We start from the raw sequence: 111,609 nt of genomic DNA, 5'->3' as shown, positions 1-111,609 counted from the left end.
ACCTCACCTACACCAAGGTCCGCTTCGACACCGAGTCCTTCAAAACCGTCACCGAATGCCTCTCCGGCCTGCCCTCACCCCTGACCCGCGCCGTCGTCTGGAACGCCCTGCGTGACGCCGTCCGCGACGGCGAACTCGCCCCCACCGCCTACCTGGAAGCGGCCCGCGCCCACCTCCCGCACGAGACCGACCTCGCCCTCGTCCAAGGTGTCCTCGCCTTCGCCTCCACCTACGTCACCGACCGCTACGTCACCCCCGACCAACGCCCCGCCGCCCTCGCCACCCTCTCCTCCCTGTGCCGCGACCTCATCCGCCGCACCGAGGACGGCGACAACCCCGGCCTGCGCCTCATCGCCGTCCGCCACCACATCGACGTCGCCGCCCACCCCGACACCATCGCCGCCTGGCTCGCCGACGGCACGGTCCCCGGCGGCCCCGAACTCGACCCCGAGCTCCGCTGGCGCGTCCTCGCCCGCCTCGCCGTCCTCGGCGCCACCGACGACACCGCCATCACCGCCGAACTGGATCGCGACCCCTCAGCCGCAGGCCAGGAAGGCGCCGCCCGCTGCCGCGCCGCCCTCCCCACCGAGGATGCCAAGGAACGGGCCTGGCAGGCGATGTTCACCCACGACGACCTCTCCAACTACCTGTTCACCGCAACCGCCCAGGGCTTCTGGCAACCCGAACAGACCGAACTCGTCCAGCAGTACGTACCCCGCTACTACGACGACGCCGTCGCCCTCGCCACCCGCCGCGGCCCCGCCATCGCCGACGCCGCCGGCCGCTGGGCGTTCCCCGACCACGCCATCGACGCCGACAACCTCGCACTCGGCGAGGCATGCCTGCGCGACGCCGACCTCACCCCCGCCCTGCGCCGCAAACTCACCGACCAACTCGACGACCTCGCGAGGGCCCTGCGGGTGAGGCAGGCGTAGATCTGATTTTCCTCGTACGGGAGTACCCCCTTTCGGGTCAGGATCGTTGAACTCTCCGGGCGCGCCCACGCAACCGCGTCCAAGCTGGAAGCCCCCAGCGCCCCCGGAGGTCGACGATGCACACGCCGCCCCTCGCCTCGGGCCCCGAAGGCCGTGACGCCCTGCGCCCGTTGCTCGACACGGTCCTGGACGCGCTGGGAGAGGGCGCGCGCCTGAGGGGCGGGCCACTTCCGGCCGGAGGCCCTTCGGAGGTGGCGGAACGGGTGCGGGCCGAGGTGGGGGACGTACTCCCCGAGGAGGGCGATCGGCAGGCCCTACATCAGCTGGTACGCGCCTTGGCGGGAGGCTCCGCGGACCCGGCGAACCCCTTGTGCGCGGCCCACCTCCATTGCCCACCCCTTGCGGTCGCGGCAGCAGCAGACCTGGCTGTTTCAGTCCTGAATCCCTCTCTCGACTCCTGGGACCAAGCCCCGGCGGCATCGGAGCTGGAGTCACTGGTGACACGTCATCTTGCGAGAGAGGTGTACGGCGAGACACCCAGGGGCGCGGGGAACTGCGCGACCAGCCCCCACCGGCCCGACGCCTTGATGACGACCGGTGGCACGGAATCCAACCAACTCGCCCTACTCCTGGCCCGGGAGACATACGGCCCCGACGTCCGCCTCGTCTGCGGTGAGAACGCCCACCACTCCCTCCCCAGGGCCGCCTGGCTCCTCGGCATGCCCGACCCGATCATCGTCCCCACCCCCAACGGCACCCTCGACCCCGCAGCCCTCGAAACGCTCCCGCCCGGCCCGCTGCTCATCGCCGCAACAGCGGGCACCACCGACGCCGGCCTCATCGACCCACTCCCCGAGATCGCCCGCCTCTCCGCGGCGCGCAAGGCCCGCCTGCACATCGACGCGGCCTACGGCGGAGGGCTCCTCTTCAGCGCACGGCACCGAGACAAACTCACCGGCATCGACAGCGCCGACACCGTCACCCTCGACCTGCACAAACTCGGCTGGCAACCCGTAGCCGCAGGCCTCCTCGCCGTCCGCGACAGCAACGACCTCGCCGCCCTGAACCAACGCGCCGACTACCTCAACGCCGACGACGACACCGAAGCCGGACTGCCCGACCTCCTCGGCCGCTCCCTGCGCACCACCCGCCGCCCCGACGTCTTCAAGATCGCCGTCACGCTGAAAACCCTGGGCCGCACGGGACTCGCCGCCCTCGTCGACCAAGTCTGCGCACAGGCACAGGAGTTCGCCCAGCTCATCGACGAGCACCCCGGGTTCGAACTCCACGAACCCCCCACCATCAGCACAGTCCTGTTCCGCCCCACAGACGCCACCGACGACACCGTCGCCGCCGTACGCCGCAGGCTCCTCGACGAAGGCCGCGCAGTCCTCGGCCGGACCCGCGCAGACGGACGGCTCTGGCTCAAAGCCACCCTCCTCAACCCCACCACCCGGCCGGACGACCTCGCCGGACTCCTGAACATCGTGGAAGGAACCACACCCCGATGAACCCCCACCCCCCACACCACGAGCCCGACGCACCCCGCGACCTCGTCGGCATCGGCATCGGCCCCTTCAACCTCTCCCTCGCCGCCCTCGCCCAGCCCCTCACCGCACTCGACACCGTCTTCTACGAACAAAAACCCGCCTTCGACTGGCACCCCGGTCTGCTCATCGACGGCGCCACCATCCAAGTCCCCTTCCTCGCCGACCTGGTGACCCTCGCCGACCCCGCCAGCCACTGGACCTTCCTCAACTACCTCAAAACCCGCGAGCGCCTCTTCCCCTTCTACTTCGCCGAGCGCTTCCACATCCAGCGCGCCGAATACGACGCCTACTGCCGCTGGGTCGCCGAAAACCTCCCCGGACTGCACTTCAGCCACCAGGTCGACGCCGTCCGCTTCAACCCCGAACGCGACGTCTTCGAGGTCGACTTCACCCAACTCGACGACAACGGCGAAGCGGAGGCACTCGGCCGTACCTACACCAAGAACATCGTCCTCGGCATCGGCACCGAACCCTACGTACCCGAACCCCTCAAACCCCTCGTCGAAGCACCCGGCGTCCCCGTCATCCACGCCACCGACTACCTCGACCACCGCCACACCCTCCTCGCCGCCGACCACGTCACCGTCATCGGCTCGGGCCAGTCAGGCGCCGAAGTCTTCCTCGACCTCCTCAAAAACCGCCCCACCGGCCGCGAAAAACTCCACTGGCTCGGCCGCACCGAAGCCTTCGCACCCATGGAGTACTCCAAACTCGGCCTCGAACACTTCACCCCCGACTACACCCGCTACTTCCACGCCCTGTCCGAAAGCGCCCGCGACCGCCTCAGCACCACCCAATGGCAACTCCACCGAGGCATCGACGCCGACACCATCGCCGCCATCCACGACGAGCTCTACCGCCGCACCCTCCACGGCGGGTGGCCCGACACCGTCCTCACCCCCGGCGTCCGCGTCCGCACCGCAGGCCGCATCGCCACCACAAAAATCGAACTCCACCTCGAACACATCCAGCAGAACACCCGCTCCCGACTCACCACCGACGCCGTCGTCCTCGCCACCGGCCACCGCGAACGCCCCCTCGACCGCATCCTCGCCGGACTCGACCCCTACATCCGCCGCGACAGCCGCGAACGCCCCCGCATCGACGAACAGTTCCGCCTCGTCCTCGACCCCTCCGTCACCGGCGCCGACTGCCACGTCCACGTCCAGAACGCCGAACGCCACACCCACGGCGTCGGCACCCCCGACCTCGGCCTCGCCGCCTGGCGCAGCGCGACCATCCTCAACACCATCACCGGCAAAGAGCCCTACCCCCTCCCCACCCGCACCGCCTTCACCACCTTCGGCCTCGAACCCCGCCCCCTGATCCCACCCGCCCGCACAGCCCGCACACTCACCCCCCTCGTCGAAGGACGATAAGAAAACCCACGCCTGCGACGACAGCCCCACACGCCAACGGCGCCGGCGCGAAAACCCACGCCGACGCCATTGACACAAACCCACCAGCCCTACAAAAGGCCCCCCTAGAACACCGGCACACCGTCCCGCGTAAGCCGCCAGTCCACCGACGCGAAGTCCTTCGGATCCAGCACACCCTTCGCGGTCACCCACTCCGCGATCCGCGTACGGATCTCCGTCGACTCCGACCACACCTCGGTGGCCGACGCCACATGCGGAAACGCCCCGCCACCATTCGCACGATAGTTGTTCACCGCGAACACGAACTTCTCCGCATCCGCCAACGCGGCACCCTTGTACATCACATTCCTGACCCGCGAACCCACCGCCTGCGCAATGTCGATGTCGTACGACAACCCCGACACATAGTCGTAGTTGTAGTCCGGCCGGCCGCCCGCATTCGTCAACTTCTCCACGTCGACCACCGCACCCGCAGCCGTCTGCACGAAATACCCCGCCGAATACTCCAGATACGCCTTGATCTGCGCACCCGTCATCAGCTTCGCCACCAACGTGTTGTCATACACATACAGACTCGACAGATCCCGGATCGTCACCTTCCCGGCCGGGATCTCCGACGTACGCGAAAACGGCGACGCCTGCGCGATCACCGGCAGCGACGCATACTCCGTCGACGCCAACGCCGCCCTGACCACATCCTCCTGCACCCGCGTGATCAGATCGATGATCGGAGCGTCCTTGTACCGCGCCTCGACCGTCGTCAACGCATCCGTCGCCGTACCGACAACCTGGTTCACATACTTCACGACGACGTCATGGTCCGCCTTCAGCAGCTTGGTGATCCTCGGGTCGTCCGCGACCGAGTTCGAGTTCAACACCTTCGACGACACCGACTCGACCGACCAACGGCCCTTCTCCAGGACCAACTCCACGTCGAACAACGACAACCGCTCCGCATACGCCAACGGCTCCGACAACACGACCGTCTTCCCGGACTTCGCGTTGGTGACCTTCAGCTCCGGAATCTCCACATGCGCATGCCCGACCAGAATCGCATCGATCCCAGGCACCTGCTGAGCCACCAACGCCGCCGAATTCTCCACATACGGCAACTGATCACCGTACGAAGAAGTCCCCGACGAACCCGAATGCGCCGACACGATCACCACATCCGCACCCATCGACCGCAGCCTCGGCACCCACTTCGCCGCCTGCTCCTCAAGACCCGGGAACGTCAACTTCCCCTGCACATAAGCCTTGTCCCAGATCGCGATACCCGGATTCGTCAGCCCCAGCACCGCCACCTTCACCGGCGGCGCGCCCTTCACATGGAACTTCTTGATGAAGAACGGCGGGAAAGCGGGCTTCAGCGTCTTCGCGTCCAGCGCGTTCGCGCCAAGCAGCGGGAAGTCACACTGCTCCTCGAACTTCCGCAGCGTCTCGATGCCGTAGTTGAACTCGTGGTTGCCCAGCGCCACCGCGTCGTACCCGATCGCGTTCATCGCCGCCGCCATCGGGTGGACCGGACCACCCTTCGCGGTGATCGGATCGACCTTCGCGTAGTAGTACGTCAGCGGCGTCCCCTGGATCGTGTCGCCCGCGTCGAGCAGCAGCGTGTTGCAGCGGCCCTTCTCCGCACGCACCTGATTCACCAACGTCGAGATCCGCGACAGACCCTGCGCATTGCCCGCCGCGTCCTTGTACTCCGCGTCCTTGAAGTAGTCCCAGTTGAAGACATGACCATGCAGGTCAGTAGTGCCCATGACAGTCAGCGAGTACCGCTTCACCGGCTTCCTCCCACTCTCCGCCGCCTGCGCGGCAGGAGCCCCCACGGCACCCGCCAGCGCGACCCCCGCTCCGGTCACAGCGGACTTCTCCAGGAACTTTCGGCGGTTCAAGGCCATGTCTTGATCTCCTCGGGAAACAGTCAACAACGCGCGTAGATTCTGACCCGAGCATGCTGAACGGCAACAGACCCCACAGGTTTCGATCTGATGACTCAACCCACGAAAACTGACACAGTGAGTCGTTATGACCGTTCCCTACGGCACCCCCGACGCACCCCGCATCGCCGTCCGCGGCGAAGCCCACCTCGAAGTCGACCCCGAAATCGCCCGCATCACCATCACCGTCGCCGCCCGCGGCAAAGACCGCCGCACCGCCCTCGACGACCTCACCCACCGCAACACCACCGCCCTCAACCTGCTCAAAACCTACGGAGACGCCGTCGAACGCCTCGAAACCGGCTCCTTCTCCGTCACCCCCGAACTCAAAGAACACGGCCGCAGCGAACGCATCCACGCCTACCACGGCCGCGTCCACATCACCGCCGAACTCACCGACTTCACCGCCCTCGGCGAACTCACCACCAAACTCGCCGACCTCGACCTCACCCGCGTCGACGGCCCCTGGTGGGCCCTGCGCCCCACATCACCCGCCTACCGACAAGCCCGCCAACAAGCAGTACGAGAAGCAGTCCAACGAGCCAAGGAATACGCGGAAGCCCTCGGCACCTCACTCGCCGCCCTCCTCGAACTCGCCGACATCGGCACCGAAGACCCCGAACCCCGATTCGTCGGCAAAGCCAGCCGCTCCCGCTCCATGGCCTTCGAAGCCCAAACCGCCGGCGACACCGGAGCCGCCCCACTCGACCTCGAACCCCAACGCCAACACGTCCACGCCCACGTCAACGCACGCTTCACCATGGCACCACCAACACTCTGAAAGCCCCCCACCGCGCACCCCGGCCCCCGCCAACAACCCTTCACCCAAAGGCTGTTGAGCGGCCATACACACCCAATTCCCTACCCACCGGTAAGGCCTAGGCTCACACCATGCGCCGCGCAAAGATCGTCTGCACCCTGGGCCCCGCCACCCACTCGTACGACCAGATCAAAGCCCTGATCGACACCGGAATGGACGTAGCCCGCTTCAACCTCAGCCACGGCACCCACACCGAACACGAGGAGCGCTACCACCACGTCCGCAAAGCCTCCGACGAGACCGGCCACAGCGTCGGCCTCCTCGCCGACCTACAAGGCCCGAAGATCCGCCTCGGCCACTTCACCGAAGGACCCGTACTCCTCGAACGCGGCGACACCTTCACCATCACCGCGGAGGAAGGCGCGGAGGGCGACCAGCAGTCCTGCGGAACGACACACAAAGGCCTCGCCTCAGACGTTCACCCCGGCGAACACATCCTCGTCGACGACGGCAAGGTCTGCCTGGAAGTCACGTCGGTGGACGGACCCCGCGTCCACACCAAGGTCATCGAAGGCGGCATGATCTCCGACCACAAGGGCCTCAACCTCCCAGGAGTCGCCGTCTCCGTCCCCGCCCTCTCCACCAAGGACGAGGAAGACCTCCGCTGGGCCCTGCGCATGGGCTTCGACACCATCGCCCTCTCCTTCGTCCGCAGCGGCCGCGACATCGACGACGTCCACCGCATCATGGACGAGGCGGGACGCCGGGTCCCCGTCATCGCCAAAGTGGAGAAACCCCAGGCCGTCGAAGCCATCGACGACATCGTCGCCGCCTTCGACGGCATCATGATCGCGCGCGGCGACCTCGGCGTGGAGATGCCCCTGGAACAAGTCCCCATCGTCCAGAAACGCGCCATCAAACTCGCCAAACGGAACGCCAAACCGGTCATCGTCGCCACCCAGATGCTCGACTCGATGATCGAGAACTCCCGCCCGACGAGGGCAGAAGCATCCGACGTCGCCAACGCCGTCATCGACGGCACCGACGCCGTGATGCTCTCCGGCGAGACCAGCGTCGGGAAGTACGCGATCGAAACGGTCCGCACGATGGCCAAGATCGTAGAAGCCGCCGAAGAGGACATCCTCGCCAAGGGCCTCCCACCCCTCACCGAACGCAACAAGCCCCGCACCCAAGGCGGCGCGATCGCCCGAGCGGCAGCTGAAATGGGCGACTTCCTCAACGCCAAATTCCTCGTCGCCTTCACCCAGTCCGGCGACACCGCCCGACGACTCTCCCGCTACCGCTCCCCGATCCCCCTGCTGGCCTTCACCCCGGAACCGGCGACGCGCTCACAGCTGAACCTGACGTGGGGCGTGGAGACGTTCCTCGGCCCGCACGTCGACTCCACGGACGCGATGGTCGACCAGGTCGACGAGTTGCTGTTGCGGCACGGGCGGTGCGAGAAGGGCGACGTGGTGGTGATCACGGCCGGTTCGCCGCCCGGAGTGTCCGGGTCGACGAACCTGGTCCGGGTGCACCACATCGGCGAGGACGACAGCCCCAAGTAGTCAGTGTTTCGGCCCTACATGGGCGTCCATCAGGGCCACTGAGGCTTTGCGGGCGATGGAGATGTTGCGAGCATTTGCCAACTTCCAGTCGACACCCACCTGGTCAAGGGTGTCGGTGAAGAGCCGCATGACGTCGCCCGACAGGTTGGTGAAGAAGTACCGCGGGTATTCGTAGCGCTTCTCCTTGCCGGCTACGAGGCGGGTCGTCCAGTTGGTGATGCGGCAGCCGTCGGAGTGGATGAGGCCGCGGATGAACTCCCAGGGGTGCGCGTCGACGATCTCCTGCTGCCAGGGTTCGAGGGCGATGACGCGCTCATGCTTCTTGCCAGGGCCGTGCTGGGGGAAGAGATTTGGCCAGTGGCGTGAGTAGCTGGTCACCATCCTGTAGCCCTCACTTTGAACGGCGTAGACCCCAATACCCGGGCGAACTTGGGTGATGGCTTCACGGCACATCTGGATGAGACCGGGCCAGGCATCGGCGCACGCGATGCGGAGGTAGTAGCCGGCGCTACGCGGGTGTGCACTGATGCAGCCGTCGCCCAGGTAGAGGCCCAGCAGATAGGAGTAGGCCTGATTGTCGGAGGGTGGTCCAGGGTCCGGGGATGCGATACGCGGTAACGGCTCAAGGCGTTGTTGCCAGGATCGGATTGCGGCTCGTGAGATTCCCGTTTGTCGGCTGACGGAATTCAGGCTGCGACCCTGTGCTACCAGTGCGAGGGCTCGCTTGCGTGTGCTGACGTCGTACATGCGGCCACTCTGTGAGAGTGATCGCCGCGACACGCAGCAAAAAGCGGATGTTCACGAGAACGTGGACATCCGCTTTAAGGTGACTCCTTGGAATCCAAGGAAATGTGCCCCGAGTCGGATTCGAACCGACGCTGGATGGGTTTTGAATCCATGGCCTCTACCGCTGGGCTACCGGGGCCCACCTTCGATACGAAGGTCAGCGGTCACCCGCTGTGCCCCCACCATATCGCAGCTAGGTACGCTCTTGGGAGCAGTACCCCCGCCCCTGAACGAGGAGCCCCCGTGACCGCCCCCGAGTCGCCCCAGCCCGTAGACGCGCCCGACGACGACAAGTCGCACGTGCCTCCGCTGACGACCCGTGTCGTCATTGCCGAGGACGAGGCGCTGATTCGTCTCGATCTCAAGGAGATGCTGGAGGAGGAGGGCTACAGCGTCGTAGGTGAGGCCGGTGACGGTGAGCGGGCTGTGGAGCTTGCCCGTGAGCACAGGCCGGACCTTGTGATCCTCGATGTGAAGATGCCCAAGCTGGACGGCATCTCCGCTGCGGAGAAGATCGCCGAGGAGCGGATCGCTCCGGTGTTGATGCTCACGGCGTTCTCGCAGCGGGATCTGGTGGAGCGGGCGAGGGACGCCGGTGCGATGGCGTATCTGGTGAAGCCGTTCAGTAAGAGTGATGTGGTGCCGGCGATCGAGATGGCGGTTTCTCGGTTCACGGAGTTGCGGGAGTTGGAGAACGAGGTTGCTGATCTCACTCTGCGGCTGGAGACGCGCAAGTTGGTGGATCGGGCGAAGTCGATCCTGCAGACGTCGTACGGGCTGACTGAGCCGGCTGCGTTCCGGTGGATTCAGAAGACGTCGATGGATCGTCGTATGTCGATGCAGCAGGTTGCGGAGGCGGTCATTCTGGATGCCGACGAGAAGAAGGCCGGCAAGGGCTGAGGTCGGCTGGTCGCGAAACGAGGCCCGCGCCCCCGGAGAATCGGGGCGCGGGCCTCGTCGTATGCCTGGGCGGGTGTCAGTCTTCGCCGAGGTAGGCCTTGCGTACGGATTCGTCGTGCAGCAGGTCCTGTCCGGTGCCGGAGAGGGCGATGGTGCCGATTTCCATGACGTGGCCTTGGTCGGCGAGTGAGAGGGCCGCTTGGGCGTTTTGTTCGACGAGGAGGATCGTCGTGCCCTGGGACTTGAGTTCGATGATGGTGGCCATGATTTTCTGCATCATGATGGGCGACAGCCCCATGGAGGGTTCGTCGAGCATCAGGAGCTTGGGCTGGGACATGAGCGCGCGGCCCATGGCGAGCATCTGCTGTTCGCCGCCGGAGAGTGTGCCTGCTGCTTGGTTGCGGCGTTCTCCGAGGATGGGGAAGAGGTCGTAGGCGCGCTGGATGTCCTTTTCGATGCCTTCTTTGTCTTTTCTGAGGAAGGCTCCGAGTTGGAGGTTTTCGAAGATGGTGAGGCGCGGGAAGATGTGCCGGCCTTCGGGGGAGTGGGCGAGTCCGAAGGAGACGATCTTGTGGGCGGGGACGCCTTTGAGGGGTTTGCCGTCGAAGAGGATCTTTCCGGAGGTGGGCTTGAGGAGTCCGGAGAGGGTGCGGAGTGTCGTGGTCTTGCCGGCGCCGTTGGTGCCGATGAGGGTGACGACCTGGCCGGCTTCGACGCTGAAGGAGATGCCTTTGACGGCTTCGATCTTGCCGTAGGAGACGCGGAGGTCCTCGACTTCGAGGAGTGCGGTCACTGGCCTTCTCCCTTGGTGCTGGTGGTGCTTTGTGCTTCGGCTGCCTCGACTTCGGCGGCTTCGGCTGCGCCGGGGTCGCCTTCGAAGGGTTCTCCGAGGTAGGCGGCGATGACGCGTTCGTCGGCCTGGACGACTTCGGAGGTGCCTTCGACGAGTTTTTCGCCTTGGACGAGGACGGCGACGCGGTCGCTGAGGTTGAAGACGAAGCGCATGTCGTGCTCGATGAGGAGGACGGCGACGCCCTTGTCCCGGATGGCGAAGACGAGCTCTTCGGTGGCTCGTGTCTCCTGGGGGTTCATGCCGGCGGTGGGTTCGTCGAGGAGGAGCAGGCCGGGTTCGCTGGCGAGTGCGCGGGCGATTTCGAGCTTGCGTTGTTCGCCGTAGGGGAGGTTGCGTGCGAGGTGGTCGCGTTTACTTTCGAGGCCGATGAACTCGAGGAGTTCCATGGAGCGTTCTTCGCTGGCCTTCTCCGCCTTCTTGAAGCCGGGCCCGCGTAGGAGGGCTGACCAGAGGCCTTCTTTGGTGCGGGTGTGGCGGCCGACGAGGACGTTTTCGAGGACCGTCATGTTGGCGAAGAGGCGGATGTTCTGGAAGGTGCGGGCGATTCCGGCCTGGGTGACGAGGTGGGGCTTGGGGGGAAGGATCGTTCCTTTGTAGGAGACGGTTCCTTCGGTGGGGACGTAGAGGCCGGTGAGGCAGTTGAAGAAGGTTGTTTTGCCTGCGCCGTTGGGTCCGATGAGGCCGACGATTTCGCCTGCGTTGACGGTGAAGTCGACGGAGCGGACTGCGGTGAGTCCGCCGAAGCGCATGGTGACGTTGCGGGCTTCGAGTACGGGTGTGGTCGGTGTTGTCATCGTGCTCATGCCCCCGCCTTGGTCACGGTGGCTGGTTGGCCGGTCAGTGTGGTGGTGTCGGGTACGTCGAGTTGGCCGGTCTCGTGGAATTCGAGTTGGCGGCGGCGGTTGGCGATGATGCCTTCGGGCCGGAAGCGCATCAGCAGGATGAGGGCGATGCCGAAGGCGAGCAGTGACTTGTCCTGGAGGAAGACGAGCTTTTCCGGGAGCAGGTAGAGGAGTGCTGCGCCGAGGAGTGGGCCTGCGACTGTGCCCATGCCGCCGAGGACGACTGCGGCGAGGAGGAAGGCGGAGTTGGGGGGTGTCGAGCCTGCGAACTGGTACGGCGTCGGGACGACGCTGTAGGTGACGTGGGCGCTGACGGTGCCGGCGAGGCCGGCGAGGGAGGCGCCGAGGGCGAAGGCGATGAGTTTGACGCGGAAGCCGTTGATGCCCATGGCGGTGGCGGCGGTTTCGTCTTCGCGGATGGCGATCCAGGAGCGGCCGATGCGGGAGTCGGCGGCGCGGGTGTAGACGAGGACGACGATGGCCATGATGAGGACCATCAGCAGGTAGTAGTTGGCGAAGCGGCCGAGGGTGATGCCGCCGATGTCGTGGGCTTTGCCGAGGTCGAACCCGAGGAGGTTGAGGTCGGGGATGGCGGGGATGCCGTTGGGCCCGTTGGTGATGTTGGGGCCGGATTCGCCGTCCATGTTGTTGACGGCGATGCGGAAGATCTCTCCGAAGCCGAGGGTGACGATGGCGAGGTAGTCGCCGCGTAGCCGCAGGGTGGGGGCGCCGATGAGGACGCCGAAGAGGAGGGATGCGGCGGCGCCGGTGATGGCGGCGAGCCAGAAGGGGAAGTGGACGCCGGAGAAGCGGGAGAACTCGGAGCCGGAGACGAGGGCGGCGGTGTAGGCGCCGACGCCGAGGAAGGCGACGTATCCGAGGTCGAGGAGTCCGGCGAGGCCGACGACGATGTTGAGGCCGAGGGCGACGGTGCCGAAGATCAGGATGTTGACGCCGATGTTGGCGTAGTGGTCGTCGGTCTGGGTGAAGGGGAACGCGATCGCGGCGGCGAAGCCCATGGCGAGCGTGAAGCTGCGGTTGCGGGCGACGGTTGCGGAGAAGCGGTCCATGAGGCCTGCGGTGTGCAGGGCCCAGACGGCGAAGACGACGACGATGAGGTAGCCGATGAAGAGTTCGCCGTATTCGGTGTCGATGCCGTAGGTGAAGACGGCGAGGCCGATGATCGTGGCGACGGTGATGAGTGCGCGTTCCACCCAGGGGCTGAGGGGTGGGCCGGCGGGGATGTGGTCGGGTTTGGCGATGTATGCCTTGAGGAGCGCGTCGGTGTTGGCGGTGCCGTGCTCGGGGAGGGCGAGTGCGCCGATGACGGGGAGGAGGGAGGCGATGGCCGCGATCCAGGCGCCGGGTTCGAGGTTGGCGAGTCCGCCGAGTTCTGCGGCGATGGAGATGACGGTGTACCAGGTGACGCCGAAGGCGCCGAGTGCGGTGAGGACGAGTGGTGCGTTGTTGCGGGCGGGGATGAGTCCGCGGAGTCCTGGGGTGCCGTAGGCGGCGAGGGCGAAGAGTGTGGTGAGGAGGCCGGCGATGAGGGTCAGCCATTGGAGGCCGCCGGGGTAGCCGGAGATCGTGAGGTCGCCTGGGAACTCGCTGGTCCAGGTCCAGGCGAGGAAGGCGGAGACGGCGGTGGCGATGCCTCCGGCGAGGAGGAGTGCGCGGGCGGCCGTGGGGGGGAGCGGGATGAGGCGTCGGGTGGTGGTGTCGGTCATCGTGATCACGCCCTGTCCGCGACGCGTTCGCCGAGTAGGCCTTGTGGTCTGACGAGGAGAACGATGATGAGGAGCGCGAAGGCCCAGACGTTGGCCCAGCTCTGTCCGCCGAGTTTGTCCATGCCGGGGATGCCGTCGATGTAGGCGGAGGCGAGGGTTTCTGCGACGCCGAGGACGAGGCCGCCGAGCATGGCGCCGTAGATGTTGCCGATGCCGCCGAGGACTGCTGCGGTGAAGGCCTTGAGGCCCATCAGGAAGCCCATGCGGTAGTCGATGCTGCCGTATTTGAGGCCGTAGGCGACGGCGGCGACGGCGGCGAAGAAGCCGCCGATGGCGAAGGCGATGACGATGATGCGGTTGGTGTCGATGCCCATGAGCTGTGCGGTGTCCGGGTCCTGTGCGGTGGCCTGCATGGCGCGGCCGGTGCGGGACTTGCGGACGAAGAAGGCGAGGCCGGACATGCAGACGACGGCGGCGACGACGAGGAAGATGTCGGCGTCCTTGATGGTGATGGAGCCGATGTCGTGGGTGTTGTCGAGGCCGGGGAAGGCGACGGCGCGGTCGGCGCCGGGGTAGAAGTTGCGGACGACTTCCTGGAGCGCCAGGGAGAGGCCGATCGCGGTGATGAGTGGTGCGAGCCGTGGTGCTCCGCGCAGGGGCCGGTAGGCGAACCGTTCCGCTCCGACCGCCATGAGGACGGCGACGAGTCCGCCGCCGACGAGCATGAGGGGGACGGCGACGGCCATGGAGATGCCGTCGGGGAGGATGTAGAAGTAGACCGTGAAGGCGCCGAAGGCCCCGGTCATGAAGATCTCGCCGTGCGCGAAGTTGATGAGCTGGACGATGCCGTACACCATCGTGTAGCCGATGGCGATCAGCCCGTACATCGAGCCTAGAAGCAGCCCGTTGGCCAGCTGCTGCGGCAGGGTGTTCACCGCGTGGCCTCCATTGTCACTGGTGGTCGTGTGCACTGGTGGTGTGCAGGGGTGGGGTGTGGCAAGGGCCGCGCGGTCGGGGTCCCCTTCCGCGCGGCCCGTGGTGGTGCTGTTGGTGCTGTGGGGGCCTGGGTCAGCCGAGGTTGGCGGTGCCGGTCTTCACAGCCTTCCACGCGCCCTTGGTGACCTGGTAGACGGTGAGCTGCTTGTTGGTCGTGTCGCCGTACTGGTCGAAGGAGACCTTGCCGGAGATGCCTTCGAAGTCGGACTTCTGGACGCCGTCGACGACGGAGGAGCGCAGGGCGTTGATGTCGGTGGGGACCTTGCCGCCGTTGGCGTCGACTGCGGCCTTCACTGCCTTGATGATGGCGGTGGTGGCGTCGTAGGAGTACGCGCCGTAGGCGCCGTAGTCACCCTTGTAGCCCTTGGACTTGTAGGTCTCGATGAAGGTCTTCGCGGCGGGCAGGGTGTCCGCGGGGACGCCGACCGCGGTGGCGAGGTCGCCTTCGGTCTCGGTGCCGCCGGCCTCGATGTAGGTGGAGGCGAACATGCCGTCGCCGCCGAAGAGCGGGATCTTGACTCCGCCGTCCTTCATCTGCTTGGTGATCAGCGCGGATTCGTCGTACTGGCCGCCGTAGTAGAGGAGGTCGGCGCCGGAGGTCTTGATCTTGGTGACGAGGGAGCCGTAGTCCTTGTCGCCGGTGTTGACGTGGTCGGTGCCGACCACGGCGCCGCCGAGCTTCTTGAACTGCTCGTTGAAGATCTTGGCGAGGCCGGCGCCGTAGGTCTGCTTGTCGTCGACGACGAAGACCTTCTTCTTCTTGAGGCCGTTGTACGCGTAGTCGGCGGCGAAGCTGCCCTGCAGTTCGTCGGTGGTGGCGGTGCGGAAGTACGTCTTGTAGGGACGCTTCTTGTCCGTCTGCCAGTTCTTGCCCTGGGTCAGGGCGGGGTTGGTGTTCGAGGGGGAGATCTCGACCATGTTGGCCGAGGCGAACACCTGCTGCATCGTCTGGGCGACGCCGGAGTTCAGGGGGCCGACAGCGCCGACGGCGGTCTTGTCGCCGGTGATGGCGGTGGCGTTGGACTGGCCGGTGGCCGGCTGCGCCTTGTCGTCGAAGGCCTTCAGCTTGAAGGTGACGCCGGGGACGAGCTTGGCCTTGTTGGCGTCGTCGACGGCGATCTGAGCGCCGTACTGGATGCCGAGACCGGTGGTGGAGTTCTCGCCGGACAGCGGGGCGTCCACGCCGATGGTGAGGGTGGTGGTGCCCCCGTTGTCGCTGCTGCCGCCCTTGTCGTCTCGGGAGCCACAGGCGGTGAGCGTCAAAGCCCCCGTCGCCATGACGGAGGTGAGAATCACCAAAGAACGTCGCACAATCAGTCCTCTCCGCAGGCACGTCCGTCCTCGTGGGTACGGTTGGTGCCGCGCTGGTACCGAACTCCCGATGGAGCGGTGACTGGCCGTGACTCTAAGCCCGGTTTGCAGGCAGGGGCATCGCTGTGCGCGGGCTTGTGACTTTCTTGTTATGACGTGGTGGATGGTGGGCTTCCGCGAAGGGGGCTCTCAGCCGGTTTGGCGGAATTTACGAGCGGTCCGTATTTTGAGAACCTGCACTTCCGCTTGGCCGTGGGGCCTGTGGCGTCGTGATGGGGGTGCAGGCGCTGCGCAGGAGCCCGGAAAGGGCGTCGGAGTACGCGCTGCCGAAGATGAAACTATGGTGTTGTATTGCGCGCGCGTTACGCAGCGTTACGTCAAGGAATAGTAGGTCGGCGTTCAGGGGCAGGCCGGAGCAGTCGGAAACCGTTATCTCCACGGTGACCCGGCGTGTCGTGCCGGCGTGCACGGTGAAGGTGTCGGGCAGGGCGTGGGCGGTGAGTCCGGCGAGGGCGGCTCCGGTGACCCGGAGGGTGACGGGTGGTCCGCTGCGGACGTCGACGGCGAACCGGAACAGTCCGCTGGTGGGGTGAGTGCCGGGGGTTCTGGGGAGTCCGGCGGACCCGAGGTAGCGCCAGGCGGTGACGTTGGCGGGCCAGGGGGCGGGGGTGTCCGGTGGTGCGGGGTGGTCGTCGGACAGGGCGCGGGGGAGGAGGATTCCGGCTGTGAGCAGGGTGAGCGCGGTCGTCCCCAGGGCGGTTCTGCGGGCCCTGGGTGACAGGGTGTTCCACCACGTGTTCCAGCGGTCCGTCAGGCGTGGTTCGTCGACGCCGATGACGTCGTGACTGTCCCCCGTCTGCGGTGAGTTGACGGGCTCGACGGGGCCGATACCGGTCATGGGAGAACGGTAGGGGAGTCGGGGGACGGTGCCCAGTCGGTGGGTGGGGTGCGGCTAGCGGGCGGGGGCGTCGCGCAGCAGGCAGGTCAGGCGGGCGGTGCAGACCCGTCGTCCTTCCTCGTCGCTGATGACGACCTCGTAGGTCGCGGTGGAGCGTCCTTGGTGCACGGGTGTGGCGACTCCGGTCACCAGTCCTGAGCGGGCTCCGCGGTGGTGGGTGCAGTTCAGGTCGACGCCCACGGCGATCTTCGAGCTTCCGGCGTGCAGCATGGCGCCGACGGATCCGAGGGTCTCGGCGAGTACGGCGGAGGCGCCGCCGTGGAGCAGTCCGTAGGGCTGGGTGTTGCCCTCGACGGGCATGGTGCCGACGACCCGGTCGGCGGAGGCCTCGATGATCTGGACGCCCATGCGGGTGCCCAGGTGCCCGGCGGAGAACATGGCGACGAGGTCGACGCCGAGTGCGGCGTACTCATCGATGACTTCTTGGGGGAAGGTGACGTGCTGCTGCTCGCCCATGGGGCCGGGCTCCGTTCGTCCTGGTCGCTACGACCGCCTGTGCTGAGCAAACGCTCAGTCGGTTGTCGATTGTTCCAGACGCACGACGACGGACTTGCTGGCCGGGGTGTTGCTGGTGTCGGCGGTGGCGTCGAGCGGTACGAGGACGTTGGTCTCGGGGTAGTACGCGGCCGCGCAGCCCCGTGCGGTCGGGTAGTGCACGACCCGGAAGCCGGGCGCCCGTCGTTCCACGCCGTCCTTCCATTCGCTGACGAGGTCGACGTACGAGCCGTCGGCGAGGTGGAGCTGCTGCGCGTCCTCGGGGTTGACCAGGACCACGCGGCGGCCGTTCTTGATGCCCCGGTAGCGGTCGTCGAGGCCGTAGATCGTGGTGTTGTACTGGTCGTGGGAGCGCAGTGTCTGCAGCAGCAGGCGGCCTGCGGGCAGTGCGGGGTACTCGACGGGTGCGGCGGTGAAGTTGGCCTTGCCGGTGGCGGTGGGAAAGCGGCGTTCGTCGCGCGGGGCGTGCGGCAGGGTGAAGCCGCCGGGGTGGGCCACGCGCGCGTTGAAGTCCTCGAAGCCGGGTATGACGCGGGCTATCCGGTCTCGTATCGTCGCGTAGTCCTTCTCGAACTCCTCCCAGGGTGTGCGGCTGTTCTCGCCCAGGACCCGGCGGGCCAGCCGGCACACGATGGCGGGCTCGGACCGCAGTTGTCCGCTCGCGGGCTCCAGGCGGCCGCGGGAGGCGTGCACCATGCCCATGGAGTCCTCGACGGTCACGAACTGCTCGCCGCCGCTCTGGAGGTCGCGCTCGGTGCGGCCCAGAGTGGGCAGGATCAGGGCACGCGCGCCTGTGACGGCGTGCGAGCGGTTGAGCTTGGTCGAGACGTGCACGGTCAGCCTGGCGCGCCGCATGGCGGCCTCGGTGACGTCGGTGTCGGGGGAGGCGGAGACGAAGTTGCCGCCCATGGCGAAGAAGACCTTGGCCTCGCCGTCGCGCAGGGCGCGGATGGCGCGGACGACGTCGAAGCCGTGCTCGCGCGGCGGGGCGAAGCCGAACTCCTTCTCCAGGGCGTCCAGGAAGGCGGGTGCGGGGCGCTCGAAGATGCCCATGGTGCGGTCGCCCTGGACGTTGGAGTGGCCGCGGACCGGGCAGACGCCGGCGCCGGGGCGGCCGATGTTGCCGCGCAGGAGGAGGAAGTTGACGACCTCGCGGATGGTCGGCACGGAGTGCTTGTGCTGGGTGAGGCCCATGGCCCAGCAGACGATGGTCCGCTCGGAGGCGAGGACCATGGCGAGGGTTTCCTCGATCTCCGCGCGGGTGAGGCCGGTCGCGGTGAGCGTCTCGTCCCAGTCGGCGGCGCCTGCGGCCTCGGCGAACTCCTCGTAGCCGTGGGTGTGTTCGCGGACGAAGGTCTCGTCGACGGCGCCCTGCGTCTGGAGGATCAGCTTGTTGAGGAGGCGGAAGAGGGCCTGGTCGCCGCCGATGCGGATCTGGAGGAACTGATCGGTGAGGGAGGCGCCCTTGAGCATGCCCTGGGGGGTCTGCGGGTTCTTGAAGCGCTCCAGGCCGGCCTCGGGCAGCGGGTTGACGCTGATGATCTTCGCGCCGTTCGACTTGGCCTTCTCCAGCGCGGACAGCATGCGGGGGTGGTTGGTCCCCGGGTTCTGTCCGGCGACGATGATCAGGTCGGCCTTGTAGAGGTCGTCGAGCAGGACGCTGCCCTTGCCGATGCCGATGGTCTCGCTCAGCGCCGAACCGGACGACTCGTGGCACATGTTGGAGCAGTCCGGCAGGTTGTTCGTGCCGAGCTCGCGGGCGAAGAGCTGGTAGAGGAACGCGGCCTCGTTGCTGGTGCGTCCCGAGGTGTAGAAGACGGACTCGTCGGGGGAGTCGAGGGCGGCGATCTCCTCGGCGACGATGTCGAAGGCACGCTCCCAGCTGATGGGTTCGTAGTGAGTGCCGCCCTCGGGGACGTACATGGGGTGGGTGAGCCGCCCCTGCTGGCCCAGCCAGTAGCCGCTTCTGTTCGCCAGGTCGGCGACGGGGTGCGCGGCGAAGAACTCCGGGGTGACCCGGCGCAGGGTGGCTTCCTCGGCGACCGCCTTCGCGCCGTTCTCGCAGAACTCCGCCGCGTGGCGGTGTTCCGGCTCCGGCCAGGCGCAGCCCGGGCAGTCGAAGCCGTCCTTCTGGTTGACGCGCAGCAGGGTCAGGGCGGTGCGCTTCACACCCATCTGCTGCTGCGCGATGCGCAGTGTGTGCCCGATGGCGGGCAGTCCCGCCGCCGCGTGCTTCGGTTCGGTGACCTGAGGAGCGTCCTGAACCGGATCACCCTTGGGCGGCTTCGTGGCCATCGGACTCTCTCCTTCGCACACACGTGTGAGGTACGTCTCCGATCCTCGCACGCACCGGTGACAACGGTGTTTGCCGGGCGGTCGGGAAGCGGCGACGGGTGTGCCGTCGGCGGCGGGCGGGCCTGACTGTCAGTGGGGCGTGACAGGATCGGGGGCGTGGCAGAGACAGCATCGAAGAAGACCGACAACAGCCCCGGCGGCAGCCGTCCGCGCCTGATGCTCATGGACGGGCACTCGCTGGCCTATCGCGCGTTCTTCGCGCTGCCCGCGGAGAACTTCACCACCGCGACCGGCCAGCCGACGAACGCGATCTACGGCTTCGCGTCGATGCTGGCGAACACGCTGCGCGACGAGGCGCCCACGCACTTCGCGGTGGCCTTCGACGTGTCGCGCAAGACCTGGCGTTCCGAGGAGTTCACGGAGTACAAGGCCAACCGCTCCAAGACTCCGGACGAGTTCAAGGGCCAGGTCGAGCTGATCGGCGAAGTCCTCGACGCGATGCAGGTCTCGCGGTTCGCGGTCGACGGCTTCGAGGCCGACGACGTCATCGCGACGCTGGCCACCCAGGCCGAGGCCGCGGGCTTCGACGTGCTGATCGTCACCGGTGACCGTGACTCCTTCCAGCTGGTCAGCGAGCACACCACCGTGCTGTATCCGACGAAGGGCGTCTCGGAGCTGACCCGGTTCACCCCGGAGAAGGTCGTCGAGAAGTACGGGTTGACGCCCGCCCAGTACCCCGACTTCGCGGCGCTGCGCGGCGACCCGTCCGACAACCTGCCGGGCATTCCCGGCGTCGGCGAGAAGACCGCGGCCAAGTGGATCAACCAGTTCGGTTCGTTCGCGGAGCTGGTCGAGCGCGTCGAGGAGGTCAAGGGCAAGGCCGGGCAGAACCTCCGAGACCACCTGGAGGCCGTCAAGCTCAACCGCCGCCTCACCGAGATGGTGCGCACGGTCGAGCTCCCCAAGACGGTCACAGAACTGGAACGCGCCCCCTACGACCGCAAGTCGCTCGCGATGATCCTTGACACCCTGGAGATCAGGAACCCCTCCCTGCGGGAGCGGCTGCTGGCCGTCGACCCGGGTGCGGAGGAGGCCGAGGAGAGCCCGGTCGCCGCGGCGGGCGTGGAGGTCGACGGCAAGGTCCTCGGCACCGGCGAGCTCGCGCCGTGGCTCGCGGAGCACGGCACGCAGCAGCCGCTGGGCCTCGTCACGGTCGACACCTGGGGCCTGGGCACCGGCTCGGTCGCCGAGGTCGCGCTCGCCGCGTCCGGAGGGGCGGCCGCCTGGTTCGACCCGTCCCAGCTCGACGAGGCCGACGAGAGGGCGTGGGCGGCCTGGCTCGCCGACGCCGACCGGCCCAAGGTGCTGCACAACACCAAGGGCGCGATGCGGGTCTTCGCCGAGCACGGCTGGAGCATCGGCGGCGTCGGCATGGACACCGCGCTCGCCGCGTACCTGGTCAAGCCGGGCCGCCGGTCCTTCGACCTGGACGCGCTGTCGCTGGAGTACCTGGGCCGGGAGCTGGCCCCCGCCGCCGCGGCCGACGGGCAGCTCGCGTTCGGCACGGACGACGGGGCCGAGGCCGAAGCACTGATGATCCAGGCGCGGGCCGTCCTCGATCTGGGCACGGCCTTCGAGGGGCGCCTGGAAGAGGTCGGCGCCGCGGACCTGCTGCGTGACATGGAACTGCCCACCTCCACCCTGCTGGCTCGCATGGAGCGGCACGGCATCGCGGCGGACCGGGCCCACCTGGAGGCCATGGAGCAGATGTTCGCGGGCGCCGTCCAGCAGGCAGTGAAGGAGGCGCACGCGGCGGCCGGACACGAGTTCAACCTCGGCTCGCCCAAGCAGCTCCAGGAGGTCCTCTTCGGCGAGCTGGGCCTGCCGAGGACGAAGAAGACCAAGACCGGCTACACCACCGACGCCGACGCCCTCGCGTGGCTGGCGACCCAGACGGACAACGAACTGCCGGTGATCATGCTCCGGCACCGTGAGCAGGCCAAGCTGCGGGTCACCGTCGAGGGCCTCATCAAGACGGTGGCCGCGGACGGCCGTATCCACACGACGTTCAACCAGACCGTCGCGGCGACGGGCCGGCTGTCCTCGACCGACCCCAACCTCCAGAACATCCCCGTCCGCACGGACGAGGGACGGGCGATCCGGCGGGGATTCGTGGTCGGCGAGGGCTTCGAGTCCCTCATGACGGCGGACTACAGCCAGATCGAGCTGCGCGTGATGGCCCACCTCTCCGAGGACGAAGGGCTCATCGAGGCGTTCACCTCGGGTGAGGACCTCCACACCACGGCGGCCTCCCAGGTCTTCGCCGTCGAGGCCGACGCCGTCGACGCGGAGATGCGGCGCAAGATCAAGGCGATGTCGTACGGGCTCGCGTACGGACTGTCGGCGTTCGGGCTCTCGCAGCAGCTGAACATCGACGCGGGTGAGGCGCGGGCCCTCATGGACGCCTACTTCGAGCGGTTCGGCGGAGTGCGGGACTATCTGCGCCGGGCGGTCGACGAGGCCCGGGCCACGGGATACACGGCGACACTGTTCGGGCGTCGGCGCTATCTCCCCGACCTCAACAGCGACAACCGCCAGCGGCGGGAGGCGGCCGAGCGGATGGCCCTCAACGCGCCGATCCAGGGCACCGCGGCGGACATCGTGAAGATCGCCATGCTCAAGGTGGACGACGCGCTGCGCGAGGCCGGCCTCACCTCCCGGATGCTGCTCCAGGTCCACGACGAAATCGTCCTGGAGATCGCACCGGGGGAGCGCCAGAGGGCGGAGGAGATCGTCCGCCGCGAAATGTCGGCCGCGGTCCATCTGAACGTGCCGCTCGGCGTCTCGGTGGGCGACGGCCCGGACTGGGAGTCGGCAGCGCACTAGCCTGCGGCGGCCTCGGCTTGTGCGGGTTCGGCTTGTGCGGGTTCGGCTTGTGCGGGTTCGGTGGGGGCGGGGGTTTTGCGCAGTTCCCCGCGCCCCTGGATGCCTGCGGCGGCCTGTTTCGGTTGGGTGGGGGCCGGTGTAGCGCGTGCGGGTGTGTTGTGGGTCGGGGACGGGGTGGGGGGTGTCCGTCCTCGGTCCGGCGGGTGCTGTTGCTTCAACAGTTCTGGATGACGGACGCCGCGGGCTCCCCAGGGGCGCGGGGAACTGCGCGACCAGCCCCCACCGGCCCGCACCCGCCCCACGGCCCGGCGAGGCAGCTCCTCGGACGCCCGGCCCATCACTCGCGTGGACGCCACAACAACGCCCCCCACCCCACCCCCGGCCAGGATGCGGTCATGGGTATACGCATACTCCACCGCCGGACGGCCCCCGCACGGACGCAGGCACAGGCGCACGCCGACAAGGCCCCCTCGCCCGCACGGCACCCGGTCCCGCTCCACGCGGCCACCGCAAGCACCGCCCGCATCCCCGTCGACCCGGTGATCCTCCTGCGCCGGGCACAAGCACGGGCCAGGGCCGCGGGCCCCCGCATCCCGGCCCGCCTCGCCACCACCCTGCGCCACGCCACCGCAGACCTACGGCACCGCCTCACCCGCCACGACGAGGACGCCGTAGAAGAAGCGGAGAGTGCGCAAGCCTCCGGCAGTCGACTGTGGGCCGAGCTGGCGCTCGGTTATCTGGCCCTCGCCCTCGCCCTGCTGCCCAGGTCCCGTCCGATGTCCACGATGACGGTGTTCGTCGCGGCGGCCGGCACCGTCAGCGGGAGACCGGAAGAGCCGTCTCTTCCCGGTCGCCGGGCACCGGCGCCGGAGCCGGGCGCCACAGCCTGACCCCCACGGCGTACACCAGCACTCCGAGGACCAACCCGGCCCCGACTCCGAAGCACAGCGTCGGGATCAGTTCCAGGAGCTTCGTGCCGGAGTCCCGGTCGGCCCACCACCGTGAGGTCCGCTGCACCGCGCCCGCCGTCACGCACCCGCCGATCACGGCCAGGGCCCACCACCGGTCCCGCACCGACAGTTCGGGGACCCCGGCCGGCTCGGCCGTCGCGGGTGCCCGCCGCAGCGCGTACCCGCAGCACAGGGCGATCACGAGTGCCGCCACCGTCGAACTGCCGTACTGGAGATACCAGTACAGAGGCGACCCGGCCACCTCCCGGCCCAGGACGGGCAGCAGCCGCATCCCCCACCGGTCGAAGTGGGTGAACGCGTCCCACACGACATGGGTGAGCGCCCCCAGCGCGGCGGAGACGTACCAGCGCACGACCAGCCTCGTACGCACACGCGCGCGTGGCGTTCCGCAGCCGAGCAGGGTCGCCACCGCGCCCTGCCGTCGCCGGGGGAGCAGCGCCACCAGCGGCTCACGCAGCAGCAGCCACAGACCCACCAGTGCCCAGGCGATGAGGACGTCGACCGTGAAGACACCCGGGAAGGAGTGCGTGACGGTGCCGAACTCCATCGCCCCGGGAACGGCACTTGCCGCGAAATAGGTCATGTCGGGCGAGAAGGAGCCGGCCACGAGTACGGCCGGAACCAGTCGGCCCCGACCGGTTCCGTCGGACCGCACCGCGGGCAGTACCGCCGCCGCGTGGCTCAGGGTGAACGGCAACGGGGCTCCTCGCGACGGGCGTTGGCCGGGCGGCGGCCCGGGTGATCGGTCCCGCCCAGTATGGGCGATGCGACCCCGCACCGATCGAACATGGCCAACCGGTGAATAACGGGCGCGAACCGGTGTCCGAGAAAAGGAAGTTGTCGTAGGGTCGCACGGGTCACCGCGCTGGAGAGCCCGATCGAACGCGCACCTCAGGAATTACCGCGCGTCACGGGGGCAACCTCAAGGGCGGCTCGACTGTCACTACTGGACGAGAGCGACAGACGGAGACGGGCGTTCGTGCGCCCACGGGAGGGGTTCACCTTATGGCGGCGCAATTCGGCAGGAGGCTCCGCAAGGGAGCGGTGACCACCGCCGTGGCCGCGGCCGCGGTCGCGGCACTGGCCGCTTCCCAGGCCCCGGGAGCGACGGTCGACGACAACGGCAGATCGACCGCCGCCGACGCCCAGCCCTCCCCCGACGCGACCGCCGGTGACGGCACCGCGACCGGCAACTCGCCGTACTACACGGACCTGCCGCCGCTGAACACCCCGAGCCCGGTGCCGACCGACGGCACCTCCGGCACCACCACCCCGACCGAGGCCGAGGCCGGGATACCCGCGACCGTCCTCGCCGCCTACAAGCAGGCCGCTGCCGAGCTCCAGGAGTCCAAGCCCGGCTGCAACCTGCCCTGGCAGCTCCTCGCCGCCATCGGTCAGGTCGAGTCGGGCCAGGCCCGCGGCGGCCGGGTCGACGCGGACGGCACCACGACCTCCAAGATCCTCGGCCCGCAGCTCGACGGCAACGGCTTCGCGCTCATCAAGGACACCGACAACGGTGCCTACGACGGCAACAGCGCCTACGACTCGGCCGTCGGCCCGATGCAGTTCATCCCCTCCACCTGGGCGTGGGCCGGCCGCGACGGCAACGGCGACGGGGTGAAGGACCCGAACAACATCTACGACGCCTCCCTCGCCGCCGGTCACTACCTGTGCCGCAACGGCTGGGACCTGTCGGCCGGCGGAGACTTGGCCAAGGCGATCCTCAGCTACAACCCCTCGCAGGACTACCTGAACACGGTCCTGTCCTGGCTGGAGTACTACCGCAAGGGCACCTACGAGGTTCCCGACGGCACCGGCACCGTCCCGGGCAGCCGCAGCGACGGCGGCGACGGCTCGTCCCCCACGACGCCGTCGACCACGACGCCGGGTACGTCCACGCCGAACACGCCCGGCACCGGCTCGCCGAGCCCGACGCCGCCCCCGACCACCCCGCCGCCCTCGGGGACCCCCACCCCGCCGGCCCCGACGACTCCCCTCACTCCGACCGAGTCGGTGGACCACCTGGAGGACTCGGGCACCGCCAAGCTCACCGCGACGGCCGGCGACGCGTTCACCGGGAAGATCAGCACCAAGGCCGAGAACGCCGCAGGCATGGGCGTCCCCAAGGTGCGGATCCGCTTCACGATCGTCGGCGACACCGACGCCACCTTCACCGGCGGCGAGAAGGTCGCGACCGGCCTCACGGGCGCCTCCGGTGTGGCCACCGCGCCCGCGCTCCAGGCGGGCGAGACCACCGGCGCCTTCACGGTCCGCGCGACCCTCATCGGCCGTACCGTCACCGGCCCGGACTACACGGCCACCGTGACCCAGCGCGTCGCCGACACTCTCGCCCGGACCACCACGACCGATCTGACCTGCACGCCGAGCGGTGAGTTCGCCGACGCGGTCCAGGTCAAGGCCACCTACAAGGGTGCCGTGGCCGACAAGGTCGCCGCCACCGCCACCCTCATCACGTCGGCCGACGACGCCACCGAGAACGACAAGGGCCCCTACTTCAAGGACGCCGACGGCAAGACCGTGCGCACCTTGACGGGCCTCACGACGGACGCCGACGGCCTGCTGAAGCTGCCGCAGCTCTACGCCGACACCGCCACCGGCACCTTCGTGCTCCGCATCACCACCGCGGGCGGAGCGACGCTCGACGTGAAGCTGACCGTGGCGGTGGCCACCACGGACACTGCCACGGACACCGCCGTGAGCCCGTCGCCCAGCCCCAGCGCGAGTTCGTAGGACACCGGACCCACCTCGAAGGGCGTCCTCGCCGCCACGGCGGACAGGGCGCCCTTCGTCTGTGCGCGACGTGTTCTCATCTCGCCCGCCCGTTGCTACCGTGCCGGATCTGACGATGTATCAGTTCCCGTTGGCAGGGAGGCACCCATGCGCGCCCTGATCGCCGCCGCGACCGGTCTCGCCCTCGCGTTCGCACTGATCCTCGCCATCACCGCGATGGGGCAGACGACGGGCAAGACGTCTCCGAAACCGTTGCTGACCACGGTGCCCGCACACCCGTAACCGCCCGTCCGGGAGGCCGAGATGCGCCGCAAGACCAGCCTGGTCCTGCTCGCCCTCGCCGTGTTCTTCGCGGCGCTGTCCCCATTGATGCGCTGGTACGCCTTCCCGCGCCTGGCCAAGGTCCCCGCCAACCAGTACCAGGACATGGTCCTGGAGGCGAAGAACGTGACCCTCCTCGACTACAACAACGGAATGAAGGAGAAGAAGGTCCCCAAGGTCACCATCGTGCAGACCCTCAAGGGCAACGTGGAGGCCTCGGAGAAGATCGAGAAGACGGCCGGGAAGGACGTCGTGGTCTGGGACGGCCTGTCCTATGTCGTCGGCCCCGACGGCAAGATGGTCTCCAAGATCCCCGAGCGTTACATCTTCGACGCCCACACCCAGGACCCCGTCCACGCCACCGGCGAGATGGTCGACGGCGACCCGGTCAAACGCGAGGGCATCGAGTTCAAGTTCCCGTTCCTGACGGAGAAGCGGGACTACGAGTACTTCGACGCCCAGGCCCGCACCTCGGCCCCCATCCACTACAAGGGCACCCAGAACTTCCGCGGCGTCGACGTCTACTACTTCGAGCAGACCATCCCCTGGACCCAGGTGCCCTTTCCCAAGACCATGCCGATCCAGGGCATCACCCCCGCGACCATCGCCAAGACCGGCACCACCCGCTGGTACACCACGGTCCGCAAGTTCTGGGTCGAACCCCTCACCGGCGCCCCCGTCAACGGCGAGGAAGTCCACAAGGAGGAGCTGCGCGGCGGCACCCTGCTCGGCGACGGCGGCAAGGTGACGGTGTTCGCCGGCGACGTGAAGATGCGCGAGGACTACATCAGGCACACGGTCGACCTGGTCAAGTCGAACCGCACCCTGATCCTCCTGATGACCTCCTACCTGCCCTGGGGCTTTCTGACCCTGGGTGTCCTGCTCCTTGCGCTGTCGCTGTGGCTGGAAGCCCGCGGCCGCCGTTTGGCCCCCGTGAGTGCGGACGTACCCGAGCCGGTCACGGCCTGAGCCGCGCGTTGGTGTGCCGCGTCGGCTCGGCGCCCGCCGGGTCCTCGGGCCACGGATGCTTCGGATACCGGCCGCGCAACTCCGCCCGCACCCCCTTGTAGCCGTCCTTCCAGAAGGAGGCGAGATCGGCGGTGACGGCGGCCGGCCGCCCGGCGGGGGAGAGGAGATGCACGAGGAGGGGAACGCCGGCGACCCGGGGCGACTCCTGGAGCCCGAACATCTCCTGCAACTTCACGGCGAGGACCGGCTGCTCCGGGTCGCCGTAGTCGATCCGGACTCTGGACCCACTCGGTACGGTGACCCGCTCGGGTGCCAGTTCGTCGAGCCGCGCGGCCTCGCCCGAAGCCCAGGGGAGCAGGCGCGTGAGTGCCCCTCCCGCGTCGATGCGTGCCAGGTCGGCGCGGCGCCGGGCGCGGCTCAGCTCCGGCTCCAGCCATTCGTCCACGCGCGCGTGGAGCGCGTCGTCGCAGACGTCGGGCCACGGGGCGCCGGCGTGGTGGTGCAGGAACGCGAGCCGCTGCCGCAGTACGTCGGCGTCGGGCGTCCACCGCAGTACCCGCAGCCCTTCCTGGCGGAGCCCTTCGAGAAGGGCCTCGCGTACGAGAGCGGGGTCGGCGTTCCTGAGCGGCCGCGCCGCGAGCTCGATGGCGCCGAGCCGCTCCACCCGCCGCGCCACGACATCCCCGTCGGCCCAGTGCACCTCCTGGCGCTCGGAGTGCAGCGACGCCGCCGCCGACCGGGCCGTGTCCTCGTCGATCACGGCGGCGAGCTGCACACGCGCGTGGCCCTTGCCGACGGGACGGTCCGCCACCGCCACGGCGATCCAGGGTGCGCCCCGCAGAGGGGATCCGTCGCGGAGCTCGGCGCGGGTGCCGGAGGCCATGAGATAGGACTCCCCGTCCTTCCGGGCCACGCGCTCCGGAAAGGCGAGCGCGGCGACGAGACCGTCCTTTCCCGCGTCCGTGTGCCGGAGGTCCGCCGAGGAGGCGCGGCCGTCCCGTCCGGCATCCGGCTCGCGGAAGTCCGCCGAGGCGGTCCGAAGGCGCCGCACCTCCGTCCGCCAGCGCCCCGCGTAGGAGTCGCCGCCACGCCGAGCAGCCCGCAGGGCGGCCGCCAGGTCGTCGCCGTATTCCCGGGGCGGCTCCTCCGACAGCAGCGCGATCACCTCGGCCCCCGCACCGGAGGTGTCCAGCAGCGCCCGCCCCAGCCGGGGATGCAGTCCCAGACGGGCCAGCCGTGCGCCCCGGGCCGTGGCCCGGCCGTCCGCGTCCACCGCTCCGACGGCCCTCAGCACCTCGCGCGCCGCCGCCATCGCGCCACCCGGCGGTGGGTCCAGCAGCGCGAGACCGGACGCGTCCGGATCGCCCCAGCAGGCCACCTGCAACGCGAACGCCGTCAGGTCGGCCACCTTGATCTCCGGCGCCGGGAAACGCGGCAACCGGGCGTCCTCCGCCTGTGCCCAGCACCGGTACACCGCGCCGGACGCCTCACGCCCCGCCCGTCCGGCCCGCTGCCGCCCGGCCGCCTGTGAGGCCCGTACCGTCGCCAGCGCGCTCAGCCCGCGCGCGTGGTCGACGCGCGGCTCGCGCGCCAGCCCCGAGTCGACGACCACCCGCACTCCGGGCACGGTCAGGGACGACTCGGCCACGGAGGTCGTCAGGACCACCCGGCGCCGCTCCCCGCCCGTCAGTACCGCGTCCTGCACGGCCGCCGGCGCCCGGCCGTGGACCTGGAGCACCTCCACGTCGCCGAGAGCGCCCAACTGCCCGGCCACGCGCGCGATCTCGCCCACGCCCGGCAGGAAACACAGCACGTCCCCGTCCCGCTCGGCCAGCGCCCGCCGTACGACCGACGCCACGTGTGCGAGCAGTACAGGGTCCACGCGCAGGCCGTGCGGCGGCCGTACGGGACGGGCCGGCGGCGCCCACACGACCTCCACCGGATGCAAGGCGCCCGCCGCCTCGACCACGGGCGCGTCGCCCAGCAGCCGCGCCCACCCCTGCGCGTCGGTCGTTGCGGACGCCGCCACCAGGCGCAGCTCCGGGCGCAGGGTCTGCCGTACGTCCCACAGGAAGGCCGCCGTGGTGTCCGCGTCCAGATGCCGCTCATGGCACTCGTCGAGCACCACCACGTCGACGCCGGCCAGTTCCTGGTCGCGCTGGAGCCGTTGAAGCAGCACCCCCGTCGTGACGACCTCCACACGCGTGTGCCGTCCGGCCACCCGCTCGCCACGCACGGTGTAGCCGACGCTCCCGCCGACCTGCTCGCCCAGCAGCCATGCCATCCGCCGCGCGGCCGCGCGGGCGGCGATCCGGCGGGGTTCGGCGACGACGACCCTGCGCGCGGGTGCCCCGGCGTCCAGCAGGCCCGCCAGCGCCAGTGGCACGAGGGTCGTCTTGCCGGTGCCGGGCGGCGCCACGAGGACGGCCGTGCCGTGTTCCTCCAGGGCGTCGCTCAGCGCGGACAGGGCACCGCGTACGGGAAGGACGTCCAGGGCGTCGTAACGGATCACGCCCCCAGTGTCGTACGGCCGCCCGAAGGTCGGCGTACGTCAGTCCCGTTCGCAGACGAAGATCGCCGAGCCGGGGATGAGGTTCCCGCGCAACGGGGACCAGCCGCCCCACTCCGAGGTGTTCCAGGCGGGCCACTGCGGCTCGACCAGGTCGACCAGGCGGAAGCCGCCGGCGACCACGTCGCGCACCCGGTCGCCGATCGTGCGGTGGTGCTCGACGTACACCGCGTGGCCGCTGTCGTCCTGCTCGACGTAGGGCGTGCGGTCGAAGTAGGAGGCGGAGACGGTCAGGCCCTCGGGGCCCGGCTCGTCCGGGAAGGCCCAGCGGATCGGGTGCGTGACCGAGAAGACGAAACGGCCGCCCGGGCGCAGGACGCGGCGCACGTCCTTCAGGACCAGCACCGGGTCGGCGACGAACGGCATCGCGCCGTACGCCGAGCACACCAGGTCGAAGGAGCCGTCCGCGAAGGGCAGCGCGCCCGCGTCGGCGCACACCAGCGGGAAGGACGTGCCGATGCGCAGGGCGTGCTGGAGCTGGCGGTGGGAGATGTCGAGGGCGACCGGGCGGGCGCCCTGCACGGCCAGCCAGCGCGCGCACTGGGCCGCGCCGGCGCCGATCTCGAGGACGTCCTTGCCCTTGAGGTCCTCGGAGGGGCCCAGCAGTTCCGCCTCCACCTCGTCGAGACCCTCGGGGCCCCAGACGAAACGGTCGTCGCCGAGGAACGTGCCGTGCTCGACCTGGTACTCGTCGGCGTTGCGGTCCCACCAGCCGCGGTTGGCCCGGGAGCTCTCGGTGACGTCCGCGTCACGCCGGGTGGCCTCCGACTCGTCGTCCGGGCCGGTCGGCTGCTGGTGTGCTGCGGGCTCTTGGATGATCGGCTCCCTCGTACTAATCTGCGGACTCTTCCGTCGCACCCGTCGCGACGACGTCACGAATGGGACGTCATCGGGTCCGCGTGGCCTCGTGAGACATGTTTTGCGCCGGGTATGCGGCGATCCGCCCCGGGTGTGCGCCTTCGCGCATTGACCCTGTCCGGCTGCCCCCGTATGCTACAAGTTGCGCTGCGGGCCTGCGCACCTCAGACGTAGCAGGTTGCGCTCGCATCTGTCGTATGTCCCCTCGGTTTTCGAGGCGCCACCGGATTTTTTCCAATGTGGTGCTTCCTTGGCTGTCCGGCTTCTTCAGAGCGACACGGGCTCCCGGCGTAGCAGTACCTACGACTCACCGTCCGTACCGGAGCCCTTTCCCACATGACGAGCAGCACCGAGACCACCGCCACCACCCCGCAGGTTGCGGTCAACGACATCGGTGACGAGGAAGCATTCCTCGCCGCTATCGACGAGACGATCAAGTACTTCAACGATGGTGACATCGTCGACGGCGTCATCGTCAAGGTTGACCGGGACGAGGTTCTCCTCGACATCGGTTACAAGACCGAAGGCGTCATCCCGAGCCGCGAGCTCTCGATCAAGCACGACGTCGACCCCAACGAGGTCGTCGCCGTCGGTGACGAGATCGAAGCCCTTGTTCTCCAGAAGGAGGACAAGGAAGGCCGCCTGATCCTCTCGAAGAAGCGCGCCCAGTACGAGCGCGCCTGGGGCACCATCGAGAAGATCAAGGAAGAGGACGGCATCGTCACCGGCACCGTCATCGAGGTCGTCAAGGGTGGACTCATCCTTGACATCGGCCTCCGTGGCTTCCTGCCGGCTTCCCTCGTCGAGATGCGCCGCGTCCGCGACCTCCAGCCCTACGTGGGCAAGGAGCTCGAGGCCAAGATCATCGAGCTGGACAAGAACCGCAACAACGTGGTCCTGTCCCGCCGTGCCTGGCTCGAGCAGACCCAGAGCGAGGTCCGCCAGACCTTCCTCACGACCCTGCAGAAGGGCCAGGTCCGCTCCGGCGTCGTCTCCTCGATCGTCAACTTCGGTGCGTTCGTGGACCTCGGTGGCGTCGACGGTCTCGTCCACGTCTCCGAGCTCTCCTGGAAGCACATCGACCACCCCTCCGAGGTTGTCGAGGTCGGCCAGGAAGTCACCGTCGAGGTCCTCGACGTCGACATGGACCGTGAGCGTGTCTCCCTGTCGCTGAAGGCGACGCAGGAAGACCCGTGGCAGCAGTTCGCCCGGACCCACCAGATCGGCCAGGTCGTGCCCGGCAAGGTCACGAAGCTGGTTCCGTTCGGTGCGTTCGTCCGCGTGGACGAGGGCATCGAGGGTCTGGTCCACATCTCCGAGCTGGCCGAGCGCCACGTGGAGATCCCGGAGCAGGTCGTCCAGGTCAACGACGAGATCTTCGTCAAGGTCATCGACATCGACCTCGAGCGCCGTCGCATCAGCCTCTCGCTGAAGCAGGCCAACGAGGCCTTCGGTGGGGACCCGGCTTCGGTCGAGTTCGACCCGACGCTCTACGGCATGGCCGCGTCCTACGACGACCAGGGCAACTACATCTACCCCGAGGGCTTCGACCCCGAGACCAACGACTGGCTCGAGGGCTTCGAATCCCAGCGTGAGGTGTGGGAGACCCAGTACGCCGAGGCGCAGACCCGCTTCGAGCAGCACCAGCAGCAGGTCATCAAGTCCCGCGAGGCCGACGCCGCTGCTGCGGCCGAGGGCGGCGACGCTGCGGGTGCGGTTCCGGCTGCGGGCGGTAGCGGCGGTGGCGGCGGCGGTAGCTCGTACTCCTCCGAGGGTGCGGACACCTCCGGTGCGCTGGCGTCGGACGAGGCGCTTGCCGCGCTTCGCGAGAAGCTGGCCGGCGGCCAGAGCTGAACGCTGGACCGCTGAGGTTTAGCAGGTGACTGAAGGGCCGTACCTTTCGAGGTGCGGTCCTTCAGCGTTGTACGGGTTCGTTGTTCGCTGCGGGCCGGTGGGGGCTGGTCGCGCCGTTCCCCGCGCCCCTTGGAGGGGCGCGCTGTTCGTCTGCCGGGTCATGAAAAGGGCGTAAGAGATGGCCTGATCAGGGCCCTGGGTGGGAATGCCGCTGTTCCAGGGCGTGTTGAAGCGTATGAACACGAGGAGGAGCGGTCACTGTGCTTGATCCGCAGGGTTTGTACGCATGGGAGCCCAAGGGCCTCGCCGTCGTCGACATGGCGCTCGCCCAGGAGTCGGCCGGCCTGGTCATGCTCTACCACTTCGACGGATACATCGACGCGGGCGAGACCGGCGACCAGGTCGTCGAGCGGCTGCTCGACACGCTGCCCCACCAGGTCGTGGCCCGTTTCGACCACGACCGGCTCGTGGACTACCGAGCCCGCCGTCCGCTGCTCACCTTCAAGCGGGACCGCTGGACGGAGTACGAGGAGCCCACCCTGGACGTGCGGCTCGTCCAGGACGCCACCGGAGCGCCCTTCCTGCTGCTGTCCGGCCCGGAGCCGGACGTGGAGTGGGAGCGCTTCGCCGCGGCCGTCCAGCAGATCGTGGAGCGGCTCGGCGTGCGGCTGTCCGTGAACTTCCACGGCATCCCCATGGGCGTCCCGCACACCCGGCCCGTCGGCCTCACCCCGCACGGCAATCGCCACGATCTCGTCCCCGGCCACCGCAGCCCCTTCGACGAGGCGCAGGTACCCGGCAGTGCCGAGGCCCTGGTCGAGTACCGGCTCATGGAGGCCGGTCACGACGTCCTGGGCGTAGCGGCCCACGTGCCGCACTACATCGCGCGCTCGCCGTACCCGGACGCGGCTCTGACCGTCCTGGAGGCCATCACGGCCGCCACCGGCATGGTCCTGCCGGGCATCGCCCACGCTCTGCGCACCGACGCCCACCGCACGCAGACCGAGATCGACCGCCAGATCCAGGAGGGCGACGAGGACCTCGTGGCCCTCGTCCAGGGTCTTGAGCACCAGTACGACGCGGCGGCGGGATCGGAGACGCGGGGGAACATGCTGGCCGAGCCGGTGGACATTCCGTCGGCGGACGAGATCGGGAAAGAGTTCGAGCGCTTCCTCGCGGAACGGGAAGGCGACAACTGATCCGCGGGAAGCGTCTAGGCTGCCGGGCATGTTGAAGGTGGGCCTGACCGGCGGTATCGGTGCCGGCAAGAGTGAGGTGTCGAGGCTCCTCGTGGAGCATGGTGCCGTCCTGATCGACGCGGACCGGATCGCACGCGAGGTCGTCGCGCCGGGCACGCCCGGCCTCGCCGCGGTCGTGGAGGCCTTCGGTGAGGACGTGCTCGCCGAGGACGGCAGCCTGGACCGGCCCGGACTGGGCTCGATCGTCTTCGCCGACCCGGACAAGCTCGCCGTACTGAACTCGATCGTGCACCCGTTGGTGGGCGCCCGCTCCCGTGAGCTGGAGTCGGCCGCCGCCCAGGACGCGGTCGTCGTGCACGATGTCCCCCTCCTCGCGGAGAACGCCCTCGCACCGCTCTACGACCTCGTGATCGTCGTCGACACGAGCCCCGAGACCCAGCTCGACCGGCTTCTCACACTGCGCGGCATGACCGAGCAGGACGCACGCGCGCGCATGGCCGCCCAGGCGACGCGCGAGAAGCGCCTGGAGATCGCGGACGTCGTGATCGACAACGACGTCCCCCTGGAGGAGCTGCGGCACCGCGTGCGGGACGTATGGGCGGATCTCGTACGGCGAGTGCGTGCGGACCGGGGCGCGGACGAGGCCGTTTCTCCTGAGGCGCCCCGGGAGCCCCAGGAATAGCGTCTCGCTGTCCGGGCGTTGAACCCTTCCAGTGAGGGAAGGACTCTGCCGTGCCCGAGACCAGCGGTTCGACCGGACGTACTCCGGAGACGCATGTCATCGACTTCCGTGCCGCCGAGCAGTTGCTCGCCGCACGGGATCCGCGGGGCGCGGTGAAACTGCTCGACCAGGTCATCGCCGCCCACCCGGAGAACACCGCGGCCCGGCTGCTGCGCGCGCGTGCCTTCTTCGCGGCCGCGCAGCTGCGGCCCGCCGAGCTGGAGTTCACCATCGTGCTGGAGCGCGAGCCGGACAACGCCTTCGCCCACTTCGCGCTCGCCCGCACCTACGAGCGGCAGGGCCGGCCCGACCAGGCCAGGCGCCACTTCAGGCTGGCGGCGGCGCTGGACCCGAAGCCGGAGTTCCTGAAGGCCGCGCGGTTCGACTCCTGACGGCCGCCTCGATGTGCCGCGGCTACCGGGGGCGGTTCTCCGGCGGCCGGTACGGCGGGATGCCGGGGCCCGGCTGGTAGTGCGGGCCCTGGCGGATGTGCCGGAGGATCAGCGCCATGTCGACGGTGATCACCAGCCACAACACGCCACAGGCGACAGCCCACCCGGGCCGTCCCGCCAGCGCGAACGCGGCCGTGCCGAAGACCGTCCAGACCAGCCCCCACACGCTCAGCCAGAACCGCGCCCGCAGTGCACTGCGCGCTGTCGTCGGCTCACTGCCCGTACGCATCGGGATCATCGCTCCTCCTTGCAACGTACTCTTCGGAACGGACGCTGACCAAAGGGTCGAAAAGGAGGTCACCGCGTGCTTCCGGACGCCGACGAACTGGCCGAGGTGCTGGTGGAACTCGCCGTGCCGCACGAGGACGTCAACGAACTCGTACGGATGGGCCGACGGGTCATGGACGACCCCGAGCTTCGGAGGTTCCTGGAGCACTCCGTCGACGAACTCGTCCGGGGCCTGGGCGAGGCCGAGGACCCGGTCGTCCTGCCCGACCTCGACTGGCCGGCCGGCGCCCTCCAACGCTGCTTCCCTGCCTACGTGTTCGTGGCGGCGCTGCCCCACGCGCGCGAATACCACCGCGCCCGCGGTATTCCGGACGACGTCTCCCGGCGCACCCTCGCCGACCTCGGGCGGAACATGGCCGTGCACCGCAGGCGGTACGGCAGGGCGGGCGTGCAGTCACCGCGCTGGCTGACCCGGCACTTCCGCGGCGAGCTGTACCAGCTGGGGCGGCTCCAGTTCGAGCGGATGCGGTACGGGCCCTGGAACAGACGGGCGCTGGCCGCTGCCGGACCGGACATCGCCACCGGCGCGCCCTGCCTCAGTGTCCACGTCCCCGACTTCCTCGGCCCGCTGTCCCCCCAGTCCTGCGATCGCTCACTCGCCCTGGCCGGCGAGTTCTTCCCCCGGCACTTCCCGGAGGAGCCCTACCAGGTGGCGCTGTGCCATTCCTGGCTGCTCGACCCGCAGCTGAAGGAGTACCTGCCCGCGGACTCCAACATCGTCCGGTTCCAGGAGCGTTTCCGGCTGGCCCCCGAGGACGAGAGGCCGGAGGACAGCGAGCCGCTGCAGTTCGTGTTCGGGGACGCGGAGCTGCCGCTGGACAGCCTGCCGCGGCGGACGGTGCTGGAGCGGGCCGTCGGCGATCACCTGCGGGCCGGCCGGCACTGGTACATCGGGCGCGGGTGGTTTCCCCTGACGGAATTCGGTCCCGGCGCGGCGATGAGTTCCTGAACGGGCGCGGGTCTATCCCGGTGACAGCACACGGACCGCTTCCCCAGGAGACCCCGATGTCCGACACCACCGTCCCCGTCCCCCGCACCGCCGCTTCCGCCGTCGCCGACGCGCCCGTCATCGCCGAGTCCCCGACCTCCCGTGGCCGCCGGGCCCGGATCGCCCTGCGCACCCTTCAGGTCGTACTCGCCCTCTTCTACGTCATCGCGAGCGCGCTTCCCAAGCTGATCGCGCACCCCTCCGCCGTCGAGGGCTTCGACAAGATGGGCTGGGGCAGCACGGGGATGTACATCATCGGCGTTCTCGAACTGGCCGGTGGGATCGCCCTGTTGATTCCCGTCCTGCAGTCGGTGGCGGCCGTGGCGTTGAGCGGGCTGATGGTCGGCGCGTTCGTCGTCCAGCTCACCTACTTCGACGGGGAGAACGCGGCGACCCCGCTCATCCTGATCGTCCCGCTCGCCCTGATCGCCTGGGCCCGGCGCCGGCACAACGCGGATCTGCTGCGGCTGGTACGACGACGGGCGTGACGGCGAGCCGTCCGTCGGCCACCGCGGTGAGGCCGGTCCCTGCCCTTCGGTAGGGGGCGGCCTCATGGCGGTGGCCGGACGCATGCCGGGCTGTCGGCTGCCGGGCTGCCTGGCTGTCGGGGCGCGGGCGGCGTCGGTGGCCTGAGCGGGAGTCTCGTCTGCGTGCCGCGCATGATCGTGCGCGGGTGCGGAGCTGGGGCCGGAGCCTGGAACTTCGGCTCAGTTCGAGCGTTTCGTTCTGCCAGAGCTTCCGCCCCTGCCAGGGTTGCCGGCCTTGCCCGAGGTGCCGCTACGGTCCGAGCGGCGTGCTCTGTCGAGGTGCCCTGCCTTGTCCGCGCGGCGGGGTGCGTCCGCGCGGGCGGGGGTTGCCGAGCCGTCGGGGTCGGCCGGGGTCTCGGACCCGCCCGGGCCGCCAGGGTCGCCCGGTCCGGCGAAGCGGTTGCGGCGGCTGCCTTCCGTGAGGCCGCGCAGGCGTTCCAGATCGCGGCGGTCGCGCTTGGTCGGGCGGCCGGCACCGCGGTCGCGGACACCTGCGGGAGCGAAGGCCTCGCGAGGCGGCGGCGGGGGAGATTTGTCGACGTAGCACTGGGCGGCCACGGGAGCGCCGACCCGCTTGCGGATCAGGTGCTTCACGACGACGATCCGTTCCAGGCCGTCCTGGCGGACACGCACCTCGTCGCCGACGCGCAGGGAGTGGGCGGGCTTCACCCGGTCACCGTTCACATGAACATGCCCGCCGCGGCAGGCGGTGGCCCCCGCGGAACGGGTCTTGACCAGCCGCACGGACCAGATCCAGCTGTCGGTGCGCACGCTCTCGCCGTTCTGCGGAGCGGCGGCCTTCGCGGCGGCGACGGCGGCGGCGATCTTCGGGTCCGGTGCGTCGGGGGCGACGGTCACCGGGGGCGTGGGGTCCGGGGCGGTGACATCGGTGCCGGGACCGTCGAGTCCGTCGGGGCTGTCGGTGGGCGCGGGGCTGTCGGTGGGCGGCTCGGCCCTGCCTGTCCCACCGGTCCCGTTGTCGTCCGTACGTTCCACAGCCATGCCCTCGACCTTAGTACCCGGGGTCGTGCACCCCGGGTGGGTTTTCCGGCGGGCGCCCCGTTGCTGTCCGGTCGCGGCCGTACCGTGGACCCGTGGATGCCCTAGCCGCTCTTGACCGCCGGATCGCGGGCTGCCGTGCCTGTCCGCGTCTGGTCGACTGGCGTGAGGAGGTGGCACGTACCAAGCGGGCCGCCTTCGCCGACTGGACGTACTGGGGGCGCCCGGTGCCCGGATTCGGGCCGCCGGACGCGCGGCTGTTGATCGTCGGGCTCGCGCCGGCCGCGCACGGCGGGAACCGGACGGGGCGGATGTTCACCGGTGACCGTTCCGGTGACGTGCTCTACCAGGCGCTGTACGACGTCGGGCTCGCCTCCCGACCCACGGCCGTGACCGCGGAAGACGGCCTGGAACTGTACGGCGTGCGGATCACCTCGCCCGTGCACTGCGCGCCGCCCGACAACAAGCCGACCCCCGGCGAACGCGACACCTGCCGCCCCTGGCTGGTCCAGGAGCTGAACCTGCTGCGGCCGACCTTGCGTGCCGTGGTCGTGCTCGGCGCTTTCGGCTGGCAGGCCGTACTGCCCGCGTTCAGGGAGGCGGGCTGGAACGTGCCCCGGCCGCGGCCCGTCTTCGGACACGGCGCGCGCGTGCCGCTCGACGGCCTCGAACTCTTCGGCTGCTTCCACGTCAGTCAGCGCAACACCTTCACCGGCAAGCTCACGCCGACGATGCTCCGGGACGTGCTCGGCACAGCGGCGGAGGCAGCCGGGCTGCCGGGAAATGGCGCGACGAGGTCGGCGCAGGGCGGCTAGGGTCGCCGGATGCCTCTTTACCCGGAGATCGAACCGTACGACCACGGCATGCTCGACGTCGGTGACGGCAACCGCGTGTACTGGGAGACCTGCGGGAACCCGGACGGCAAGCCGGCGGTCGTGCTGCACGGCGGGCCGGGGTCCGGCTGTACGCCGTGGGCGCGCCGGCTGTTCGACCCGGCCGCGTACCGGATCGTGCTGCTGGACCAGCGCGGCGCCGGGAGATCCACGCCGCACGCGAGCGCGTACGACACCGACATGAGCGTCAACACGACCCCGCATCTCATCGCCGACCTGGAGCTGCTGCGGCGGCATCTGGGGATCGAGGGGTGGCTGGTGTGGGGCATTTCCTTCGGGTCGATGCTCGGGCTGCGGTACGCGCAGACACACCCGGAGGCCGTGACGGAGCTGGTGCTGACCGGGATCGCGACCGCCGCGAGTCCCGAAGTCACCCTGATGACCAGGGGACTTGGGAAGATCTTCCCGGCGGCGTTCGAACGGTTCATCGGGGAGTTGCCCGTCGAGGAGCGGTCCGGGAACATCCCCGCCGCATACAACCGGTTGCTGGAGTCGCCCGATCCGCAGGTCCGCGAGCGGGCGGCGCGGGCGTGGACCGACTGGGAGACCGCGATCGAGTCCGCGCCGCCGCGGTCGGTGCCGCGTTACGAGGACCCGGTGTTCCGCCAGGGATTCGCCCGTACCGTCACCCACTACTGGGGCAATGACCACTTCCTGGGCGAGGGCAACGACGAGGGTGTCGTCCTGCGCGACGCGCCTGTGCTGAAGGACATTCCCGGCACCCTCGTCCAGGGCAGTTTCGACTTCGGCAACCTTCTCGGCACCGTCTGGCGTCTCCATCACGCCTGGCCCGGCAGCGAGTTGTCGGTGATCGACGACGGCGCACACTTCGCGGGGGAGCGGGGCGTGGACGTGATGGTGGCGGCGACGGACAAGTACGCGCGCGGCTGGACCCGTCAGATCATCTCGGCCGTGTCCCCGAACAGCTGACGTACCGTCGACTCGTAGTTGGTCCGCACATGCGCGAGGGCGTGCGCGCGGGCCCGGTCCGGGTCGCCGGACGCGATCGCCTCGTACAAGTCCCGGTGCTCGACGAGGAGTTGGGGCCACTCCTCGTTCCGCCGGGTCATCCAGCGCAGTCGTCCGGCAACCGGTTCCAGGGCCTCGACCAGCAGACTGTTGCGGGCCATGGCCACGATGCTGTCATGCAGCCGGCTGTTGACGTCCGTGATCGTCTCCGCGTCGTCCGCCTCGGTCGCGGCCGCCGCCAGGTCGAGGAGCCGCTCGACCTCGGCGAGGTCCTGCGGGGTCGCACGGGCCGCGGCGAGACCCGCCGCGTACACCTCCAGCGCCTCGCGCAACTCGAAGAGTTCCTTGACGTCGTTCGGGGTCAGCCGCCGGACGACCGTGCGGCGCGGGGTCTCGAAGTGGACGAAACCCTCGGCGACCAGGGCGCGGATCGCCTCGCGGACCGGCACCCGGGAGACCCCGAAGCGGTCGGCGAGCTCCCGCTCGACCAGCCGGTCGCCCGGGCGCAGCCCGCCCGCGATGATCTCCTGCCGCAGGGTGGCCAGGACGCGTTCGCGGACGGCGCCGAGGGGCTCGATGTTCGTCGTGGAGCTCATGGAGCCATCTTCGCCGACTCCGGAGCTGTTTTACGGAGCGTTAACGGAGGCGACATCGGTCAGAACTCTTGACGGGAGGACTATGGCGGCAGTTTGGTATACCAAAACCGGATGCCAGGCGGCCGCCATCCTCCTGTCCCCCTTGTCCCTGGAGGCCCCGTGTCCCTCGCCGACCGTGCCGAAGCCACCGGCATCTCAGCGTTCGTCCCCGATCCCCGGCTCACCAACGAAGACCTGGCACCCGCAGGCAAGCGGAACTGGAAGGTCTTCGACCTCTTCGCCATGTGGATGTCCGACGTCCACAACCTGGGCAACTACACTTTCGCGGCCGGTCTGTTGGTCCTCGGCATGAACGTGTGGCAGGTCTTCACATCCCTGCTCGTCGGCTTCGTGATCATCTACGTCGGCATGAACTGGATGGGCAAAATCGGCCAGCGCCACGGCGTGCCGTTCCCCGTCATCAGCCGCATCAGCTTCGGTGTGTGGGGCGCCAACATCCCGGCCCTGATCCGGGCCGTGATCGCCATCATGTGGTACGGCATCCAGACCTACCTCGCCTCCGTCGCGGTCAACGTGATGCTGCTGGCCGCCTGGCCGGGCCTGGAGTCCTGGACGCACAGCTCCTTCCTCGGCCTCGACGCCCTCGGCTGGGTCTCCTTCCTCTCGCTGTGGCTGATCCAGGCGCTGATCATCAGCCAGGGCATGGAGTCGGTGCGCAAGTTCCAGGACTTCTGCGGACCGGCGATCTGGCTGGTCATGATCGCGCTGGCGATCTGGGTACTGGCCAAGGCCGGCTGGAGCATCTCGCTCACCAGCACCCCGCACCCCGTCTCCGTCGGGGAGCAGTGGCGGCAGTGGTTCGGCGCGATCGGCCTGATCCTCGCCACCTACGGCACGCTGATGCTCAACTTCTGCGACTTCTCCCGCTTCGCGCCGGACTACAAGACCGTCCGCCGCGGCAACTTCTGGGGCCTGCCGATCAACTCCACGGCCTTCGTGGTCGTCTCCGTCATCGTCACCGCGGGCTCGCTGGAGGTCTGGGGCCAGGCCATCACCGACCCGGCCGAACTCGTCGCCAAGGTCGGCAACACCTGGGTCATGGTGCTGGGCGCGCTCACCTTCGCCGTCGCCACCATGGGCGTCAACATCGTCGCCAACTTCGTCTCACCGGCGTACGACCTCGCCAACGTCTGGCCGCAGAAGATCACCTTCAAGATCGGCGGCATGATCAGCACGGTCGCCGCACTGGTCGTGACCCCGTGGAACCTCTTCTCCAACCCCACGGTCGTCAACTACTTCCTCGGCGGCCTCGGCGCCTTCCTCGGCCCGCTGTTCGGCGTGATCATGCTCGACTACTACTGGGTCAAGAAGGGCCGCGTGAACGTCGACGAGCTGTTCAACGCCGAGCCCGGCTCCCCCTACTACTACCGCAAGGGCGTCAACCCCAAGGCCCTGTGGGCGTTCCTGCCGGCGGCGGCCGTCGCGGGCGTCCTCGCCCTGGTGAAGACGTTCAGCGACGTGGCCCCGTACTCCTGGTTCATCGGTACGGCGCTCGCGGCCGGGCTGTACGCCCTGCTGTGCCGGGGCGAGCAGGCCACTCGCGAGATCCCCGAGGCCGTGGAGGTCTGAGAAACGTGCGGATCGCCGTCACCAACTGCAACACCACGCAGGAGATGACCGAGGAGATCGTACGAGGTGCCCGGGCCGCCGCAGGCCCGGGCACCACCGTGCTCGGGCTCACCCCGCAGTGGGGACCCGAGTCCGCGGAGGGCTGGCTCGACAGCTACCTCTCCGCGGCGGCGGTCATCGACCTGCTGCGCACGTACGAGGGTCCCCCCTACGACGCCGTCGTCATGGCCGGCTTCGGCGAGCACGGACGGGAGGGCGTCCGGGAGCTGGTGGACGTACCGGTCGTCGACATCACCGAGGCCGCCGCCCATCTGGCCTGTCTGCTCGGCCGGCGCTACGGCGTCGTCACCACCCTGGAACGGTCCTGCGGGCAGATCGAGGACAGCCTGGAGCTGGCGGGGGTGGGGCGCAACTGCGCCGCCGTCGTCGGAACGGGGCTCGGGGTCCTCGACCTGGGCGACGCCGACCGCACGGAGGCCGCTTTCCTGGTGGCCGCCGAGCGGGCGCGGGACGCGGGCGCCGAGGTGCTGGTGCTGGGATGCGCCGGGATGACCGGGCTGCAGCGGACCGTGGGGGAGAAGCTCGGGCTTCCGGTGGTCGACGGGGTGGGGGCGGCGGTCAAGCTGGCGGAGTCACTGGTGGGACTGGGACTGAGCACCAGCCGGGCGCGGAGCTACGCGAAGCCGGTGCAGAAGAGACGGGCGTGGGGATCGCGGTCGGGCTGACCGGGGGAGGCCGGCGTGGTCGGGTTGACCGGAGGAGGCCGCCGTCGTCGGGCCGGTTGTTCTCAAGGGCGCCAGACGTATCGCACATCCGGCTCCCGCTCCTCGTTGCCGCTGCCGTCGGTGCGTTCGGCCTCGACGAAGCCGTGACGCTCGTAGAAGCGGTGGGCCGGCTTGTTGACCTGGAAGGTCCACAGGGCCAGCCCCCGTGGGCTGCGCTCCTTGGCGAGCGCGACGAATTCGTCGCCGATGCCGCGTCCCCGCCAGCCGGGGTCGAGATACAGCTGGGACAGCAGATCGTCGGCGAGGACCATGAGCCCCACGACCTGTCCCTCCGCCGCAGCCACCCACGTCTCGCGAAGCGGCACGACAACGTCCCGGATATAGGCGCGCACCTCGTCGTCGGAATGGGGCCGCACCACCGTCGGCAGCGCGGCATCGAAGGAGCGCAGATAGACGTCGGCCGTGGCGGAGGCGTCGGCGGCAGTGGCCCGACGGATGACGATCGCGCTCACCGTGCTGCTTCTTCCGGCACGACGGCCGTCGCCGTGATCTCCACCAGCTGGCCCGAGTAGCCGAGGCACGCGACCCCGATCAGCGTCGACGAATGCGGCCCGGAGCTCAGTCCGGACGCCTCGACGACCTCCCACACCGTGGACAGCACCGCGGGCTCGCTGCTCACGACGTACACATCGGTCGACAGCACATGCTCCAAGTCGCTGCCCACCGCCTGTAGTTGTTCCCGCAGGTTCGCGATCACCCGCTCGGCCTGCCGCGCGGGATCCCCCTCACCGACGAGGTTCCCCTTCGCGTCCAGCGGAACGGACCCGGCGAGAAACGCCAGCTTCGTGCCGGCCTCGACGACGGAGGCGTGGGCGTAGGTCGGCGGCGGGAAGAGCGCCGGGGCGGTGACGCGCTGGATCACGTGGACTCCTGGGGCGAACGGCGGACAACTTTCCGATCATCGACGGTGCCGGGCGGGACCGCACCTGAATTTCCGCGGCGCCTGCGTGCGTGTCACAGGGCCGGGAGCCCGCCGCCGTACGGACTCCGCACCCGCCACCCCCTGCTTCGCGCCACCCCCTCGAAGTCGGCGATCCGGTGGGCGAGTGCTTCCGGCTCGCCGATGTCGCACCAAGGATGTGACCTGGCCCGTTCCTCCTCCCCTCGCACCAACGGCCGTCCGCGCACGGCCAGATGCAGTGCCAGGGTCGAGCGCGCGTACAGCCGTACGGCATCGAGCCGGTCCGGCGTCCCGCGGTACTCCTCGCTCTCCCGCAGCCACAGTCGGCCGCCCACGCTCCCGGCGACGAGGACCGGGACCGGCCGCCCCTCCTCGCCGGTCACCAGGAACGTCAACTCCCCCTCTCCGCTCTCCTCGACCTCGTACCGAGGCAGCTGCGACAGCCGGGCGAAACCCAGCGCGTGCTTCCAGGACGTGACCCACAGCCCGCGTCGGAGGTAGTAGCGGACGGCCGGCTGCCAGGTCCAGTACGTGTCCAGCCGGTATCCCCGCAGACCTTCGGCGCGGCAGGCGTCGTAGACCAGGTCGAGCACGGCCGAGGCGAGCCCCCGCCGCCGGGCGACCGGATGGACGTAGAGCGAGGTGATGCGCACCGCGCCCACTCCGACCGGGCAGGTGTCGACGGCGACGGTCCCGATCGGCCTGCCACCGCGACTTCCCGGAGAGCGGATCCAGTACCTGACCCGGACGTCGTCGGTGCGCCCGTGCTCACGCCCGGCCGCACCCAACCGCAGCCGCCACCGCTTCTCGCCCGTCACGCTGAGCGAGTCCGGGTCGACGCACTCGCCGAAGGCGCCCTCGGCGAGCGAGGCGAGTTCCCAGAGCCCGAACCGGTGGCCCTCGCCGAACGCCATGGGACGCAACTCGGGGCGGGCGGCGAGGCGTTCGTGAACACGGGCCACCTGATCGTCTTTCATGCGCCCGGAGCGTAGGGAGACACACCGCCCGCCGGCACCCTCCGCACCCACTCCGCCCGGCTGTGTCATCCCGGCGACGGACCACGCTCCTGCGCACACGACCGGCGTTCGCACTCGTGTGCAAGCTCCGGGTAGGTCCGGGCGATGGCCGTGTGGATCCGGCGCCGCAGCAGTTGCTCCGCGGCCACGCGCCCGGTGCGGCCGGACAGCTCGTCGAGGATGCCGTCGTAGCGGGCCAGGCGATGGCAGAGGTAGTCGACCTTCCAGCTGTCCGGCGTGCCGGACCCGGGCTCCCGGCCCCTGTCCCGATGATCGCGGTGCTCGACGGCGAGCGCCGCCAGTCTGTCCGGGGCGAGCACCGGCACGTCGATCGGCTCCGCCGCGATCCGGGCGAGCACCTCCCGCCGCCTCCGCAACGCCGCGTCCTTCACCGCGGCGGAGCGCCGGGCCGCGGCCGCCGAGACAGCCTTGAACTCCTCGCTCCGCTCGGCGGCCTCGACCCGCTCGATGCTGTAGAGACGGGACTGCGGAGCTGTACGGAAATACGGGTTGGTGCGCCGCAGATCGGGCTCCCCGAGCAGTCGGCGGATCATGCCGGCAGTCCAGCCGCGGATCCGCAGGCCGGCCGCGGAGACATGGGTGCGGGGAGGCGGTGCCGCCTCCTGGCCGCCCTGACCCGCTTGATCCTTCTCGTGTGTCGTCATCAGCGCTTCCCTCGTCGTCATAACTCTGAGTGACGACTTCATTGATAACGCGCGGCACTGACAATCGCCTCGGAGGCCGGGATCGTCGGGCTGCCGGCGCGACGGGGCGAGAACCCACGGGAATGAGGACCCACGGGATGAGGACCCACGGGATGAGGACCCGACAGAATTGCGTGGAGGCGGCGGGCGCCACTCCGTACGCTGCGCCCATGTCCGCCACCCCTCGCTCCGACGCCGCCTTCCTCGACACCGTCGTCGACCGCCTCGCCGCCCTCCCCGCCGTCCGGGCCGTGGCCCTCGGCGGCTCGCGCGCCCAGGGCACCGAACGGCCGGACAGCGACTGGGACCTGGCCCTCTACTACCGAGGTGACTTCGATCCCGGCGAGCTCCGCGCGGTCGGCTGGGAGGGCGAGGTCTCCGAGGTCGGCGAGTGGGGCGGCGGTGTCTTCAACGGGGGCGCCTGGCTGACGATCGACGGGCGGCGGGTCGACGTCCATTACCGGGATCTCGACGTGGTGGAACGGGAGTTGGCGCAGGCGCAGGAGGGGCGGTTCCGGGTGGAACCCCTGCTGTTCCATCTCGCGGGGATTCCCACCTACCTGATCGTGGCCGAACTCGCGATCAACCAGGTGCTGAGAGGGGCATTGCCGCGACCGTCGGCATACCCCGACAAACTCCGCACCTCCGCGGCCGACCGCTGGCAGGGCACCGCCCACGCCACCCTCGCCTACGCCAAGGCCAACCACGCCCCGGCCGGCCGGCTCACCGAGACGGCAGGAGCACTCGCGACGGCCGCCGTACAGATGGGGCACTCGGTGCTGGCCGCGCGAGGGGAGTGGGTGACGAACGAGAAGCGGCTGCTGGAACGGGCCGGACTTCGAGCGATGGACAGGATCATCGAGGCTGTGCGGCCGGACCCGGAACGCCTGCTCCGGGCCATCGCCGACGGCGAGGAACTCTTCTCCGCCGCCCGGTCATCGGCCCCGGGCCCGACCTGACACAAGGGCCCGACGCCGTGGTCCGCGGGACGCGGAGTATTGCGTTCATAAAGAACGTGGCTCCTGCAGACATCGTCACACGTGAGTAACACAAGTGTCCCGGACCCTCCAAGAACACGACCTACCGTGGAGACCACAGCCCACCACTGCCCGGCCACCGTCGCCCGAAGGCACACCCCGCCTCCCCCGACGACAGGAGCCCTGTGTCACCCGCCCTACCGCTCTGGCTCGCCCACGCCCTCCGTGCTCAGCGGGGGCCGATTCCCTGGAACGCCGTGGTGCGGGGTGTGCTGTCCGCCGGGCCCCTCCTCCTCGTCGCCGTGCTCGCCGACCGGACCTCCCTCGGTGTCGTCGCCGCCATCGCCGCCATGCTCGCCGGGATCAACGACCGGCCCGGCAGCCGACGCGTCTCCGTCAAGAGGATCGGGGTGCCCGCGCTCGCGGGGGCGGTCGGGATGATCGTCGGGACGTACGCGGGGGAGTACGTGGGGGCCGTGACCCTCACGGTGCTGCTCACCCTCGTCGGACTGGTCGCCGGTGGCATCAGTGCCGTCGGGCCCGTCGCGTCCGGAGCCGGTACGCAGTTGCTCGTCGCCTCCGCGATCGGGGCCGGGATGCCGTTGCCGGAGGACGGCCGACTGCGTGCGGTCGTCTACCTCGGCGGGGCCTGCTGGCTGCTCGGGCTGCGGCTCGCGCTGCCGACGCCCGGCGCGATCGCCGGGGACTTCCGGTTCGACGGGGAGCGTGCGGCCGTAGCGGCGGTGTACGAGGCCGTCGCCGAGCTCCTCGACGCCGCCGGGAGCGACCAGGCCACCGCCCGCCGCGTCGCGCTCACCGCCGCCCTCGACCACGCGCAGGACGCGCTCGCCGGACCCCGGCTGCGGCGGCACGCCAGTTCCTCCGCCGAGCGGCGGCTGCACGCGCAGTACGCCGCGGCGCTGCCCCTGGCCGAGGCCGCCACCGCGCTCGCCTGGGCCGGTGAGGCGGTGCCCGGACGGGCCTCCGCGGCGCCCCGGCGGCTCGCCGTCGCCGTACGGGAGAACGGGCACACCGGGCCGTTGCCCGCGCCCACCCGGTCGGCGCCCGCGCTGCGCGCGCTCGACGACGCGCTGCTGCGGGCCGCCGAGGCCTTCGACCGGGGCCGGGGCGGCGATCTGCACACGCGCCGGCTCACCTTCCGTGCCCTGCTGCGGCACGTCTTCGGGGCCGGCGGGCGGGAGTACGGGCTGCGGGTCGCCCTCTGCTTCGGGGCCAGCGTCGCCGTCGCGCAGGCGCTGCACCACTCCCACTGGTACGGGGAGCACCAGCACTGGTACTGGCTGCCCGCCACCGCCGTCTTCCTCGTCAAGCCCGACCTCGGGCCGCTCGTCTCCAGGGTGCTGTGCCGGGCGGCGGGGACCGTGCTGGGGGCGCTGGTCTTCGCCGGGTTCGCGCTCGTGCTGCCGCGGCCCGAGGGACTCATCGCGCTCGTCGCCGTCTGCGGGGCGCTCATTCCCGTGGCCACCCGGCACTTCGCCGCGCAGACCGCCGTCGTCACGGTCCTCGTCCTGGCGCTCGTGATGGTCGGCGGCGAGCCGCAGGCCTCCGCCGGCCGGATCATGGAGACCCTGCTGGCCTGCGCGATCGTGCTGATCGTGGGGCATCTGCCGATGCCGGGACAGCGGGGCGGGACAGTACGGTCCCGGCTGGCAGCGGCGGGCGGTGCCGCGCAGGCGTACCTCGCGCACGTCCTGCGGGAGACCGACGCCGAAGATTCCGGAGTCTTGCGGGAGGCCGGTGCTGAGGGCTCGGGAGCTTTGAGGGAGGCCGGTGCTGAAGGCTCGGGAGTCTTGCGGGAGGCCGGTGCTGAAGGCTCCGGAGCCGTACAGGACACCGGTGCCGAAGACCTGGGAGCCCTACGGCACACCGGCGTTCAGGACTCCCGTGCGCTGCGTTGGACCCTGCGCCGTGAGGCCTACCGTGCGCTTGCCGAGGCGCGTGCCGCCATCGCCCTCGCCGCTGCCGAACTCCCCGCGCTCGCCCGGCATTCGGAGGGCGCCGACGAGATCGTCGCCGTGCTCGAACGGCTCGTCGACACGACCACCGCCTGCGCGGTCCACCTGGACGACTCCGGGCGCCTCACCCCTCGGCACGTCCGGCGGCTCGCCGAGCTCCTCGACGAACTCGGCGAACTCGACCGGCCCGCCGAAGGGGCCGCGCGAGTGGCGGTCCGGCTGCCCGAACTGCCCCTGGCCGGTTAGGGCGTCCCGCGAAAGTCCCGCCTGCGCGGCGGCGCCCGGCACGCACTCCCTCAGAGGGGGGATCCGCGGCCGTGCAGTCGAGCGCGCACCCGATACAGCCGGCATCGGGTGCGCGCCTCCGCCTTGCGATCGCACGCACCCGCCGGCGCCGCGTCCCCGACCTCACGGGTGCCGGTACACCCAGGAGTCACACGCGCACCCACACCGGCGCGTGGTCCGAGCCCGCCGCGTCCCGCCGGGCCGACGGATCCGCCCCCACCGACGGCAGTCGCATCGCGTCCCCGCCCGGCAGCCCCGTGCCCGCCTCCCGCACCCGGTGCACCAGACGGTGGCTGCACAGGATGTGGTCGATCAGCTCGCGGCGCCCGGAGTTGACGCGGGAGAAGCGCTGCTCGGCGGGGATCAGCGGGGCCGTGTCCCACAGCCGGAACGCATCGCCCCTGTCGGGCATCCGGTAGCCGGCGGTACCGATCTCGGAGCCGGGCGGGCCGAGCAGGATCTGGGTGGTCGCGGCCTGTACCTCGTCGTTCAGGTCGCCGAGCACCATCACATCCCGCTCGCGTCCGTCGCCGTCGAGCAGGTCGTCGGCCAGCGCCCGCAGCGCCGTCGCCTCGGCCGCCCGGCGATACAGCGCGTACGCCCCGTAGCGCGCCCGTTCGCCCTCGTCACGCGGCTGGAAACGGCCTCCCGGATAGGACAGCAGCTTCGACTTCAGGTGGGCCACCGCCACCCGCAGCGGCCCGCGGTCGGTCTGCGTCTCCACGGCCAGGAACCCGCGGCCCGACTCCGCCACCGTCGCAGCCCCGTCGTCCCCCTGCACCGGGTGCAGCTTCGGCGGGAAGGCAGTGGTGTCGGCCAGCACCTCGAACGGCGTACGGGAGATCACGCCCACCCGTATGCCCCTGCCGTCCGGGTGCCGCGAGGTCTCGACGGTCCAGCCGCCGCCCAGCAGGCCGACCAGGTCGCCGAGCGCCTCGGGCTCGCCGACCTCCTGCACGGCCAGCAGCGTCGGGTCCAGATCGGTGACCGCGGCGGCGAGAGCGGCGAGCTTCGCCTCGTAGGCGGCCTTGTCCTCCGGGCCGTACGGGCCGCCGGGACGGTACAGGTTCTCCAGGTTCCAGGTGCCGAGGAGCATGCCGGGCTCCCTTCAGAAGCCGGTACGTCGGTCTCGGAAGCCGTTCCCCCCGAGGCCGTGATGCCCAGGGTGCCGGGCCGGGCGGGGCCGCGACAGAGGCCCGACCGGATGCGTGGTTCGGCTCACGCGCAGCGCCTATGACGTCGTACGTTGGCGTGATGACCGCCTCTCCCACCGTCTCCGCCACCGACGCTCCCGCCGAACTCATCATCTCCGGATGCACGGTCCTCGTGCACGACGATCAAGAGCGGATCGGGTTCGAGGAGGACGCGGCCGTCGTCGTACGGGACGGTGTCGTGGAGTCGGTGACGAGCGCCGACGCCGTGCGCGACCTGCCCGCCGTCGAGCGGATCGACGCCCGGGGCCAGGTCGCGATGCCGGGGCTCGTCAACTGCCACACCCACGCGCCCATGGTCACGCTCCGCGGGATCGCCGAGGACCTGCCGACCGAGGAGTGGTTCAACGACGTCGTCTGGCCCGTCGAGTCCAACCTCACCGCAAGGGACGTGGAGTTGGGGGCGCGGCTGGCCTGCGCCGAGATGATCCGGGGCGGTGTCACCTGCTTCGCCGACCACTACTTCTCGATGGACGCCGTCGCCGCCGTCGTCGACGAGTGCGGGATCAGGGCCCACCTGGGCGAGGCCTACTTCTCCTCGCAGGGACCCCAAGGGCGGGAGAAATCCCTGGAGTTCGCGCTACGGCACCGCGGCGGCGCCGGTGGCCGCATCACCACCGCCCTCGCCCCGCACGCGCCCTACACCGTCGACGACGCCGACCTCGCCGTGACCGCCGACCTCGCCCACGAACACGGTCTGCCCGTCCACCTCCACGCCTCCGAGAACCGCGACCAGGCCGAGACGAGCCTCGCCCGGCACGGCGTCACACCCATCGAGGTGCTTCGGCGCACCGGGATCCTCGACACGGACGTCCTGATCGCACACGGCAGCGGCATCCTCGACCGCGACCTCCCGGTCCTCGCACATGCCGCGGGACGTACGGCCGTCGCGACCGCTCCCCGCGGCTACCTCAAGTTCGCCTGGCCCACCACCACCCCCGTCCGCGCCCTGTACGACATCGGCATCCCCGTCGGACTCGCCACGGACGGCGCGGCCTCCAACAACTCCCTCGACGTGTGGGAGTCGATGGCGCTCACCGCGCTCCTCCAGAAGTCGACCACCGGCGACCCACGCTGGCTGACGGCACGTCAGGCCCTGCACCATGCGGGCCCCCAGAGTGCCCGTGCGGTCGGACTCGGCGACGTCGTCGGCACCATCGCGGCGGGCCGGCGCGCCGACATCATCCTGGTCGACCTCACCGGCCCGCACACCCAGCCCGTCCACGACCTCGCCGCCACCCTCGTCCACAGCGCCCGCTCCTGCGACGTCCGCACGACGATCGTCGACGGCCGTGTCCTGATGCGGGACCGTGAGCTGCTGACCATCGATGTGGCCGCTGTCGTAAGGGAGTTGGGGGAGCGGATGCCCGCGCTGCTCGACCTGAGTCATGGCAGGCGGATCCAGAACTACAAGACCTGAAATCCGGTCGCGGAGAAGTACTTTGACGCCAACCATCGGTGACCGGGCGGTCACGGCAGGTGGTTTCACGCTACACATGAAGGCCGGGACACACCTGTCTGAGGGGGAGGGCCGGCCTGGTGGAGCTGACGATCGACGTCGCTGTACTGCTCGCTGTCATTATCGTTCTGCGGCTGCGTCGACGAACGCACGCCCGCAGCCGCAACGACGAGAAACTGACCGTGCTCATCGTGCTGGTCTTCGGCATCCTGATCGCTCCGACCGCCTTCGGGCACAGCGTCGCGGACGTCGTCGGCCAACTCGCCCAGGGGGTCACGCAGGCCGACGGCCCGTGACACCGAGGCACTGGGCCGATGCCGATGCCGATGGAAAGAATCTCCCGCGCCGCCGATGAGTTCCGCCCCGACCGACGGTCACCACCCCGAGCGGACCGTTGTACAGGAGGGGCCCATGTCGCTACCGGAGATCGTCTCGCGGGACGAATGGCGCGCGGCGCGCGCGGAGTTGCTGGTCAGGGAGAAGGCGGCCACGCGGGCGCGGGACGCGCTCAACGCCGAGCGGCGCAGGCTGCCCATGGTCGAGGTGGAGGAGGAGTACGTCTTCGAGGGTGGCGACGGCAAGGCCACCTTGCTCGATCTCTTCGAGGGGCGAGGCCAGCTCGTCGTCTACCACTTCATGTTCGCGCCCGAGTGGGACGCGGGGTGCCGCAGCTGCTCCGCCTTCCTCGACCAGATCGGACATCTGGTTCATCTGCGGGCACGGGGGACGACGTTCGCGGCCGTGTCGAGAGCGCCGTACACGAAGATCCTGCCGTTCAAGGCGCGGATGGGCTGGACGATGCCCTGGTACTCGTCGGACGGCGCCGGGTTCAACCACGACTTCGAGGTCACTCTGGAGATCGACGGGAAGCCGGTGGAGCGGCCCGGCATCAGCTGCTTCCTGCGCGACCGCGACCGGGTCTTCCACACGTACTCGACCTATGAGCGCGGTCTGGACGGGCTCGGCTCGACCACCACCTTCCTCGATCTCACCGCGCTGGGACGGCAGGAGGAGTGGGAGGAACCCAAGGGGCGCGCGTCCGCTCTCGGGGCGCCCGCGGGCTCTGTACGCATCCGGTATCACGACGAGTACGAGGACTGACACGGAAGGTGAGATTATCCGTCGTACGGTGACAGGATCCTCACACTCCGGGGTGAACCCGTGTCAGCTACGTCTCAGTACGGCAACTCAGCGAGGCTATCCGGCTCTGGAAGGCGTTAACTCCTACAAGCACTCCTACGGGTGAGTGCAACGCTTTCTGGAGGTGCAGGGTGGTGAACGGGCGAACAGTGCTCGAACGCTTTCCCGCTGGCGGGCCGCGAGGATCGTGGCCGGCGGAGGAGTTCGCGCACGCGAGGCGACTCGAGGGAATGGCGGCCGAGGTCGTCATGGACCTCGCCACGGACATGTTCCTGGTGATCGTCCCGGGTGCGGAGGCGGCCGACGCCGTCGCATGAGGTCAGCCCGCCTCCTTGGCGGGCACCTTTGCCGTGAACTGCTCGGCCTGGAGCGAGTACAGCTCCGCGTAGACACCACCGGAGGCCAGAAGCTCCTCGGGCGTACCCGACTCCACGAGTCGGCCCTGCTCCAGCACGTGCACCAGGTCCGCGTGACGTACGGACGCCAGCCGGTGCGTGATCAGGACGACCGTCTGGCCGGTACCGGCCAGTGCGCGGATCTTCTCGAAGACCTCCAGTTCGGCCCGCGCGTCCAGGGCGGCCGTCGGTTCGTCCACGATCAGGATGTGCCCGCGCCGGTAGGCGGCCCGGGCGATGCCGAGCCGCTGCCACTGGCCGCCCGACAGTTCGTGCCCGCCGCTGAAGTTGCGGGCCAGCAGCGTGTCCAGGCCGCGCGGCAGATCCTCCAGCACCTCGCCGGCGCCGGCCTCCGCGACCGCGCCCGACACCCGCTCCTCGGTGAGCGGCACCGAGGAGCGGCCCACCGCCACATTGACGCGGGCGGTGAACGGCCACCGCTTGAAGTCCTGGGCGACCATCGCGACCCGCTCGGCGAGCAGCTTCCGGTCCGCGTGCGCCGCGTCCACGTCGTCCCACAGGATCCGCCCCGCTCCGGGGGCGTACAGGCCCGCGAGCAGTTTCACCAGGGTGGTCTTGCCCGAGCCGTTCTCCCCGACCAGCGCGACGATCTTGCCGAGCGGCAGGGTGAGCGTCACGTCGTCGAGCGCGGGGCGGGTCGCGTCACCCGGGTAGGTGAAGGTGACGTTCTCGAAGCGGATCTCGTGCGGATCGTCCGGCAGTGCCGTGCCGCCCGCCGGGATCGCCCACTGGGCCGCCTCCACGTAGAGCCGCTGGAGGTCGCCGACGAACAGGGCTTCCTCGTGCAGTGCGTTCATCTCGATGACCAGGGTGTTCAGGCTCTGTGAGCCGGCGCGCACGGCGATCACGGCCGTACCGGCCACCGACAGCGCCATCGCGCCCGCCAGCAGCAGCCCGCCCAGTGTCGCGTACGTCGCCACCGTCGCCAGGCCCGTCCAGGTCGCCGCGATCAGCCCCGTGCGGGCGGCGAGGCGCGCCAGTCGGGCCTGCTCCGTCTCCGCTGTCTCCGCCATCGCGCGGTAGTGCCGGAGCAGGAACGGGCCCACCCCGTGGACCCGGATCTCCGGCGCCGCCTCCGGCTCGATCAGCAGGGCGCCGAGCAGTCGGCCCGCCCGCACGTGCTGCACCCAGGTGTGGAAGGACTCGTACTGGCGGCGCGCGATCGTCAGCGCGCCCCACCCGCTCGGGATCGTCATCGTGACCAGCAGCGGCAGCAGCGCCGGGTGCAGCACCGTCAGCACGCCCGCCGCCGTGATCAGCGAGATCATCGCGTTCACCACACGGGTCGCGAACGAGATCATCCGACGGGCCGAGGTGGCGCCGTACTGCGCGGTGTCCAGCAGCTTGTGGAAGGCGTGATCCTCGATCGCGGCCAGCTCGACGGTCGCCGCCTGCTCCAGATACCGCTCGGTCGCCACCCGCTCCACCTTGGGTTCGAGGCGGCCGGTGGCATGCGTCGACGCGGCCCGCAGCAGTGCCCCGACCAGCATCACGGCGGCCATGGTGACGAGTGCGGGCACGGCACCCCGCAGCCGGTCCTCCAGCGCACCCCCGCCGATCAGCCGTCCCAGCACGATGTTGACGGCGAGCAGGCTCACCGCCTGGGTGAGACCCCTGGCCACCTCGGCGACCAGCACGGTCCGCGCGGCCCGTCGGTCCGCTTGCCAGGCCAGCCGGAAACTCGCCGACAACAGCGAGGGCAGCCGCGCCACCATGGCCCGCAACCCCAGCTCCATGAACGCGTCGGAGTGCGAGTTCCACCCGCCGTCGTACCGCAGCGGCCCCCCGAAGAGCAGTCGCTCCGACTCGGAGACCCCGGGTTGCTCGGTGCCACGCCGTTTCCCCACCGCGGACCTCCCCGATCGTGAACGGGGCAACTATGGCGGGGTCGGCTGCAAGGGGGGAGGGCGCAGAAGGAAGTGCGGTGAGAGCGCGGGCGCACACCTTGGAGCGGGGGCGACATGGAGTGGGGATGGCGGCCGGAGCGGGGGCGACATGGAGTCGGGGCGGGGGATGCCGGCCGGCCTGGGGGCGTGGGTCCTGTGCCACCGGCCTCAGCACCCGGCCGTACCCGAACGGTGGCCCAGCCCGGGCCTAGCCGGCTGAACTGACCGGCCGGGACCAGCTGGGGATCGTCCCCGTCAGCCGGCACAACGCCAGGTACAACGGTATCGGCGGCGTGTACGGCAACGTCCCGTCCGGCCGGTGCACGAGGTCGGGTACCACCGGGGCGTCCGGAACGACCGCCCCGGTGGCGTACTGAGCGGGCGCGGGCCAGTCGAGCGCGTAGTCGGAGTCCGCGGGGACCAGCCACCACCAGTGCGCGTCATCGGCGTACACGCACCCGACCCGCGGCAGCCGGGGCACCAGCTGCTGCCCCAGCAGCGCCGGCACCCTCACCGCATCGCAGCCCAGCGGCACCGTCATCCCCTCCGGGACGGCCAGCTTCCGCGGTGTCCCCGGTACCTCCAGCCCACGTCTGAGGCGGACCAGCGTGTCCAGGGTCAGCACCTGGCCGCCGGATCCGCTCCTCACGCCCATGCGCTCGCGTCCCCCGTCCCGTGATCCCGGGCTTCCCCGTCGGGCACCGCTCTGTGATGCTCCTCGGCCTCGTCACCCCGGCCAGGGCCCCCGGAGGGAAGCGGCTTCGGGCGGGCCCCCCAACCCAGGTCGTTACGCGGTCCGGTGTCGTCGAGGGGCTCGTCCGCCTTGCGCGGCAGCTCCGCCCAGACGAGCAGGCCGGGGCCGTGCTCATGGGCACCCCACGCGTGACAGAGGGAGTCGACGAGGAGCAGTCCCCTCCCGTGCTCCTCATCGCCACGCTGCGGCGACGGGTGGGGCTCACCAGGCGCGCAGCCCTCGTCACGTACGGCTATCCGGACCAGGTCGTCAGCGTCGTGAAGCTCGCAGACCACACGACTGCTCGCGGTGTGCACGATGGCGTTGGTGACCAGCTCGGAGACGACGAGGGCGGCCGAGTCGCAGGTGTCCTCGCAGACCGACCAGTGGGTCAGTCTGGCCCTCGTCAGGCGTCTGGCCTGCGCGGGGGAACTCGGATGCGCGGTCAGCTCGAAACGGAACCGGCGCCGGGCAGCAGATCTCTCGGGCCGCACTCCCGCGGCGGCACCGAGACCCTGGGGACGGTCCGCGGCGGCGTCTGTTCCTAAGGGCGGGGACGGAATCACGCTTGCCACTATCGCCCCGTCGTGAACACTTGGCAAGTGTCACTCTGAAAAATGCAGAGTGCCGTGTGACGCGGTGAGAGGCCGTGGCACACTGCTCGCAACAGCATCTTGAGCGGCGCCAGTTGGGATCACCGAAGATCCGTACGCATCCGACTTCGCATCAGACTTCGTATCCGTACAAATCTTCGAATCAGGTCTTCGAATGGCGCCGCTGGGCTGTCAGCATGCAGGTGGCTGTGCCATGGGACCCCCGTACGCGACTTCGTGGAGGTGGAGCGTGAGTGAACCGCGGTCCGCGCCGACCGTCGGCCAGGTCGTCCTCGGTCGGCGCCTGCTGGACCTGCGGGAACGCGCAGGGCTCAAGCGCGAGGAAGCCGCCCGCGTCCTCCGCGTCGCGCCCGCCACCGTCCGCCGGATGGAGATGGCCGAGGTCGGCCTCAAGATCCCCTACCTCCAGCTCCTGCTGAAGGCCTACGGCGTCGGCGACCAGGAGGCCGAGGACTTCGTCCAGCTCGCCGAGGACGCCAACCGCCCCGGCTGGTGGCAGCGCTTCCACGACGTGCTGCCCGGCTGGTTCTCGATGCACGTCAGTCTGGAGGGCGCGGCCGCGCTCATCCGCGAGTACGAACCGCACTTCGTGCCCGGTCTGCTCCAGACCGAGGACTACGCGCGTGGCGTCCTGCGCTCGGGCGCCATCGGTCAGACCAGCCCCGAGGACATCGAGCGCCATGTCGCCCTGCGCATGGAACGCCAGGGACTGCTCACCCGTCACGACGCGCCCCGGCTGTGGGTGGTCATGGACGAGACAGTGCTGCGCCGCCCTGTCGGCGGCCCGGAGGTGATGCGCGCCCAGTTCGACAAACTGCTCGAGGCAACGAAGCTGCCCAACGTGACGCTCCAGGTCGCCCCGTTCGCCAACGGGCCGCACCCCGGCACGTACGGGCCCTTCGTGCTCTTCCGATTCGCCGTGCCCGAACTTCCGGACATGGTCTACAGCGAGTACCTGACCGGCGCGATCTATCTGGACGCGCGAGTCGAGGTGGCGACCCACCTCGAGGTCATGGACCGCATGGCGGCGCAGGCCGCTACGGCACATCGCACGAAGGAGATCCTCCGGGATCTCCGCAAGGAGTTGTGAATGAACCGCATCAAGTCGCCGCGCATGTCCGTCTACAACGGGATGCCCGCCCGGGAGCTGGGGAGCGAAGGCTGGCACAAGCCCTGGAGCGGAGGCAACGGCGGCAACTGCCTGGAGGCGATGAAGCTCGCCGACGGCCGGATCGCCGTCCGCCAGTCCACCGATCCGGACGGACCGGCGCTGATCTACACCACCGACGAGATGACCGCGTTCATCGAGGGTGCGAAGGCGGGGGTGGCCGACTTCCTGCTGTCGTGACGTGATGGTCCGACGCTCGCTCGACTTCTGTTCTTTTCCTTGGTGATGAATTGACAGGCGCTCGACTAATGATTGAGATCGACACCCACCGGGTGAGCTGAGCTCGCCCCAGCTCTCGGCCCGCGCATGCTGTGACGGCGCGGGCCGAACGCATCTTCCTGCACCGTTCGGCGGTGGGAAGCATGGCGAATCGGGGGCACGGAGTGGGGTATGCCCGGGACCGCTGTTGGCACCGGAACCTACGCCTCACCCGGCGGCAGCGCCCCGCACAGTGCCTCCAGCGCCGCCCCGTACGCGTGCTCGGAAGGCGTTGCGTACCCCACGACCAGACCGTCGCGAGCCGGCATGTCGGTGTCCGGGTGGCGGAACTCCGCGAGCCCGTCGAGGGCGACGCCCTGCCAGACCGCGGCCTTGACGGCGGACCGTTCGGTGCCCGGCGGCAGCCGCAGCACCGCGTGCAGCCCGGCCGCGACCCCACCGGCCTGGATGTGCGGCGCGTGCTCGGCCAGCGCGGCGACGAGCCGGTCCCGGCGGCCGCGGTACCGCTGCCGCATCCGCCGCACGTGACGGTCGTAGGCCCCCGAGGCGATGAGGTCGGCGAGGGCCAGCTGGTCGGGGATGCTCGCCCAGCCCTCCCGCTCGCCCTTGGCCGCCAGGACGTCACCGACGTACCGCTCCGGCAGCACCATCCAGCCCAGCCGCACCGCGGGCGACAGGCTCTTGCTGACCGAGCCGATGAGGATCACCCGCTCGGGGTCGAGGCTCTGCAGGGCGCCGACGGGCTTGCGGTCGTAGCGGAACTCCCCGTCGTAGTCGTCCTCCAGCACCACCCCGCCACGCGCGCGTGCCCAGTCGACCACCGCCGCCCGCCGCTCGGCGTGCAGCGGACCGCCGGTGGGGAACTGGTGCGCGGGCGTGAGCAGTACGGCCCGTTCCCGTCCCAGCCGGTCGACGCGTGCGCCGTGTTCGTCGAGGGGAAGCGGCACGGTCCGTACGCCCGCGGCCGCGAGCAGCTCCCGGTGGAAGGGGAGCCCGTACGCCTCCACGGCCAGCGGACCGCGCAGGATCTGCCCGGCCTGACCGGCCGGTCCGCCTCCGCCGAAGAGCAGCCGCAGGGCGTGCGCGAACCCTGAGCAGACGACGATCCGCTCCGGCTCCGTCCGCACGCCACGCGCGCGTGCGAGGTACTCGGCGAGAGCCGCCCTCAGCTCGGGGCGTCCGGCGGGGTCACCGGGACCGAAGACCTCGTTGGGCGCACGGTGCAGGGCCCGGCGGTAGGAGGCGAGCCAGGCGGCCCGGGGGAAAGCGGAGGCGTCCGGCGTGCCCTGACGCAGGTCGTGGCGCGGGCCACGCGCGCGTGGAGGCGCCTTCGGGGGCGGGGGTGCCTTCCGGGGAGCCGACGTCCTTCGGGGTGCGGATACGGCGGTGCGGAGCGGCTCGGTCCGCTCGGCGACCCGGGTGCCCGAACCCTGGCGGGCGGTCAGCCAGCCCTCCGCGACGAGTTCGGCGTAGGCGTCGGCGACCGTGTTGCGGGCCACGCCGAGGTCGACGGCAAGTGAGCGGTACGGCGGCAGCCGGGTGCCGGGTGCGAGCCGCCCACTGCGTACGGCCTCACGCAGGGCCCGGATCAGCGCGGCGCGCCGACTCCCGGGCGCGGAGAGCTCCAGGTGCAGGTCGGAGCCGATCCGCTCCGCGTAATTGACCCATGATTTCGCCATGGAAATGCACCCTACAGCCGGTCTTTCCGGCCCATAAATTGGTACCCATGACGACGAACACGAACACGAACGTGACAGGTGCGGGCCGGCTGAACTTCGCGAAGGCCGCCCCCAAGGTCTTCCGTGCCCTGATCGGCTTCGACGCGGCGGCCCGTGAGGGCCTGGACCCCGCGCTCGTCGAACTGATCCAGATCCGCTCCTCCCACCTCAACCGCTGCGCGTACTGCCTGCACATGCACACCAACGACGCCCGCAAGGCAGGCGAGACCGAGGACCGCCTCCACATGGTCCCGGTGTGGCGCGAGGCCCGTCACTTCTTCACCGAGAAGGAACAGGCGGCCCTGGCCCTCACCGAGGCGGTGACCCTGGTGGCCGACGCCGGCGTCCCCGACGACGTCTACGCCGAGGCCGCGGCGCGCTTCGACGAGCAGGAACTGGCCCACGTACTGTCCCTGATCCTCACGATCAACACGTGGAACAGGGTGGCGCTGGCGACGGGCAAGGTGGCAGGCACGGACGAGCGGATCTGAGCGACGCGAGCCCGCCCGCTCCCGGTGGACGAGTGCGACGGACCGAGGGTGTGACACCGCCGGACACACCGCACCCGCACCCTCGGGCTGTACGACCTGCGAGGTCCCTACACGGTCATAGGCCGGTCGTACGGTCCGATCGGCGCCGGCAGCTGGGAACTCCCCGTCAGATACCGATCGACCGCCGCCGCGACCGCCCGTCCCTCCGCGATCGCCCACACGATCAACGACTGTCCCCGAGCGGCATCCCCCGCCGCGAACACCCCCGGCACGTTCGTCCCGAACCCCGCATCCCGTGCGACCGTTCCCCGAGGTTCCATCCGCAGCCCCAACTGCGCCACCAGCCCGTCCCCCCGGTCCGGCCCGGAGAACCCGAGCGCGAGCAGCACGAGGTCGGCGGGCAGCGTCCGGCCCGTCCCCTCCACCGGCCGCCGCGTCGCGTCCACCTCGACGAGGTGCAGCGACCGCACCTGCCCGTCGGCGTCCCCCTCGAAGCGCAGCGTCGACGCGGCGAACAACCGCGCGTCCGCGTCCGCCGCGGGTGCCGTCTCCAGGTCCCGAGCCTCCTCGTGCGCCGCCGACAACCGGTAGATCTTCGGATACGTGGGCCACGGCTCGGCATCCTCGTCCCGTTCGGCCCCGGGCTGCCCGTAGATGTCCAACTGGGTCACGGAGGCTGCCCCTTCACGCACCGCGGTCCCCAGGCAGTCGGCCCCCGTGTCACCCCCGCCGACGATGACGACATGCTTTCCGGCGGCCGACATCGGGGAAACCCCCAGATCCCCCTCGCACACCCGGTTGGCCAGCGGCAGATACTCCATGGCCTGCTGGACCCCGGCCAACTCCCGCCCCGGTACGTCCAGTTCACGCCAGGCCGTGGCCCCCGTGGCGATCACCACCGCGTCGTACCGCGCCCGCAACTCGGCCGCCCCGACATCGCGGCCGACCGCCGTGGACGTACGGAACTTGGTCCCCTCGGCCCGCATCTGTGCGATCCGCCGTTCCAGGTGGCGCTTCTCCAACTTGAACTCGGGGATGCCGTAGCGCATCAGTCCACCGAGCCGGTCGTCCTTCTCGTAGACGGCGACCGTGTGCCCCGCCCGCGTCAACTGCTGTGCCGCCGCGAGCCCGGTCGGCCCCGACCCGATCACCGCGACGGTCCGTCCGGACAACCGGTCCGGCGGCCGTGGTGGCGCGAATCCGAGTTCCCAGGTCCGGTCGGCGACGGCCACCTCGACATTCTTGATGGTGACCGCCGGCTGGTTGATGGCGAGCACACATCCCGCCTCGCACGGCGCAGGGCACAACCGCCCCGTGAACTCGGGGAAGTTGTTCGTCGCGTGCAGCCGGTCGGCGGCCTGCCGCCAGTCCTCCCGGGAAACCAGGTCGTTCCACTCCGGGATGAGGTTCCCGAGCGGACAGGCCTCGTGGCAGAACGGAATGCCGCAGTCCATGCAACGGTCCGCCTGCCCGCTGATGATGGGCAGCAGCGCCCCGGGGACGTACACCTCGTCCCAGTCCCGGACCCGCTCCTCGACCGGCCGGCGAGGCCAGTCCCGGCGAGGCGTCGTCATGAATCCCTTGGGATCGGCCATGGCCGTCTTCCTTGCTCGCGCAGGTGACGCCGACGCGGCGCTGACGTGGTCGGCGGGCCCGGTGAGTCAGGCGTGCCCGATGCGTCCGGCGTGCGCGAGGTGTCAGTCGTGTCCGGCGTGTCCGTTCGTCATCGGGCGGCACGCTCGCGGAACTTCTTTCGGCCACGATACGACTCATCGGCCACGCGCGCAGAGCGCCGGAAGACCGCCGGGACAGCGCTTTTCGACGGTCGGGGGAGGGGGTGGGCGCGACGCTCACGGGTCGTGGGTCACGGGTCGAGGGTCACGGCTCGTGGAGAGTGGGCGCGACGCTCACGTGAGGGCCAGGATGTACGCCAGCGCCGCTGCACCCGAGGCGGCCGCGCGCACGTGGTTCCACATCGTCCACTCGCGCACGAACGTCGGCCAGTACGCCGCGGCCTCCGGGGTGCCCGGGTCCAGCTTGAGCAAGGCGTCGTTGCGCGGGACGTTCGCCACCATGGTGAGCCCGAACGAACCGAACAGATACAACACGCTGCCCACCAGCAGCTCCACCGTCCCCTTGTCCGGCCACAGTACGAAGGTCACCACCGCGATCATCGCGGACAGCACCGCCGAGCCGGCGAACAGCGCCATGAACGGCGGCCGCACCGCGGTCACATTGATCGCGTTCATCGCGGCGACACCCTGCGCGGGCGGCAACGAGGCGAGCCCGCTCATCACGAAGGTCGAGAACGCGCAGAAAACGCCGGCCACCAGCCCGGTCCCCAACACCCCCAGCACGACCAGCACGAAGTAAGGCCCATCGATCGTCTCCACGCCGGCTCCCGCCTCCGGCCGAGCCCCAGGCCCGGCACCACCCGTCCCCACCAGTGAATCCCGTCCCATCCCTGCCCACCATGGCCATTCCGCGCACCGCCATACGCAAACGTCCACACTCAGCCGGTCTCTCAGCCCCGTGGCGCCGACCGACCGCATCGGAAGCCCTCAGCTTCCTCTTCCGGCTGCTCAGCCGCCCCCGCACCCCGCCACCCCCTCAGTACCGCCTCCACATCCGCCGAGATCCGCCGCCGCGCCTCATGCCGCGCCACCCCGCTCATCAGCAACGCGTCGTACGACGTGTCCACATGCCGCACGGCCGCCATCACCGCCGACACCACCGCCCCCTCCGACAACGCCCGCCCCGCCGCACTCCGCCCCACCCGCCCGCTGCCCCGCAGGGACGCATGCGAGGCGATGACAGCGGCGCGGTCACCCGGGCACCCGGGAAACCGCCGCCGTATCTCCGCCGCGAACGCCTCCGCGAACCGCACGTCCGCCACCGCCCGCCGCCGAGCGTCCCGCGCCCGACGCCGTCGCCGTGCCTCCGCGTCCGCGAGGCACCGCTCCTCGGCCCGCACCAGCCCGGCCTCCTCGACGAGGACGCCCTGCCGCTCGTAACGCCCCTTGCGCCGGTTGAAACGCACGACGACCGCCGACAGCGCACTCTCCTCCCGAGACCGACGCGTGAGCGCCGTGTCGCCGCGCGGAAGGAACACCAGATGCCCGAGGTCGGCACAGTCGAGACACCGCGGCGACCCGCCCTCGACGACGAGCAACGCCAGCGGCCCGCCCCGGCACTCCGCACAGTGCCGTCTCCGCAACGGCTGGACAACGAGGGGTCCGCCACCCGGCGGGGGAGTCACAAGACCTGCCATGAGGGGTTCATTCCCCAGGCCCCCCTCACCACCGACACCACAAGCTCCAAGTGCGGGGCGGACGGCGGGGCGGCGGAAAGGCAGAGCGGCAGAACAGAGAACGCCCGGTGCAGCCCCCTCCGCGCCGCCCCCGCGTCTGGAGCGACACCGACCTCCCGTACCTGCTCGCCGCCCACCGGACCCGTGAACGCGACGCGACCTGAGCATCCGCTGACGCATCATGGCCGTGTGCGACTCGAAGCGATCACCTGGGACCGGCTCGCCGACCAACTGGCCGACCGCCTCCTCGACCTGGAACCGGCCGACGGCAGCCCCTGGCCCCGCGTCGCCCTCGACGGCGCCCCGGCGGCCCGCCCAGGTGACCTCGCCGAACGCGTCCGCGAGGCCCTGCGCATACGCGGCCGCCCCTCCCTCGGCGTCGGCATGCAGGGCTTCCTGCGCCCCGCCTCGCTCCGTCTGGAATACGGCCATCACGACCTGGAGGCCTACTACGACGGCTGGTTCGACGTCGGCGCACTCTGGCGCGAGGTCTTCGGGCCCCTCGAACCCGGCGGCGACGGCCGGGTCCTGCCCGACCTGTGGGACCCGGCCACCGACCGCGCCACCCGCAGCTCCTACGTCCATCTCCCGCCCGGCGGCGTCCTGTTGCTCCATGGCCCCCTCCTGCTGCGCCACTGGTTCCCCTTCGACCTGACCGTCCACGTCCTCCTGTCCGAGGGCGCCCTCCGCCGCCGAACCGAGGAGTCCGACCACTGGACCCTCCCCGCCTACGAGCGCTACGCCGACGAGACCGACCCCGCAGGCACGGCCGACGTCCTCGTCCGCGCGGACGACCCCCGCCACCCGGCGTGGAGCGGCTGACCCGGCCGTACCCGTACCCGAGCCCGTACTCGATCGCGTACCCGTCCCGGGGAAGAGCGGGGCCATTGCGTCCGACCGATGGCCCGCTTCCGGCCGCCGTCAGCGTGCAGTCGCGCAGTTCCGGGTGCGAGCCCCCGGTGGCGCGGCGAGAATGTAGGGCGCCGGGACTTGCGGCGCCCCTCCGCGCCGCGCCGGCCGTCCGGCACCGGGAGGTACTCCATGACCACCGCCGGAGACATCATGCACCGGGGTGCACAGTGGATCCCCGCTCACGAGACCCTCGACCGCGCCGCCCAGCTGATGCGTGAACTCGGCGTCGGAGCCCTGCCCATCAGCGACGCGAACGAACGGCTGTGCGGCATCCTCACCGACCGCGACATCGTCATCGGCTGTGTCGCCATGGGCCACGACCCGGCGAAAGTGACCGCGGGCGAGATGGCCCAGGGCACACCCCGCTGGATCGACGCGAGCGCCGATGTCGACGAGGTGCTGCACGAGATGCGGGAGCACCAGATCCGCAGGCTCCCCGTCATCGCCGACAAGCGCCTCGTGGGCATGATCAGCGAGGCCGACCTGGCCCGGCATCTGACCGACGAACAGATCGCCGGATGGGCCGAGAGCGTCTACGCGCGCACCTCCACCACCCACTGAGCCACCGCGCGGTCGCTCCCGCTCACAGCCAGCCGTTGCGCCGGAAGCCGCGGTACAGCACGCCGCACGCGACGGCTATCACACCCATGACCAACGGGTAGCCGAACGTCCAGTGCAGCTCCGGCATGTGGTCGAAGTTCATGCCGTACACGCCGCAGACCATCGTCGGAACGGCGATCACCGCGGCCCAGGCGGTGATCTTCCGCATGTCCTCGTTCTGCGCGACCGTCACCTGCGCGAGGTGGGCCTGCAGGATCGAGTTGAGCAGTTCGTCGAAGGCGGCGATCTGCTCCTTGGCGCGCAGCAGATGGTCGGAGACGTCACGGAAGTAGGCCTGTATCTCCGGGGCGACCACCTGGATCGGCCGGGTGGAGAGTGCCTCGAGCGGGCGGCTCAACGGGACCACCGCCCGCTTCAGCTCCAGGAGTTCCCGCTTGAGCTGGTAGATGCGGCCCGCGTCGACCCGCCCGCCGTTCTCCGCGAACACCGCCATTTCGACCAGGTCGATGTCCGACTGCATCGAGTCGGTGACGCGCAGATAGTCGTCGACGACATGGTCCGCGATCGCGTGCAGCACCGCGGCCGGTCCCTTCGTGAGCTGCCGGGGGTCGGACTCCAGCTCCTCGCGCAACGGGCCCAGCGATCCGTGGCTGCCGTGCCTGACCGTGATCACGAAGTCCTGGCCGACGAACACCATGATCTCGCCGGTGTTGACCACCTCGCTCGTGGCCGTGAGTTCCTCGTGCTCCACGTAACAGACCGTTTTGAACACCGCGAACAGGGTCTCGCCGTACCGCTCCACCTTGGGGCGCTGATGTGCCTCGACCGCGTCCTCGACGGCCAGCGGGTGCAGGTCGAAGAGGTCCGCGATGCCCTCGAACTCGTGGTTCGACGGCTCGTGGAGGCCGAGCCAGACGAAACCGTCACGGGTCTTGCGCAGATGTTCGACGGTGTCGACCAGATCGCCGTCCGTGGGGACTCGTGTCCCCTCCCTGTAGGTCACGCAGTTGACCACCGACGTGCCCAACGGGGAGCGGGCATGGTGGCTCAGGTCGACGCGCGGACGCCGCCGGGCCAGCCGGGCCACCTTGCTCAGGCCGCTGACCCTGCCAAGGCCCGTGACCTTTCGCAGATTCCCTGCCATGGACATCTGGATCTCCTCGCGTGGATCTCCGTGCGACGCGGTTCTGCGTCCTGGCGAGCCAGTTTGCCAGGTCGACGTAAGCGGCAGGTGAGCCTGTGGACAAGGCCCATTCCGCTTGGTTCCCGCCTGTGGAAAACCCGGGCCCGTCCGAAGAGGTACCGGTTGTCCCGTCGCGTCGCCTCCTACCGACAAGCCCGACAACTGGGATCATCGCCGCATGACACGAACCGACGGGTATCTCCTCGACAACCGGCAGATGGAGGCGGCGGAACGCTTCGACGCCTTCGCCACCCTCTTCGACCCCACGACCTTCCGGCATCTCGAAGGATTCGGTGTCGGGCCGGGCTGGCGCTGCTGGGAGGTGGGCGCCGGAGGCACGTCCGTGGTGTCCTGGCTGGCCAAGAAGGTCGGCCCGACCGGAAAGATCGTCGCGACCGACATCGACACCACCCGGCTCACGGCCGCGGCCCGCCCGCCGGTGGACGTACGCGTCCACGACGTGAGCGCCCAGGAACCGCCCGGGGAGGGCTTCGACCTCGTGCACGCCCGGCTCGTCCTCGTCCATGTGCCGGACCGCGAACGGGCGTTGCAGTCGATGATCAAGTCCCTGCGCCCCGGCGGACGACTCCTGCTGGAGGACGCCGACCCCGCCCTCCAGCCCCTGACCTGCCCCGACGAGTACGGCCCCGAGCAGCAGCTGGCGAACCGGCTGCGGCAGGGCTTCCGCCGACTGCTCGCCGACCGCGGCGCCGACCTCTCCTACGGCCGCACACTCCCGCGCCTGCTCCGCGAGGCCGGCCTGCGCCAGGTGGCGGCCGACGCGTACTTCCCGCTCGCCTCGCCTGCCTGCGCAGCCCTGGAATCCGCCACGATCCGCCAGATCCGCGATCAGTTGGTCACGGCGGGCCTCGCCACGGACGAGGACATCGACCAGCACCTCGCCAACGTCGCCACCGGCACCATGGACCTGGCCACGGCTCCCCTCATCTCGGCCTGGGGGCGCAAGGCGTAGTAGGCACAGGGGAGAGCAGGAGGGAGGGAGCGGGAGCCGGGTCGCCCGGCGAGGCGTCAGTCCGGCAGCGGAGGTCTCCCGCCCACCCGCTCCACCGCCAGCGACCCCGCCCGGCATCCTGCCGCCGCCGCGTCCTCGGGCCCGGCGCCCGCCAGCAGGGCCGCGAGGAACGCGCCCGTGAACGCGTCGCCGGCCCCGGTGGTGTCCCGGGGCGTCGCCGCCACGGCGGGCACGTGGGCGAACACGGTGCCGGACCGGGCGATCAACGCACCCTGCGCACCCTGCTTGGTGACCACCAGCGGGACATGGCGGCTCAGTTTGGCCGCCGCGTCCGCCGCGTCGGGCAGCCCGGTGAGCAGACACGCCTCGTCCCGGCTGGGCAGCAGGACGTCCACCCCCTCCACCAGCGCGAGGAAGCGGTCCACCCCCAACTCCCCGAGGAACCCCGCCGACGCCGGGTCCAGACTCACCGGCACGCCACGCGCGTGTGCCGACTTCAGGGCGACCGCCACCAGTGCCCGGCTCGGTTCCGAGAACAGGAGATAGCCCGACAGGTGCAGTCGCGCCACTCCGTCGAGCAGCGCGTCCGACCAGTCGTCCGGCTCCAGCCGCAGCGACGCCCCGCTGTCGGTGAGGAACGTCCGCTCTGCGGCCTCACCCGTGTCCACGAGGCAGATCACGGTCCCGGTCGGTGCCTCCGCGTCGACGACGAGCCGCGGCCGTACGCCGCACGCGGCCAGCTCCCGTTCGTGCCACGCGACGGCCTCCGCACCCACCCGCCCGAGCAGCCGCACCTCGGCACCGCCCCCGCGGGCGGCCCAGCAGGCCACGTTGGCGCCCGCCCCGCCCGGCACCGTGCGGATCGCCGCGACCGTGTCCGTACCCGCGGCGAGTGGCCCCCGATGGCGGGCCACGATGTCCGTGATGACGTCCCCGACGACCAGGAGGGCACCATCCGGACGAGGCCGCCCGCGCTGTCTCTCCGCTGCAGCGTCCGCGTCGCGTCTCGGATCGTTGACTCCTGCGCCCGTGACGGCGATCCCCGACGCGTTCGCCGCAGTGGCGGTGCCGGGCCCGGGCCGGTTCGCGGCCGTGCCGTGTCGGGGCCGGTCCGTCGTCACGCCCCGGCCCAGGCCGCCGCGATCCGCCCCGCCAGGCGTACGTTGCCCCGCACCGCTGCCAGATTGGCGTCGAGCGAGGCGCCGTCGGTGTGCCGTACCAGGTAGTCCAGCAGGAACGGCGTGACGCCCTGCCCGGCGACGCCCGCCTCCTCGCATGCGTGCAGTGCCTCCGCGAGCACACGCGCGTGCAGCCCCGGATCCAGCTGCTGCGCCTCGGGCACGGGGTTGGCGACGATCAGCGAGGACTCGGGCCCGTCGAGCGCGTCCTGGGCCCGCATCACGTCCGCCACCTCGTCCGGTGTGTGCAGCGTCCACTCCACGGGGTGCCCCGAGTCGGAGAGGTAGAAGCCCGGGAACCGGTCCGTGGCGAACCCGGCCACCGCGACTCCCAGGGTCTCCAACCGCTGCAGGGTCGCGGGCACGTCCAGGATCGACTTCACTCCCGCGCACACCACGGTGATCCGCGTACGCGCCAGCAGACCGAGGTCGGCCGACTCATCCTGTGTGACGGTCCACTCCCGGTGCACCCCGCCGAGCCCGCCGGTCGCGAACACCCGGACCCCGGCCAGGGCCGCCAGCTGGGCCGTCGCCGACACCGTGGTCGCCCCGCTCGCCCCGGTGGCGACCGCGAGCGGCAGATCGCGGTGGCCGAGCTTGCGGATCCCGTCCTCGTTGGCGACCCGCTCCAACTGCTCCTTGTCCAGGCCGACATGGGGGCGCCCGTCCAGCACCGCGATCGTCGCCGGTACGGCTCCCTCCTGCCGCACGACGTCCTCCAGCTCCAGCGCCACCTGCAGATTCCGCGGACGCGGCAGCCCGTGGGCGATGATCGTGGACTCCAGGGCCACCACAGGTCGACGCGCGTCGACTGCCTCGCGCACCTCTTCGGACATCACCAGCATGACGGTCCTGCCTTCTGTCGATCGGTCTTCCCTCATCTCTGGCAGGCGGCACGTCCGGTCAAACCCTTGCGGGCTGTGGAGGAGGACACCAGCCTGGGGTGCATGACGGACAACTCGATACGTCTCGACCATGTCGTGCTCTGGGTGGAGGACCCGGTGGCATCGGCCGACTTCTACGAGAAGACGCTCGGCATGGAATCCCTGAGGATCACCGACTACGCCGCGGGGGCGGTGTCCTTTCCCTCCGTACGGCTCAATGACGAGACCATCTTCGACCTCATGCCGCTCACCATGGCGGAACACATGAAAATGGTCCCTGGCGCTGCCAAGAGCGCGGGACACCCCGTCAATCATGTCTGCCTGGCCCTGCCCGCCGACGATTTCCAGACACTCCGCGCCGGCCTGGAGGAACAGTCCGTGCCCCTCTCGGACGTGTCCCACGACTCCTTCGGTGCCCGTGGAATGGCTCGGCGCAGCTTCTACTTCCGCGACCCGGACGGGAACGTCTTCGAGGTGCGCCACTACGACTGACGGTGACGGGGGCACGCGTGCGTGCGCGTGGCCCCGCCCCACCGCGAGGGGTGTCAGCCCGGCCGGAATCCGCTCAGCACCCCACGCGGATCGAGTACGTACCCGCGGCTTGCGCCCTGGTCGAAGTCGGTGTTGCCGCGCGGTGCGTTCTCCAGCCCGATGTCCGTGGCGTCGACCGCCTTGGCGATATGCACACGGCCGTGCAGGATCGCCCGGAGCAGCCCGGAGCAGCCCGGAGCAGCAGCTCAGAACAGAGGCCGGGGCAGCACGCCCTCCAGCGCGAGCAGTTGGCGCTTGGTCTCCAGGCCGCCGCCGAACCCGCCGATACCGCCGTCCCTCTCGACGACCCGGTGACAGGGCACGACGACCGGTAGCGGATTGGAGCCCATGGCCACCCCTACGGCCTGGGCGGCGCGGGGCTGGCCGACTCGCCCGGCCAGATCGCCGTACCCGACGACCTGGCCGAACGCCACACTTGAAGCCAGCTCGCGCAGTACCTGGCGGTTGAAGCCCGAGATCAGTGACCAGTCCAGGGGCAGCTCGAAGTCATGCCGCTCGCCGGCGAAGTACGCCTCGACCTGGCGTATCGCCTCGGCCAGCAACGGGGAGCCGGGCGCCTCGACGGGCTCGGTGCCCAGCCGGGACGCGAGCCGCTCCAGCGCCTTGTCGCGCACCGCGCCGGTGGCGTGGAAGACCACGTTGACCAGCCCCTCCCCGGTGGCGGCGAGCAGCAGCGGGCCGATGTCCGTGCCTACGACGGCCCACACGACCTGCTGCTCTTCCTGCCCATGGCTGTTCATGCGACCACCGTACGGGCCGCCACTGACAATGCCCTGTGACCTGCGGAAACGGACTGTCAGTCGGGCAGTGCGCGCAGTACCACGTCGGGCTTGTTGGTGATGATGCCGTCCACGCCGTGCCCGGCGACGAGCCGGGCGGTGTCCGCGGTGTCGACGGTCCATGTGAAGACCTTCAGCGGCTTGCCGTGCGGTCCGGTGAAGGCGTGCACCGCGGATACGTACGCCGTCGAGGCGGAGCGGTGCGACGGATTGATCTGGTCGGTGAACATCGCGTACGCCGCCAGGTCCGCCACGGCCGGCGCCCCGAGGAAGCCCGTCTTCACTCCGGGCTTCAGCTGGTGGACGGTCCGCAGGGCGCTTGTGTCGAAGCTCTGGACCACCAGCCGGTCCCGGTGCCTCCGGTCCAGCCACCCCTCGTTGCTGAGGAGCTTTAGGGTCTCCCGCTCGATGCCTGGGTACAGCTCCGGATTCTTGAGTTCGAGGAGCAGCTTCTGATGGTGAAGATCGACTCGGTGCAGGTACTGCTCCAGGGTCGGCACGTGCACGCCCGCGTAGGAGGCGCCGAACCAGCTGCCCGCGTCCAGGCGCGCGATCTCCGCGGCGGTGAGGTCCTTCACCTTCCAGGGCGCCTTGCCCGGGAACACCTGCTCGACGTCGGTGGTGCGCCGGAGGCTGTCGTCGTGGAGGACGACGAGTTCGCCGTCCCTGGTGCGCTGGACGTCGTTCTCGACCCAGACGGCGCCGAGCGCGGCGGCCTTGTCGACGGCGGCCAGGGTGTTCTCGGGGGCGCGGGCGGAGGCGCCCCGGTGGGCGATGACTGCGGGCGGCGTGCCGTCCTCGACCGCCCGGACGTCGGTTGCGGGAAGGAGAAGGGCGGCGGTCCCCAGAAGCGCGGTGGTCATGGCGGTCGCGGCACGCGCGTGCATACGTACTCCTCGCGTCGAGCAATCACGTACAGCACAACTGTGACAGCACCGGGTCATCGGCAACCGGGTACAGAATGGCCACATCCTGAATGGGCTCGACCCAAGTCCGCACACTGGTGCCGCACAACTGGGGCAAGGACGTGTTTCTTTGCCGGAAAATCGTTCGACCATTCTGGTGGGGGTCATACTCTCTGCCTCAACCCCGACCGCCCGGGCGGTACTGGGAAGGGACACATTTCAGGGATTTCCAGGAGCAGGACGGCGAAGGGCAGCCGCGCATGCAAGGCACGGTCGACGGATTCAGCTACGGACTCGTCACACCGCTGGTGGCTTACCTCATGGCCTGCCTCGGCGGTGCCCTCGGCCTGCGCTGCACCACCAGATCCATGCTGGTCAGCCGGTCCTGGCGACCCGGCTGGCTGGCCCTCGGCTCGGCGGCGATCGGCTCCGGCATCTGGACCATGCACTTCGTCGCGATGATGGGGTTCAAGGTCCGGCAGGCGCCGATCCACTACGACCGGGCGATCACCTTCGCGAGCCTCGGCGTCGCCATCGTCATGGTGGGCGTCGGGGTCTTCATCGTCGGTTACCGAGGGGCGCGTGGCACGGCCCTGATGACCGGCGGCGCCATCACCGGACTGGGCATCGCCTCGATGCACTACCTCGGCATGGCCGGCATGCGACTGAACGGGCAGCTGGAGTACAACACGCTCACCGTCGCCGCCTCAGTCGTCATAGCAGTCGCCGCCGCCACGGCCGCCCTGTGGGCCGCCGGACAGGTCCGGGGGTTCCTGTGGAGCGTGGGCGCGAGCCTCGTCATGGGGCTCGCCGTCACGGGCATGCACTACACGGGCATGGCCGCGCTCAGCGTCCACGTGCACAGCTCGTCCGCCCCCGTCGCGGGTGACTCGCCCGCCTCCCTGCTCGCGCCGATGATGATCGGCCCGCTCGCCTTCCTGCTGCTCGCGGGAGTCGTCGTGATGTTCGATCCGCTGATGGTGATGGGCAAGCCCGTGTGGTCCCCCGCCGAGAACAAACCCGGTGTGCCCGCACGCGAACTCGTCCAGCACTCCGCCGACGGCCGGCGCCCCGCTCTCCGCACCCGCCACGACGTGACCCACCGCGACTCCCGGACCCCGCAGAACCGCTGATCCACCGGCTCCGGCGCCGCTCGGAACCTCTGATCCGGCCGCGTTGTCAGTGGGGGGTCGTACGGTTGACTCCATGCGGCCCGTTTCCCACATCGAACGCACGGTGGCGCCTTTCGAGGTCGTCAGTTCCTACCAGCCCAGCGGCGACCAGCCGGCGGCCATCGCCGAGCTGGCCAAGCGCATCGAGGCAGGTGAGAAGGACGTCGTCCTGCTCGGCGCGACCGGCACCGGAAAGTCCGCCACCACCGCGTGGATGATCGAGAAGCTCCAGCGCCCCACGCTCGTGATGGCACCGAACAAGACGTTGGCCGCCCAGCTGGCCAACGAGTTCCGCGAGCTGTTGCCGAACAACGCCGTCGAGTACTTCGTCTCGTACTACGACTACTACCAGCCCGAGGCGTACGTCCCGCAGTCGGACACCTACATCGAGAAGGACTCCTCGATCAACGAGGAGGTCGAGCGACTGCGCCACTCCGCGACCAACTCGCTGCTCACCCGTCGTGACGTCATCGTGGTCGCCTCCGTCTCCTGCATCTACGGCCTCGGCACCCCCCAGGAGTACGTGGACCGCATGGTCCCCCTCCGGGTCGGCGACGAGATGGACCGCGACCAGCTGCTGCGCCGCTTCGTGGACATCCAGTACACACGCAACGACCTGGCATTCAGCCGTGGCACCTTCCGGGTCCGCGGCGACACCATTGAGATCTTCCCGGTCTACGAGGAACTCGCCGTCCGTATCGAGATGTTCGGCGACGAGATCGAGGCGCTGTCCACCCTCCATCCGCTCACCGGCGAGATCATCAGCGACGACGAGCACCTGTACGTCTTCCCGGCCTCCCACTACGTGGCCGGCCCCGAGCGGCTCGAGCGGGCCGTCACCGACATCGAGAAGGAGCTGGACGGGCGCCTCACCGAGCTGGACAAGCAGGGCAAGCTCCTGGAGGCCCAGCGGCTGCGCATGCGCACGACGTACGACCTGGAGATGCTCCGCCAGATCGGTTCCTGCTCCGGCGTCGAGAACTACTCGATGCACTTCGACGGCCGCGAGCCCGGTTCCCCGCCGAACACCCTGCTCGACTACTTTCCGGACGACTTCCTGCTCGTCATCGACGAGTCGCACGTCACGGTGCCGCAGATCGGCGCCATGTACGAGGGCGACGCCTCCCGCAAGCGCACCCTTGTCGACCACGGCTTCCGGCTCCCCTCCGCCCTGGACAACCGCCCCCTGAAGTGGGAGGAGTTCACGGAGCGCATCGGCCAGACCGTCTACCTGTCCGCGACGCCCGGCAAGTACGAGCTCTCGCGCGGAGACGGCGCCGTGGAGCAGATCATCCGCCCGACCGGCCTCATCGACCCCGAGGTCGTCGTCAAGCCCACCGAGGGCCAGATCGACGACCTGGTGCACGAGATCCGCAAGCGCACCGACAAGGACGAGCGCGTCCTGGTCACCACGCTCACCAAGAAGATGGCCGAGGACCTCACCGACTACTTCCTGGAGCTCGGCATCCAGGTCCGCTACCTGCACAGCGACGTCGACACCCTGCGCCGTGTCGAGCTGCTGCGTGAGCTGCGCGCCGGCGAGTTCGACGTCCTGGTCGGCATCAACCTCCTGCGGGAGGGCCTCGACCTGCCCGAGGTGTCCCTGGTGGCCATCCTCGACGCCGACAAGGAGGGCTTCCTGCGCTCGGGTACCTCCCTGATCCAGACCATCGGCCGCGCGGCGCGCAATGTCTCCGGCGAGGTCCACATGTACGCCGACAAGATCACCCCGGCGATGGAGAAGGCCATCGAGGAGACCAACCGCCGTCGGGAGAAGCAGGTCGCGTACAACAAGGAGCGGGGTATCGACCCCCAGCCGCTCCGTAAGAAGATCAACGACATCGTCGCGCAGATCGCCCGTGAGGACGTGGACACCGAGCAGCTGCTCGGCTCCGGCTACCGCAAGGGCAAGGACGGCAAGGCGGCCAAGGCGCCCGTGCCCGCCCTCGGCGGCAAGGCGGCCAAGGGCAAGGCCAAGGAGACCGTGCCGACGGACCGTCCCGCGGCGGAACTCACGGGGCAGATCGAGGAGATGACCGCACGCATGCGTGCGGCCGCCGCAGACCTCCAGTTCGAGATCGCGGCCCGGCTGCGCGACGAGGTCTCCGAGATGAAGAAGGAACTCCGTCAGATGAAGGAGGCGGGCCTGGCCTGACGTCCATCGCACTGTGTTGCAAGACCGACACAAAGTGCGGTCCGGGCCGCGTCACCGTCATCGGCCCTGCGTAGGGTTCTGGACTACCGCGGGCACCGCGGCAACAGGGGACAGCAGCGAGAGGGGTTCGGCGCGTGACCGTCAACATGACCAAGGGTCAGGCCATCAGTCTGCAGAAGAACGACGGAGGCAGCCTGACCGCGGTGCGCATGGGCCTCGGCTGGCAGGCCGCCCCCCGGCGCGGCCTGTTCGGCTCGCGCACGCGGGAGGTCGACCTCGACGCCTCCGCCGTCCTGTTCGCGGACAAGCAGCCCGTCGACGTCGTCTTCTTCCGCCACCTGGTGAGCGACGACGGCTCGGTCAAGCACACCGGTGACAACCTCGTCGGCGGTGTCGGCCAGGGCGGGGACGACGAGGCCATCCTCGTTGACCTGGCCCGTGTGCCGGTCCACATCGACCAGATCGTCTTCACCGTGAACTCCTTCACGGGCCAGACCTTCCAGGAGGTGCAGAACGCCTTCTGCCGCCTCGTCGACGAGACCAATGGCGAGGAACTCGCCCGCTACACGCTCGACGGGGGTGGTTCCTACACCGCCCAGATCATGGCGAAGGTCCACCGCACGGGCCCGGGCTGGACGCTGACGGCCCTCGGGACGCCGGCCAGCGGCCGGACCTTCCAGGACCTGATGCCGGCGATCCTGCCGCATCTGTAACCGGCCCGCGAGCGGCATCGGACCGACACCATGACACAGGGGGACAAGGCGATGACGGCCGAGCTGGTGCGGGGTCAGAACCACCCGCTCTCCCAGGCCCGTCTCGAGATCCGGATCACGGCCGGAACGCCGGTCGTGGCCGGAGCCACGCTCGGCGACGAGCACGGCCGGGTACAGGGCGTGGAGTGGGTCGTCCACCCGGGCGCCCCCACCCTGCCGGGTCTCGAGGTCTCGCGGCAGGCGGCTGCCGATCACCGTCTCGCGGTCGATCTCGGCGCCGTGCCGGAGGCCGTCCACCGGGTCCATGTGCTGCTCGCCCTGCCCGCGGCGGGCGGCCCTGTGCGCTTCGGCGCCGTCGCCGCCCCGTTCGTCGCGGTGACAGGCCTGGACGGCATCGAGCTCGCCAGCTACACCATCACCGGCCTGGACGCCGAGTCGGCGGTCGTCGCGCTGGAGCTCTACCGCCGCCAGGGCGCCTGGAAGGTGCGTGCCGTCGGCCAGGGGTACGCGGGCGGTCTCGCCGAACTCCTCACCGATCAGGGCCTCGCACAGGCCCACCAACTCGCGAGCGGCATCCACGAGGCGGTGGCCCGGGGGCTGGCCCGCGCGGTACCGATGGCTCCGCCGGTCATGGCGGACGGCGACCGTTCCCGGCAGACCGCCACCCCGGCGCCGGGCCCGGACCAGGGATCCTCCGCGGCCCACGGCGCCTCCGGTGCCGTACCGCCGCAGCCGCTGTCGCCGTACGGCACACAGCCACCCGGCATCCCGCCGCAGCCGTCGGCCCCGACCGGCGGCCCGGTCCCCGGCACCCCGCAGCCCACCGCTCCCTACGGCGCGCAGGGCATCCCGGCCGCAGGTGCGGCACAGCCAGGTCACGCCCAGACGCCCGCGCACACCTCCGCCTCCGCCCAGCCACCGTCCCCCTCGGCCGGTGGCCCGATCGACTACAGCCATCCCCGGCGGCAGGACGCCGCCCCGCCGACCCCTCCGCCTCCCGTGCCTCCCGCCCGGCCCGGCCAGCCCGCGCAGCCTGTCGCCGGGGACGCGACCGGCTGGTCCATGGACGAGCGGCTCTACAACCAGGTGTGGGGCATGTTCGAGGATCTGGCCCGGTCCACGGCCGCCTACCGTAGTGCCGTCGACTTCGCCGACTCGCGGATGGAGAAGGAACTCGACGCGGCCCTTGCCGATCCGCGCAGCCGGATCGGTGGACAGGGCGACGCCGCGCGGGATGCGGCTCGGGCCAAGTACACCCAGCTCGTCGAACAGGCCCGCGCGGCCTACGACCGGGATCTCGCCCAGCTCACGGCCGAGTCCGAGGTGGTCGAGCCCGCCCTGCCGCCGGCGTACGCCCGTTGGGACAACCCCGTCTGGCACGGATACCGGGTGCCGTTCGAGGTGCCCATGGCGGTGCGCCTGGGTGATCTGCATCTGCCGGAGTGCGCCGAGCTGCGTATCCCGATGCTGGTCAGGCTGCCACTGGAGCGCGGTCTGTGGATCGACAGCGGAGCCGTCGAAACCCTCGACGGCTCGTTCCTGGATGCCCCCGAAGTGCATCGGCTCGCCATGGACACGGCCGTGGCCCTCGCGGCCCGGCTCCTCGCCGTCCACCCCGCCGGCGACTACACGCTGCACGTCATCGACCCTGCCGGCTCGGGAGCGCAGGCGCTCGTCCCGCTGGCGCAGACCGGCGTGCTCGCGGCCCCGCCCGCCGTCGGTGCCGCGGGTGTGGCGGAGGTCCTGGCCCGGCTCACCCAGCGCGTCGACCTGGTGCAGATGGCGGTGCGCGGCGGCGCGGCCGACTCCCTCCCGCCCGGCGTCGACACCTCCGAACAGCTCCTGATCGTCAACGACTTCCCGCACGGTTTCGACGACAGGGCCGTGACCCAGCTGCGCTACCTGGCGGACGAGGGGCCGTCCGTCGGCGTCCACCTGATGATGGTCGCGGACCGTGAGGAGGCCGCCGCCTACGGCCCGCTCCTGGACCCGCTGTGGCGCTCGCTCATGCGGCTGACACCGGTGCCCGACGACCACCTCGCCGACCCGTGGGTCGGGCATGCCTGGACGTTCGAACCCGCTTCCGTCCCGCTCGGCAGCCAGGTGCTCCAGCAGGTCCTCAATCAGGTCGCGACGGCCCGTGCCAAGTACACGTAAAGCCGCCCCCACCAGCTATTTTGACCTTTCTTTTGCCAATCGCTTTACCTTTACTTGGTGATTGAGGTACGGTTGAAAGCACGGAGGGGAGTACTCCCTGTCGACCGCGGCGTTCCCGTCAATACGGATCAGGCCTGATCCCGGGGCGCCGGCCCACCGTGGGTGGAAGAGACCTCCGGCAGCGCGACGACGCTGGTTACTTGCCGTTACGTATTGCCGGAGGAACTGTGGATGTTTCCGTGACCCTGTGGGTCCTGACGATCGTGGGCCTCGCCGCCCTCATCACGGTCGACTTCTTCATCGGCCGCAAGCCGCACGACGTGTCCATCAAGGAAGCGGGCATCTGGACGGTCGTCTGGATCGCCCTGGCCGGCCTCTTCGGTCTCGGCCTGCTCGTCTTCGGCGGTGGCCAGGCCGGCGGAGAGTTCTTCGCGGGCTTCATCACCGAGAAGTCCCTGAGCGTGGACAACCTCTTCGTCTTCGTCCTGATCATGGCGAAGTTCGCGGTGCCCTCGCAGTACCAGCAGCGGGTGCTCCTCGTCGGTGTCCTCATAGCCCTGGTGCTGCGCGCGATCTTCATCGCCGCGGGCGCCGCCATCCTCGCCAGCTTCGCCTGGGTCTTCTACATCTTCGGCGCCTTCCTCATCTACACCGCCTGGAAGCTCATCCAGGAGGCCCGCGCCGACGAGGACGACGAGGAGTTCGAGGAGAACAAGCTGCTCAAGGCCGTCGAGCGCAGGTTCGGTGTCGCCGACCGGTACCACGGCACCAAGCTGTGGATCGAGGAGAACGGCAAGCGGGTCATGACCCCGATGCTCGTCGTGATGCTCGCCATCGGCACCACCGACGTGCTGTTCGCGCTCGACTCGATCCCCGCGATCTTCGGCCTGACGCAGGACCCGTACATCGTCTTCACCGCCAACGCGTTCGCTCTGATGGGCCTGCGTCAGCTGTACTTCCTCATCGGCGGCCTGCTGAGGAAGCTGGTCCACCTCAGCTACGGCCTCTCGATCATCCTGGGCTTCATCGGCGTCAAGCTGGTGCTGCACGCCCTGCACGAGTCCGGGGTCCATGTCCCCGAGATCAGCATCCCGGTCTCGCTCGGCGTGATCTGCGCGGTCCTGATCGTCACCACGATCACTAGCCTGATGGCTTCCAAGAAGCAGGCGGCGGCCGAGGCCGCACAGGCGGGCACCGAAGGCGCCTCGAAGGACAGCATCGAGGCCTGACCACGGCCGGGCACCAAGCATCACCACCGGGAGCGGGACGCGGCGAATTGCCGGGTGCCGCTCCCGGTGCTTGTTTGGTTCCAGAGCGCGTTCCCCGGCCAGGGGGCGCCGTGGCCGGCTGGAGACACTCATGAAGTTCGTGCAGATCGTCGGTTTCGAGACCGAGCGCCTGGAGGACATGAAGCAGGTGCTCCAGGAGGCGGAGCAGCACAACGCGGGCAAGCCGGGTGGCCCGACGTACCGCATGCTCCTGAAGGACCGAGACCACCCCAACCGCTATGCGGCGCTGCTCGAATTCGAGTCGTACGACGAGGCCATGCGCAACAGCGACGCCCCCGAGACCGGCGAACTGGCAGAGAGGCTGGGGGCGCTGTGCATCGGTGACCGCGTCTACACCAACTACGACGTCCTGGAATCGGGCGAGCTCAAGTAGCGCCGGGCATAGTGCGCAGCCGGTTCGCCTCTGCGACGATCTCTGCATGCTCGCCAGGCTCACGAACAGATGGACGTCCGCAGTTCCGGTGCTCGCTGTCCTTCTGCTGGTGTTCACCTGGGGCCGCGATCTGCCAGGCGCGGCCGTCGCCCTCGTGACGCTGGTCCTCGCGGGAGCCGTACTGGCCGCCGTGCACCACGCCGAAGTGATCGCCCACCGGGTCGGCGAGCCCTTCGGATCACTCGTCCTCGCCGTCGCCGTCACGATCATCGAGGTCGCCCTGATCGTCACACTGATGGCGGACGGCGGCGACAAGAGTTCGACCCTGGCCAGGGACACGGTCTTCGCGGCCGTGATGATCACCTGCAACGGCATCGTCGGCATCAGTCTCCTCGTGGCCTCACTGCGCCACGGCACCGCGGTCTTCAACCCCGAGGGCACCGGCGCGGCCCTCGCCACGGTCGCCACCCTGGCCACGCTGAGCCTGGTGCTGCCGACGTTCACGACGAGCAAGCCGGGCCCGGAGTTCTCCACCACCCAGCTCACCTTCGCCGCGCTCTCCTCGCTGGTCCTGTACGGCCTGTTCGTGGCGACCCAGACCGTACGGCACCGCGACTACTTCCTCCCGGTCACCCACCAGGGCGAGGTCATCACCGCCGACGACCACGCCGACCTGCCCACCGCCCGTACCGCGCTGATCAGCCTGACCCTGCTGGGACTGGCCCTGATCGGGGTCGTCGGTCTGGCCAAGGGCGTCTCGCCGACCATCGAGTCCGGGGTCTCCAAGGCCGGCCTTCCGCATGCCGTCGTGGGCGTGATCATCGCCCTGCTGGTGCTGCTCCCCGAGACCATCGCGGCCCTGCGCTCCGCGCGCCGCGACCGCGTGCAGACGAGCCTCAACCTCGCCCTCGGTTCGGCCATGGCCAGCATCGGCCTGACCATCCCCGCGGTCGCCCTGGCATCCGTCTGGCTCTCCGGCCCGCTCGTCCTCGGCCTCGGCGCCACCCATATGGTGCTGCTCGCCCTGACCGTGGTGGTGAGTTCGCTGACCGTGGTGCCGGGCCGGGCGACACCGCTCCAGGGCGGTGTCCATCTCGTGCTGTTCGCGGCCTACCTGGAGCTGGCGATCAATCCGTGACGGCAGATCGCTCCATGACCGGCTCGGCCACCGCGACGGGCACCGGACGCGTCTCCGGCAGCAATGCGAAACACCCCAGACTGAGCAGCGCGATCCCGGTCAGATACGCCCCCACCCCCCAGGGCACCCGCCCGCCCTGCTCCACCAGAGCCGTCGCCACGATCGGCGTGAGCGCGCCTCCGATCACCCCGCCGAGGTTGTAACCGACCGCCGCGCCGGTGCAGCGCACCCGCGGCTCGTACAGCTCCGGCAGGTACGCGGCGATCACCGCGAACATCGTGATGAACGCGATCATCGCGCCCAGGAAGCCGAGGAACATCAACAGCGGCTTCCCGGTCGCGAGCAGCGCCACCATCGGGAACATCCACAGCGCGGCCGCCGCACACCCGGCCAGACACAGGGGCCGCCGCCCGTACCGGTCCCCGAGCAGTGCCGCCACCGGTGTGAGCGAGCCCTTCACCAGCACCGCGGCCATGATGCAGGTCAGCATGACGGTACGGCTCACCCCGAGCTGCTCCGTGCCATAGGCGAGGGACCAGGTCGTCACGGCGTAGAAGATCGCGTACCCGACGGCGAGCGCTCCGGCCGTCAGCAGAACGAGCCGCCAGTGGTCGCGCGCCACCTCGACGAACGGCACGCGCGCGTGGTCGTCGAGCTCCAGGAAACCAGGGCTCTCCGTGAGCGAGGCGCGCAGCCACAGCCCCACCACCGCCAGCACCCCGGCCGCCCAGAACGGCACCCGCCAGCCCCACTGTGCGAACTGCGCCTCGGACAGCGTGGCCGACAGCGTCAGCACCACCCCGTTGGCGAGCAGAAAACCCAGCGCGGGCCCCACCTGCGGGAAGCTCGTCCACAGTCCGCGCCGCTCGGCGGGCGCGTGCTCCGCGATCAGCAGGACGGCACCGCCCCACTCCCCGCCCAGCCCCAGTCCCTGAAGAAAGCGCAGCACCAGGAGCAGTACGGGCGCGGCCACGCCGATCGTGTCGTACGTCGGCACACAGCCGACCGCGACGGTCGCGGCGCCGGTCAGCAGCAGTGAGGCAACGAGGACCGGACGCCGTCCGTGCCGGTCCCCGATGTGCCCGAACAGCACCGACCCGAGCGGCCGCGCGAGGAACCCCACGCCGAACGTCCCGAAGGCGGCCAGTGTCCCCGCCACCGGCGAGAACGTCGGGAAGAACAGCGGCCCCAGGACCAGAGCCGCGGCCGTCCCGTAGACGAAGAAGTCGTAGAACTCGATGGCCGTTCCGGCGAGCGAGGCGGCCGCGAGCCGCGGCATGGAGGGCGCCCTTACGGGGCGTACGTCGTGCATGCCGCGTCAACCACCCTCAGTCACCAGGGGTTACGGGGCGTGCGAGCGGGTGCGGGCGGAATCAGTACGTGACGGTGATGCGCCGGGCGGGGCCGTCGACGCGGACGACGCCGCCGTAGGGGATGACCAGTTGGGGATCGGTGTGCCCGTAGTCCACATCGAAGACGATGGTCGTGTCGGGGGCATACATGCGCATGACCCGAAGCACGGCCTCGCGCTGGTCGGTGGCGTAACGAGCCGCCTCCTCGGGGCTGTTGGGGTGCTCGAAGGACCAGCTCTTGGGGCGTCCCATCAGCAGCGCGGAGAAGCGTTCCAGCAGTCCGCGCTCGCCCATGTTCCGCAGCGTGCTGAAGACCTCGACGTCGCTCGGCATGTCCTCCGAGGTCTCCAGGAGCAGCACTCCGCCGTCGTACACGCTCAGGTCGCGTGCGATCTCGCGGTCGGCCATCAGCAGCCATCCGAGGATCTCCAGACAGCCGCCCCAACTGCGGCCCTCCACCACCCGGTCGGCGTTCACCCAGGTCCAGCCGCTGCCGGGCCGCGTCTCGGGCTCCGCGTCGAAGGTCGCGGGGTCCGCCCAGTCGCGGTTGACGTCGTTCCAGCGCTCGGCGGCGGTGAGTTCGTACGTGCCGGAGGTGAACAGCGCCGCCCGCAGGGAGGCGGCGGTCAGCGCGTCCATGGCCACCGGGCGTCCCAGCGCGGTCATCACGGTCGCCCCGTGGAACCCGACGATGCCGGTGCTGTACAGGTACGCCAGCAGGTTCGTGTTGTCGCTCATCCCGAAGAACGGCTTCGGGTTCGCCCGGATCAACTCCCGGTCCAGGAACGGCAGCACGGTGATCTGGTCGTCGCCGCCGATGGACGCCATGACCACCTTGATGTCCGGGTCGGCGAACGCCGCGTTGACGTCGGAGGCGCGGTCCTTCGGCGTCGAGCCCATCCTGCGGGTCGTCGGATACTCGACCGGTTCGAGCCCGTACTCCTTGCGCAGCCGCTCCAGGCCCAGTTCGAAGGGGCGCGGGAAGAGCCCGGGCAGGCCGGCGCCGGGGGAGATGACGGCTATGCGGTCGCCGGGCACCGGCTTGGGCGGGTACGAGATCGTCGTCATGCGGGGAGGGTACGGGCCGCACCGCGCGCCCCGCACCGTGATAAACCGGGACCTGAGCAGCCGCTCCCACCGGACCGGAGGAACCGTGCCCCGCACCCTTGCCAGCGCCCCGATCATGATCCTGAACGGCCCCAACCTGAACCTGCTGGGTCAGCGTCAGCCGGAGATCTACGGCAAGGACACACTGGCCGACGTCGAGGCACTGTGCGCCAAGGCGGCGGCCGCGCACGGCGGCACGGTGGACTTCCGGCAGTCCAACCACGAGGGGGAGCTGGTCGACTGGATCCAGGAGGCGCGGCTGAACCACTGCGGGATCGTCATCAACCCCGGTGCCTACTCCCATACGTCGGTGGCCATCCTGGACGCGCTCAACACCTGCGACGGACTGCCGGTGCTGGAGGTGCACATCTCCAACATCCACCAGCGCGAGTCCTTCCGGCACCACTCCTACGTCTCGCTGCGCGCCGACGGCGTCATCGCGGGATGCGGGGTGCAGGGCTACGTCTTCGGAGTGGAGCGGGTCGCGGCGCTGGCGGGGCCGACACGGGCCGACGTGTAAGGACCGACGTCCTGGACGCGCGGTCCTTACCGCTCCTACAGGCGCCCCGCCTCAACGATCCGTCGCAGGAAGCGCTGAGTGCGCTCCTCACGCGGGTCGCCGAAGATCTGCTCGGCACTCCCGCGCTCCAGCACCACGCCCGAGTCCAGAAAACAGACCTGGTCGGCGACCTCACGCGCGAAGCCCATCTCGTGCGTGGCAAGCACCATGGTCATGCCGTCGCCCTTAAGGTCGCGCACGACGTTCAGCACCTCGCCCACCAGCTCCGGATCGAGGGCCGCGGTGATCTCGTCGAACAACAGCAGCCGGGGACGTACGGCGAGGGCCCGCACGATCGCCACCCGCTGCTGCTGACCGCCGCTGAGCCGGTCGGGGTACTCGCCCGCCCTCCCGGCGAGCCCGAGCCGCTCCAGGAGCTCGCGTGCATGCCCCTCGGCCTCCGCGCGGGCCACGCCGTGCACCCGGCGCGGGGCCAGCGTGATGTTCTCCAGAACCGTCATGTGCGGAAAGAGGTTGTACGCCTGGAAGACCACGCCGATACGGCGCCGTACCGCGTCCTGGTCGGCGCGCGGATCGGTGATCTCCTCGCCGTCCAGCCAGATGGCGCCGTCGTCGATCTCCTCCAGGAGGTTGGCGCAGCGAAGCAGCGTCGACTTGCCCGAGCCGGAGGCGCCGATCAGCGCGGTCACCGTGTGCGGGGCGACCTCCAGATCGACGTCCCGCAGCACGACCGTGTCGCCGAAGGTCTTGCGGACGGACTCCATCCGCAGCACCGGTGCGTCGCTCATGTGGTCCCTCCCTGGGCCTGCCGGCGGTCCATCCGTGCCGTCACCCAGTCCGTGAACCGGGTCATCGGGATGGTCAGCGCCACGAACACCAGGCCCGCGACGATGTACGGCGTGTAGTTGAGGCTGCGCCCGACGATGATGTCGGCGGCCCGTACGGCGTCGATCGCGCCGCCGATCGACACGAGACCGGTGTCCTTCTGGAGCGACACCAGGTCGTTCAGCAGGGGCGGCACCTGGCGGCGTACCGCCTGCGGCAGCACCACGTACCGCAGCGCCTGCCGGTTGGAGAGCCCGAGCGAGCGGGCCGCGGCGCGCTGCGAGGGGTGCACGGACTCGATGCCGGCGCGGAACACCTCGGCCACGTACGCCGAGTACGTCAGCGTGAGAGCGGTCCCGCCCAGCCACACCGGGTCGACCGTCACGCCCTGGAGCCGCAGCGCCGGGACGCCCAGGACGACGATCATGAGGTTGATGATGAGCGGGAGCCCGCGGAAGAAGTCCGTGTAGGCGGCGGCCAGCACACGCAGCGGGAAGAAGACCGGTCCGCGCAGCGTGCGCGCGATGGCGATCAGCATGCCGAGCACCAGCACGGCGACACCGCAGATCAGCAGCAGCCGGACGTTCAGCCACAGCCCTTCGAGGACCTTGGGGAACGCCTCGCGCGCGTACTGACCGTTGAAGAACGTCTCCTTGGTGCGCGGCCAGCCGGGCGCGCTGACGACGACCACGTAGAGAACCACGGCGGTGACCAGGGTCGAGACCGCGGCGATCGCCGTCGCGCGGCGGGTGCGGGCACGTTTGAGACGCTCCCGTTCGACCCGCCGCTGCGAGGGGGTGTAGGAGTCGCCCGTGTCCTCCTGGCCGGCCTCGTCCTTCGTGAGCGTCACTTGAGCACCGGGGCGTCGACGGCGTCCGACAGCCACTGCTGCTCCAGCTTGGCGAGCGTGCCGTTCTTGCGCAGTGTGTCCACGGCGGCCGTCACGCAGGAGGTGAGCGCGCTGCCCTTGTCGAGCACGAGCCCGAACTGCTCCGGTGTGCCGCCCTGGTTCTCGAACTGCCCGACGATCGTGCCGTCCGTCACCTCGGCCGCCGTGATGTAGAAGGCGGTCGGCAGGTCGACGACGATGGCGTCCACCTGCTTGTTCTCCAGCGCGGACTTGGCCTGGTCGTTCTTGGCGTACGCGGCGGCCTCCCGGGTCGGCTTCACCACGTCCTCGATGTAGTTGAGGCTGGTCGTGCCGACCTGGGCGCCCAGCTTGAGGCCCTTCAGATCCGCGATGCTCGTCGCCTTGGCGGCCTTGGAACCCTTGAGCGCGATGACGGCCTGGCGCACGTCGTAGTAGCCGGACGAGAAGTCCACGGCCTTCTTGCGCTCGGTGCTGATCGACACCTGGTTGATGTCGAAGTCGAAGGTCTTCTCCCCGGGCGCGAAGGCCTTGTTGAAGGGGACGCTCTGCCAGACGACGGCGCTCTTGTCGTAGCCGAGCTGCTTCGCCACGGCGTAGGCGACGGCCGACTCGAAGCCCTTGCCGTTGGCGGGCTTGTCGTCCTTGAACCACGGCTCGTACGCGGGCTCGTCGGTCGCGATCGTCAGCTTGCCGGAGGTCCGGGTGGCCAACTTGCCCTTGGCGCATGTGGTGCCGGTCGACGTCGAGGCCTTCGAGCTCGCGTCGTCCTCCGGCTGCGGAGCGCAGCCGACGGCGGTGGCGAGCAGGGCAATGGAGGTCGCGGCGGCGGCGCGGCGCAGTGCGCGAGGGGCGATGTGCATGGCGGGAGAGTGACAGTCCACTGTCCCGTTTGTCGAGGTCACAAGGCCAATTGTCCGCATATTGGGAACGGGTGTTTCGTTTCCGTGAACACTTTTCGGCCAGGAGGCCGGGGCCGCCGGTCGAGGGCGGGGATCGAAAGACCGGCGGCCCGTACCGCCCAGGAGCCGTCTTCCTGTGCGGGGCTGCCTCCAGTTGACTGCGCAACCACCTGCGCCGGGAGCGCGCGTGTAACACCGGCTCGTGTGAATCGTTCACACGGGGCGCGTGAGCCGAAGCGGGGGCGCCGGCCGCACGCCGGATCGGATTCGGACGCGCAGGCAGGAACGCATTCAGAGGCGCCCGCCGGTGTTCACCACCCCCGCGCGTGCCACTCCGGAAGATGCGGCCTTTCCGCGCCCAGCGACGTGTCGTCGCCGTGCCCCGGGTACACCCAGGTCTCGTCCGGCAGTTCGCCGAAGATCTTCGTCTCGACATCGTGGATCAGGCTGGCGAACGCCTCCGGATCCTTGCGGGTGTTGCCCACGCCGCCCGGGAATCCGAAAGGCACTTGTCGGGTAATACTTGACCATGGCCGCCACCGTCACCGCGCTCCGCATCCTCGTCTTCCTCTACGCCCGGATCAGCGAAGACCCGCTCGACCAACGCCGCGGTGTGGGCCGCCAGCTCAAAGACCTCCGCCACTGGGCTGTCGAGGAGATCGGCGGCGAGATAGCCGGCGAGTGGGTCGAGAACGACCGGTCCGCCCACAGCGGGGAAGAGCGTCCCGAGTACGACAAGATGATGGCCGCCGCGCTCGCTGCCGCACAACAGCCGGGCGTGCGGGTCGTTGTCGGCGCCTACCACCCTTCCCGGCTGTGGCGGCTGCGCGTCGAGCGGGCGCAGGCCATCGAAGACCTGCGAGGTGTCAAGGCGTTCGTCGGCTTCGAGTCCGGCGGCTACTTCAACATGGCCAAGGCCTCCGACCGCTCGCAGCTGGCGAATCTCGGCGAGAGCGATACCGCCGAGTCCGAGGTGAAGTCGGAGCGCGTCGCCCGTGCCGCGCTCGAGCGCGCCGAGGAAGGCCGCGCCAACGGGCCCGTTTCCTACGGCTGGCGCCGCGTCTACCGGCACGACGACGACGGCAAGGTCATCGGCTTCGACGACATCGAGCATCTCGAGCAGGCTGGCACCGTCCGCGAAGCAGCCCGCCGACTCCTCTCCGGAGAGGCGCAGATGGCGATCGAGGACGACTTCAACGGCCGCGGCCTGCCCGCCCCCGGGACGGGCATGAAGCGGAAGAAGCGCAGCATCCTCCAGAACGCAGACGGCCGGCGCTGGGGCAAGGGCAGCGTGAAGAAGCTGGTCCTGCGGAAGGCCAACATCGGCGTCCGCGTACACCAGGGCCTCGAGTACAAGGCGGCGTGGCCGGCGCTGCTGTCCATCGAGCAGCACGCCCGGCTTGAGGACATGTTCGCCGGCGGCGAGGCGACGAGCAGCAGCCCGGGGCAGCGTAAGCACCTGCTGACGTGGGGCGAGGTGGCGACGTGCGGGCCGTGCGGCCAGCAGATCCGGGTGGCCCTGCGCGGGAACGCCAAGCGCGGCACGAAGAAGCCCACCTACATCTGCGACGGGAAGGGCTGCGTCGGGCGCAACGAGGAAGCCCTCAACGGGTACATCGACGGAATCGTCATCGAGGTGCTGTCCGATCCGGCCGCCGCGGACATCTTCGCCGGCGACAGGTCCGGCGCCCTGGCCGCGATGGAGCGGGTCGAGGCGCTGCGGATCCGACAGGGCCTGGCGGCCGACGACTACGCGGACGGCAGCATCACCCGCGACCAGCTGCACCGGATCACGCGGAAGCTGGCCGACGACATCACGGCCGCGCAGGCGGAGGCGAAGAAGCTGCAGCCGGTCGACCTGACCGCGCTCGACGGGCTGATCGGCGAGCAGGTGCGGGAGAAGTGGCCGGCGCTGACCGTACAGCGAAAGCGGCGCGTGCTCGAAGCGTTGAGCTTCCGGGTGCGGATCCACCCGACCTCGGTCCGCGGCCCCGGCTTCGACCACACCACCATCGACGTCGGCTGGCACGGCAGGGAACTCGCCGCGTAGGCGGGCCCGGTGCCTATGTGGCCGCCGATTCGGAGGGGACAATGGAGTCAGTACCTCCGAATCGGCACCTGTGGAGCCCGAGTTGACCATGATCCGAGAGAGGCGCATCCCGCCCGACGCGCTCGGCCCGATGCTTCGCGCTGCTCGCGGCCGTGCGCGCCTGTCGCAGTCCGCTGTTGCCACGGCCGCAGGGGTACGGCGGGCCTACGTCACCAAGCTGGAGGACTCCGCCCGGTGTCCGTCCCTCGCCGTGGCGCAGGCCCTGTGCATCGTGCTCGCCCTCGACGACGACGAGGCGGCTCTCCTGCTCGGCTGCGCGGTCGACGATGCCGGCCACAACCACCCAGCGCGTACTGGCGCATGACGAAGGGGCACGCGAGCTGCGTGCCCCTTGCTGCCTGTCGCACCGCGCGAGACGGCCTCAGACATCCGGCATGCTGTGGCCATGAGAGAAGTAGTTGTCAACGGCTTGATCGCGGGGCCGTTGGGGATCGTCATAGGGTTCTGCCTGTCGTACTTCCAGCAGCGGCGCTCCGACAAGAAGGCCGAGCGGGCGCGCCTTCTCGCCCTGATGCAGCAGCTGGTCGTCGAGATCATGGATCTGGAGCGGGCGCGCAGGATCTACCGCGAAGCCCACTTGAGCCGCAGGGCCAAGTTCCGCACCCTGTCGGTGGCCGGAGTGGAGTTCTGGTCGGCATGGAGCGCGCGGGGCCGGAACTGGGAAGCGGCTTCCGCAGCGCTGGCGCCGGCCATGCGGATCGTAGATGCGTGGGACCGTCGCACCCTCACTGAAGGTGTCGAGATGACCGCGCACATGGCGCGCGTGTCGGCGGTTGGACTTCCGCTGGGGATGGTGGAGGACAAAGCCATGGCCGGGGCAGCGCAGCGGCTGATGGATGCCGCGCTGGAAGACAAGGGCGACGAAGAGATCACGGCAGCTGTCCGCGAGCTGAGGGCAGCTTTCTACGGCAAGGCCGACTGACGGGCTGGCATCCGCCCTGCCGCTCACAGCCCCATGACGGGGTTGTCCTCCCACGGGTCGCCTTCGTCGAAGTACCGGGCCAGAGAGGTCGAGTTGTCCGCCCAGCCGCCTTGCCTGGCGGTGCGGACCAGGGAGGCGCCGCCGCGCTGTGCTGCTGTGGCGAACCCGCGGCGCAGCGAGTGGCCGCGCCACCGCCCCTCGAACCCGGCGGCTTCCGCCAGGCGCTCGATGACGTCCGAGGCTGCGTCAGCAGTGAGCCGGCCGGACGGGTCACCGATCGGCTTGCCTCGCCGCATCATCGGCGGGGCGATACGGCCGTGGCGGTCGATCCGCACGAACAGCGGCCCTTCGGTGCGGCCCGCCTCGCGCATGGCGGTGATCAGAGAGCGCAGGGCGCGCACCGGGCAGGTGGCGGGGTTCTTGCCGTAGGGGATGGCGGAGTCAGTGAACTTCTTCATCTTCACGCGGTAGATCGAGATGATGTATCCCTCGTCGCACTCGGTCGGTTCGCCGATGTCGAGACCGATCAGCTCCGAGGAGCGTGTCGCGGCTGCGTAGCCGAGGAGCAGCATGGCCGCGTCCCGTTTTCCGATGAGGGTGTCCCGATCGAGGACGTCAAGCATCTTCCGCAGCGCGGTCGGCAGCGCCGCCTTGACCTGACGCTGCTTGCCTCCGGGCTTCTTGTCGATGGCCAGCTGGTGCTTGTACCCGGCGATGACCGTGCGGGCGCCCTTCGTCTCCGGCTTCGGCAGGTTCAGCTCTGCATGCATGGTCGTGATGGCGGACAGCATCCGCTCAAGGGAGCTCGGCGCCGAGGGCCTGCCCGTGCGCGGCCGGGGCGTGCGCGTCAGATGCGTGACGTACTCGACGAGCATTTCCTGCGTCGCCGGCAGCGGCTGCTCGCGCCGCTTGGCGCACCATGCGAGGTATGCCTCCCGGTCTTCGCGGTACGCCCTCCGTGTGGAGTCGGCGCGGCCGGCGGCGAGGGCGGCCCGCGCCTCGGGCGACAGCTGCCGGACTGCCAGTGCAGCCGGCTGCTCGTGGCGCTCCAACTCGGTCATGAACTCCCCCTCGCTACTGCCCCGTTCTAGCTCCAGAGAATAAAGATTATCAGTAGCCAGGGGGGATCCCTAGGGATCTCTCGCGGCGGGAACGGAAAAAGGCCCGCACCGTGATGGCGCGAGCCTTTAGGTCTCGGTTGGCTACTCCTCGCCCGTCTGCTTGAGGCTGCTCCCGGGCCCCTCTTTCTCGATCCGGTACAGCACCAGCCGGGGCCCTGGTTCGGCGCCCGCGCGCCCTTTCGCGCTCGGGCCGAGCCATCCGTCCTTCCGGGCCCGGGTCACCCATGTCCGCAGGGTCTCCTCGGGCCGGCCGAAGCGCTCCGCCATGCGCTTCATGCCGCCTGCGGGCTTACCCGGCGCAGTCTCTTCCAGGTACGTCTCGGCCACCTCGCGCAGAAGATCGGAAGTGATCGGGGCGCGGCCTCCGCGGCGCGGCGTCTTATCGTCGCCCTCGCCGAACAGCCCTTTGGCCGGCTCTTGTCCGAGAACCAGACGTGTGGCTTCCTTCGCCGCTGTCTCCCAGGCCGCGTTCAGCCGCACGGCGGCAAGGACTTCGCCCACCGGGATCTTGCGGAGCAAGCCGCCAGTCACTCCGCTCGAATCGCCCGCCGGGGTGATCTGGAGGCGGGAAATTACGAGCCCGCGGGAACCCCGGGTTACATCCCCGAATACGGACCAGCCCTCACCCTCCGGGGTGTAGCTGAAGTGCGCGATGACGCCTGCGTCGGCGTCGTCGAGCGGGTGGTACAGGCGGACCGGCAGGGCTTGGGTGGCAGCCTCCCGGACTGGCTCCATGCGCCGCAGGACTTGGGCCCGCTCCGCGCTGATGAAGCCGCTTGGTGAGCGCGGTGGCGGGGTCGAATCGGGGTTGGTCACTTGCTGAGCATCTCAACTGGCCGTTCCCATGGTCAACAGGCCAGCCCGGCGGGTGTGTGATGCAAGCGACCAACCATGTTGCAGGGGTGGCTTGACTGGCTACCCACCACCCTGCATGCTTGGTCACATGGCCGCAACGACAGCGGAGAAAATCCGCTCCAGGCTGCAGGTTCGCCGTGCCCTGCCCGCCCCGGAACAGCGACGGGCGATCAGGGAAGCGGCTGGCCTCACGCAGAAAGAACTTGCTGACGCCGTCGGTGTAAGCCGACAGGCAGTCACCCAGTGGGAGACGGGCGCCCGCAGTGTTCCGCGCGGGAAACTGCTCGATCGCTACGTCGAGGCCCTCGAAACGCTGAAGGCCGAGACGGCCGAAGTCGCCGCGAAGGCTGCCTGATGGCCGACAACGAAGAGGCCTACGAGTGGGTGGAAGGCGGAACCCTCTGGCTTCGCCCCGCGCCTGGGGAGTCGGTTGCCGACTTCGTCAAACGCGCCGCTCGCGCTCGGGGCCCCCTCACTGACGCCGAGAAGGTCGCGCTCCGCGACGTCTTCGCGCCCGTCCTCGACCAGCCCCACAGCGAAGCCGCATAGAAGCGGCCCCCACCAGACCGGCGCGACAACGCCAGTCGACGGGGGCCTAGCCCGATCCATTACACGCCGAAGCCCCGGGCTTGATCGCTCGGCCAGAGCGCCCAGGGCTTCAACAGAAAGGACTACCAGCATCATGACACAGCCCATCCGGCTCGCCATCTCCGAAAGCAAGGGCGCCATCCCCGGCGGCTGGCGCGAGGACACCGGCGGCAAGGCCGTCCTAACGGCCGACTGGGGCAGCGTCTGCCCCGGGTGCGACAAGGTCCCCGCGGCCGGACAGCGCATCACGAAAATCTTCTACGCCTGGTGGCACGCCAGCTGCGGCGCCGCCTACCTCCGCTCGACCGCGGCAGACGAGGCCTGGCTCGCTCTCGCTCACCAGCTGGAGCGCAGCCCCTCCAAGTTCAACAACAGCGAGACCAAGGCGATCACCCGCAACCTGCTCCGCATCGCCGGGCGTTCCTTCACCGTCCCCGACGAGGGATGGGGCGACAGCGTCCACGGGCGCCAGGTCGCCGTGAAGTCGGCGGGCGACGACGAGACGCAGTTCGCGGACGTCATCAGCGGCTACGACGACAACGACCTGCACGCGGCCGTCATGCAGGCCGAGCAGCTCAACCCCGGCGTGTCCGCCTCCCTCATCGGGCTCAAGGCGTGGGCACAGCTCGACGCCGAACAGCAGGCGAGGCATCTGCCCGAACTCCTCGCCGCCTACGTCGAACTCGGCCGGACCGCGAGCGCCGCCTGATGCCCCGGCCGCGCTCGACCGCGGGCGCGGCCACCCAATCGCGGGACCGCTCCCCAGGAGTCACCCTCTCGGCCCCGCACCCGCGAACGGACATGAACGTGACCACACGACACAGGGGCTCGGAGCAAGCCCCGGACCCCCGCCTGACGCCAGTCACGGCGCCGCATGCATCCATCACCAGCGTGAGCGGCGACGGTCAGGAAAAGGCTGGCGAATGGCCACCCACTCCGGCTGCCGAGCAGCTGCGCCGGCGTCGCGAAGCGGCCTCGCGCTGCGAGCCGTCCGAGTGCGGCCACCGTGACCCGCTCGACTGCACAGCGGCCGGCTGCGGCGAGACGACCGCCGGAGATCCGGAGTCCGAGTCTGAGCGTGAGGCCGCCGAGGTGAGCGACTTCGCCCAGTTGTGGGCGAACGCCCGTACCGCGTACTTCGCCGGAGGCTTCCCCAAATACGCGTCCGGGGAATGGCGCGCCCTGCACCCCGACGACCCTCGGCGCCTGGCCGCCGCCCTGGAAGCAGCAGAGATGTGGCGCAAGTTCGGCGACGAGGAGGCGCTGATGCAGTGGTTCCGTGAGGCCGCCCGGTCACGGCCGTCCATCGCCGACCGACGAACGCGGGCCGAACTCGACGCCGCTGCCCGGCCGAAGCCGGCGCACCAGCTGCGCGCCACCCCCGGCTGGCCGCCCGTCGCAGTTCCCGGACAGCCCGGCCGCTACCTCTGTGCACGTCAGGAGAAGGCGGCTTGACCACGCAACTCGACCCAGCCCTGTTCTGCGCCCACCCCGTGAACGGCCGGACGTGCGACAACCAGTCCAGCAGTCACGAACGCGGCGCCCTCGGCCACCCCTTCAAGGCCCCCGAGGCTCAGCCCCCCTGCGCCGAGCCTCCCCCTGACGACATGTGGAACGGAAAGGAAGACGCCACCAGGCCGACGACTGACCTGAGTTCTGCGGAGTACTTCGAGGCGCGCGTGCGAGCCCTAGAAGGAGAACTCCTCGACTCGGCAGCGCTCGACAACATCGAGCCGCTGGAGCCCGTCATCACGGACGTCCTGTACAGGGACACGCTCGCCCGGGTCTACGGGGCATCCGGCACCTTCAAGTCGTTCATGACGCTCGACTTCGCCGGCTGTGTCGGAAGCGGGATGGCGTGGCACGGCCAGGAGGTCACGCAGGGGCCCGTCATCTACCTGGTGGCCGAGGGCATGAGGGGCATCCGCAAGCGGGTGCGCGCCTGGGAGCAGCATCACCAACGCAAGATGACCGGCGTCTTTTTCTTGCCGCGCCCCGTACAGGCCATGGATCCCGAGTGGCTGGTGCTTGTCGAATTGTGCAGGCGCCGCAAGCCCGCACTTGTCGTCATCGACACCCAGGCCCGCGTCACGGTCGGCATCGAGGAGAACTCCAACACCGAGATGGGCCGCGTTGTCGACCGGATGGAACAGCTACGAGGGGCGTCCGAAGCCTGCATCCTCCTGGTGCACCACACCGGTCACGACGGCGACCGCGGCCGAGGCGCCACCGCCGTCAAAGGCGCCCTGCAGACCGAGTTGGGAGTCGAGCGCACCGGCAAGGGCCTGCTCGACACGCAGATCAAGTTGAAGACCGGAAAGCAGAAGGACGACGAGGAACTTGGCGACGTCGTCTTCGGGTTGCATCAGATCGCCCTGGACGGAGAGACCAAGGAAGACGGCAGTCCCGTGACGTCCATCGTCCTGGTGCCGCTCAATCCCGTCTCACAGCCGCAGGCCCGCACTGGGCAGCAAGGCCGAATCGAGGAGATCGCGGCAGCACTGGACGCCGCGAAGGTGCCAGTCGATTGGGGGCGCGACCGCCTGCGCCACAAGTGCAGCGCCCTCGGGATCAAGGCAGAGAACAAGCTGCTGTCCGAGGTTGCTGACTTCCGCAAGAACCGGGCAAATCACCTGTCCGCAAACCTGTCCGCCGACCTCGGAGGGACAGGACAGGATGAATAGGGCAATCCACCTGTCCGGTAGAAGCGGACAGGTTTCCGAAAACTTGCAGGTCAGACCTGTCCGGGACAGGTTGCGGACGGGTTGCGGACAGGGCATGACAGACGACCTGTCCGCTCCGCTCCCCTCCTTTAGGGAGCGGACAGGTCGGACAGCCCCACTTCGCCAGACTCTCCAGACCCACCGCCCTCACGTCGCATGGGGATCTCGCGGGGGCCTCCCATGAACATGCAGCCCTGGCTCACACGCGCCGACCGCATCAGAACGAACGACGGCTACACATACGTCCACTTCGCCCAAGACCTGGTCCAGCAGCTCAGTTGGACCGGCGCCGTAGATGTCGCCACAGCACTCCGGGGTCACGTCTACGGCTCGCCAGGGCGTAGCGAACTCCACACAGATGTCAGGCCCCTCTACGACCAGCTCGGCTGGGAGCAGTCCGCCCTAGTTGCCGCCTGGTTCCGAGACGCACGCGATCGCCCCCGAAAGCGCAAGCCCGGATGGCCCGGCCCAAGCATCCACAGCGAAGGAGTCTCCGCATGACTGACCGCACCCTCACCCACGGTGCCCCCACCGCGATCACCGACGACATCAGCGCCCACGGGTACGCCATCCTCCAGACCCGCATCGAACGCATCCCCAAGCTGGTCAGGGGCCTCCCCTGCCAGGAGCCCGACGGCTGCACCAAGACCGCGACGCTCGCGACCCTCGCCGTCGAGAAGGTCGTCGAGCCCGACGGCCCGCTCGGCCTCTTGCTGGCGAAAGCCGAGGACGGCAACCCGCTGTGCATCGTGACCTGCGACGAGCACCGTCACGAGGCCAGCCACGACCTGTACCGCGACCTGACGGGCCGCATGCGACCCGACGGAATCCGAGCCTTCGACGCCCCCGGCCAGTACCTGAGTTGGCACTGACGCACACCGGCCGGCCCCGCGGGAATCGGGGCCGGCCACCCGTCCAGCATCCACCAGGAAGGGAGCGTCATGACCTATCGCACCGATGGGGGGTCGTCATGACCTCCCACGTCGAGCAGGCCATAGCCGCCCGCATCGCCCGCGTCCGCGCCGAGGAAGAGCGCAAGCGGAAGCAGCGCGAGGAACTCGCCGCAGCCCGAGCCGCCGGTGTCGGCCGCCGGCACGCACAGAAGCTCTACCGCCAGGCCCACGCACAATCCCAAACCCCCGAGGACCCCATGCCCGCCGCACTCCGGTCGATCCACTGCCCCGCCTGCCGCTGCGAACGCGTGGCCCGCCTGGTCGCGACTGTCGTCGTCAGCCGGAACCCCCACAACGTCATGCACTGCACGGCCGACGACTGCGGACTGCAGTGGCTCGTGCGCGCCGAACGCCCCCGCACCGCCCCGGTAGCGGCCTGAACACCTGGAAAGCCCCATGACCCCGAACCATCCCGCCGAGGTGACCGCAAGGCCCCTCGTCACCGCCGGCCGCACGCAGCTACTCGTCGACTGCCCGACCTGTGGAGGCGCGCACCGCCACCTCGTCACCGGCCTGCGCCGCAGCCCATGCGGCACCAAATACCTGGTCACTAGCCGAGAGACCCCCTCGAAGGAAGCCCCGTGAAGCGCTACCGCTGGCACCCCTGCGGGGATCGCCACACGACATGGCTGGGGCTCGGCGGCTGCATCTGGCCAAACGGCGTCGTTGCGGGCGACGGCCCGTTCGCTGCTGTCAGCTGCGGAGCCCGCGACATCGTCCTGTACCCCACCGCCGGACAGGCGTGGGCCCGTAAGCACCGCCTCGACCGCGAGGGCTGCCGGGTGAAGTGTCACCAGCACCACGACGTCATCTTCATTGAGGGCGCGCTCGGGAACGCCAAGCCGACGGCCGCCGTCACCCGCCACGCCACAACACACGCCGCGCCACCCGGACCCAAGTCCGACCGGCCCACGTGCGGCCGGCCACGGACGAACGGCGAGCCGTGTCAGCGACCCCAAGGCTGGGGGGCCGACCCCGGGCAGCCCTGGTGCCGGGATCATGGAGGCTCGATGGTGGAGCGCCGAGCGGAAGCCGAGCGGATCGCGGAGCGGGCGCTCGTGTTCGCTCAGCTCTCCGAAAAGGCCCGTACAACCGGGCTGACGGCCGAGGAGCAGCAAGAGGCGGAGGCCGCCGCGCGGGACGTGCTCACGGCCCGCGGGAGGCGCCGCGGCATCTCGCCGGCGGGGCTACTCGCCTACCCTTCCGGGTCGCCTGTTGTTGAGGTTCCCGGTTTGACTGCCCACTCGTTGGGGTTCCTGATTGCCGCGTTGTCTCGATTCCCTGCTGGGGGTGCGTGATGCCGGGTGAGCTGATCTCGCGGCGTGGCCTTCAGGCGGCGGTGGCTTTGGTGACGGCGGCGAATGCGGGGATGGAGATCCCGCAGGCCGACCTGTTGGGCGAGACACCGGCCGAGGAGGCGTTGACGGCTTTGGTCGTGCTGTCGGCCTGCTTCTTGAGCTTCGGTCCTCCGTCGACGCCGGGTGTGGCGCTCAGGTCTGCGGGCCGGATCGCCGGGCGCCTTGAGGTCGGAGAACAGGGGGAGAGCGGGTGACGGGGCTTCGTGGTGACCGAGTGCAGCCTGCCCGGCTGTGGGATGCGGTCGTCGTCCCTGGACCGCTGTGCGCTGAACTCGCCGCTGCCCTGGACCTGTTGGAGGCGTTCGTGCGGGGTACGCCGCCGCCTGCGGCCTGCCGGGCGGCGCGGCTGTCTCGGGCGGCGCTGGCGGTCCGTGAAGCTGCCCGAGAGGCTGCGGTCGACCATCAGCGTCAGCAGACGCGCCGAACTATCGCAGCCGCAAGCACACCGGCGGCCACAGTTCTTACGTCTGCGTCAGCTCCGGCACCATCGAATGCAGGTGAAGAGATCACGACCGAGCAGGCCGCGTCGCTCACCGGGTTGACGGAGGGCCGTATCAGGCAACTCGCCGCCGCTGGAACGATTCGCGGTCGGAAGGGTTCCCGGGATGTGTGGCTCCTCGACCCGGCGGACGTTCGCGCGTACCGCGAGCGCATGAGGAGGAGCGGCACCCATGGCGGCACTGACACTGAACGAGCGGCTGGCTGAGGCGAAGCACGAGGCGGAGGGCCTGCGCGAGCAGCTGGCGCACGCCGAGACAGACCTCGCCGCGGCCCTGGAAGACCAGGACTTCGCCGCCGCCGAGAGGCACAAGACAACCGCCGAGGAGCTGCGGCAGCCGGTTCTCATCGCCGAGGCGCACGTCCGGGCGCTGGCGGAAGGCGTGCAGGAGCTGGAGGCCCACCGAGCTGCCGAGCAGCGCGCCGCGCAGGAACGAGTACAGCGCGAGCAGGCGCAGACGCAGTTCGAAGAGGCCACCGCCCGCGAGGCCGCGGCGATGGAAGAGATGGACGAGTACCTCGCGCAGTTGCGGGCCGCCTACGGGGCACTGCGTCAGATCGTGGGCGACGCGACCGCCGCGCAGCAGAGGGCAGGGCAGGCCCGCCTCGATGCGCACTATGCAGGTATTGCCGCGGGTATCTGGCCGCAGGACGCGGCAACGCCGGCGATGCCGAATCGCGCGTCGGCCTACCTCGACTACAGCCCGGTTCTGCTGCAGATCATGCGCACGCCGGATCTTCCTTCCTGACGGCTTGCCGCCTCGGGGCGTCAAGCTCACCGTCCGGGTTCCTGGTTGCCCGGGTAGCGGATGTAAGGCCGTTGAGCGGGTCGCCTTTCGCCCGCAGTGACGCGGCCTGCGCCACGGGGACTGGCATCCCCTCCCGTCCCCACATCGCGACCTTGAGGAGTCGACGTGACCGAGACCCCAGACGACCGAGCGGACCGCTGGCGTGCCTACCGGGCGGCCCTGTTTCCCGAGGCCCGCAGGCGCCATGGTGAAGGGCTCGCTGCTCGCCGTCAGGCCCGCGAGTCACAACTGCGCGCGACCGTCGACCAGGCCGTCAGTGAGGCGCTGCTGAAGCAACTGCCCAGTGCTGTGGCGCAGTTCAACGAGGCCGAGTCGACTTCCGAGCTGCCGGCGAAGCCGCTGCATGAGATGGACCCCGAGGAGTGGCGGGTGCATGCCGCCCACTACGGCCCGCAGGCGTTCGCGCGGCAGCCCCGGCGGCCGAGGACTATCGGCGAACTCGTCGCGGGCCGGGCCGAGGGCGACAGCGAGGCGTAGGCCGTGGCGGAGTTCGTGAACGGCCCGGTGGTGGTGCTGGACGGTGCCGACTGCCTGCACCTGGCGCCGTTGCTGGCCCGGGGCCTGAAGGAGCAGGGACGGCGAGACGGGGGTGTTCCGCCTCGCCTGCAGGCCATCGCGGAAATGGTGCTGGCCGGGGCTCGCACGTATCGGGCCGCGGCCCTGGCAGGTTCCGATGCCGGAACTGATCAGTTCCGCGATGGCGTACCGGATGCACCATGCGTCTCGTCAGCCCTCCGGCTGACCGCCGAAGAGGCTGCCGGACTGCTGCGATGCTCTCCCGGCTATGTGCGAAGGCTTTGCCGACAGGGGACGCTCGCGGGCGTCAGAACGGCAGGCAAAGGCGCGTGGCTGGTCGACGAAGCGGCGGTGTTGGAGCGGGTCGGCGAACGACGGACGGAAGCCGCGTGAGTCATGGTCGCCGCTGTACCGCAGAACTTGGCCGACAAGTACGGGCATTGGACCGGCCGGATCCCGGGCGACGTGCTGTCAGCCCTGACGGTCGAGCAGCTGGCCGGGCGCCTGCAACGGGCGCAGGGTCGCCTCGATACTGCGATGGCGCCGACCGGTGACGGCGACATTCCCGCGGCGACAGCTGAAGCCGAGGAGATCTTGGCTGCCCCGGTATCCGGGGCGATGCCGAACGGCCCGCAGACGTCCGCGCTGAAAACCGTAGGGATCACAGGCGCCGACATGGACCAGCACGGCAGTTGGATCTCGCGAGTTCCGGACGACCTGCTGCTGAAGATGGACCGTCCGGCAGTGCTCCGCAGGGCCGAGCTGGCGGTGACCGAGTACGGGCGCACGGGCAGTCTCGCGGCGGCGGACCGCATTCTGAAGGCGGACGCGCACGTCGTGCCCAGCGTGCCGATGACGGCGGCGGCGCAGGCCGCGTACCGGCGGGGTGTGCGTGAGGATCTGGCGCGCGATTACGGCCGTTGGATCGCGGACGTGCCTGACGAGGTTCTCGTGAAGCTCGATGCGGCCGAGCTCGTCGACCGGTGTGAGCACGTCAAAGGCCTCACGAAGCGAGGTGCCGAGGACCCCATGCCGGGCGCGATTCACGGCTACCTCGATCGGGCTCGGCAGGTGTTGACGGCGCTTCCCCGGGGCGAGGTCGAGGCGGAGGCGGCGCGCCTGAACAAGGCGGCAATGCTCTCCGATGACCGGCGCCTGGCGCAGGGCTACATGGAGCGGGTGGCGCAGCTGCGGGAGGCGAATCCGCAGCCGCCAGCCGTGGCGCGTCCGGCGTGGCTCGGCAAGGCGGTGCGAGGCCCGGAGCCTCGACCAGCGCCCAGTGTGCTGTACAAGGCAGCCGAGCCCGCCAAGAAGGCGACGTCCGCAAAGAAGGCTCTCCCGGCAAAGCGGCAGCAGAGCTCCGCGGCGAAGGCGGACAGCGCGCGGATCGGCTTGGGTCTCAAGGCTCTTGAGGCCGCACTGCTCCTGCTGAAGCAGAACCCGGACCTGAACAAGGCCGATGACCGGACGCAGCGCACGGTCGACGAACTGCTCGAAGTCGTCGACCAGCTGCTCTGACCACTGACTCCGGCCGGCATGGATCTCCGGCCGGTGCCCGACCAATGCCCCGCCTTCGGTTCCAGTCCGAGCTGGCGGCGTATGTCGGGCAGTAGCGGGGCCGGCGGTTGCGCTCACCGCTGGCCCTGCGGTCACCTTCACGCGTTCTCTCCGTGGCCCCCGTACCGCATCGCGGCCGGGTATCGGCGCATCCAGGGGATGGGTAAATCGGGGCACTTAGCAGCATGATGTGCGAATGACGTCAAACTTGTATGAAGACGATGCGGTCATCATCGCCGGTTCGACCGAGATACCTGTCCGGGCCCGGCTCAGTAAGAACTACACAGAGGAGTTCGGCGAGGTGTGGTCCGGCTCCCTGATCACCGACGATGGTTCTGACCTCTACCCGCTCCACGATAACGATGATCTCGTACTCCGCATGTCGGACGGGCAGGAGGGCCGCTTCACGGCCGATTGGGTCACGACGAACGGACGGAACGGCTTGATCCACCTCGAAGGCATGGGGCTAGCCCCTTTCTGATCCGTGACGGGTTAACAGCTCGAACGGGGGCGCGAATGCGCGACGTAGGGTGTGCCTCGTGCTGCTCTACCACTTCACTGACGCTGAGCACTGGAACGGAATCCTGGCGGCCGGCGAGATACGCGCCACGTGGCAGCGCCGGAACAGCCCGCCCACCGTTCACCTCTGCCGCGACGCCGACCCCGAAGCACTTCCGTGGGCTTTGCGGGACCGGCGACTCCGCATCCTCGTCCGCGTGCCCGATGCGGAGGTGCACTACTGGCCCGACTGGGCGCCCTCGCACTTGAGGCCGGAAGAGGAGTGGTCTCTGCTTGCCTCCAGCGACCCGAGCAAGACGAGTGTTCCTAACCAGTGGAACGGGAAACCAGAGGAGTGGTTCGTCGTCGAACGGGCCGTGCCGATCGCCGAGTGGGAGGAAGCCATCGACCTCGACACGCGTTCCTGCCTCTGGCCCGAAGGTCCGGCCCTCTGACTACTCAGATGTTGCGCGGCGAGCCCGGCGTCCCTTGTAGGAGCGGGCAGCGTGGCTAAGTCTGCCGATGGCGTCGTCCACGTCACGGTCTGCCTGGATGCGCGCAGGGGACTTCGGCTTCTCCGCGTAAGCGGTCACCAGCTTGCCCAGAGCGTCGGTGACCGCGGTGGACGCCTCGCGCAGCTTGGCGTCGTTGAGCATGGCGGTCTGCGCGGCGGCGGCGGCCATGCGAGACAGTGGGCCGGTGACGAGAGCCTCCTCGGCGGCATCAGATGCCCGCCTCCACGCCAATGCTGAGGCCAGCCCGTCGGCCGTTCCGTGGAAGATGCGGTCGTCCCTATAGCCGGCGAGGATCTGAGCGAACGAGTGTCCCAGTGTGGCCACGATGGACCGCTTGTCCCGCCAGCGGGCCTCCCAGATCGCCAAAGCGGCCTTAGTGTCGAAGGCCGCTCGAAGCAGCTCTTGCGCGGCAGCGCGTGCCTTGTCGGCTGCCGCAGCTCGCCGGGATGCGCTGTCTTTGAAGTGGCCGGCCGCGAGGCCCGCGACGAAGACGACGAGCGACGCGGCGCCACCGATCACGGCGGCCCATATCTTCGAATCCACGGCTGGTCACTCTGTCACGGGCGATACGGAGACCGCGGGCGCCGCGCCGTGGCCACTAGGTGCAGGTGTCCGTCCGTCGCCCCTGCTGCTTGCCGAGGCCCGCGTGACTGGGCTCCGCTGCTCTCTGGGCAAAGGATGATCGCTGCCGTCAGTTGCTGCCGCGGCGGTTGGAACCCTTCACTACGTTGGGGTACGGATCCTTGGCGCGGATGCGCCGTGCATGCAAGCTCTCTGGCTCGGAATGCTGGACGGCCTGCTGACGCCCTGCCGCCGGGGCCGAGAGGTTACCGCTCTACCGCCTGACGGGCAGCCTGGCGCTGGTGGCGTGCGCTGATGCCCATCTCGACGAGGTGAGCGATACCGAGGCCAAGGTAGACGGCAGCGACGACCAGGAGCCAGACCATGATCACGGCCATGTAGGCGAGCATCATGACGAAGGCGACGATGGGGCCGCCGCTGATGTGGAACGGCTCGGGAAGCCGCATGCCGACGCGGATCATGATGTGCCTCCCAGCCGGCCGGAGCCATGGCTAGGTGTTTGCTCTCTTCCTACAGTAGGCCTTCCGTCAGAAGACGGAGCCGATGAGTCGCCCTCTAACCGCATAGGTGATGCGGTTAGAGGGCCCGTGACCTGCATCTTTATGGGCCTGATGGCACCCGCTTGGCACACCTCTCCTGCCCGGCAGGAGCATCCCGGCAGCATCCGGGCGACGGCTAGTTGTGCGTCCCCAGCTTGGCGGGCAGGGCTGGGGCGTCAGTCTTGTAGACCTCTCGGATTCGGGCGGCTACCGCGTACTGGGCCCGGCCGAGCTGGTAGCGCGCCTGGTGCATGGTGGTCATGATGGGGCTGCCGGCCAGCGCTGCAGGCACGCAAGCGCGGACAGTAACGTCGTGGGCGTCGCCGACGAGCTTCCGGTCATCGTCATCGAGTACGAGGTCGCCGAGCCGTTTTACCTTCGTGTCGGCTTCGCTGAACTTGCCGGCTGCTGCCCGAAGGTCTTCGGGCAGAGATTCAGATTCCAAATGAGCCTTGTAGATCAAGGCCGCGTCCTGCAACTCACCGAGGGCGGCGTACAGGTCATTTAGGTGAGCAAGTTCAAATTCCTCGCGTCGATCCAGCCGCACCTGGGCGCGCTCCAACTCGCGGAGCTCTTGCTCCCGCCGCCGCTGCGCCTTCTCCAGCCTGGAGGCGGTCCACTGGTTAAGCAATGCGCCAAGTACGAGGGTCACAACGGACAACACCGCCGTCACGGTCCATTTCCAGTCCACGACCGGAGCCTACGGCGGCAGCCCGGACCGCGTGCTGAAGCGCTGTGAAGCGCTCACTCGGCTACCTTCGCCGGCCGGGGACTGGCTGCCCGCCCTCCAGTGCTCACGGGGTACGAGAGTGGACGCAGTGCTCACGGCGCTCAAGCCATACCTTGACCGGCAGAAGGAGCAGCAGTGACCCGCAACATCCGCCTCAGCAAGGAACTTGCCGCCCAGATCCGTGCCACCGCAGCCAAGCTCGACGTCGCTAACCTGCCTGCGGACGCCGACACGGCGCAGGACATCATCCTGGAGCTCCGCGAAGCCATCCTCGAACTCCGGGAACCGATCCGCGCCCTCCTCGACGTGGCGTCCGCCAGTGGCGACGAAGACATGGGTGAGGTGCCCGCCAACGCAGACCGGGCACTGCGACGGCTCGCCGCCGAACTGCTGCACGCGACACAGGAGGACTGATCGGAAGCCGTGAGACGACGAAGGGCCCGCACCCATTCCGGGTGCGGGCCCTCTTTCGCGTCGACTACTCGGTCTCCTTGGGGTGACCGCGGCAGGCGTCCTTCACCCAGCACGTCTTCGCTTCGTCGTCGTACAGGTACCAGATCCTGCCCGCCCCTGTTACCTCCAGCTGCCACTGCGGGAGCGTGCGGCCACTGTGCGTGCCAGTGGCGAACTCCCGCTTCATCCTGCTGTGGCGGCCGTTCGGCGGCTGATTGCAGCAGCCAGGATTGTGGCGCATCTGGTCGTAGGCCCAGCGAAGGTTCGCCGGCTCCTGGCGCCTGAAGTCCTCCCAGCCTTTCGCAGCCTCGGAGGTCGCCAGGACGATGCGGTATTCGTCGTCGATCGGTGGGGGAGCGGCGTCGTCGCCTCTCTTAGGTGTCACCAGGCGAGTATCTCACTCAGTTGGCGGCACTTCCGGCGGCTCGGCGTCGCCGAAGTCCCCCTCTGTGGGGGTCAGTAGCCGCTTTGCCAGGTCGGGATCCGAGTACACCTCGGCCGTCGCCTTCCAGGAAGCGATCACCGGGGCCAGGGGGCCGACTGTCCCCAGCTCGGTTGCAGCCCTGGCCGTGTCCATGAACTCGATCAGGAACTCCCGCACCGCTTCGCCGGGCAGAAAACGCACCCAGGGGAACGCCTCAGGGAAGACGCTGGTCAGCATCTCGACAGCCTTGGGGTCACTCTTCATCAGGGCGACGAACATGCGCGTCGTCGACCCAACGACCTCAGTCACCTGCTCGGCCCGCTCTGCGGTGGTGAGGTACAGGTCCTCGCCGTCGCGGCGGTGCAGGGTCAGCCCCTTGCGGGCGTTGTCCTGCAGGAGCGCGACGGTGTCTTTGGGCTTTTGGATGAGCTCAGAGAAGTTCGCTTCGGCAGGCGCAGTGGTCATACTTGGAAGGTACTTCAAAAGTCTGTGAGAGTCTATTAGAGTTTCACAGGTTCTAGCATGCTTTAGCATGAACGCACCTATAAAGGTGCAGGTCAGCAGCTTGGGTCATCGGAGCCTGACCCAAGCGAGTACTAGGGCCTCCGGGTCAGCCTTCCGTCCAGCCAGCCCCGCACCGGCGCATACACCCCACCCGGCACCAGCTTCCCGTGCAGGTGCCGCCGAGTCGGGCGTCAAACAGGCTTGGCGTACTGGTTGGGCACTCGCTCGCCCTGCGCCTGCACCCAGCGGATGTGGGCGGCCGTCATGCGCGGCGACTTGCCGACATTGGTGTGCGGGATACGGCCGTCTCGGATGGCCTCGCGAACCCACCACTCGGTCTTGCCGAGGATGTCGGCGGCCTGTTCAGGGGTGAAGCAGCGGAGTTCCAGGTCGGCGGCCGTCTGGCGGACGGTGAGCTGCTCGACTGCCTCGGCGAGACGGAGTATGGCATCCGCTAGGCAGCGTTGATCATCGTTGCATTGGCTGGGACCGTTCCCCACGTGTGCCCCGTTCGATCCATTTCTTCAGGATGAATCGGCCGAAATCTGCATCCTCTAACCCCACCAACGGGTGGTCTTCTCTCGGCCCAGCCTGGACATCCATGAGGCATGGCTCGAACGCCCAGAATCGGCGAGGCCGCTCAGTGGACGCCGTTCTCCGGCCGCACCCTCTGGAGTGGGCGGCGTACCGGCAAGGGCTCCCAGGGTCAGCGCCGGGACGGCCGGTTCATCTACTCGATAGCGGAGATCGACGCCTTCAACGAGCCGGAACTCGAAGGCTCCGCCGCGATCAAAGCCGAGCGCGCCCCCGACTCCCGGCCCACGGAGTCACGACTGTCGAGACCACGGGGAAGGAAGTAACTGGTGCCAACCCGAGGACGTATCAAGCAGAGCCCCCCGGAAGGCTGCCTCTGGATCGAGGGTGCCGCCGAGTACCTCGGCAAGGCCCCCAGCACGCTCAAGAAGTGGCGCCTCCTCGGCAAGGACAAGGAAGCTGGCATGCCCAGCTTCATGGTCGGCGGCTTCATCACCTACAAGATCGCCGACCTGGACGCCTACCTCGAAGCCCAGTACCAGGCCGCCAGAAACCCAGCACTGATCCCTGAGATGAGACCGCCAGAATCGCGCCTCTCGCGGCGGCAGGGTAGTCAAGGGCGACGCGGAGCGACGTAGGGCGTGGCGGTTCGCAGTGCAATCCCAACTCGGCCAGCGGATCTCAACGCTCCATACTTCGACGTCCGTGAGGTCGCCTGGCTCATGAAGTGCAGCGTTCGCACCGTCCGGCGCCGGCTCGCGGCCGGGAGGCTCGCCCACAGCCAGGAGGCGAAGGGTGGGCTCGTTCTGATCAGCCGGGAGGATCTCGCCCGCTACTACGAGGCCAACCGAATCAAGGCACTGAAGCGGTGTCGGCCGCGGTGAGGGTTGGGCCAGGCGCCTGGGGCGTCTCGGCCCGAACGTGCCCACCCCTATGAGCTCCTCGGCAGGACCTGGAGGCGCCCGGTCCATCGCTGGTCCCGGACCGGCGGTAGACCGCCCTCAGGCCGCCCTAGGGCACGGGGTGGACCGCCCGACAGGCCGGGCATTCTGGGTGCTCGCGCGCTGCTCGCGGGTGCTCCGTTGCAGGTCACAGCCGCTCGGGTTACTGCTCGCGGGGTGCTCGCGATTTCGGCGAGCAGTTGCCCGAGCATCTGGTCGAGCAGCTGTGACCTGCGGTCGAGCAGTAGCGAGCACCTCGCGAGCAGTTCCGATACCGGGATGTACCGGGCGTGAAATTGGTCTAGTTCGATCTCTGTGACGTCCCTGCTCAGTCGCTGCTCAGGATGTGAAGGTGCAGGTCACAGCTGCTCAGTCTGCTGCTCAGTGCCTGCTCAGAGCACCGGTTGAGCAGGCGCTGAGCAGGGTTCTGAGCAGACGCGACCTGCGGGTCTGTGGCCCTGAGCAGCGCTGAGCAGGGTGGATAGCGCCTGGATTGCCCCGTCTTGCGGGGTGGATAGTGGATCTCCCGGGGTGGATGGAAGCCGGATGGTATCCACCCGGCAGTCGGGTGACGAGACGGGGCAAAGTGGGTGGACAGCCACCCGGGCAGCCGCCCGGAAGATCCCGCTTCGCCCAGGACAGGCACCCGGACAAACGATCTCCGAGGTAGGACGCTGTCCGGACAGTGTCCACCCCCTGTCCTACCCTCTGTCCGGGGTCAAACCGGGACATGTCCTGCCGGCCGTCCACCTAGTTTGTGCCGATGTATACCCTGCCGAAACCCTGCCCTGACCCTGCATCGCTGCAGGTCGACCCTGCCCGCGACCCTGTCGGTTTCTGGCAGGGTACGGACCAGCCCGTACCCCTCCGGGCAGGGTCCTGGCAGGGTTTCGGCAGGGTCGGCCCTGCGGAAAGGCAGGGTCGGGGCAGGGTGCATAGCGGGGCAAGCTGGTCTGCCGGGAGGCCGGACGAGGTCTACTGAAACGCAGGTCGAGGTCGGACGGAGGTCTGACAGACGATCTCCATTCCTTGATCATCTGTCAGACCTTGTCCGACCTCTGGCAGACCTGGATATGCGGGCAGAGTGGTCGTTACGCAGGTCGTGACAGGTCGTTATCGCCGTCACGACGACAAGCCCCAGAATCACAACCCATCACGACCTCCGTAACGACGGCCATCAGGGGCGTCACGACCCCATCACGACCCTGTCTGACCTGCGTGACTACCCGGGTCACGCAGGTCAGCGGCCCGGAGGCGAGGCGGAGGTGTGACCCCCCAGGTCAGACCCGTGACCCGGGCGTGACGCCCGGCAGGAGCCCGGTTTACACCCGGCGCAGACCCGGCAGGGGTACCCAGATTGTGGGTACCCCTGCCGACCTTCTGCCGGGGTCCCGCCGCCCTGTTGCCGGGCCTGCGCCAGGTGTCTGCCGGGTCGTCGTCCACTCGTTCACCCGCCCGTTCACCCGGGGCCGGCAAGTGAACGAGGACGGCTCTACGCGCGCACGTGTGCGCGTGCGCGTGGGGGCGCGTAGAAGTCAAGGGCCCACGGGTGAACGGCTTGAGCCGAGCCGTTGAGCCATCCAGCTTCACCTGCCCGTGGGCACCGAACTAACCCCACTAACGAGTGATCTTCGACAGTGGTCGCCGGGGACAGCAATGGAGCATGGCACTCGATCAAGAACAGCCGACGGACACCAGCGAAGCCACGATGCGACGCGACGGCTACATGACGCCGGCCGAAGCAGCGGAGAATCTCGGTTGCAGCAAGCGCTGGCTCCTCGACGGACTCAACAAGCACGGCTTCCCACACACCAAGATGGGTCGCGCGAAACTGCTCAGCCCGGAAGACCGGGAGCAGATCCGTAAGCTCTGCCGCGTCCCTGCCGAGCCCGCGAAGATCGCGGTGTTCCGCCGCAGTCGCAGACGGGGCCGTACCCCTCGACGCCGAGCCTAGCCAGAAGGCCCCGTACCGTGCCCAGTGGAGTGCGGGCGCGGGCCGGGGCGCGCGGCTGCTCCGGTTACTGGCCGTCCTCGTGCATCTCGCCGCTGAGGATGTCCCGGGCCATCTGGGCGATCATGTCCCGGCGGGTCGTGGACCCCATGGTCGGTGCGGGGTAGTCGGCGGGCAGTCCGCGCTCCACTGCGTCCACGATGTCGTTCACCCGAAACGTGATGTCGGTGTCGGTCGCGAGGTGGGCAACGCTCTCGACAGCCTTCTCGGTACGGGAGATCAGATCGTGAACCAGGGCCTCATAGGGGTCAGTCATGGGGTGGATCCTCTCGTGCGTCCAGCCCTTGCGGGAAGCGGGGTACGGACCAGTCCGACCCCTTGGGCGTAAAGGGCTCGGAGCCCATGGGCGTAAAGGGTTGTGCGCGTCCCGTCGCGGCCCGGAAACGGGCGGGGATAGATCGGTAGCGACCTGCGGGGACCGGTGCCCCGAGGAGGGGGACCGAGCCCCGGAAGCGGCCGGGGGTAGATGTGGAACACGCTGCGGGAAGCACCCCCGCGGAGGGCTGTTGATTTGGATCGCACGCTGCGAACTTTTCGCCCCGTCGAGGGGTGGGTGTTTGGATCGCGACCTGCGGCCGATGCACCGTCCGCGAGGGTGGGGGGAGATCGGTCAGATGCTGCAGCGATGCACCCTCACCGGAGGGTGGGCATTTGGTTTGGACGCTGCACGAACACGGCCCCGCGGAGGGGTCGAGCACTTGCGATGCGAGCTGCAGGGTCGTTGGGATTCCACCTGCAGTTGAAGCCCCGCCAGGGGGGTGCGTTGAGCGCAGACCCTTTTGGGATTTGACCTGCCGTCGGAGCCCTCCCGAACCCCCCTCGCGAGGAGGGGGCATTTGAGGAACACGCTGGCAACTCTTCGCCCTCTCAGACCCCCTCGTGGGGAGGTCTTGATTAGGGATTCGACGTGCTACTTCGGAGCCACCAGGAGGGCCGTCGCGGGCGGCCCGGCAGGCACCGGTACGGGACCCGGGCACGGCTTGTGCGCCTCGTCCTTGTAGGAGGCGGCACCGCAATACCCGCACCAGGCGGCGGAGTCCTGCCAGTACGGGTCCTCCAGCCACACGTGCGTCGACCACGGGCCGCCGTCCGCGTACCGCTCCGGGGTCGGGACACCCTCCAGGGCCATCATGCCGTCACCGGCTTCACCGGCTTCACCGGCTCAGCGACGGCCGCGGACACGGCCTGCTCGACCGTCTTCGACAGCTGCCGGCCGATCCGGCGAGCCTCCTGCGCGGCGTAGCGCTGCCGTCGCGCCGTCGGCTCGTCGTAGGAGCAAGAGGCGGCGAACTCCGCCATGTCGGCGACATGGGCGCGGATCGCCGCGTGCGCGAGCGGCTGGTAGTCGACGGGCACCAGGTCCTCGCCGAGCCGGCGCCGCTTCAAGTCGCGGGCCACCCGCAGGGCCGCCGTCTCCAGTGCCCCGGGCCGCGGGGTGCCGTAGGGCTCCTCGTCGACGTCGATGAGCGCGTACAGGTACGGCTGGCCGGTCTCCTGCACCTCGTAGCAGAGCGGCATCCGGCCCCGGTACAACTCCAGGATCGCCGCGTGCTCCTCGGGGATCTCGACGAGCTTGCCGTCTTCCTGCGGGTAGAACATCGGCGGAGTCTTCACGACCGCGCTCCCTTCCGTGCGGCCATCCAGTCGCGGGCCTGCTCGACGCGCGCGGTGAAGGCCTTCAGGTCTCGGATGAACTGGTCGCACTCCTCGACGTTCAACTCCGCGTAGGGGCCGAACAGGTCGCCCTGGTCGAGGACGAGCATCCCGTCCTCGTCGCCCGGCTCGGGCATCTCGGGCAGGCACAGGCTCGCGGTGAGCTTCAGGTCACGGGACGACAGGTGCACCTGGTCGTCCGGGATGCCGACCTGCATGTAGGCGGAGCGGTGAAAGATGTCGTCGATCGGGTCGTCGCCGTGGTCGATGACGCACCACTCCGGGCACGTCTTCGCCTGGGGAACATTTGTGGAACGACCTGCGGTCTTTGTGGCCATCACTGGCCCCTTTCGAGGATGCGGTCGAGGAGGGCGGAGAAGTGGCGGGCGCCATACCGGTCGTCCGTCGCGCGGGCCACGATCAGGAGGTCGGCGACGCGATCGGCCGATGGGAGTTCGGCCGGGCCGCACACACGCATCGCGGCGTCCTCGGTGGGTCGGCGGATGGTTGTGGCGCTCATGCGGTCAGCTCCCAGTTCTCGGGCCGGTAGACGGCCAGCAGCAGCCAGACGAGGGGCCACGGCAGGTTGTCGGCCTTGGCGAGGTTGCAGCGCTCGCAGGCGAGCACCAGGTTGTCGACGTCCCATCCGGGCCAGATGTGGTGCGGGATGAAGTGGTCGAGGGTCTTGCGGCGCATCGGCCGGTGCCGGAAGTGGCGGTGGCAGTAGAAGCAGCGGGACCCGTGGCGGGACCTCAGCTCGCAGTGCAGGGCGGTCCGGAGTTCCGGGGTGAGGCGCACACGAGCGGCGCTCATGACGCCGCCCCAACCCTCTGACGCTTGCTGCTCTTGCTGTTCTGGCAGGCCCGGCAGACGCGGGTGCCGTCGGCGAGGAAGCCCACAAGCTCAAGGTCGTCGAGCGGGTGCCCTGCCGAGCAGTGCTTGGCGGTCGGGTCGGACGCAACCCCTTCGACGCGAACGCCGCCTGAGTAGCGGGCCGGCGGCCAGCCGCTGCACGACCGCCAGCTGCCACCTCCGACGCGCTCCAGCTCGGCGCGGAGCTGGCCGACCACCCGGCAGGCCTCTTGCAACTCCATTAGGGCTTCGTCGCGTTGCTGCTTGGCTTCGGCCTTGCGGACCTCGTTCCGCGCCGCTCGCGCCGGATCGGATGTGGCGCCCCCGCGGGGCCTCATTGAGGCGACCTTGGTGTGCAGCTTCCGCCACCGGTCGGAGGCTTCCGTCATCCGTTCGTGAGCCGTCTCCAGCTCTTCAGCAACCATCGCCAGCATGGGATCGCCAGCCGCGTAGCGGTGCTCGTTGAGCCCGTCGAGGGCGACGGATGCCGGGTCGTTCAGGTCGGTGACGAACGAATGCTGGTGCGCGAACAGGGCCTGATGCGTCCAGACTTTCCGCTGCGCCATCGTCATCAGCAGACCGAACGCCTTGTCTACTGGGCGCCCCTTGTTCAGGTGCTCCCACAGCGCGATGAACGCTTCCTGCGCGAAGTCCTCGCTCTGGCTGACGAGCGTCAGGGGGAGACGCCGCTTGAGCCAGCCGGCGAGCTCGTGGAAGTGCTGGCGGTGGAGGGCCTCGAACTGCTCGGCGATGCCCTGGTGGGTGGCGGCGCTCATCGGGCGGCCTCCGTGCGGGGAAGGTCGAACGGGTACGGCAGCTCGGGGCCGCCGACCCAGCGGAAGCTGTACTGGAGCCAGGCCTCCCGAACCGTGTCGAGCGCGGCCCGGTAGGCGTCGGCGTCCGTGCGGGCCCCGGCGAGGATCTGCTGCCGCCAGTCCGCCAGGACGACGAGCAGCTGCTCGACGCACTCCTGCGGGGCGTCACAGTCCGACGGGCCGTCCTGCCCCTGCGGGTACTCCAAGGCGAACAGGACGTCGCCGTCGAAGCCGTCGAAGCGGGCCGCGTAGTCGATGCCGCTCACGACTCACCCCGCAGGCGGATCGCCTCTGCGGCGACGTTCTCGAGAACCCGGGCCGCCGACCGCAGCCCCTCGGCGAGCTGAGGAATGTCCTCGGCGGCGAAGTCGTCCGTGCAGCCCAGGTCCACGGACACGACCGGGTGCGGCCGGATCTCCAGGTGCGGGGCGTGGCTGATGGCCGCGTGCAGCAGGTGCACGCGGCCGGCGCCGTCCGTCGTCGCCGCAGCCTTCACCCTCGTCGAGTTGTGGGTGATGTCCGCCCGGTGCGGGTTGGGCTGCCACGAGTGGCCGATGCACCAGGCCGGCTCCGGGACGGTGACCTCGCCGTGGTCGACGGTGTCGAGGGTGACCGTGCCGTCGCCGTAGCGGGGCGCCCGCCGTACCGGCTCAGGCCTGCGGGGCGGATACGCACGGTCGAGGGCGGCGGCGAGTGCGTCCATGACGGGCTGCGCCTCAGGCGGATAGGCGGTCAGCTGCCCCTGCCTCACGTACCGGTCGAGCTCGATGACGGCCGCGCCGTGCAGCCATCCCTCGACCTCGCCCCGCACCTCCTCGACCGTCAGGTCCTCGGCGTCGCGGTCCGGGGCGATCTCCGTGAAGCCGATCGACAGAGCCGTCATCAGCTGCACACGGGACAGGGCGTAGGCCACACGCACAACCACGTCCGGGGCGATGTCGTCCCCGTCGCCGAACACCTCGGTCGGACCGAACGCGGGAAGGTTCTCGTAGCTCACGCGGCACCCCCGCGGACCCGGCGCAGCGCCTCGTCCATGCACGGGTCGGAGTCGCCGGCCGCCTGGTTCGCCTGGCGGGCGATGCGGGCCTGGTGCCGCAGCTCCGACGCGAAGCCGATCGCGTCGTCCGCCAGCTTCTCCGCCATGGCCGGGGTGAGGTGGCAGTAGTTGTTGCCCCCGCCGTCCTGCATGGTGATGTGCGCGGCCCGGAACTCCGGCTCCCTGGCGGCCGGGTCAGCCTCGACCCAGGCGAACATCTGGATCGGGTAGGCCCCGTAGCTGAAGGTCGGCACCTTCAAGAGGGCC

122 protein-coding genes, 1 tRNA gene and 1 pseudogene (2 of these 124 only partly in view) are annotated in these 111,609 nt (G+C 69.6%); 64 read left to right on the top strand and 60 right to left on the bottom strand.

Annotated elements, in window-relative coordinates:
* The 3 genes from pepN to OHT57_RS13160 form a co-directional block, all read left to right on the top strand.
* Positions 1-935 carry the final stretch of an aminopeptidase N gene (gene pepN / locus OHT57_RS13170; protein ID WP_328746543.1) on the top strand. It extends 1,552 nt beyond the left edge of the window, so the window shows 935 of its 2,487 coding nt (coding positions 1,553-2,487); the start codon falls outside the window, past its left edge; its stop codon occupies positions 933-935.
* Between the two features lie 116 nt (positions 936-1,051).
* On the top strand, positions 1,052-2,446 hold the full coding sequence (locus tag OHT57_RS13165; RefSeq protein ID WP_328746542.1) for a pyridoxal phosphate-dependent decarboxylase family protein: 1,395 nt from the start codon (positions 1,052-1,054) through the stop codon (positions 2,444-2,446).
* Positions 2,443-3,864 (top strand): lysine N(6)-hydroxylase/L-ornithine N(5)-oxygenase family protein, encoded by a 1,422-nt coding sequence (locus OHT57_RS13160; protein WP_328746541.1) that lies wholly within the window; start codon positions 2,443-2,445, stop codon positions 3,862-3,864. Before OHT57_RS13165 ends, OHT57_RS13160 begins: the two co-directional genes overlap by 4 nt.
* 104 nt (positions 3,865-3,968) lie before the next feature.
* Here the strand turns inward: OHT57_RS13160 and OHT57_RS13155 are convergent, their stop codons facing one another.
* The gene (locus OHT57_RS13155) at positions 3,969-5,768 is read right to left on the bottom strand and encodes a bifunctional metallophosphatase/5'-nucleotidase (protein WP_328746540.1); all 1,800 of its coding nucleotides are present in this window, start codon (positions 5,766-5,768) and stop codon (positions 3,969-3,971) included.
* Positions 5,769-5,895: 127 nt separating this feature from the next.
* Here OHT57_RS13155 and OHT57_RS13150 point away from each other — a divergent pair, with 127 nt between their 5' ends.
* Positions 5,896-6,588, top strand: coding sequence for an SIMPL domain-containing protein (locus tag OHT57_RS13150; protein WP_328746539.1), 693 nt, complete (start codon positions 5,896-5,898; stop codon positions 6,586-6,588).
* 110 nt (positions 6,589-6,698) lie between these two features.
* Positions 6,699-8,135, top strand: a complete 1,437-nt coding sequence (gene pyk / locus OHT57_RS13145; RefSeq protein ID WP_328746538.1) for a pyruvate kinase — start codon at positions 6,699-6,701, stop codon at positions 8,133-8,135.
* Here pyk and OHT57_RS13140 read toward each other — a convergent pair whose 3' ends face one another.
* Both OHT57_RS13140 and OHT57_RS13135 read right to left on the bottom strand, forming a co-directional pair.
* Positions 8,136-8,882, bottom strand: a complete 747-nt coding sequence (locus OHT57_RS13140) for a helix-turn-helix domain-containing protein (protein ID WP_328746537.1) — start codon at positions 8,880-8,882, stop codon at positions 8,136-8,138.
* A 105-nt stretch (positions 8,883-8,987) separates the two neighbouring features.
* Positions 8,988-9,060, bottom strand: a tRNA-Leu gene (locus OHT57_RS13135).
* A gap of 104 nt (positions 9,061-9,164) precedes the next feature.
* Here OHT57_RS13135 and OHT57_RS13130 point away from each other — a divergent pair.
* Positions 9,165-9,821: an ANTAR domain-containing response regulator gene (locus tag OHT57_RS13130; RefSeq protein WP_328746536.1), complete on the top strand. Its 657-nt coding sequence runs from the start codon at positions 9,165-9,167 to the stop codon at positions 9,819-9,821.
* A gap of 76 nt (positions 9,822-9,897) precedes the next feature.
* Here the strand turns inward: OHT57_RS13130 and OHT57_RS13125 are convergent, their stop codons facing one another.
* From OHT57_RS13125 to OHT57_RS13090, 8 genes are all read right to left on the bottom strand, one after another.
* A complete protein-coding gene (locus OHT57_RS13125; protein WP_328746535.1) occupies positions 9,898-10,614 on the bottom strand; it encodes an ABC transporter ATP-binding protein in 717 nt (238 codons plus the stop codon).
* The gene (locus tag OHT57_RS13120; RefSeq protein WP_328753189.1) at positions 10,611-11,468 is read right to left on the bottom strand and encodes an ABC transporter ATP-binding protein; all 858 of its coding nucleotides are present in this window, start codon (positions 11,466-11,468) and stop codon (positions 10,611-10,613) included. The genes OHT57_RS13125 and OHT57_RS13120 overlap by 4 nt, the downstream gene beginning before the upstream one ends.
* A gap of 5 nt (positions 11,469-11,473) precedes the next feature.
* Positions 11,474-13,243, bottom strand: a complete 1,770-nt coding sequence (locus tag OHT57_RS13115) for a branched-chain amino acid ABC transporter permease (RefSeq protein WP_328746534.1) — start codon at positions 13,241-13,243, stop codon at positions 11,474-11,476.
* A gap of 5 nt (positions 13,244-13,248) precedes the next feature.
* On the bottom strand, positions 13,249-14,178 hold the full coding sequence (locus tag OHT57_RS13110) for a branched-chain amino acid ABC transporter permease (protein ID WP_328746533.1): 930 nt from the start codon (positions 14,176-14,178) through the stop codon (positions 13,249-13,251).
* 133 nt (positions 14,179-14,311) lie between these two features.
* Positions 14,312-15,538, bottom strand: a complete 1,227-nt coding sequence (locus tag OHT57_RS13105) for a branched-chain amino acid ABC transporter substrate-binding protein (protein ID WP_328753188.1) — start codon at positions 15,536-15,538, stop codon at positions 14,312-14,314.
* Between the two features lie 220 nt (positions 15,539-15,758).
* Positions 15,759-16,448, bottom strand: a complete 690-nt coding sequence (locus OHT57_RS13100; RefSeq protein ID WP_328746532.1) for a hypothetical protein — start codon at positions 16,446-16,448, stop codon at positions 15,759-15,761.
* A gap of 54 nt (positions 16,449-16,502) precedes the next feature.
* Entirely contained in the window at positions 16,503-16,964 is a 462-nt protein-coding gene (locus tag OHT57_RS13095; protein WP_328746531.1) for a PaaI family thioesterase, read from the bottom strand.
* Positions 16,965-17,018: 54 nt separating this feature from the next.
* A complete protein-coding gene (locus OHT57_RS13090; protein ID WP_328746530.1) occupies positions 17,019-19,298 on the bottom strand; it encodes an FdhF/YdeP family oxidoreductase in 2,280 nt (759 codons plus the stop codon).
* Between the two features lie 156 nt (positions 19,299-19,454).
* On the opposite strand from OHT57_RS13090, the gene polA reads away from it, so the two are divergent.
* Positions 19,455-22,184: a DNA polymerase I gene (gene polA / locus OHT57_RS13085; protein WP_328746529.1), complete on the top strand. Its 2,730-nt coding sequence runs from the start codon at positions 19,455-19,457 to the stop codon at positions 22,182-22,184.
* Between the two features lie 395 nt (positions 22,185-22,579).
* Positions 22,580-23,074 (top strand): hypothetical protein, encoded by a 495-nt coding sequence (locus tag OHT57_RS13080; protein WP_328746528.1) that lies wholly within the window; start codon positions 22,580-22,582, stop codon positions 23,072-23,074.
* On the opposite strand, the gene OHT57_RS13075 is transcribed toward OHT57_RS13080, so the two are convergent.
* Positions 23,001-23,852, bottom strand: a complete 852-nt coding sequence (locus OHT57_RS13075) for a DUF4184 family protein (protein ID WP_328746527.1) — start codon at positions 23,850-23,852, stop codon at positions 23,001-23,003. The genes OHT57_RS13080 and OHT57_RS13075 overlap by 74 nt on opposite strands.
* Before the next feature lie 308 nt (positions 23,853-24,160).
* On the opposite strand from OHT57_RS13075, the gene OHT57_RS13070 reads away from it, so the two are divergent.
* From OHT57_RS13070 to OHT57_RS13060, 3 genes are all read left to right on the top strand, one after another.
* Positions 24,161-25,906, top strand: a complete 1,746-nt coding sequence (locus OHT57_RS13070) for a lytic transglycosylase domain-containing protein (RefSeq protein WP_328746526.1) — start codon at positions 24,161-24,163, stop codon at positions 25,904-25,906.
* Positions 25,907-26,053: 147 nt separating this feature from the next.
* Positions 26,054-26,188 (top strand): SPW_0924 family protein, encoded by a 135-nt coding sequence (locus OHT57_RS13065; RefSeq protein WP_328746525.1) that lies wholly within the window; start codon positions 26,054-26,056, stop codon positions 26,186-26,188.
* A gap of 21 nt (positions 26,189-26,209) precedes the next feature.
* On the top strand, positions 26,210-27,196 hold the full coding sequence (locus OHT57_RS13060) for a DUF3068 domain-containing protein (RefSeq protein ID WP_328746524.1): 987 nt from the start codon (positions 26,210-26,212) through the stop codon (positions 27,194-27,196).
* Here the strand turns inward: OHT57_RS13060 and hrpB are convergent.
* Complete coding sequence (gene hrpB, locus OHT57_RS13055; RefSeq protein WP_328746523.1) at positions 27,186-29,708, bottom strand: ATP-dependent helicase HrpB; 2,523 nt, start codon at positions 29,706-29,708, stop codon at positions 27,186-27,188. The two genes, OHT57_RS13060 and hrpB, sit on opposite strands and share 11 nt — an antisense overlap.
* A gap of 39 nt (positions 29,709-29,747) precedes the next feature.
* Entirely contained in the window at positions 29,748-30,641 is an 894-nt protein-coding gene (locus OHT57_RS13050) for a class I SAM-dependent methyltransferase (RefSeq protein ID WP_328746522.1), read from the bottom strand.
* Between the two features lie 318 nt (positions 30,642-30,959).
* Here OHT57_RS13050 and rpsA point away from each other — a divergent pair, with 318 nt between their 5' ends.
* From rpsA to OHT57_RS13030, 4 genes are all read left to right on the top strand, one after another.
* Entirely contained in the window at positions 30,960-32,477 is a 1,518-nt protein-coding gene (gene rpsA, locus OHT57_RS13045; protein ID WP_328746521.1) for a 30S ribosomal protein S1, read from the top strand.
* Between the two features lie 260 nt (positions 32,478-32,737).
* On the top strand, positions 32,738-33,676 hold the full coding sequence (locus OHT57_RS13040) for a PAC2 family protein (RefSeq protein WP_328746520.1): 939 nt from the start codon (positions 32,738-32,740) through the stop codon (positions 33,674-33,676).
* 28 nt (positions 33,677-33,704) lie between these two features.
* A complete protein-coding gene (gene coaE / locus OHT57_RS13035) occupies positions 33,705-34,358 on the top strand; it encodes a dephospho-CoA kinase (RefSeq protein ID WP_328746519.1) in 654 nt (217 codons plus the stop codon).
* 50 nt (positions 34,359-34,408) lie between these two features.
* Complete coding sequence (locus tag OHT57_RS13030) at positions 34,409-34,789, top strand: tetratricopeptide repeat protein (protein ID WP_328746518.1); 381 nt, start codon at positions 34,409-34,411, stop codon at positions 34,787-34,789.
* Between the two features lie 22 nt (positions 34,790-34,811).
* Here the strand turns inward: OHT57_RS13030 and OHT57_RS13025 are convergent, their stop codons facing one another.
* Entirely contained in the window at positions 34,812-35,087 is a 276-nt protein-coding gene (locus OHT57_RS13025; protein ID WP_328746517.1) for a DUF6343 family protein, read from the bottom strand.
* A 66-nt stretch (positions 35,088-35,153) separates the two neighbouring features.
* Between OHT57_RS13025 and OHT57_RS13020 the strand changes: the two genes are divergently transcribed.
* Positions 35,154-36,086 carry an acyltransferase domain-containing protein gene (locus OHT57_RS13020; RefSeq protein ID WP_328746516.1) on the top strand — a complete coding sequence of 311 codons (933 nt, stop codon included), beginning with the start codon at positions 35,154-35,156 and terminating at the stop codon, positions 36,084-36,086.
* 56 nt (positions 36,087-36,142) lie between these two features.
* Positions 36,143-36,613: a DoxX family protein gene (locus tag OHT57_RS13015; protein WP_328746515.1), complete on the top strand. Its 471-nt coding sequence runs from the start codon at positions 36,143-36,145 to the stop codon at positions 36,611-36,613.
* 219 nt (positions 36,614-36,832) lie between these two features.
* Here OHT57_RS13015 and OHT57_RS13010 read toward each other — a convergent pair whose 3' ends face one another.
* Positions 36,833-37,654: an RNA-binding S4 domain-containing protein gene (locus tag OHT57_RS13010; protein ID WP_328746513.1), complete on the bottom strand. Its 822-nt coding sequence runs from the start codon at positions 37,652-37,654 to the stop codon at positions 36,833-36,835.
* A gap of 92 nt (positions 37,655-37,746) precedes the next feature.
* On the opposite strand from OHT57_RS13010, the gene OHT57_RS13005 reads away from it, so the two are divergent.
* Both OHT57_RS13005 and pip read left to right on the top strand, forming a co-directional pair.
* On the top strand, positions 37,747-38,466 hold the full coding sequence (locus OHT57_RS13005; protein WP_328746512.1) for a uracil-DNA glycosylase: 720 nt from the start codon (positions 37,747-37,749) through the stop codon (positions 38,464-38,466).
* Between the two features lie 9 nt (positions 38,467-38,475).
* Positions 38,476-39,474: a prolyl aminopeptidase gene (gene pip / locus OHT57_RS13000; RefSeq protein ID WP_328746511.1), complete on the top strand. Its 999-nt coding sequence runs from the start codon at positions 38,476-38,478 to the stop codon at positions 39,472-39,474.
* On the opposite strand, the gene OHT57_RS12995 is transcribed toward pip, so the two are convergent.
* Positions 39,441-40,109, bottom strand: a complete 669-nt coding sequence (locus OHT57_RS12995) for a GntR family transcriptional regulator (protein ID WP_328746510.1) — start codon at positions 40,107-40,109, stop codon at positions 39,441-39,443. The genes pip and OHT57_RS12995 overlap by 34 nt on opposite strands.
* 159 nt (positions 40,110-40,268) lie before the next feature.
* On the opposite strand from OHT57_RS12995, the gene OHT57_RS12990 reads away from it, so the two are divergent.
* Together OHT57_RS12990 and OHT57_RS12985 are read left to right on the top strand one after the other, a co-directional pair.
* Positions 40,269-41,738: an NCS1 family nucleobase:cation symporter-1 gene (locus OHT57_RS12990; protein ID WP_328746509.1), complete on the top strand. Its 1,470-nt coding sequence runs from the start codon at positions 40,269-40,271 to the stop codon at positions 41,736-41,738.
* 5 nt (positions 41,739-41,743) lie between these two features.
* Positions 41,744-42,463: an aspartate/glutamate racemase family protein gene (locus tag OHT57_RS12985; protein ID WP_328746508.1), complete on the top strand. Its 720-nt coding sequence runs from the start codon at positions 41,744-41,746 to the stop codon at positions 42,461-42,463.
* Between the two features lie 62 nt (positions 42,464-42,525).
* On the opposite strand, the gene OHT57_RS12980 is transcribed toward OHT57_RS12985, so the two are convergent.
* From OHT57_RS12980 to OHT57_RS12965, 4 genes are all read right to left on the bottom strand, one after another.
* Positions 42,526-42,975: a GNAT family N-acetyltransferase gene (locus OHT57_RS12980; protein ID WP_328746507.1), complete on the bottom strand. Its 450-nt coding sequence runs from the start codon at positions 42,973-42,975 to the stop codon at positions 42,526-42,528.
* A complete protein-coding gene (locus tag OHT57_RS12975) occupies positions 42,972-43,385 on the bottom strand; it encodes a RidA family protein (RefSeq protein ID WP_328746506.1) in 414 nt (137 codons plus the stop codon). Before OHT57_RS12975 ends, OHT57_RS12980 begins: the two co-directional genes overlap by 4 nt.
* A gap of 92 nt (positions 43,386-43,477) precedes the next feature.
* Positions 43,478-44,401, bottom strand: a complete 924-nt coding sequence (locus tag OHT57_RS12970; RefSeq protein ID WP_328746505.1) for a GNAT family N-acetyltransferase — start codon at positions 44,399-44,401, stop codon at positions 43,478-43,480.
* A gap of 65 nt (positions 44,402-44,466) precedes the next feature.
* Positions 44,467-45,105 (bottom strand): hypothetical protein, encoded by a 639-nt coding sequence (locus OHT57_RS12965; protein ID WP_328746504.1) that lies wholly within the window; start codon positions 45,103-45,105, stop codon positions 44,467-44,469.
* A 209-nt stretch (positions 45,106-45,314) separates the two neighbouring features.
* Between OHT57_RS12965 and OHT57_RS12960 the strand changes: the two genes are divergently transcribed.
* Both OHT57_RS12960 and OHT57_RS12955 read left to right on the top strand, forming a co-directional pair.
* Positions 45,315-46,103, top strand: a complete 789-nt coding sequence (locus OHT57_RS12960) for a nucleotidyltransferase domain-containing protein (RefSeq protein ID WP_328746502.1) — start codon at positions 45,315-45,317, stop codon at positions 46,101-46,103.
* Positions 46,104-46,306: 203 nt separating this feature from the next.
* Positions 46,307-48,343, top strand: a complete 2,037-nt coding sequence (locus tag OHT57_RS12955; RefSeq protein ID WP_328746501.1) for an FUSC family protein — start codon at positions 46,307-46,309, stop codon at positions 48,341-48,343.
* Between the two features lie 187 nt (positions 48,344-48,530).
* On the opposite strand, the gene OHT57_RS12950 is transcribed toward OHT57_RS12955, so the two are convergent.
* The gene (locus tag OHT57_RS12950; RefSeq protein WP_328746500.1) at positions 48,531-49,478 is read right to left on the bottom strand and encodes an endonuclease/exonuclease/phosphatase family protein; all 948 of its coding nucleotides are present in this window, start codon (positions 49,476-49,478) and stop codon (positions 48,531-48,533) included.
* 158 nt (positions 49,479-49,636) lie between these two features.
* On the opposite strand from OHT57_RS12950, the gene OHT57_RS12945 reads away from it, so the two are divergent.
* From OHT57_RS12945 to OHT57_RS12930, 4 genes are all read left to right on the top strand, one after another.
* Positions 49,637-51,013 (top strand): amidohydrolase, encoded by a 1,377-nt coding sequence (locus OHT57_RS12945; protein WP_328746499.1) that lies wholly within the window; start codon positions 49,637-49,639, stop codon positions 51,011-51,013.
* 119 nt (positions 51,014-51,132) lie between these two features.
* A complete protein-coding gene (locus tag OHT57_RS12940; RefSeq protein WP_328746498.1) occupies positions 51,133-51,348 on the top strand; it encodes a hypothetical protein in 216 nt (71 codons plus the stop codon).
* 115 nt (positions 51,349-51,463) lie between these two features.
* Positions 51,464-52,153 carry a DUF899 domain-containing protein gene (locus tag OHT57_RS12935; protein ID WP_328746497.1) on the top strand — a complete coding sequence of 230 codons (690 nt, stop codon included), beginning with the start codon at positions 51,464-51,466 and terminating at the stop codon, positions 52,151-52,153.
* Between the two features lie 173 nt (positions 52,154-52,326).
* Positions 52,327-52,509: a hypothetical protein gene (locus OHT57_RS12930; RefSeq protein ID WP_328746496.1), complete on the top strand. Its 183-nt coding sequence runs from the start codon at positions 52,327-52,329 to the stop codon at positions 52,507-52,509.
* Between the two features lie 2 nt (positions 52,510-52,511).
* On the opposite strand, the gene OHT57_RS12925 is transcribed toward OHT57_RS12930, so the two are convergent.
* From OHT57_RS12925 to OHT57_RS12915, 3 genes are all read right to left on the bottom strand, one after another.
* Positions 52,512-54,455 carry an ABC transporter ATP-binding protein gene (locus tag OHT57_RS12925; RefSeq protein WP_328746495.1) on the bottom strand — a complete coding sequence of 648 codons (1,944 nt, stop codon included), beginning with the start codon at positions 54,453-54,455 and terminating at the stop codon, positions 52,512-52,514.
* Between the two features lie 247 nt (positions 54,456-54,702).
* Positions 54,703-55,149, bottom strand: coding sequence for a hypothetical protein (locus tag OHT57_RS12920; RefSeq protein ID WP_328746494.1), 447 nt, complete (start codon positions 55,147-55,149; stop codon positions 54,703-54,705).
* Complete coding sequence (locus OHT57_RS12915) at positions 55,140-55,802, bottom strand: ATP-binding protein (RefSeq protein ID WP_328746493.1); 663 nt, start codon at positions 55,800-55,802, stop codon at positions 55,140-55,142. Before OHT57_RS12915 ends, OHT57_RS12920 begins: the two co-directional genes overlap by 10 nt.
* A gap of 268 nt (positions 55,803-56,070) precedes the next feature.
* On the opposite strand from OHT57_RS12915, the gene OHT57_RS12910 reads away from it, so the two are divergent.
* On the top strand, positions 56,071-56,931 hold the full coding sequence (locus OHT57_RS12910) for a helix-turn-helix domain-containing protein (RefSeq protein ID WP_328746491.1): 861 nt from the start codon (positions 56,071-56,073) through the stop codon (positions 56,929-56,931).
* Positions 56,932-57,189 carry a DUF397 domain-containing protein gene (locus OHT57_RS12905; RefSeq protein WP_328746489.1) on the top strand — a complete coding sequence of 86 codons (258 nt, stop codon included), beginning with the start codon at positions 56,932-56,934 and terminating at the stop codon, positions 57,187-57,189.
* A 239-nt stretch (positions 57,190-57,428) separates the two neighbouring features.
* Here OHT57_RS12905 and pdxR read toward each other — a convergent pair whose 3' ends face one another.
* Positions 57,429-58,907: a MocR-like pyridoxine biosynthesis transcription factor PdxR gene (gene pdxR / locus OHT57_RS12900; protein WP_328746487.1), complete on the bottom strand. Its 1,479-nt coding sequence runs from the start codon at positions 58,905-58,907 to the stop codon at positions 57,429-57,431.
* Between the two features lie 47 nt (positions 58,908-58,954).
* On the opposite strand from pdxR, the gene OHT57_RS12895 reads away from it, so the two are divergent.
* The gene (locus OHT57_RS12895; protein ID WP_328746485.1) at positions 58,955-59,437 is read left to right on the top strand and encodes a carboxymuconolactone decarboxylase family protein; all 483 of its coding nucleotides are present in this window, start codon (positions 58,955-58,957) and stop codon (positions 59,435-59,437) included.
* 107 nt (positions 59,438-59,544) lie between these two features.
* On the opposite strand, the gene OHT57_RS12890 is transcribed toward OHT57_RS12895, so the two are convergent.
* The 3 genes from OHT57_RS12890 to OHT57_RS12880 form a co-directional block, all read right to left on the bottom strand.
* On the bottom strand, positions 59,545-61,032 hold the full coding sequence (locus OHT57_RS12890) for a glutamate synthase subunit beta (protein WP_328746483.1): 1,488 nt from the start codon (positions 61,030-61,032) through the stop codon (positions 59,545-59,547).
* Between the two features lie 312 nt (positions 61,033-61,344).
* On the bottom strand, positions 61,345-61,830 hold the full coding sequence (locus tag OHT57_RS12885; protein WP_328746481.1) for an anthrone oxygenase family protein: 486 nt from the start codon (positions 61,828-61,830) through the stop codon (positions 61,345-61,347).
* Between the two features lie 131 nt (positions 61,831-61,961).
* On the bottom strand, positions 61,962-62,708 hold the full coding sequence (locus OHT57_RS12880) for a DUF2293 domain-containing protein (protein ID WP_328746479.1): 747 nt from the start codon (positions 62,706-62,708) through the stop codon (positions 61,962-61,964).
* Positions 62,709-62,936: 228 nt separating this feature from the next.
* On the opposite strand from OHT57_RS12880, the gene OHT57_RS12875 reads away from it, so the two are divergent.
* Both OHT57_RS12875 and OHT57_RS12870 read left to right on the top strand, forming a co-directional pair.
* Positions 62,937-63,569 carry a uridine kinase gene (locus OHT57_RS12875; protein ID WP_328746477.1) on the top strand — a complete coding sequence of 211 codons (633 nt, stop codon included), beginning with the start codon at positions 62,937-62,939 and terminating at the stop codon, positions 63,567-63,569.
* Positions 63,570-63,788: 219 nt separating this feature from the next.
* Positions 63,789-64,220, top strand: a complete 432-nt coding sequence (locus OHT57_RS12870; protein WP_328746475.1) for a CBS domain-containing protein — start codon at positions 63,789-63,791, stop codon at positions 64,218-64,220.
* A 22-nt stretch (positions 64,221-64,242) separates the two neighbouring features.
* Here the strand turns inward: OHT57_RS12870 and OHT57_RS12865 are convergent, their stop codons facing one another.
* A complete protein-coding gene (locus OHT57_RS12865) occupies positions 64,243-65,370 on the bottom strand; it encodes a magnesium and cobalt transport protein CorA (protein WP_328746473.1) in 1,128 nt (375 codons plus the stop codon).
* Positions 65,371-65,581: 211 nt separating this feature from the next.
* Here OHT57_RS12865 and OHT57_RS12860 point away from each other — a divergent pair, with 211 nt between their 5' ends.
* Positions 65,582-66,376: a methyltransferase gene (locus OHT57_RS12860; protein WP_328746471.1), complete on the top strand. Its 795-nt coding sequence runs from the start codon at positions 65,582-65,584 to the stop codon at positions 66,374-66,376.
* A gap of 56 nt (positions 66,377-66,432) precedes the next feature.
* Here OHT57_RS12860 and OHT57_RS12855 read toward each other — a convergent pair whose 3' ends face one another.
* Both OHT57_RS12855 and OHT57_RS12850 read right to left on the bottom strand, forming a co-directional pair.
* A complete protein-coding gene (locus OHT57_RS12855; protein WP_328753187.1) occupies positions 66,433-67,320 on the bottom strand; it encodes a carbohydrate kinase family protein in 888 nt (295 codons plus the stop codon).
* A gap of 173 nt (positions 67,321-67,493) precedes the next feature.
* A complete protein-coding gene (locus OHT57_RS12850) occupies positions 67,494-68,399 on the bottom strand; it encodes a pseudouridine-5'-phosphate glycosidase (protein WP_328746469.1) in 906 nt (301 codons plus the stop codon).
* A 102-nt stretch (positions 68,400-68,501) separates the two neighbouring features.
* On the opposite strand from OHT57_RS12850, the gene OHT57_RS12845 reads away from it, so the two are divergent.
* The gene (locus OHT57_RS12845) at positions 68,502-68,930 is read left to right on the top strand and encodes a VOC family protein (protein WP_328746467.1); all 429 of its coding nucleotides are present in this window, start codon (positions 68,502-68,504) and stop codon (positions 68,928-68,930) included.
* A 53-nt stretch (positions 68,931-68,983) separates the two neighbouring features.
* Here OHT57_RS12845 and OHT57_RS12840 read toward each other — a convergent pair whose 3' ends face one another.
* The 3 genes from OHT57_RS12840 to OHT57_RS12830 are packed head-to-tail and all read right to left on the bottom strand — an operon-like array spanning position 68,984 to position 70,656.
* Complete coding sequence (locus tag OHT57_RS12840) at positions 68,984-69,124, bottom strand: hypothetical protein (protein WP_328746465.1); 141 nt, start codon at positions 69,122-69,124, stop codon at positions 68,984-68,986.
* A 51-nt stretch (positions 69,125-69,175) separates the two neighbouring features.
* Positions 69,176-69,730: a methylated-DNA--[protein]-cysteine S-methyltransferase gene (locus OHT57_RS12835; protein ID WP_328746463.1), complete on the bottom strand. Its 555-nt coding sequence runs from the start codon at positions 69,728-69,730 to the stop codon at positions 69,176-69,178.
* Between the two features lie 56 nt (positions 69,731-69,786).
* Positions 69,787-70,656 (bottom strand): glycerophosphodiester phosphodiesterase, encoded by an 870-nt coding sequence (locus tag OHT57_RS12830; protein ID WP_328746461.1) that lies wholly within the window; start codon positions 70,654-70,656, stop codon positions 69,787-69,789.
* Positions 70,657-70,934: 278 nt separating this feature from the next.
* Here OHT57_RS12830 and OHT57_RS12825 point away from each other — a divergent pair, with 278 nt between their 5' ends.
* The 7 genes from OHT57_RS12825 (at position 70,935) to OHT57_RS12795 (ending at position 79,671) form a co-directional block, all read left to right on the top strand.
* On the top strand, positions 70,935-71,807 hold the full coding sequence (locus tag OHT57_RS12825; RefSeq protein WP_328746459.1) for an MHYT domain-containing protein: 873 nt from the start codon (positions 70,935-70,937) through the stop codon (positions 71,805-71,807).
* Between the two features lie 73 nt (positions 71,808-71,880).
* On the top strand, positions 71,881-74,001 hold the full coding sequence (uvrB, locus tag OHT57_RS12820; RefSeq protein ID WP_328746456.1) for an excinuclease ABC subunit UvrB: 2,121 nt from the start codon (positions 71,881-71,883) through the stop codon (positions 73,999-74,001).
* Positions 74,002-74,135: 134 nt separating this feature from the next.
* Positions 74,136-74,714: a TerD family protein gene (locus tag OHT57_RS12815; protein ID WP_328746454.1), complete on the top strand. Its 579-nt coding sequence runs from the start codon at positions 74,136-74,138 to the stop codon at positions 74,712-74,714.
* Positions 74,715-74,765: 51 nt separating this feature from the next.
* On the top strand, positions 74,766-76,871 hold the full coding sequence (locus OHT57_RS12810; protein ID WP_328753186.1) for a TerD family protein: 2,106 nt from the start codon (positions 74,766-74,768) through the stop codon (positions 76,869-76,871).
* Positions 76,872-77,098: 227 nt separating this feature from the next.
* Complete coding sequence (locus OHT57_RS12805) at positions 77,099-78,100, top strand: TerC/Alx family metal homeostasis membrane protein (RefSeq protein WP_328746452.1); 1,002 nt, start codon at positions 77,099-77,101, stop codon at positions 78,098-78,100.
* Between the two features lie 130 nt (positions 78,101-78,230).
* On the top strand, positions 78,231-78,533 hold the full coding sequence (locus tag OHT57_RS12800) for a hypothetical protein (RefSeq protein ID WP_328746449.1): 303 nt from the start codon (positions 78,231-78,233) through the stop codon (positions 78,531-78,533).
* Positions 78,534-78,579: 46 nt separating this feature from the next.
* Complete coding sequence (locus tag OHT57_RS12795; RefSeq protein ID WP_328746447.1) at positions 78,580-79,671, top strand: calcium:proton antiporter; 1,092 nt, start codon at positions 78,580-78,582, stop codon at positions 79,669-79,671.
* On the opposite strand, the gene OHT57_RS12790 is transcribed toward OHT57_RS12795, so the two are convergent.
* Entirely contained in the window at positions 79,661-80,983 is a 1,323-nt protein-coding gene (locus OHT57_RS12790; protein WP_328746445.1) for an MFS transporter, read from the bottom strand. The genes OHT57_RS12795 and OHT57_RS12790 overlap by 11 nt on opposite strands.
* Positions 80,984-81,044: 61 nt before the next feature.
* Entirely contained in the window at positions 81,045-82,091 is a 1,047-nt protein-coding gene (locus OHT57_RS12785) for a S66 family peptidase (RefSeq protein ID WP_328746443.1), read from the bottom strand.
* A gap of 85 nt (positions 82,092-82,176) precedes the next feature.
* Between OHT57_RS12785 and aroQ the strand changes: the two genes are divergently transcribed.
* Entirely contained in the window at positions 82,177-82,650 is a 474-nt protein-coding gene (gene aroQ / locus OHT57_RS12780) for a type II 3-dehydroquinate dehydratase (RefSeq protein WP_328746441.1), read from the top strand.
* Between the two features lie 35 nt (positions 82,651-82,685).
* On the opposite strand, the gene OHT57_RS12775 is transcribed toward aroQ, so the two are convergent.
* From OHT57_RS12775 to OHT57_RS12760, 4 genes and pseudogenes are all read right to left on the bottom strand, one after another.
* Positions 82,686-83,438: an amino acid ABC transporter ATP-binding protein gene (locus tag OHT57_RS12775; protein WP_328746439.1), complete on the bottom strand. Its 753-nt coding sequence runs from the start codon at positions 83,436-83,438 to the stop codon at positions 82,686-82,688.
* Complete coding sequence (locus tag OHT57_RS12770; protein WP_328746437.1) at positions 83,435-84,325, bottom strand: amino acid ABC transporter permease; 891 nt, start codon at positions 84,323-84,325, stop codon at positions 83,435-83,437. Before OHT57_RS12770 ends, OHT57_RS12775 begins: the two co-directional genes overlap by 4 nt.
* Positions 84,322-85,206 (bottom strand): ABC transporter substrate-binding protein, encoded by an 885-nt coding sequence (locus OHT57_RS12765; RefSeq protein ID WP_328746435.1) that lies wholly within the window; start codon positions 85,204-85,206, stop codon positions 84,322-84,324. Before OHT57_RS12765 ends, OHT57_RS12770 begins: the two co-directional genes overlap by 4 nt.
* 350 nt (positions 85,207-85,556) lie before the next feature.
* Positions 85,557-85,742 (bottom strand): annotated as a pseudogene (locus OHT57_RS12760) (MBL fold metallo-hydrolase); the annotation flags it as partial.
* 32 nt (positions 85,743-85,774) lie between these two features.
* Here OHT57_RS12760 and OHT57_RS12755 point away from each other — a divergent pair.
* The 3 genes from OHT57_RS12755 (at position 85,775) to OHT57_RS12745 (ending at position 88,277) form a co-directional block, all read left to right on the top strand.
* Positions 85,775-87,295, top strand: coding sequence for a recombinase family protein (locus tag OHT57_RS12755; RefSeq protein WP_328746433.1), 1,521 nt, complete (start codon positions 85,775-85,777; stop codon positions 87,293-87,295).
* A gap of 88 nt (positions 87,296-87,383) precedes the next feature.
* Positions 87,384-87,659 (top strand): helix-turn-helix domain-containing protein, encoded by a 276-nt coding sequence (locus OHT57_RS12750; protein WP_328746431.1) that lies wholly within the window; start codon positions 87,384-87,386, stop codon positions 87,657-87,659.
* 81 nt (positions 87,660-87,740) lie between these two features.
* Positions 87,741-88,277 carry a hypothetical protein gene (locus tag OHT57_RS12745; protein ID WP_328746429.1) on the top strand — a complete coding sequence of 179 codons (537 nt, stop codon included), beginning with the start codon at positions 87,741-87,743 and terminating at the stop codon, positions 88,275-88,277.
* Positions 88,278-88,300: 23 nt separating this feature from the next.
* Here OHT57_RS12745 and OHT57_RS12740 read toward each other — a convergent pair whose 3' ends face one another.
* Positions 88,301-89,338, bottom strand: coding sequence for a tyrosine-type recombinase/integrase (locus OHT57_RS12740; protein ID WP_328746427.1), 1,038 nt, complete (start codon positions 89,336-89,338; stop codon positions 88,301-88,303).
* Positions 89,339-89,479: 141 nt separating this feature from the next.
* Complete coding sequence (locus OHT57_RS12735; RefSeq protein WP_328746425.1) at positions 89,480-90,214, bottom strand: hypothetical protein; 735 nt, start codon at positions 90,212-90,214, stop codon at positions 89,480-89,482.
* Between the two features lie 127 nt (positions 90,215-90,341).
* Between OHT57_RS12735 and OHT57_RS12730 the strand changes: the two genes are divergently transcribed.
* The 8 genes from OHT57_RS12730 to OHT57_RS12695 all read left to right on the top strand — a co-directional run bounded on the left by OHT57_RS12730 (position 90,342) and on the right by OHT57_RS12695 (position 95,815).
* Positions 90,342-90,608 carry a helix-turn-helix transcriptional regulator gene (locus tag OHT57_RS12730; RefSeq protein WP_328746422.1) on the top strand — a complete coding sequence of 89 codons (267 nt, stop codon included), beginning with the start codon at positions 90,342-90,344 and terminating at the stop codon, positions 90,606-90,608.
* On the top strand, positions 90,608-90,802 hold the full coding sequence (locus OHT57_RS12725; protein ID WP_328746420.1) for a hypothetical protein: 195 nt from the start codon (positions 90,608-90,610) through the stop codon (positions 90,800-90,802). Before OHT57_RS12730 ends, OHT57_RS12725 begins: the two co-directional genes overlap by 1 nt.
* A gap of 133 nt (positions 90,803-90,935) precedes the next feature.
* Positions 90,936-91,550: a hypothetical protein gene (locus OHT57_RS12720; RefSeq protein ID WP_328746418.1), complete on the top strand. Its 615-nt coding sequence runs from the start codon at positions 90,936-90,938 to the stop codon at positions 91,548-91,550.
* A gap of 182 nt (positions 91,551-91,732) precedes the next feature.
* Positions 91,733-92,296, top strand: coding sequence for a hypothetical protein (locus tag OHT57_RS12715; RefSeq protein WP_328746417.1), 564 nt, complete (start codon positions 91,733-91,735; stop codon positions 92,294-92,296).
* Entirely contained in the window at positions 92,293-93,525 is a 1,233-nt protein-coding gene (locus tag OHT57_RS12710; RefSeq protein ID WP_328746415.1) for an AAA family ATPase, read from the top strand. Before OHT57_RS12715 ends, OHT57_RS12710 begins: the two co-directional genes overlap by 4 nt.
* Positions 93,526-94,061: 536 nt before the next feature.
* Positions 94,062-94,436 carry a hypothetical protein gene (locus OHT57_RS12705; RefSeq protein WP_328746413.1) on the top strand — a complete coding sequence of 125 codons (375 nt, stop codon included), beginning with the start codon at positions 94,062-94,064 and terminating at the stop codon, positions 94,434-94,436.
* A gap of 98 nt (positions 94,437-94,534) precedes the next feature.
* Positions 94,535-94,897 (top strand): hypothetical protein, encoded by a 363-nt coding sequence (locus OHT57_RS12700; protein WP_328746411.1) that lies wholly within the window; start codon positions 94,535-94,537, stop codon positions 94,895-94,897.
* Positions 94,898-95,098: 201 nt separating this feature from the next.
* Positions 95,099-95,815 (top strand): hypothetical protein, encoded by a 717-nt coding sequence (locus OHT57_RS12695; protein WP_328746409.1) that lies wholly within the window; start codon positions 95,099-95,101, stop codon positions 95,813-95,815.
* A 31-nt stretch (positions 95,816-95,846) separates the two neighbouring features.
* Here OHT57_RS12695 and OHT57_RS12690 read toward each other — a convergent pair whose 3' ends face one another.
* Positions 95,847-96,278, bottom strand: a complete 432-nt coding sequence (locus OHT57_RS12690; protein WP_328746407.1) for a hypothetical protein — start codon at positions 96,276-96,278, stop codon at positions 95,847-95,849.
* Between the two features lie 268 nt (positions 96,279-96,546).
* On the opposite strand from OHT57_RS12690, the gene OHT57_RS12685 reads away from it, so the two are divergent.
* The 6 genes from OHT57_RS12685 to OHT57_RS12660 all read left to right on the top strand — a co-directional run bounded on the left by OHT57_RS12685 (position 96,547) and on the right by OHT57_RS12660 (position 100,208).
* Entirely contained in the window at positions 96,547-97,122 is a 576-nt protein-coding gene (locus tag OHT57_RS12685) for a hypothetical protein (protein WP_328746405.1), read from the top strand.
* A gap of 165 nt (positions 97,123-97,287) precedes the next feature.
* Positions 97,288-97,659 carry a hypothetical protein gene (locus OHT57_RS12680; RefSeq protein WP_328746403.1) on the top strand — a complete coding sequence of 124 codons (372 nt, stop codon included), beginning with the start codon at positions 97,288-97,290 and terminating at the stop codon, positions 97,657-97,659.
* 3 nt (positions 97,660-97,662) lie between these two features.
* The gene (locus OHT57_RS12675) at positions 97,663-98,091 is read left to right on the top strand and encodes a helix-turn-helix domain-containing protein (protein ID WP_328746401.1); all 429 of its coding nucleotides are present in this window, start codon (positions 97,663-97,665) and stop codon (positions 98,089-98,091) included.
* Positions 98,092-98,094: 3 nt separating this feature from the next.
* Positions 98,095-99,216, top strand: a complete 1,122-nt coding sequence (locus OHT57_RS12670) for a hypothetical protein (RefSeq protein ID WP_328746399.1) — start codon at positions 98,095-98,097, stop codon at positions 99,214-99,216.
* A gap of 235 nt (positions 99,217-99,451) precedes the next feature.
* Entirely contained in the window at positions 99,452-99,736 is a 285-nt protein-coding gene (locus OHT57_RS12665) for a hypothetical protein (protein WP_328746397.1), read from the top strand.
* A gap of 58 nt (positions 99,737-99,794) precedes the next feature.
* Positions 99,795-100,208 (top strand): hypothetical protein, encoded by a 414-nt coding sequence (locus tag OHT57_RS12660; protein ID WP_328746396.1) that lies wholly within the window; start codon positions 99,795-99,797, stop codon positions 100,206-100,208.
* On the opposite strand, the gene OHT57_RS12655 is transcribed toward OHT57_RS12660, so the two are convergent.
* From OHT57_RS12655 to OHT57_RS12645, 3 genes are all read right to left on the bottom strand, one after another.
* A complete protein-coding gene (locus OHT57_RS12655; protein WP_328746394.1) occupies positions 100,209-100,811 on the bottom strand; it encodes a hypothetical protein in 603 nt (200 codons plus the stop codon).
* Between the two features lie 284 nt (positions 100,812-101,095).
* Positions 101,096-101,311, bottom strand: coding sequence for a hypothetical protein (locus OHT57_RS12650; RefSeq protein ID WP_328746392.1), 216 nt, complete (start codon positions 101,309-101,311; stop codon positions 101,096-101,098).
* 214 nt (positions 101,312-101,525) lie between these two features.
* Positions 101,526-102,080 (bottom strand): hypothetical protein, encoded by a 555-nt coding sequence (locus OHT57_RS12645; RefSeq protein WP_328746390.1) that lies wholly within the window; start codon positions 102,078-102,080, stop codon positions 101,526-101,528.
* A 174-nt stretch (positions 102,081-102,254) separates the two neighbouring features.
* On the opposite strand from OHT57_RS12645, the gene OHT57_RS12640 reads away from it, so the two are divergent.
* Positions 102,255-102,533, top strand: coding sequence for a hypothetical protein (locus tag OHT57_RS12640; RefSeq protein ID WP_328746388.1), 279 nt, complete (start codon positions 102,255-102,257; stop codon positions 102,531-102,533).
* A 64-nt stretch (positions 102,534-102,597) separates the two neighbouring features.
* On the opposite strand, the gene OHT57_RS12635 is transcribed toward OHT57_RS12640, so the two are convergent.
* From OHT57_RS12635 to OHT57_RS12625, 3 genes are all read right to left on the bottom strand, one after another.
* Positions 102,598-102,957 (bottom strand): hypothetical protein, encoded by a 360-nt coding sequence (locus OHT57_RS12635; protein WP_328746386.1) that lies wholly within the window; start codon positions 102,955-102,957, stop codon positions 102,598-102,600.
* A 12-nt stretch (positions 102,958-102,969) separates the two neighbouring features.
* Positions 102,970-103,461: a hypothetical protein gene (locus tag OHT57_RS12630; protein WP_328746384.1), complete on the bottom strand. Its 492-nt coding sequence runs from the start codon at positions 103,459-103,461 to the stop codon at positions 102,970-102,972.
* A gap of 230 nt (positions 103,462-103,691) precedes the next feature.
* Positions 103,692-104,000: a helix-turn-helix domain-containing protein gene (locus OHT57_RS12625; RefSeq protein ID WP_328746381.1), complete on the bottom strand. Its 309-nt coding sequence runs from the start codon at positions 103,998-104,000 to the stop codon at positions 103,692-103,694.
* A 108-nt stretch (positions 104,001-104,108) separates the two neighbouring features.
* Between OHT57_RS12625 and OHT57_RS12620 the strand changes: the two genes are divergently transcribed.
* The 4 genes from OHT57_RS12620 (at position 104,109) to OHT57_RS12605 (ending at position 106,929) form a co-directional block, all read left to right on the top strand.
* On the top strand, positions 104,109-104,360 hold the full coding sequence (locus OHT57_RS12620) for a hypothetical protein (protein ID WP_328746378.1): 252 nt from the start codon (positions 104,109-104,111) through the stop codon (positions 104,358-104,360).
* 3 nt (positions 104,361-104,363) lie between these two features.
* The gene (locus OHT57_RS12615; protein ID WP_328746376.1) at positions 104,364-104,672 is read left to right on the top strand and encodes a helix-turn-helix domain-containing protein; all 309 of its coding nucleotides are present in this window, start codon (positions 104,364-104,366) and stop codon (positions 104,670-104,672) included.
* Positions 104,673-104,675: 3 nt separating this feature from the next.
* Positions 104,676-104,918: a helix-turn-helix domain-containing protein gene (locus OHT57_RS12610; RefSeq protein ID WP_328746374.1), complete on the top strand. Its 243-nt coding sequence runs from the start codon at positions 104,676-104,678 to the stop codon at positions 104,916-104,918.
* A 1,720-nt stretch (positions 104,919-106,638) separates the two neighbouring features.
* Positions 106,639-106,929, top strand: coding sequence for a hypothetical protein (locus tag OHT57_RS12605; protein ID WP_328746372.1), 291 nt, complete (start codon positions 106,639-106,641; stop codon positions 106,927-106,929).
* A 64-nt stretch (positions 106,930-106,993) separates the two neighbouring features.
* On the opposite strand, the gene OHT57_RS12600 is transcribed toward OHT57_RS12605, so the two are convergent.
* The 10 genes from OHT57_RS12600 to OHT57_RS12555 all read right to left on the bottom strand — a co-directional run.
* Positions 106,994-107,242: a hypothetical protein gene (locus OHT57_RS12600; protein WP_328746369.1), complete on the bottom strand. Its 249-nt coding sequence runs from the start codon at positions 107,240-107,242 to the stop codon at positions 106,994-106,996.
* Positions 107,243-107,896: 654 nt separating this feature from the next.
* Entirely contained in the window at positions 107,897-108,118 is a 222-nt protein-coding gene (locus OHT57_RS12595; RefSeq protein ID WP_328746367.1) for a hypothetical protein, read from the bottom strand.
* Positions 108,115-108,600 carry a hypothetical protein gene (locus OHT57_RS12590; RefSeq protein ID WP_328746365.1) on the bottom strand — a complete coding sequence of 162 codons (486 nt, stop codon included), beginning with the start codon at positions 108,598-108,600 and terminating at the stop codon, positions 108,115-108,117. The genes OHT57_RS12595 and OHT57_RS12590 overlap by 4 nt, the downstream gene beginning before the upstream one ends.
* On the bottom strand, positions 108,597-108,977 hold the full coding sequence (locus tag OHT57_RS12585) for a DUF6907 domain-containing protein (protein ID WP_328746363.1): 381 nt from the start codon (positions 108,975-108,977) through the stop codon (positions 108,597-108,599). Before OHT57_RS12585 ends, OHT57_RS12590 begins: the two co-directional genes overlap by 4 nt.
* Positions 108,977-109,159, bottom strand: coding sequence for a hypothetical protein (locus OHT57_RS12580; protein ID WP_328746361.1), 183 nt, complete (start codon positions 109,157-109,159; stop codon positions 108,977-108,979). Before OHT57_RS12580 ends, OHT57_RS12585 begins: the two co-directional genes overlap by 1 nt.
* Positions 109,156-109,452 carry an HNH endonuclease gene (locus OHT57_RS12575; protein WP_328746359.1) on the bottom strand — a complete coding sequence of 99 codons (297 nt, stop codon included), beginning with the start codon at positions 109,450-109,452 and terminating at the stop codon, positions 109,156-109,158. Before OHT57_RS12575 ends, OHT57_RS12580 begins: the two co-directional genes overlap by 4 nt.
* Complete coding sequence (locus OHT57_RS12570; RefSeq protein WP_328746357.1) at positions 109,449-110,267, bottom strand: RNA polymerase sigma factor; 819 nt, start codon at positions 110,265-110,267, stop codon at positions 109,449-109,451. The genes OHT57_RS12575 and OHT57_RS12570 overlap by 4 nt, the downstream gene beginning before the upstream one ends.
* Positions 110,264-110,572: a hypothetical protein gene (locus OHT57_RS12565; protein ID WP_328746355.1), complete on the bottom strand. Its 309-nt coding sequence runs from the start codon at positions 110,570-110,572 to the stop codon at positions 110,264-110,266. The genes OHT57_RS12570 and OHT57_RS12565 overlap by 4 nt, the downstream gene beginning before the upstream one ends.
* Entirely contained in the window at positions 110,569-111,303 is a 735-nt protein-coding gene (locus OHT57_RS12560) for a DUF6907 domain-containing protein (protein WP_328746353.1), read from the bottom strand. The genes OHT57_RS12565 and OHT57_RS12560 overlap by 4 nt, the downstream gene beginning before the upstream one ends.
* Positions 111,300-111,609: the 3' portion of a DUF6907 domain-containing protein gene (locus tag OHT57_RS12555; protein ID WP_328746351.1), read on the bottom strand. Its footprint extends 194 nt past the window's final position; only the last 310 of its 504 coding nucleotides appear in the window; the start codon falls outside the window, past its right edge; the stop codon is at positions 111,300-111,302. Before OHT57_RS12555 ends, OHT57_RS12560 begins: the two co-directional genes overlap by 4 nt.

The sequence above is a fragment of the Streptomyces sp. NBC_00285 genome (assembly GCF_036174265.1).
Taxonomy (GTDB): Bacteria; Actinomycetota; Actinomycetes; order Streptomycetales; family Streptomycetaceae; genus Streptomyces.
The sequence above is the reverse complement of the archived record's forward strand: the minus strand, read 5'-3'. Positions and strand labels throughout refer to the sequence as shown.

Bases quoted from the DNA above. Each gene is read 5' to 3' on its own strand.
- OHT57_RS13165 (WP_328746542.1), top strand. From the start codon at position 1,052: ATGCACACGCCGCCCCTCGCCTCGGGCCCCGAAGGCCGTGACGCCCTG.
- OHT57_RS13160 (WP_328746541.1), top strand. From the start codon at position 2,443: ATGAACCCCCACCCCCCACACCACGAGCCCGACGCACCCCGCGACCTC.
- OHT57_RS13155 (WP_328746540.1), bottom strand. From the start codon at position 5,768: ATGGCCTTGAACCGCCGAAAGTTCCTGGAGAAGTCCGCTGTGACCGGA.
- OHT57_RS13150 (WP_328746539.1), top strand. From the start codon at position 5,896: ATGACCGTTCCCTACGGCACCCCCGACGCACCCCGCATCGCCGTCCGC.
- pyk (WP_328746538.1), top strand. From the start codon at position 6,699: ATGCGCCGCGCAAAGATCGTCTGCACCCTGGGCCCCGCCACCCACTCG.
- OHT57_RS13140 (WP_328746537.1), bottom strand. From the start codon at position 8,882: ATGTACGACGTCAGCACACGCAAGCGAGCCCTCGCACTGGTAGCACAG.
- OHT57_RS13120 (WP_328753189.1), bottom strand. From the start codon at position 11,468: ATGACAACACCGACCACACCCGTACTCGAAGCCCGCAACGTCACCATG.
- OHT57_RS13115 (WP_328746534.1), bottom strand. From the start codon at position 13,243: ATGACCGACACCACCACCCGACGCCTCATCCCGCTCCCCCCCACGGCC.
- OHT57_RS13100 (WP_328746532.1), bottom strand. From the start codon at position 16,448: ATGACCGGTATCGGCCCCGTCGAGCCCGTCAACTCACCGCAGACGGGG.
- OHT57_RS13095 (WP_328746531.1), bottom strand. From the start codon at position 16,964: ATGGGCGAGCAGCAGCACGTCACCTTCCCCCAAGAAGTCATCGATGAG.
- OHT57_RS13090 (WP_328746530.1), bottom strand. From the start codon at position 19,298: ATGGCCACGAAGCCGCCCAAGGGTGATCCGGTTCAGGACGCTCCTCAG.
- OHT57_RS13080 (WP_328746528.1), top strand. From the start codon at position 22,580: ATGGGTATACGCATACTCCACCGCCGGACGGCCCCCGCACGGACGCAG.
- OHT57_RS13070 (WP_328746526.1), top strand. From the start codon at position 24,161: ATGGCGGCGCAATTCGGCAGGAGGCTCCGCAAGGGAGCGGTGACCACC.
- OHT57_RS13065 (WP_328746525.1), top strand. From the start codon at position 26,054: ATGCGCGCCCTGATCGCCGCCGCGACCGGTCTCGCCCTCGCGTTCGCA.
- OHT57_RS13060 (WP_328746524.1), top strand. From the start codon at position 26,210: ATGCGCCGCAAGACCAGCCTGGTCCTGCTCGCCCTCGCCGTGTTCTTC.
- rpsA (WP_328746521.1), top strand. From the start codon at position 30,960: ATGACGAGCAGCACCGAGACCACCGCCACCACCCCGCAGGTTGCGGTC.
- coaE (WP_328746519.1), top strand. From the start codon at position 33,705: ATGTTGAAGGTGGGCCTGACCGGCGGTATCGGTGCCGGCAAGAGTGAG.
- OHT57_RS13025 (WP_328746517.1), bottom strand. From the start codon at position 35,087: ATGATCCCGATGCGTACGGGCAGTGAGCCGACGACAGCGCGCAGTGCA.
- OHT57_RS13015 (WP_328746515.1), top strand. From the start codon at position 36,143: ATGTCCGACACCACCGTCCCCGTCCCCCGCACCGCCGCTTCCGCCGTC.
- OHT57_RS13010 (WP_328746513.1), bottom strand. From the start codon at position 37,654: ATGGCTGTGGAACGTACGGACGACAACGGGACCGGTGGGACAGGCAGG.
- pip (WP_328746511.1), top strand. From the start codon at position 38,476: ATGCCTCTTTACCCGGAGATCGAACCGTACGACCACGGCATGCTCGAC.
- OHT57_RS12995 (WP_328746510.1), bottom strand. From the start codon at position 40,109: ATGAGCTCCACGACGAACATCGAGCCCCTCGGCGCCGTCCGCGAACGC.
- OHT57_RS12970 (WP_328746505.1), bottom strand. From the start codon at position 44,401: ATGAAAGACGATCAGGTGGCCCGTGTTCACGAACGCCTCGCCGCCCGC.
- OHT57_RS12965 (WP_328746504.1), bottom strand. From the start codon at position 45,105: ATGACGACACACGAGAAGGATCAAGCGGGTCAGGGCGGCCAGGAGGCG.
- OHT57_RS12960 (WP_328746502.1), top strand. From the start codon at position 45,315: ATGTCCGCCACCCCTCGCTCCGACGCCGCCTTCCTCGACACCGTCGTC.
- OHT57_RS12950 (WP_328746500.1), bottom strand. From the start codon at position 49,478: ATGCTCCTCGGCACCTGGAACCTGGAGAACCTGTACCGTCCCGGCGGC.
- OHT57_RS12945 (WP_328746499.1), top strand. From the start codon at position 49,637: ATGACCGCCTCTCCCACCGTCTCCGCCACCGACGCTCCCGCCGAACTC.
- OHT57_RS12935 (WP_328746497.1), top strand. From the start codon at position 51,464: ATGTCGCTACCGGAGATCGTCTCGCGGGACGAATGGCGCGCGGCGCGC.
- OHT57_RS12920 (WP_328746494.1), bottom strand. From the start codon at position 55,149: ATGGGCGTGAGGAGCGGATCCGGCGGCCAGGTGCTGACCCTGGACACG.
- OHT57_RS12905 (WP_328746489.1), top strand. From the start codon at position 56,932: ATGAACCGCATCAAGTCGCCGCGCATGTCCGTCTACAACGGGATGCCC.
- pdxR (WP_328746487.1), bottom strand. From the start codon at position 58,907: ATGGCGAAATCATGGGTCAATTACGCGGAGCGGATCGGCTCCGACCTG.
- OHT57_RS12895 (WP_328746485.1), top strand. From the start codon at position 58,955: ATGACGACGAACACGAACACGAACGTGACAGGTGCGGGCCGGCTGAAC.
- OHT57_RS12890 (WP_328746483.1), bottom strand. From the start codon at position 61,032: ATGGCCGATCCCAAGGGATTCATGACGACGCCTCGCCGGGACTGGCCT.
- OHT57_RS12880 (WP_328746479.1), bottom strand. From the start codon at position 62,708: ATGGCAGGTCTTGTGACTCCCCCGCCGGGTGGCGGACCCCTCGTTGTC.
- OHT57_RS12870 (WP_328746475.1), top strand. From the start codon at position 63,789: ATGACCACCGCCGGAGACATCATGCACCGGGGTGCACAGTGGATCCCC.
- OHT57_RS12865 (WP_328746473.1), bottom strand. From the start codon at position 65,370: ATGTCCATGGCAGGGAATCTGCGAAAGGTCACGGGCCTTGGCAGGGTC.
- OHT57_RS12860 (WP_328746471.1), top strand. From the start codon at position 65,582: ATGACACGAACCGACGGGTATCTCCTCGACAACCGGCAGATGGAGGCG.
- OHT57_RS12850 (WP_328746469.1), bottom strand. From the start codon at position 68,399: ATGCTGGTGATGTCCGAAGAGGTGCGCGAGGCAGTCGACGCGCGTCGA.
- OHT57_RS12845 (WP_328746467.1), top strand. From the start codon at position 68,502: ATGACGGACAACTCGATACGTCTCGACCATGTCGTGCTCTGGGTGGAG.
- OHT57_RS12835 (WP_328746463.1), bottom strand. From the start codon at position 69,730: ATGAACAGCCATGGGCAGGAAGAGCAGCAGGTCGTGTGGGCCGTCGTA.
- OHT57_RS12830 (WP_328746461.1), bottom strand. From the start codon at position 70,656: ATGCACGCGCGTGCCGCGACCGCCATGACCACCGCGCTTCTGGGGACC.
- OHT57_RS12825 (WP_328746459.1), top strand. From the start codon at position 70,935: ATGCAAGGCACGGTCGACGGATTCAGCTACGGACTCGTCACACCGCTG.
- uvrB (WP_328746456.1), top strand. From the start codon at position 71,881: ATGCGGCCCGTTTCCCACATCGAACGCACGGTGGCGCCTTTCGAGGTC.
- OHT57_RS12810 (WP_328753186.1), top strand. From the start codon at position 74,766: ATGACGGCCGAGCTGGTGCGGGGTCAGAACCACCCGCTCTCCCAGGCC.
- OHT57_RS12800 (WP_328746449.1), top strand. From the start codon at position 78,231: ATGAAGTTCGTGCAGATCGTCGGTTTCGAGACCGAGCGCCTGGAGGAC.
- OHT57_RS12795 (WP_328746447.1), top strand. From the start codon at position 78,580: ATGCTCGCCAGGCTCACGAACAGATGGACGTCCGCAGTTCCGGTGCTC.
- OHT57_RS12790 (WP_328746445.1), bottom strand. From the start codon at position 80,983: ATGCACGACGTACGCCCCGTAAGGGCGCCCTCCATGCCGCGGCTCGCG.
- OHT57_RS12785 (WP_328746443.1), bottom strand. From the start codon at position 82,091: ATGACGACGATCTCGTACCCGCCCAAGCCGGTGCCCGGCGACCGCATA.
- OHT57_RS12775 (WP_328746439.1), bottom strand. From the start codon at position 83,438: ATGAGCGACGCACCGGTGCTGCGGATGGAGTCCGTCCGCAAGACCTTC.
- OHT57_RS12765 (WP_328746435.1), bottom strand. From the start codon at position 85,206: ATGCACATCGCCCCTCGCGCACTGCGCCGCGCCGCCGCCGCGACCTCC.
- OHT57_RS12755 (WP_328746433.1), top strand. From the start codon at position 85,775: ATGGCCGCCACCGTCACCGCGCTCCGCATCCTCGTCTTCCTCTACGCC.
- OHT57_RS12750 (WP_328746431.1), top strand. From the start codon at position 87,384: ATGATCCGAGAGAGGCGCATCCCGCCCGACGCGCTCGGCCCGATGCTT.
- OHT57_RS12745 (WP_328746429.1), top strand. From the start codon at position 87,741: ATGAGAGAAGTAGTTGTCAACGGCTTGATCGCGGGGCCGTTGGGGATC.
- OHT57_RS12740 (WP_328746427.1), bottom strand. From the start codon at position 89,338: ATGACCGAGTTGGAGCGCCACGAGCAGCCGGCTGCACTGGCAGTCCGG.
- OHT57_RS12730 (WP_328746422.1), top strand. From the start codon at position 90,342: ATGGCCGCAACGACAGCGGAGAAAATCCGCTCCAGGCTGCAGGTTCGC.
- OHT57_RS12725 (WP_328746420.1), top strand. From the start codon at position 90,608: ATGGCCGACAACGAAGAGGCCTACGAGTGGGTGGAAGGCGGAACCCTC.
- OHT57_RS12720 (WP_328746418.1), top strand. From the start codon at position 90,936: ATGACACAGCCCATCCGGCTCGCCATCTCCGAAAGCAAGGGCGCCATC.
- OHT57_RS12705 (WP_328746413.1), top strand. From the start codon at position 94,062: ATGACTGACCGCACCCTCACCCACGGTGCCCCCACCGCGATCACCGAC.
- OHT57_RS12700 (WP_328746411.1), top strand. From the start codon at position 94,535: ATGACCTCCCACGTCGAGCAGGCCATAGCCGCCCGCATCGCCCGCGTC.
- OHT57_RS12690 (WP_328746407.1), bottom strand. From the start codon at position 96,278: ATGGTCGACCGCAGCCTCTCGGGCAGCTTCACGGACCGCCAGCGCCGC.
- OHT57_RS12685 (WP_328746405.1), top strand. From the start codon at position 96,547: ATGGCGGCACTGACACTGAACGAGCGGCTGGCTGAGGCGAAGCACGAG.
- OHT57_RS12670 (WP_328746399.1), top strand. From the start codon at position 98,095: ATGGTCGCCGCTGTACCGCAGAACTTGGCCGACAAGTACGGGCATTGG.
- OHT57_RS12665 (WP_328746397.1), top strand. From the start codon at position 99,452: ATGACGTCAAACTTGTATGAAGACGATGCGGTCATCATCGCCGGTTCG.
- OHT57_RS12650 (WP_328746392.1), bottom strand. From the start codon at position 101,311: ATGATCCGCGTCGGCATGCGGCTTCCCGAGCCGTTCCACATCAGCGGC.
- OHT57_RS12630 (WP_328746384.1), bottom strand. From the start codon at position 103,461: ATGACCACTGCGCCTGCCGAAGCGAACTTCTCTGAGCTCATCCAAAAG.
- OHT57_RS12620 (WP_328746378.1), top strand. From the start codon at position 104,109: ATGGCTCGAACGCCCAGAATCGGCGAGGCCGCTCAGTGGACGCCGTTC.
- OHT57_RS12605 (WP_328746372.1), top strand. From the start codon at position 106,639: ATGGCACTCGATCAAGAACAGCCGACGGACACCAGCGAAGCCACGATG.
- OHT57_RS12600 (WP_328746369.1), bottom strand. From the start codon at position 107,242: ATGACTGACCCCTATGAGGCCCTGGTTCACGATCTGATCTCCCGTACC.
- OHT57_RS12595 (WP_328746367.1), bottom strand. From the start codon at position 108,118: ATGATGGCCCTGGAGGGTGTCCCGACCCCGGAGCGGTACGCGGACGGC.
- OHT57_RS12585 (WP_328746363.1), bottom strand. From the start codon at position 108,977: ATGGCCACAAAGACCGCAGGTCGTTCCACAAATGTTCCCCAGGCGAAG.
- OHT57_RS12580 (WP_328746361.1), bottom strand. From the start codon at position 109,159: ATGAGCGCCACAACCATCCGCCGACCCACCGAGGACGCCGCGATGCGT.
- OHT57_RS12575 (WP_328746359.1), bottom strand. From the start codon at position 109,452: ATGAGCGCCGCTCGTGTGCGCCTCACCCCGGAACTCCGGACCGCCCTG.
- OHT57_RS12570 (WP_328746357.1), bottom strand. From the start codon at position 110,267: ATGAGCGCCGCCACCCACCAGGGCATCGCCGAGCAGTTCGAGGCCCTC.